Annotated in this window: 100 protein-coding genes and 1 pseudogene; 59 read left to right on the top strand and 42 right to left on the bottom strand. The window is 70.3% G+C overall.

Going from position 1 to position 114,504, the window contains the following annotated elements:
* Positions 1–80 precede the first annotated feature (80 nt).
* The 4 genes from ACZ4FV_RS11440 to ACZ4FV_RS11425 all read left to right on the top strand — a co-directional run bounded on the left by ACZ4FV_RS11440 (position 81) and on the right by ACZ4FV_RS11425 (position 4,676).
* Positions 81–323 carry a hypothetical protein gene (locus tag ACZ4FV_RS11440; RefSeq protein WP_402235394.1) on the top strand — a complete coding sequence of 81 codons (243 nt, stop codon included), beginning with the start codon at positions 81–83 and terminating at the stop codon, positions 321–323.
* Complete coding sequence (locus tag ACZ4FV_RS11435; RefSeq protein ID WP_402235397.1) at positions 320–1,015, top strand: hypothetical protein; 696 nt, start codon at positions 320–322, stop codon at positions 1,013–1,015. The genes ACZ4FV_RS11440 and ACZ4FV_RS11435 overlap by 4 nt, the downstream gene beginning before the upstream one ends.
* Before the next feature lie 455 nt (positions 1,016–1,470).
* Positions 1,471–2,394: an RNA polymerase sigma factor SigJ gene (gene sigJ / locus ACZ4FV_RS11430; RefSeq protein WP_395868789.1), complete on the top strand. Its 924-nt coding sequence runs from the start codon at positions 1,471–1,473 to the stop codon at positions 2,392–2,394.
* Between the two features lie 116 nt (positions 2,395–2,510).
* On the top strand, positions 2,511–4,676 hold the full coding sequence (locus ACZ4FV_RS11425) for an MMPL family transporter (RefSeq protein WP_402235399.1): 2,166 nt from the start codon (positions 2,511–2,513) through the stop codon (positions 4,674–4,676).
* Between the two features lie 322 nt (positions 4,677–4,998).
* Here the strand turns inward: ACZ4FV_RS11425 and ACZ4FV_RS11420 are convergent, their stop codons facing one another.
* Positions 4,999–5,802, bottom strand: coding sequence for a hypothetical protein (locus ACZ4FV_RS11420; protein ID WP_465322537.1), 804 nt, complete (start codon positions 5,800–5,802; stop codon positions 4,999–5,001).
* A 503-nt stretch (positions 5,803–6,305) separates the two neighbouring features.
* Between ACZ4FV_RS11420 and ACZ4FV_RS11415 the strand changes: the two genes are divergently transcribed.
* The 3 genes from ACZ4FV_RS11415 (at position 6,306) to ACZ4FV_RS11405 (ending at position 9,182) form a co-directional block, all read left to right on the top strand.
* A complete protein-coding gene (locus tag ACZ4FV_RS11415; RefSeq protein ID WP_465322536.1) occupies positions 6,306–6,845 on the top strand; it encodes an ArsR/SmtB family transcription factor in 540 nt (179 codons plus the stop codon).
* Complete coding sequence (locus tag ACZ4FV_RS11410) at positions 6,842–8,137, top strand: MFS transporter (RefSeq protein WP_465322535.1); 1,296 nt, start codon at positions 6,842–6,844, stop codon at positions 8,135–8,137. Before ACZ4FV_RS11415 ends, ACZ4FV_RS11410 begins: the two co-directional genes overlap by 4 nt.
* Before the next feature lie 577 nt (positions 8,138–8,714).
* On the top strand, positions 8,715–9,182 hold the full coding sequence (locus ACZ4FV_RS11405) for a VOC family protein (RefSeq protein ID WP_465322534.1): 468 nt from the start codon (positions 8,715–8,717) through the stop codon (positions 9,180–9,182).
* A 263-nt stretch (positions 9,183–9,445) separates the two neighbouring features.
* Here the strand turns inward: ACZ4FV_RS11405 and ACZ4FV_RS11400 are convergent, their stop codons facing one another.
* Entirely contained in the window at positions 9,446–9,925 is a 480-nt protein-coding gene (locus ACZ4FV_RS11400; RefSeq protein ID WP_465322554.1) for a hypothetical protein, read from the bottom strand.
* A 6-nt stretch (positions 9,926–9,931) separates the two neighbouring features.
* On the opposite strand from ACZ4FV_RS11400, the gene ACZ4FV_RS11395 reads away from it, so the two are divergent.
* Both ACZ4FV_RS11395 and ACZ4FV_RS11390 read left to right on the top strand, forming a co-directional pair.
* Positions 9,932–10,114, top strand: coding sequence for a hypothetical protein (locus tag ACZ4FV_RS11395; RefSeq protein WP_395868775.1), 183 nt, complete (start codon positions 9,932–9,934; stop codon positions 10,112–10,114).
* 573 nt (positions 10,115–10,687) lie between these two features.
* Positions 10,688–11,260, top strand: coding sequence for a dihydrofolate reductase family protein (locus tag ACZ4FV_RS11390; RefSeq protein ID WP_395868773.1), 573 nt, complete (start codon positions 10,688–10,690; stop codon positions 11,258–11,260).
* Between the two features lie 199 nt (positions 11,261–11,459).
* Here the strand turns inward: ACZ4FV_RS11390 and ACZ4FV_RS11385 are convergent, their stop codons facing one another.
* The 3 genes from ACZ4FV_RS11385 to ACZ4FV_RS11375 all read right to left on the bottom strand — a co-directional run bounded on the left by ACZ4FV_RS11385 (position 11,460) and on the right by ACZ4FV_RS11375 (position 15,634).
* Positions 11,460–12,968 carry a DUF4246 domain-containing protein gene (locus ACZ4FV_RS11385; protein ID WP_402235411.1) on the bottom strand — a complete coding sequence of 503 codons (1,509 nt, stop codon included), beginning with the start codon at positions 12,966–12,968 and terminating at the stop codon, positions 11,460–11,462.
* A 546-nt stretch (positions 12,969–13,514) separates the two neighbouring features.
* Positions 13,515–14,294: an NAD(P)-binding domain-containing protein gene (locus ACZ4FV_RS11380; protein WP_465322533.1), complete on the bottom strand. Its 780-nt coding sequence runs from the start codon at positions 14,292–14,294 to the stop codon at positions 13,515–13,517.
* Positions 14,295–14,770: 476 nt separating this feature from the next.
* Positions 14,771–15,634, bottom strand: coding sequence for an SDR family oxidoreductase (locus tag ACZ4FV_RS11375; protein ID WP_465322532.1), 864 nt, complete (start codon positions 15,632–15,634; stop codon positions 14,771–14,773).
* A gap of 292 nt (positions 15,635–15,926) precedes the next feature.
* Between ACZ4FV_RS11375 and ACZ4FV_RS11370 the strand changes: the two genes are divergently transcribed.
* On the top strand, positions 15,927–16,961 hold the full coding sequence (locus ACZ4FV_RS11370) for an AraC family transcriptional regulator (protein WP_465322531.1): 1,035 nt from the start codon (positions 15,927–15,929) through the stop codon (positions 16,959–16,961).
* A gap of 81 nt (positions 16,962–17,042) precedes the next feature.
* Positions 17,043–17,939, top strand: a complete 897-nt coding sequence (locus ACZ4FV_RS11365; RefSeq protein WP_465322530.1) for an aminoglycoside phosphotransferase family protein — start codon at positions 17,043–17,045, stop codon at positions 17,937–17,939.
* Between the two features lie 87 nt (positions 17,940–18,026).
* On the opposite strand, the gene ACZ4FV_RS11360 is transcribed toward ACZ4FV_RS11365, so the two are convergent.
* A complete protein-coding gene (locus ACZ4FV_RS11360; RefSeq protein ID WP_402235423.1) occupies positions 18,027–18,542 on the bottom strand; it encodes an MFS transporter in 516 nt (171 codons plus the stop codon).
* A 257-nt stretch (positions 18,543–18,799) separates the two neighbouring features.
* The gene (locus ACZ4FV_RS11355; protein WP_465322529.1) at positions 18,800–19,453 is read right to left on the bottom strand and encodes a TetR/AcrR family transcriptional regulator; all 654 of its coding nucleotides are present in this window, start codon (positions 19,451–19,453) and stop codon (positions 18,800–18,802) included.
* 115 nt (positions 19,454–19,568) lie between these two features.
* Here ACZ4FV_RS11355 and ACZ4FV_RS11350 point away from each other — a divergent pair, with 115 nt between their 5' ends.
* From ACZ4FV_RS11350 to ACZ4FV_RS11340, 3 genes are all read left to right on the top strand, one after another.
* The gene (locus tag ACZ4FV_RS11350) at positions 19,569–19,988 is read left to right on the top strand and encodes a Dabb family protein (protein WP_465322528.1); all 420 of its coding nucleotides are present in this window, start codon (positions 19,569–19,571) and stop codon (positions 19,986–19,988) included.
* Positions 19,989–20,410: 422 nt separating this feature from the next.
* Complete coding sequence (locus ACZ4FV_RS11345) at positions 20,411–20,974, top strand: dihydrofolate reductase family protein (protein WP_395868755.1); 564 nt, start codon at positions 20,411–20,413, stop codon at positions 20,972–20,974.
* A 328-nt stretch (positions 20,975–21,302) separates the two neighbouring features.
* Positions 21,303–22,010: a hypothetical protein gene (locus ACZ4FV_RS11340; protein WP_402235427.1), complete on the top strand. Its 708-nt coding sequence runs from the start codon at positions 21,303–21,305 to the stop codon at positions 22,008–22,010.
* 523 nt (positions 22,011–22,533) lie between these two features.
* On the opposite strand, the gene ACZ4FV_RS11335 is transcribed toward ACZ4FV_RS11340, so the two are convergent.
* From ACZ4FV_RS11335 to ACZ4FV_RS11315, 5 genes are all read right to left on the bottom strand, one after another.
* Positions 22,534–22,908 carry a hypothetical protein gene (locus ACZ4FV_RS11335; RefSeq protein ID WP_465322527.1) on the bottom strand — a complete coding sequence of 125 codons (375 nt, stop codon included), beginning with the start codon at positions 22,906–22,908 and terminating at the stop codon, positions 22,534–22,536.
* A 100-nt stretch (positions 22,909–23,008) separates the two neighbouring features.
* Positions 23,009–23,332, bottom strand: a complete 324-nt coding sequence (locus ACZ4FV_RS11330; protein ID WP_465322526.1) for a hypothetical protein — start codon at positions 23,330–23,332, stop codon at positions 23,009–23,011.
* A gap of 160 nt (positions 23,333–23,492) precedes the next feature.
* A complete protein-coding gene (locus ACZ4FV_RS11325) occupies positions 23,493–25,844 on the bottom strand; it encodes a serine/threonine-protein kinase (protein ID WP_465322525.1) in 2,352 nt (783 codons plus the stop codon).
* Between the two features lie 505 nt (positions 25,845–26,349).
* Positions 26,350–26,961, bottom strand: a complete 612-nt coding sequence (locus ACZ4FV_RS11320) for a nucleotidyltransferase domain-containing protein (RefSeq protein ID WP_402235434.1) — start codon at positions 26,959–26,961, stop codon at positions 26,350–26,352.
* Positions 26,962–27,135: 174 nt separating this feature from the next.
* Positions 27,136–27,846: an MmyB family transcriptional regulator gene (locus tag ACZ4FV_RS11315; RefSeq protein ID WP_402235437.1), complete on the bottom strand. Its 711-nt coding sequence runs from the start codon at positions 27,844–27,846 to the stop codon at positions 27,136–27,138.
* Positions 27,847–28,439: 593 nt separating this feature from the next.
* On the opposite strand from ACZ4FV_RS11315, the gene ACZ4FV_RS11310 reads away from it, so the two are divergent.
* Positions 28,440–29,504, top strand: a complete 1,065-nt coding sequence (locus ACZ4FV_RS11310; RefSeq protein ID WP_465322524.1) for a penicillin-binding transpeptidase domain-containing protein — start codon at positions 28,440–28,442, stop codon at positions 29,502–29,504.
* Here ACZ4FV_RS11310 and ACZ4FV_RS11305 read toward each other — a convergent pair.
* Together ACZ4FV_RS11305 and ACZ4FV_RS11300 are read right to left on the bottom strand one after the other, a co-directional pair.
* Entirely contained in the window at positions 29,464–29,790 is a 327-nt protein-coding gene (locus ACZ4FV_RS11305; protein WP_465322523.1) for an ATP-binding cassette domain-containing protein, read from the bottom strand. The two genes, ACZ4FV_RS11310 and ACZ4FV_RS11305, sit on opposite strands and share 41 nt — an antisense overlap.
* Positions 29,791–30,327: 537 nt before the next feature.
* Positions 30,328–31,338 carry a hydroxyacid dehydrogenase gene (locus ACZ4FV_RS11300; protein ID WP_395868736.1) on the bottom strand — a complete coding sequence of 337 codons (1,011 nt, stop codon included), beginning with the start codon at positions 31,336–31,338 and terminating at the stop codon, positions 30,328–30,330.
* Positions 31,339–31,820: 482 nt separating this feature from the next.
* Here ACZ4FV_RS11300 and ACZ4FV_RS11295 point away from each other — a divergent pair, with 482 nt between their 5' ends.
* The 8 genes from ACZ4FV_RS11295 to ACZ4FV_RS11260 all read left to right on the top strand — a co-directional run bounded on the left by ACZ4FV_RS11295 (position 31,821) and on the right by ACZ4FV_RS11260 (position 41,144).
* Positions 31,821–33,149 (top strand): sugar ABC transporter substrate-binding protein, encoded by a 1,329-nt coding sequence (locus ACZ4FV_RS11295; RefSeq protein WP_395868734.1) that lies wholly within the window; start codon positions 31,821–31,823, stop codon positions 33,147–33,149.
* On the top strand, positions 33,146–34,117 hold the full coding sequence (locus ACZ4FV_RS11290; RefSeq protein WP_395868732.1) for a carbohydrate ABC transporter permease: 972 nt from the start codon (positions 33,146–33,148) through the stop codon (positions 34,115–34,117). Before ACZ4FV_RS11295 ends, ACZ4FV_RS11290 begins: the two co-directional genes overlap by 4 nt.
* Positions 34,114–34,980, top strand: a complete 867-nt coding sequence (locus ACZ4FV_RS11285; protein WP_395868730.1) for a carbohydrate ABC transporter permease — start codon at positions 34,114–34,116, stop codon at positions 34,978–34,980. The genes ACZ4FV_RS11290 and ACZ4FV_RS11285 overlap by 4 nt, the downstream gene beginning before the upstream one ends.
* A gap of 105 nt (positions 34,981–35,085) precedes the next feature.
* Positions 35,086–36,462 carry an alpha-L-fucosidase gene (locus ACZ4FV_RS11280; protein WP_402235449.1) on the top strand — a complete coding sequence of 459 codons (1,377 nt, stop codon included), beginning with the start codon at positions 35,086–35,088 and terminating at the stop codon, positions 36,460–36,462.
* A gap of 51 nt (positions 36,463–36,513) precedes the next feature.
* Positions 36,514–37,947, top strand: a complete 1,434-nt coding sequence (locus tag ACZ4FV_RS11275) for a chondroitinase-B domain-containing protein (RefSeq protein ID WP_395868726.1) — start codon at positions 36,514–36,516, stop codon at positions 37,945–37,947.
* A 32-nt stretch (positions 37,948–37,979) separates the two neighbouring features.
* Positions 37,980–39,407, top strand: a complete 1,428-nt coding sequence (locus ACZ4FV_RS11270) for a polysaccharide lyase 6 family protein (protein WP_465322522.1) — start codon at positions 37,980–37,982, stop codon at positions 39,405–39,407.
* Between the two features lie 163 nt (positions 39,408–39,570).
* Positions 39,571–40,431, top strand: a complete 861-nt coding sequence (locus tag ACZ4FV_RS11265; RefSeq protein ID WP_395868723.1) for a sugar phosphate isomerase/epimerase family protein — start codon at positions 39,571–39,573, stop codon at positions 40,429–40,431.
* A 65-nt stretch (positions 40,432–40,496) separates the two neighbouring features.
* Positions 40,497–41,144, top strand: a complete 648-nt coding sequence (locus ACZ4FV_RS11260) for an SGNH/GDSL hydrolase family protein (RefSeq protein WP_402235458.1) — start codon at positions 40,497–40,499, stop codon at positions 41,142–41,144.
* 158 nt (positions 41,145–41,302) lie between these two features.
* Here the strand turns inward: ACZ4FV_RS11260 and ACZ4FV_RS11255 are convergent, their stop codons facing one another.
* The 3 genes from ACZ4FV_RS11255 to ACZ4FV_RS11245 all read right to left on the bottom strand — a co-directional run bounded on the left by ACZ4FV_RS11255 (position 41,303) and on the right by ACZ4FV_RS11245 (position 45,047).
* A complete protein-coding gene (locus ACZ4FV_RS11255; protein ID WP_465322521.1) occupies positions 41,303–42,352 on the bottom strand; it encodes a LacI family DNA-binding transcriptional regulator in 1,050 nt (349 codons plus the stop codon).
* Positions 42,353–42,585: 233 nt separating this feature from the next.
* Positions 42,586–43,821, bottom strand: a complete 1,236-nt coding sequence (gene larC, locus ACZ4FV_RS11250; RefSeq protein WP_402235462.1) for a nickel pincer cofactor biosynthesis protein LarC — start codon at positions 43,819–43,821, stop codon at positions 42,586–42,588.
* The gene (locus ACZ4FV_RS11245) at positions 43,818–45,047 is read right to left on the bottom strand and encodes a lactate racemase domain-containing protein (protein WP_402235465.1); all 1,230 of its coding nucleotides are present in this window, start codon (positions 45,045–45,047) and stop codon (positions 43,818–43,820) included. The genes larC and ACZ4FV_RS11245 overlap by 4 nt, the downstream gene beginning before the upstream one ends.
* A gap of 99 nt (positions 45,048–45,146) precedes the next feature.
* On the opposite strand from ACZ4FV_RS11245, the gene ACZ4FV_RS11240 reads away from it, so the two are divergent.
* The 5 genes from ACZ4FV_RS11240 to uxaC all read left to right on the top strand — a co-directional run bounded on the left by ACZ4FV_RS11240 (position 45,147) and on the right by uxaC (position 50,104).
* The gene (locus tag ACZ4FV_RS11240; RefSeq protein WP_402235468.1) at positions 45,147–45,332 is read left to right on the top strand and encodes a hypothetical protein; all 186 of its coding nucleotides are present in this window, start codon (positions 45,147–45,149) and stop codon (positions 45,330–45,332) included.
* Positions 45,329–46,702 (top strand): mannitol dehydrogenase family protein, encoded by a 1,374-nt coding sequence (locus ACZ4FV_RS11235; protein ID WP_465322520.1) that lies wholly within the window; start codon positions 45,329–45,331, stop codon positions 46,700–46,702. Before ACZ4FV_RS11240 ends, ACZ4FV_RS11235 begins: the two co-directional genes overlap by 4 nt.
* Before the next feature lie 84 nt (positions 46,703–46,786).
* On the top strand, positions 46,787–47,632 hold the full coding sequence (gene larE / locus ACZ4FV_RS11230) for an ATP-dependent sacrificial sulfur transferase LarE (RefSeq protein ID WP_395868711.1): 846 nt from the start codon (positions 46,787–46,789) through the stop codon (positions 47,630–47,632).
* Positions 47,625–48,329 (top strand): nickel pincer cofactor biosynthesis protein LarB, encoded by a 705-nt coding sequence (larB, locus tag ACZ4FV_RS11225; protein ID WP_402235475.1) that lies wholly within the window; start codon positions 47,625–47,627, stop codon positions 48,327–48,329. Before larE ends, larB begins: the two co-directional genes overlap by 8 nt.
* A gap of 371 nt (positions 48,330–48,700) precedes the next feature.
* On the top strand, positions 48,701–50,104 hold the full coding sequence (gene uxaC, locus ACZ4FV_RS11220) for a glucuronate isomerase (protein WP_402235478.1): 1,404 nt from the start codon (positions 48,701–48,703) through the stop codon (positions 50,102–50,104).
* A 109-nt stretch (positions 50,105–50,213) separates the two neighbouring features.
* On the opposite strand, the gene ACZ4FV_RS11215 is transcribed toward uxaC, so the two are convergent.
* Complete coding sequence (locus tag ACZ4FV_RS11215; protein WP_402235481.1) at positions 50,214–50,459, bottom strand: helix-turn-helix domain-containing protein; 246 nt, start codon at positions 50,457–50,459, stop codon at positions 50,214–50,216.
* A 135-nt stretch (positions 50,460–50,594) separates the two neighbouring features.
* Positions 50,595–51,158 carry a CGNR zinc finger domain-containing protein gene (locus tag ACZ4FV_RS11210; protein ID WP_465322519.1) on the bottom strand — a complete coding sequence of 188 codons (564 nt, stop codon included), beginning with the start codon at positions 51,156–51,158 and terminating at the stop codon, positions 50,595–50,597.
* A 59-nt stretch (positions 51,159–51,217) separates the two neighbouring features.
* On the opposite strand from ACZ4FV_RS11210, the gene ACZ4FV_RS11205 reads away from it, so the two are divergent.
* From ACZ4FV_RS11205 to ACZ4FV_RS11195, 3 genes are all read left to right on the top strand, one after another.
* Complete coding sequence (locus tag ACZ4FV_RS11205; protein WP_402235484.1) at positions 51,218–51,664, top strand: carboxymuconolactone decarboxylase family protein; 447 nt, start codon at positions 51,218–51,220, stop codon at positions 51,662–51,664.
* Positions 51,661–52,560 carry a phosphotriesterase family protein gene (locus tag ACZ4FV_RS11200; RefSeq protein WP_465322518.1) on the top strand — a complete coding sequence of 300 codons (900 nt, stop codon included), beginning with the start codon at positions 51,661–51,663 and terminating at the stop codon, positions 52,558–52,560. The genes ACZ4FV_RS11205 and ACZ4FV_RS11200 overlap by 4 nt, the downstream gene beginning before the upstream one ends.
* Positions 52,561–53,043: 483 nt before the next feature.
* Positions 53,044–54,483, top strand: coding sequence for a hypothetical protein (locus ACZ4FV_RS11195; protein ID WP_465322517.1), 1,440 nt, complete (start codon positions 53,044–53,046; stop codon positions 54,481–54,483).
* A 146-nt stretch (positions 54,484–54,629) separates the two neighbouring features.
* On the opposite strand, the gene ACZ4FV_RS11190 is transcribed toward ACZ4FV_RS11195, so the two are convergent.
* Entirely contained in the window at positions 54,630–55,226 is a 597-nt protein-coding gene (locus ACZ4FV_RS11190; protein ID WP_465322516.1) for a polysaccharide deacetylase family protein, read from the bottom strand.
* 1,564 nt (positions 55,227–56,790) lie between these two features.
* On the opposite strand from ACZ4FV_RS11190, the pseudogene ACZ4FV_RS11185 reads away from it, so the two are divergent.
* The 9 genes and pseudogenes from ACZ4FV_RS11185 to ACZ4FV_RS11145 form a co-directional block, all read left to right on the top strand.
* Positions 56,791–58,326, top strand: a pseudogene (locus ACZ4FV_RS11185) (M4 family metallopeptidase); the annotation flags it as partial.
* A gap of 1,066 nt (positions 58,327–59,392) precedes the next feature.
* Positions 59,393–60,379 (top strand): hypothetical protein, encoded by a 987-nt coding sequence (locus ACZ4FV_RS11180; protein ID WP_465322515.1) that lies wholly within the window; start codon positions 59,393–59,395, stop codon positions 60,377–60,379.
* Positions 60,380–60,420: 41 nt separating this feature from the next.
* Positions 60,421–61,431 carry a TauD/TfdA family dioxygenase gene (locus ACZ4FV_RS11175; protein WP_465322514.1) on the top strand — a complete coding sequence of 337 codons (1,011 nt, stop codon included), beginning with the start codon at positions 60,421–60,423 and terminating at the stop codon, positions 61,429–61,431.
* Positions 61,432–61,771: 340 nt separating this feature from the next.
* Positions 61,772–63,115, top strand: a complete 1,344-nt coding sequence (locus ACZ4FV_RS11170) for an NtaA/DmoA family FMN-dependent monooxygenase (RefSeq protein WP_465322513.1) — start codon at positions 61,772–61,774, stop codon at positions 63,113–63,115.
* Positions 63,112–64,311: an LLM class flavin-dependent oxidoreductase gene (locus ACZ4FV_RS11165; protein ID WP_465322512.1), complete on the top strand. Its 1,200-nt coding sequence runs from the start codon at positions 63,112–63,114 to the stop codon at positions 64,309–64,311. Before ACZ4FV_RS11170 ends, ACZ4FV_RS11165 begins: the two co-directional genes overlap by 4 nt.
* 205 nt (positions 64,312–64,516) lie before the next feature.
* Positions 64,517–65,134: an HD domain-containing protein gene (locus tag ACZ4FV_RS11160; protein ID WP_402235722.1), complete on the top strand. Its 618-nt coding sequence runs from the start codon at positions 64,517–64,519 to the stop codon at positions 65,132–65,134.
* Positions 65,135–65,200: 66 nt separating this feature from the next.
* On the top strand, positions 65,201–65,374 hold the full coding sequence (locus tag ACZ4FV_RS11155) for a hypothetical protein (protein ID WP_402235505.1): 174 nt from the start codon (positions 65,201–65,203) through the stop codon (positions 65,372–65,374).
* 884 nt (positions 65,375–66,258) lie between these two features.
* Positions 66,259–68,619: a sulfatase-like hydrolase/transferase gene (locus ACZ4FV_RS11150; protein ID WP_465322511.1), complete on the top strand. Its 2,361-nt coding sequence runs from the start codon at positions 66,259–66,261 to the stop codon at positions 68,617–68,619.
* 825 nt (positions 68,620–69,444) lie between these two features.
* Entirely contained in the window at positions 69,445–70,809 is a 1,365-nt protein-coding gene (locus ACZ4FV_RS11145) for a phosphotransferase (RefSeq protein ID WP_402235516.1), read from the top strand.
* Positions 70,810–71,014: 205 nt separating this feature from the next.
* Here the strand turns inward: ACZ4FV_RS11145 and ACZ4FV_RS11140 are convergent, their stop codons facing one another.
* The 6 genes from ACZ4FV_RS11140 to ACZ4FV_RS11115 form a co-directional block, all read right to left on the bottom strand.
* Positions 71,015–71,434, bottom strand: coding sequence for a DoxX family protein (locus tag ACZ4FV_RS11140; protein ID WP_402235519.1), 420 nt, complete (start codon positions 71,432–71,434; stop codon positions 71,015–71,017).
* 80 nt (positions 71,435–71,514) lie between these two features.
* Entirely contained in the window at positions 71,515–71,808 is a 294-nt protein-coding gene (locus ACZ4FV_RS11135; RefSeq protein WP_465322510.1) for a YdeI/OmpD-associated family protein, read from the bottom strand.
* Between the two features lie 58 nt (positions 71,809–71,866).
* Positions 71,867–72,280, bottom strand: coding sequence for a VOC family protein (locus ACZ4FV_RS11130; protein WP_465322509.1), 414 nt, complete (start codon positions 72,278–72,280; stop codon positions 71,867–71,869).
* A 309-nt stretch (positions 72,281–72,589) separates the two neighbouring features.
* The gene (locus ACZ4FV_RS11125) at positions 72,590–73,465 is read right to left on the bottom strand and encodes a HEAT repeat domain-containing protein (protein ID WP_402235525.1); all 876 of its coding nucleotides are present in this window, start codon (positions 73,463–73,465) and stop codon (positions 72,590–72,592) included.
* Positions 73,466–73,676: 211 nt separating this feature from the next.
* The gene (locus ACZ4FV_RS11120; protein WP_395868671.1) at positions 73,677–73,958 is read right to left on the bottom strand and encodes a hypothetical protein; all 282 of its coding nucleotides are present in this window, start codon (positions 73,956–73,958) and stop codon (positions 73,677–73,679) included.
* A 322-nt stretch (positions 73,959–74,280) separates the two neighbouring features.
* On the bottom strand, positions 74,281–74,730 hold the full coding sequence (locus tag ACZ4FV_RS11115; protein WP_395868669.1) for a winged helix-turn-helix transcriptional regulator: 450 nt from the start codon (positions 74,728–74,730) through the stop codon (positions 74,281–74,283).
* Between the two features lie 119 nt (positions 74,731–74,849).
* On the opposite strand from ACZ4FV_RS11115, the gene ACZ4FV_RS11110 reads away from it, so the two are divergent.
* Positions 74,850–75,767, top strand: coding sequence for an alcohol dehydrogenase catalytic domain-containing protein (locus ACZ4FV_RS11110; RefSeq protein ID WP_402235529.1), 918 nt, complete (start codon positions 74,850–74,852; stop codon positions 75,765–75,767).
* Between the two features lie 828 nt (positions 75,768–76,595).
* Complete coding sequence (locus tag ACZ4FV_RS11105) at positions 76,596–78,623, top strand: HelD family protein (protein WP_465322508.1); 2,028 nt, start codon at positions 76,596–76,598, stop codon at positions 78,621–78,623.
* A gap of 177 nt (positions 78,624–78,800) precedes the next feature.
* On the opposite strand, the gene ACZ4FV_RS11100 is transcribed toward ACZ4FV_RS11105, so the two are convergent.
* Entirely contained in the window at positions 78,801–80,672 is a 1,872-nt protein-coding gene (locus ACZ4FV_RS11100) for an enoyl-CoA hydratase-related protein (protein ID WP_465322507.1), read from the bottom strand.
* Positions 80,673–80,972: 300 nt separating this feature from the next.
* Between ACZ4FV_RS11100 and ACZ4FV_RS11095 the strand changes: the two genes are divergently transcribed.
* Both ACZ4FV_RS11095 and ACZ4FV_RS11090 read left to right on the top strand, forming a co-directional pair.
* Positions 80,973–81,173, top strand: a complete 201-nt coding sequence (locus tag ACZ4FV_RS11095; protein WP_395868661.1) for a hypothetical protein — start codon at positions 80,973–80,975, stop codon at positions 81,171–81,173.
* Between the two features lie 281 nt (positions 81,174–81,454).
* On the top strand, positions 81,455–82,366 hold the full coding sequence (locus ACZ4FV_RS11090; protein WP_465322506.1) for an alpha/beta hydrolase fold domain-containing protein: 912 nt from the start codon (positions 81,455–81,457) through the stop codon (positions 82,364–82,366).
* Positions 82,367–82,696: 330 nt separating this feature from the next.
* Here ACZ4FV_RS11090 and ACZ4FV_RS11085 read toward each other — a convergent pair whose 3' ends face one another.
* The 5 genes from ACZ4FV_RS11085 to ACZ4FV_RS11065 form a co-directional block, all read right to left on the bottom strand.
* Positions 82,697–84,244, bottom strand: a complete 1,548-nt coding sequence (locus ACZ4FV_RS11085) for an ABC transporter substrate-binding protein (RefSeq protein WP_395868657.1) — start codon at positions 84,242–84,244, stop codon at positions 82,697–82,699.
* Positions 84,245–84,264: 20 nt separating this feature from the next.
* The gene (locus tag ACZ4FV_RS11080) at positions 84,265–84,429 is read right to left on the bottom strand and encodes a hypothetical protein (RefSeq protein ID WP_465322505.1); all 165 of its coding nucleotides are present in this window, start codon (positions 84,427–84,429) and stop codon (positions 84,265–84,267) included.
* Between the two features lie 267 nt (positions 84,430–84,696).
* The gene (locus ACZ4FV_RS11075) at positions 84,697–85,080 is read right to left on the bottom strand and encodes a roadblock/LC7 domain-containing protein (RefSeq protein ID WP_465322504.1); all 384 of its coding nucleotides are present in this window, start codon (positions 85,078–85,080) and stop codon (positions 84,697–84,699) included.
* Positions 85,077–86,060, bottom strand: coding sequence for a hypothetical protein (locus ACZ4FV_RS11070; RefSeq protein ID WP_465322503.1), 984 nt, complete (start codon positions 86,058–86,060; stop codon positions 85,077–85,079). The genes ACZ4FV_RS11075 and ACZ4FV_RS11070 overlap by 4 nt, the downstream gene beginning before the upstream one ends.
* Entirely contained in the window at positions 86,057–86,443 is a 387-nt protein-coding gene (locus ACZ4FV_RS11065) for a hypothetical protein (RefSeq protein WP_465322502.1), read from the bottom strand. The genes ACZ4FV_RS11070 and ACZ4FV_RS11065 overlap by 4 nt, the downstream gene beginning before the upstream one ends.
* 111 nt (positions 86,444–86,554) lie before the next feature.
* Between ACZ4FV_RS11065 and ACZ4FV_RS11060 the strand changes: the two genes are divergently transcribed.
* Positions 86,555–86,920, top strand: a complete 366-nt coding sequence (locus ACZ4FV_RS11060; RefSeq protein WP_465322500.1) for a hypothetical protein — start codon at positions 86,555–86,557, stop codon at positions 86,918–86,920.
* Between the two features lie 205 nt (positions 86,921–87,125).
* Here ACZ4FV_RS11060 and ACZ4FV_RS11055 read toward each other — a convergent pair whose 3' ends face one another.
* The gene (locus tag ACZ4FV_RS11055; protein ID WP_402235539.1) at positions 87,126–87,260 is read right to left on the bottom strand and encodes a hypothetical protein; all 135 of its coding nucleotides are present in this window, start codon (positions 87,258–87,260) and stop codon (positions 87,126–87,128) included.
* A 317-nt stretch (positions 87,261–87,577) separates the two neighbouring features.
* Here ACZ4FV_RS11055 and ACZ4FV_RS11050 point away from each other — a divergent pair, with 317 nt between their 5' ends.
* From ACZ4FV_RS11050 to ACZ4FV_RS11030, 5 genes are all read left to right on the top strand, one after another.
* A complete protein-coding gene (locus tag ACZ4FV_RS11050; RefSeq protein WP_395868651.1) occupies positions 87,578–87,703 on the top strand; it encodes an ATP-binding protein in 126 nt (41 codons plus the stop codon).
* A gap of 408 nt (positions 87,704–88,111) precedes the next feature.
* Positions 88,112–89,317, top strand: coding sequence for an NAD(P)/FAD-dependent oxidoreductase (locus tag ACZ4FV_RS11045; RefSeq protein ID WP_395868649.1), 1,206 nt, complete (start codon positions 88,112–88,114; stop codon positions 89,315–89,317).
* Between the two features lie 100 nt (positions 89,318–89,417).
* Entirely contained in the window at positions 89,418–90,815 is a 1,398-nt protein-coding gene (locus ACZ4FV_RS11040; RefSeq protein WP_465322497.1) for a rhodanese-like domain-containing protein, read from the top strand.
* Between the two features lie 31 nt (positions 90,816–90,846).
* Positions 90,847–91,641: a sulfite exporter TauE/SafE family protein gene (locus ACZ4FV_RS11035; RefSeq protein ID WP_395868645.1), complete on the top strand. Its 795-nt coding sequence runs from the start codon at positions 90,847–90,849 to the stop codon at positions 91,639–91,641.
* A 167-nt stretch (positions 91,642–91,808) separates the two neighbouring features.
* Entirely contained in the window at positions 91,809–92,582 is a 774-nt protein-coding gene (locus ACZ4FV_RS11030) for a GntR family transcriptional regulator (protein WP_395868643.1), read from the top strand.
* A gap of 328 nt (positions 92,583–92,910) precedes the next feature.
* Here ACZ4FV_RS11030 and ACZ4FV_RS11025 read toward each other — a convergent pair whose 3' ends face one another.
* Together ACZ4FV_RS11025 and ACZ4FV_RS11020 are read right to left on the bottom strand one after the other, a co-directional pair.
* Entirely contained in the window at positions 92,911–93,834 is a 924-nt protein-coding gene (locus tag ACZ4FV_RS11025) for a GNAT family N-acetyltransferase (RefSeq protein ID WP_465322496.1), read from the bottom strand.
* A gap of 528 nt (positions 93,835–94,362) precedes the next feature.
* Positions 94,363–95,334 carry a helix-turn-helix domain-containing protein gene (locus ACZ4FV_RS11020; protein WP_465322495.1) on the bottom strand — a complete coding sequence of 324 codons (972 nt, stop codon included), beginning with the start codon at positions 95,332–95,334 and terminating at the stop codon, positions 94,363–94,365.
* Between the two features lie 116 nt (positions 95,335–95,450).
* Between ACZ4FV_RS11020 and ACZ4FV_RS11015 the strand changes: the two genes are divergently transcribed.
* Complete coding sequence (locus ACZ4FV_RS11015) at positions 95,451–97,475, top strand: WD40/YVTN/BNR-like repeat-containing protein (RefSeq protein ID WP_465322494.1); 2,025 nt, start codon at positions 95,451–95,453, stop codon at positions 97,473–97,475.
* 481 nt (positions 97,476–97,956) lie between these two features.
* On the opposite strand, the gene ACZ4FV_RS11010 is transcribed toward ACZ4FV_RS11015, so the two are convergent.
* Entirely contained in the window at positions 97,957–98,325 is a 369-nt protein-coding gene (locus ACZ4FV_RS11010) for a VOC family protein (RefSeq protein ID WP_465322493.1), read from the bottom strand.
* A 63-nt stretch (positions 98,326–98,388) separates the two neighbouring features.
* Between ACZ4FV_RS11010 and ACZ4FV_RS11005 the strand changes: the two genes are divergently transcribed.
* A complete protein-coding gene (locus ACZ4FV_RS11005; protein WP_465322492.1) occupies positions 98,389–98,847 on the top strand; it encodes a MarR family winged helix-turn-helix transcriptional regulator in 459 nt (152 codons plus the stop codon).
* 393 nt (positions 98,848–99,240) lie between these two features.
* Here the strand turns inward: ACZ4FV_RS11005 and ACZ4FV_RS11000 are convergent, their stop codons facing one another.
* Both ACZ4FV_RS11000 and ACZ4FV_RS10995 read right to left on the bottom strand, forming a co-directional pair.
* Positions 99,241–99,681: a hypothetical protein gene (locus ACZ4FV_RS11000; RefSeq protein WP_395868631.1), complete on the bottom strand. Its 441-nt coding sequence runs from the start codon at positions 99,679–99,681 to the stop codon at positions 99,241–99,243.
* 759 nt (positions 99,682–100,440) lie between these two features.
* Positions 100,441–100,605: a hypothetical protein gene (locus ACZ4FV_RS10995; protein ID WP_395868629.1), complete on the bottom strand. Its 165-nt coding sequence runs from the start codon at positions 100,603–100,605 to the stop codon at positions 100,441–100,443.
* Between the two features lie 70 nt (positions 100,606–100,675).
* Here ACZ4FV_RS10995 and ACZ4FV_RS10990 point away from each other — a divergent pair, with 70 nt between their 5' ends.
* The gene (locus ACZ4FV_RS10990) at positions 100,676–101,416 is read left to right on the top strand and encodes a DUF6188 family protein (RefSeq protein ID WP_465322491.1); all 741 of its coding nucleotides are present in this window, start codon (positions 100,676–100,678) and stop codon (positions 101,414–101,416) included.
* Positions 101,417–102,242: 826 nt separating this feature from the next.
* On the opposite strand, the gene soxR is transcribed toward ACZ4FV_RS10990, so the two are convergent.
* Positions 102,243–102,707 (bottom strand): redox-sensitive transcriptional activator SoxR, encoded by a 465-nt coding sequence (gene soxR / locus ACZ4FV_RS10985; protein WP_465322490.1) that lies wholly within the window; start codon positions 102,705–102,707, stop codon positions 102,243–102,245.
* Positions 102,708–102,803: 96 nt separating this feature from the next.
* On the opposite strand from soxR, the gene fdxA reads away from it, so the two are divergent.
* Positions 102,804–103,157, top strand: coding sequence for a ferredoxin (gene fdxA, locus ACZ4FV_RS10980; RefSeq protein WP_395868625.1), 354 nt, complete (start codon positions 102,804–102,806; stop codon positions 103,155–103,157).
* A 15-nt stretch (positions 103,158–103,172) separates the two neighbouring features.
* Here fdxA and ACZ4FV_RS10975 read toward each other — a convergent pair whose 3' ends face one another.
* Positions 103,173–103,538: a hypothetical protein gene (locus ACZ4FV_RS10975; protein ID WP_465322489.1), complete on the bottom strand. Its 366-nt coding sequence runs from the start codon at positions 103,536–103,538 to the stop codon at positions 103,173–103,175.
* A 349-nt stretch (positions 103,539–103,887) separates the two neighbouring features.
* Here ACZ4FV_RS10975 and ACZ4FV_RS10970 point away from each other — a divergent pair, with 349 nt between their 5' ends.
* On the top strand, positions 103,888–104,637 hold the full coding sequence (locus tag ACZ4FV_RS10970; protein WP_465322488.1) for an N-acetyltransferase: 750 nt from the start codon (positions 103,888–103,890) through the stop codon (positions 104,635–104,637).
* 502 nt (positions 104,638–105,139) lie between these two features.
* Here the strand turns inward: ACZ4FV_RS10970 and ACZ4FV_RS10965 are convergent.
* The gene (locus ACZ4FV_RS10965) at positions 105,140–106,708 is read right to left on the bottom strand and encodes an alpha/beta hydrolase (protein WP_402235557.1); all 1,569 of its coding nucleotides are present in this window, start codon (positions 106,706–106,708) and stop codon (positions 105,140–105,142) included.
* Between the two features lie 766 nt (positions 106,709–107,474).
* On the opposite strand from ACZ4FV_RS10965, the gene ACZ4FV_RS10960 reads away from it, so the two are divergent.
* Entirely contained in the window at positions 107,475–109,610 is a 2,136-nt protein-coding gene (locus tag ACZ4FV_RS10960) for a PQQ-dependent sugar dehydrogenase (protein ID WP_465322487.1), read from the top strand.
* 565 nt (positions 109,611–110,175) lie between these two features.
* Here the strand turns inward: ACZ4FV_RS10960 and ACZ4FV_RS10955 are convergent.
* The gene (locus tag ACZ4FV_RS10955) at positions 110,176–110,934 is read right to left on the bottom strand and encodes a DeoR/GlpR family DNA-binding transcription regulator (protein ID WP_465322486.1); all 759 of its coding nucleotides are present in this window, start codon (positions 110,932–110,934) and stop codon (positions 110,176–110,178) included.
* Positions 110,935–111,570: 636 nt separating this feature from the next.
* Between ACZ4FV_RS10955 and ACZ4FV_RS10950 the strand changes: the two genes are divergently transcribed.
* The 3 genes from ACZ4FV_RS10950 to ACZ4FV_RS10940 all read left to right on the top strand — a co-directional run.
* On the top strand, positions 111,571–111,885 hold the full coding sequence (locus ACZ4FV_RS10950) for a hypothetical protein (protein WP_395868617.1): 315 nt from the start codon (positions 111,571–111,573) through the stop codon (positions 111,883–111,885).
* Positions 111,886–112,388: 503 nt separating this feature from the next.
* Positions 112,389–113,348 (top strand): hypothetical protein, encoded by a 960-nt coding sequence (locus tag ACZ4FV_RS10945; RefSeq protein WP_395868615.1) that lies wholly within the window; start codon positions 112,389–112,391, stop codon positions 113,346–113,348.
* A gap of 497 nt (positions 113,349–113,845) precedes the next feature.
* Positions 113,846–114,504: histidine kinase dimerization/phosphoacceptor domain-containing protein (locus ACZ4FV_RS10940; RefSeq protein ID WP_465322485.1), on the top strand; the 659-nt coding region annotated here is incomplete at its 3' end.

Genomic DNA, 114,504 nt, shown 5'->3' with positions numbered 1-114,504 from the left:
ACCCGGGCCAACTCGACGACGTCCGCCAACGGCCACCGTCCCGATGCCCACAACCGGAAGACGAGGCTCCACGACCCGCGGTGAGGCGCGTGGAGGCGGTGGTCAACGACGTGCGGCTCGACCGGCTCGGGATTCGGCCCGAGCAGGCTCGCGGCACCGCGCTCTCGCAGCTCGCCACCGGGAATTCCCGCCGATACTCGCCCGCACCTCGGGTATCCGCACCGACGTGGCCGTTCGCCTGGCAACGTCTCTTCGCGGGTGACCGGGTCACCTACGCAGCCGAAGTCAGCCGCCGCACCTCAACGCAGGAGGACAGCAGATGACCAGCCATGGCTCCCTTGCGGGCAGCGAAGTCCCGGACCCCTTGGGGACGTTGCACCGAGCATTGTGGATCGGCGGCGGCCAATGGGCCGGAAAGTCGACAGTGGCCCGGCTCCTGGCCGTCCGGTACCGCGTCACCGTCTATCACTACGACTACCACGACGCTCGCGGTCACAACGATCGCCGGATCGCCCGTCGCCTGAGCCTCGGAGAGCCCGCCACCGAGCCCGACCCGGACAAGGTGTGGGTCCACTCCGCTCCGGAAGAGATGGCCACCGAAACCCTGGCCGGCTTCCCGTACCGGTTCGAGTGGGCCCTGGACGACCTGCGCGCACTCGTCTCGGGCCACCCGATCATCGCCGAGGGCTGGGGACTGCGTCCCGAACTCGTCGCACCCATCATCGACTCACCGCGTCGGATGGTCGTCATGGTGCCCACGCCGGAGTTCCGCCGACACCAACTCCGAGAACTTCCCCGAGCCGCCTCGCTCGGGCACCGCGTCAGCGATCCGGTCCGAGCCCAGGCCAACCGCCTCGCCCGGGATCACCTCGTTGCCAAGGACGCAGTCCACACCGCCCATCAACTCGGCATCCGCGTGATCGAAGTCGACGGTTCCCGCGATGCCGCTGCGATCGCAGAGACAGTCGCAGACCACTTCAGCCCCTACCTCCCGCGTCAACACCACGAGATTTGATCACCACTGGGATTCGGACGGTTCCAAGAGTCGTCTCCGGAGCCGATGTCACACTCCTTGGACCTGCGTCGTCTGGAGGGCATGAGAATCGCAGTTGCCAGGGGAAACGGGCGCACAGGCCGCCGCATGATCGACGAACCACGTCCGTGCGGTGGTGGGGTGCGTGCGCCCGGTCGAGGATCTTCCCAGGGTCGTCCGATCCCGGCGCGAACCGTCGCGATGCCGGAGCCGGTCGGGGCCTTCGCCGATGTCACCGACATCGCCCACACGGGCGAACCGGCCCGATGCGTGCACGGACGCGGGAGTAGCGGGCGGTGGGCGACGGCGCTGCCGGTACCGCCGACCGATGCGCTCGACCGGACCGCGCGTTCGAGACGGCCGGCCGTCGCCGAGCATGCGGACGTTGCACGCCGTGCCGGCTCGCTCGAGACGCGGTCGACGGTGGAGCCGCAGGTATGAGCGCGTGGTTCGGCGACGGACAGGGGGCGGGGCACCCGGCCGGCGAGGACACGCTCGCGCTCGAATTCGAGGCGCATCGCCCTCGGTTGCTGCGGGTGGCGTACATGACGCTCGGGTCGATGAGCGAGGCCGAGGACTGCGTCCAGGAGGCCTGGTTCCGGCTGCGCGGCATCGCGGACCCGGCGGCGATCCGCGACCTGGGCGCATGGCTGATCACCACGGTCGGCCGACTGGCCTTGGACGCGCTCGGCAGCGCTCGCGCGCGGCGGGAGCGGTACGTCGGGACGTGGCTGCCGGAACCGTTGGTCGCTCGGCCCGAGGCGCTCGATCCCGCGGACCGCGTCACCCTCGACGAGTCGGTGAGTATGGCCTTGTTGGTCGTCCTGGAGCAGCTTTCCCCCGCACAGCGCACCGCGTTCCTGCTACACGACGTCTTCGGGCTGCCCTTCGACGACATCGCGGACGTGGTCGGCCGTACCCCGGCCGCCGTACGCCAACTCGCCTCGCGCGCTCGCCGGGACGTGGCGACCGCCCGACCACGCTTTCCGCCCACCGCGGCCGAACAGCGGGAGTTGGTGGCCGCGTTCCTGGCCGCGTGCCGGGAGGGCGATCTGAAGGGGCTGGTGACGTTGCTCGACCCCGATGTGGTGTGCCGAGGCGACGGCGGCGGCGTGGTCACGGCATTGCGTCACGCCGTGCGCGGAGCCGAGAAGGTGGCCGGGCTGATGCTCGACTTCACCCGGCATCCGCTCGACGAGGTGCGGCCCACCGACGTCAACGGCTCGCCCGGCCTGCTGCTGCGCGGCATGGACGGCGTGCTCTCGGTGGCCGCCTTCACGGTGGACGCGGGACGGATCACGGCCATCGACGTGGTCCGCAACCCGCACAAACTGGCGTCCGTTCCACCTCCGCCGGACTGATCCCCGCATCGACCCCAGCACAGATCGACCCCACGGCTCGCCCGTGGGCTGCTTTCGCACGCCCGGAGAGCCGGAGAGCCGGAGAGCCGCAGAGACCGGGAGAGACCGGAGAGATCATGACCATCACCGAAGAGACAACAGAAGTAACGCCCAGAGAGGGCATATTCGCCCGAATCGCCGGCCTGGCCTTGCGTCGCAGCCGGCTCGCGCTCGTGCTGTGGCTTGCCGTGCTCATCGGAGTCTGGGGCGCCGCCTCGTTCGTGGGTGAGGACTACCGCCAGGATTTCTCCCTCTCGGGCACCGACTCGCAACGCGCGGCCGACCTGCTCGCGGCGCACGGTTCCGAGCAGGCGGGCGAGAGCGTACAGATCGTCCTGCGCGACGAGCGCGGTCTGCGGGCTCCGGCGACCGCCGAGCGGGTCCGCGGCATGTTGGCCGAGGTGGCCGAACTCCCGAATGTGGCAGCCGTATTCGGTCTCTATGACGATCCCGCGTCGATCGCCCCCGACGGCACGATCGGGTATGCGACGGTGATTCTGAGCACGCCTTCGGACCAGGTGACCAAAGCCGACGGCGAGCGCGTCGACGACGTCGCGCGGCGAGTCGCGGGGGATGGGCTCCGGGTCGAACTGGGCGGTGGTGCAGCGCGGTTGATGGGTCAGGGGCAGGGTGGTGCGGCCGAGGGAGTGGGCCTCCTGGCGGCGCTGGTGGTCCTGGTGCTGATGTTCGGGACGGTCATCGCCGCCGGACTGCCCATCGTGACCGCGCTGTTCGCGGTCGGCTCCACCCTGGGCGTGATCATCCTGGCGTCGCGGCTGTTCACGATCGCCGACTACACGCCGTACGTGATGATGCTCGTCGGGTTGGGCGTCGGGATCGACTACGCGTTGCTGATCTTCGTCCGCTACCGCGCCGAACTGGTGCGCGGCGTAGCGCCGGAGCCGGCCACCAAGACGGCGCTCGAAGCCGCGGGTCGGACCGTGTTCTTCGCCGGCTGTACGGTCATCCTCGCCCTGCTGGGGCTGGTCGCCCTGGGCCTGGGGTCGTTGCAGGGCATGGCGTTGTGTGTGGCGTTGACGGTCTTGGTGACCATGCTCGCGGCGCTCACCCTGCTGCCCGCCCTGCTCGGTGTGTTCGGGGAGCGCTTCGCGCGGCAGTTCACGGTACGGGCGGCCAAGCGCGCCGCGCGTGGCCGCAGGCCCGAAGGCGCGATGTGGCGCGCGATCGCGAACGCGGTGCAGCGACGGCCGATGGTGGCCCTGCTGGTCGGCGTGCTCGGGCTCGGCGCACTTGCCGCGCCGGCGCTGACCTTGCGACTGGGGTTCGCCGACGCGGGCAACGACGCGCCGGACACCACGAGCCGCCGCGCCTACGATCTGCTCGCGCAGGGGTTCGGTCCCGGTTTCAACGGTCCGTTGATCGTCGTGGTGGACGGCGGGAACGCCGGTGCGGAGCAGGCGGGCGCGACCGCGCGCCGGGTACTGGGCGAGACCCCGGGGGTGCGGGCCGCGGGAACGCCGATGGTCACCCGCGACGGCGCGGTCGCCACCGTGATCGTGCATCCGGTTTCGGCGCCGCAGGACGAACGGACCTCGGAGCTGGTCTCGACGCTGCGAGACGACGTGCTGCCGGGCCTGTCCACGCAGACGGGGGCGCGGTACCTGGTGGGCGGAGCCACCGCGGTGACCGAGGACTATGCCGACAAGGTGGCCCGACGGATGCCGCTGTTCGTCGCGATCGTGGTCGGCCTGTCGGTGCTGTTGCTGATGGTGGTGTTCCGTTCGGTGTTGATCCCGATCAAGGCGGCGTTGCTGAACCTGCTGAGCATCGGGGCCGCCCTGGGGGCCATCGCGTTGGTGTTCCAGCGTGGCATGTTCGGCATCGAACCCGGTCCGGTCGAGGCATACATCCCGGTGACCATCTTCGCGATCGTGTTCGGGCTGTCGATGGACTACGAGATCTTTCTGGTCTCGCGCATCCGCGAAGAGTGGACCCGGACCCGTGACAGCGCGTTCGCGGTCCGGGAGGGCCTCGCCCACACCGGCTCGGTGATCACCGCGGCCGGGGCCATCATGGTCGCCGTCTTCGGTGCCTTCATGCTCAGTCCGGAGCGGATGCTCCAGCAGATCGGGTTCGGCATGGCGGTGGCCATCTTCGTGGACGCGGTGGTCATCCGGTGCCTTGTCGTACCGGCGATGATGCAACTCCTCGGCCGCTGGGCCTGGTGGATGCCGGCGTGGCTGGATCGGCTGCTGCCTCGCGTCGAGGTGGAGCGCGGCTGACGGTCGAGGCGGTGTACCCCCGCCGGAGCCGCGTCGAGGTCGGCCAACCGGGCGTGGGCCGTCGCGGCCGACACCAAGTGCCGGGCGTCGGCGTACGCGTAGCGCGGCGCAAGCTCCGGGCCCAACGCGTCCGCGTCCCGTCCCGGGCCGGCGGGCGCCGACGCGATCGGCCGGCGACACGGCGTCCGGGGGTGGTTCGACCCTGGTCGGCGTCGCCGGCCGTCGGGGACCACCGATGGCCGGGCGCGGTGGCGATGGTGACCCGGGCGCGCCTGTCGCTGCACTCGTCCGCCACCGCCGGTACTCCGAACGAGACGACGTCTCAACCGCGCTGTGCCGCCGTGACCTTGTCGGTTTGTGCCTTGTGGACGCCCGGTGGCAGCTCCTGGTCGGCGTTTTGCGAGGCGCCCTGCACGATGACGTAACCGGCGCGGGTCGTGGTCATCCTGGCGCTGAGGCCGAAGTCGGAAGAGACCTTGAAGGCGATGCTTTCGTCACCGACGTTCGGGGTCGGCAACGGCGTTACGTGGTACGTCAGCGACGGTGTGCCGTAGCGGAAGGTGCCGCATGAGGGGAGAGCCGCCTTGGCGTCCTTCAACAGCTTCTCGGCCGCGCCCGGTTGATACGAGGCGAGGGAGAACGCGTACTGCGACTTCGCCGCGCCCGGCGGGGTCAGCTCGCCGCTGATGTGTGCGACGGAGGCATGGGTCGCGCCGCCTCCGCCCATCAGGTCCATGATGGGCTGGCAGGCAGGCTTGTCGACGGTCGACACGTCCGGCTCCTCGACCTCCGGCGTCGTAACCCGCCAGCCGGTGGACGGGAGGTCGGCGGCGACCACGAATGCCGCCCTGAGCTGCGCCGCGTTGAGCGTCTTGGCCGGTGAGCCCTTGCCATCCGACGGTCGTGACGTGCCGCTGCCGGACGGCGCGGGGGTGCCGGACCCGGACGCCTGCGGGGAACCGGGGGCACTGGTGTTGGAGGATCCGGTCGTGGCACTGGTCGTCGGCGAACCGCTCTTGCCGTCCGCGTTGTTGCCGGAGTTGCCGGAGTCGTCGGAACAGCCGACGGCGAACAGCAGCAGCGGGGCCACCGCCGCCGCGGTCAATCGTTTACGCGCGGAGGGCATGAGTTTCCGTCTTTCTGTGGGCGGTGTGCCGGGAGCAGGGTTTGTCCGACGATACGTGTGTCGCAGTGGAGAGTCGGGAGAGTTACCCTCCGACCTGCGGTGGTGCACTGAAGCGGATGTGCGGGTGCCTTTTCGATTCCGCGGGTACCGGTGTGTGCTCCGGGTGAGGAAATTGTCCTACGCGGGCACGCGCGTGGGCGCATCCTCGCGCAATCGGGACTGCAAATGCGGTGGGAAAGCCCCCGCGCGCCCGCGGCCTTCCGAGCTTCTTCCGCTCGGGCCTCCACGAACTCGTCCACGGCACCGAACACGACTGGGACTTCGCCGAGTGGGATGGCCGGGCATCGACTACCGGCAGGCGCGCAGCCGCTCGGATGGGTGGGGTCCATGACGGCGTGATCACCGAGGGCCGTTCCGTTGGGGCTCGGCGTCGGACGGGGGATTCCGAAGGACCGTACGGAATCCCCTTGCCCAATGGTCAAGAATCGTTGACCATTGGGCGCATGCCTGCCGATGATCTTCCCGAGTCGCTTCACGTCACCACCGAGGAGCAGCTGCGTGCCGTCTCCAATCTCACGCGCCGCCGGATCATGGCCGTGCTCCGCTTCGAGCCGGCGACGATCACGCAGATCGCCGCGCGGGTGGGCCTCGCGAAGGGGAGTTCCAGCTATCACGTGCGGCTGCTCGAGCGGGCCGGCCTGGTGAAGGTGGTGCGGACGCGGAAGGTGCGGGGGGTCACCGAGCGGTACTACGCGATGGCCGCGCAGGCGATCGTGCTGCCGGATCCGGGGGCGGGGCAGCCGGATGTGCTGATGCGGCATGTGGTGGCGGACCTGGAGGCGGCACCGGTGGATGCCGAGCGGCATGTACGGATGGCGCATCTGCGGCTCACCGGTGAGCAGTTCGCGGAGCTGGGGGCGCGGCTGCAGGCACTGGCGGACGAGTATCGGGAGCTGTCCGATCCGTCGCTGCCGGACGTGTCGCTCGCCTTCGCGCTGTTCCGGCCGGCGCCGCGCGAGCAAGCCGAGGGCGATGCCAAGTGACCTCGGATGTTGGGAAGTTGCCGACGGGGTTCGGACGGCTGTGGACCGCGCAGACGGTGTCCTCGCTCGGTGACGGGGTGATGCACGCCGCGCTGCCGCTGCTCGCGTTGACGTTGACGCGGGATCCGATGGCGCTCGCCGTCGTCACGGCCGCCGGGACGCTGCCGTGGCTGCTCTTCGGGGTGCTCGGCGGTGCGCTGGTGGACCGCTGGGACCGTCGGCGCACGATGTGGGTCGCGGACGCGGCGCGTGCGGTGCTGCTCGCGATACCGGTGGCGGCGGCCATGCTGGACGTGCTGAGCGTTCCGTTGCTCGCGGCCGTCGCCTTCCTGCTCGGCCTCGGCGGACTCTTCTTCGACACGGCCGCCACGGCCTACCTGCCGGATCTGCTCGGCCGCGACCCCGTACTGCTGGAGCGTGCCAACTCCCGCCTGCGCGGCGCCCAGACCGCTGCGTCCGGCTTCGCGGGGCCGCCCGCGGGCAGTGCGCTGCTCGCACTCGGGCGGGCGGTTCCGCTGGTCGCCGACGCGGTGTCGTTCGCGCTCTCCGCACTGCTCGTTCGGTCGCTGCCCGCCGTGCCGCGGCCCGTACCGCAGGCCCGCGAGTCGCTGCTTCGACAGGCGCGGGCCGGGGCCTCGTACGTCTTCCGGGACCGGTTGCTGCTCGGACTCGCGCTTCGTCCGGCGGTCGGGAACGTCGCCTTCCTCGCCGTGGAGACCGTACTCGCCCTCTTCGCGCACGAGCGTCTCGGCATCGACACGTTCGGCTACGGCCTGCTCCTGACGGCAGAGGCCACCGGCGGTCTGCTCGGTGCCGCGATCGCCTCCTTCCTCGGCCGGCGACTCGGCACCGGCACCGCGCTGACCTGCACGGCAGCGGTGGAGGGGCTTGCCATCCTGGGGCTTGCCGCCGCCCCGAATCCGTACGTGGCCGGGCTCGCACTCGCCGTCTGCGGGGCGGGCATGGGCGCCACGATGGTGCTCGGGCCGTCCCTTCGGCAGGCGATCGTCCCCGCTCACCTGATGGGCCGGGTCGCCTCCACCTCCCGCATGCTCGGCATGTGCGCGGCCCCGTTCGGCGCCTTCCTCGGCGGCTGGCTGGCCACCGCGTACGACATACGCACCCCGCTCTACGCCGCCGCCGGCCTCCTGCTCGCCATGACCGCCGTCACGGCGACCATGACCGGCAACCGCCGGGTCGAGGCGGCGCTGCGTGACGCCGCATCGGCCGGCGGTCCGGGCCACCCCGAATCCGCGGATCCCGTCCGGGAAGCTGCGCCCGAACTGTCGTGACGCATTCGCGGAAGTCGGCGTCGGCCGGATCCGAGGACGCACCCGAGTGCGACTCCGGACGGATGGGCCTCGGGGTCCGTCTGAAAGCGCCCGAAGTTCCCCGCGCGGGCGCGGGTGTGTGCGCGGCGCGTTACCGGGGCCGGACGGCGAAGACGCACATCGCGAGGCGGTGGCCTGGGTCGCGGCTCCTTGTAGCGGTTCGCGAACTTCTCGTTGACCCTGATGCCGTCCGGGCCCAGGGCGTCGGCGGGGGATTCGGCCATCAGGATGATGCCGCCCCTACTGGTCGAGTAGACCTGTGACCGGGCCATGTCCGGCCGTCGGTGGCTGGCGGGTGGCGGGTGGATGGCGTCCCTCGCCGTCGCGACTGCCGGTGGAGGGCGTGTGCGGCCACGATGGCGGCCTTCGGGGGCAATCGATGAATGAAGGTTCGGCACACGGCGTGCCTGGCCACACGTTGCCGTGCCGCATGTCAGGCTGATCCGATATGTCGGCTATACCCGGCATGACACCTTGCCCGGGTCGACTGTCGTGCCGAACTGTCGGCCATCTACCATTGATTGGATAGGCGGGAACCGTGAGCGTCAAACCTGTGCCCGAGGACTACCCGCGCGTTACGCCCTACCTCTGCGTCGACGGAGCAGCGGCCGCGATCGACTTCTACGTCTCCGTCCTCGGCGCGACCGAGCGCATGAGGATGCCCGCGCCCGGTAGCAAGATCGGCCACGCCGAACTCCAACTCGGCAACTCGATCGTCATGCTCGCGGACGAGTACCCGGACATGGGCTTCCGCAGCCCGAAGGCGGTGGGTGGCACGCCGGTGACCCTGCACGTGTACGTCGAGGACGTCGACGCGGTCTTCGCGAGTGCCCTCGCCAACGGCGCCACGGAACTCCGGGCGGTGAAGAACGAGTTCTACGGCGACCGAGCCGGCCAGTTCGAGGACCCCTTCGGCCACCGCTGGAGCGTCGCCTCGCACGTCGAGGACGTCCCCGAGGACGAAATGGCGAAACGGGCCGAGGAAGCCATGCAGAGCGGCGACTGATCCACGGCGTGCACGCGCGGTGCGAGCGCGGGCCGGTGAAGATCGCCGCACGTCACGGGGCCAGGACGTGCCCCGCCGCATCGCGGAGGCCACGGCACCACCGGCCGCGACGGCCGAGGCTGCGGCAACCGGCAGTCGCAGGGTCCATGCGCGCAGCTTCGCCGACTTGGATGCCTGAGCCAGTAGCGCGTCGCGTCCCCGTAGTACGGCCGGCCCGACGCCGGTGAGAGTCAGCGCCATACCGACGCCGAAGACCGCCACCATCAGGAGCGCGACACCGAATCGGCCGGTGAGCAGCCCGCTGACAGCACGAGGAACGCGGAGGGCGAGGGCGGCAGGCCGCCGGATGTGCCGAGCGGCACGAGGCCGCGCCTGGTGAGCAGCGACGCGGTGGAGACGACATGACTGTGCCCGTGCCCGTGCGTGTGGCCGTGGCCGTGTCCGTCCTTGTGGCTGTGGCTGTGGCCGTGCCCGTGCGTGTGATCGTGGCCGTGTCGGTGGGTGAGGGTGGACCGGTGGCGTCGGAGAAGGTTCACTCCCACGCCGACCACGACCAGCGCGGCGATCAGTTGAAGCCGGCTCGTCAGTGCGGCGACGTCCGGGGCGCTCTCGGCGGCGGCGAGCCACCACCCGACGGCGAGCGCGGCCACCGACGCGGTGTGCATGGTCGCGACGATGACGCCCAGCCACAGCGCATGTCGCGCTCGGGACCGACCGCCGAGGAGGAAACCTGCCGCAAGCATCTTCCCGTGACCCGGCGCGCAGGCATGGAAGGCGCCCACGATCGCGGCGACGAGCAGCGCCACGGGCAGCGCGGCACGGTGGTCGAGCAGCGCGGCCGGATCCGTGGTCCAGACGGTGCCACGCCCCTGCGCCTGTCCGGCGTCGACGGAGTGGTCGGCGCTCGACGGGCCGACGGCGAGCGTACGTAGTCGGTGACAGTCAGGTCGCCGGTCGAGATGGTCAGCGACGCGCCGTCGACCTCGGACATCGCCTCGACCTGGCCGGTCCACTGCGGAAGCGTCGAGGCCGCGGCCCCGGCCTTGGTGTTGCCGACCTCGGGGTCGGAGACCATAGGACGAAACCAACATCGCCTCGCAGCGAGAGTTCCCTGTTGGGACAACGAGAGTTCGCCGGCGGGTCATGTCACGACACGAGGTGATCGCCGCTATTCACGCAAGCGCCGCGCGGTCGTCACCCGGTACGGTCCCACTGGTGATAGGCCGACGTGGAGTCGGACGCACACTCGACCGATCATCCATACGCCCATCCGCTCGTCCCTCACCATCCCCGAATCGCACAGCGGCTGCCGCGTCCGGGCCGGGGTGGCGTCGAAGGCCCGTACCCCGCGCACGTCGTCCGCCGCCGGGCGCATGGAGAGATTGGGTGGGCGCCGATGAGTTTCCCCGCGGACCACAGTCCAAGATGATGACCGGTGCGCCGCGACATGAGCACGCACCGACCGAACCCGCCGAGAACCGGCACGAGACACCAAGGAACCCTCGATGCGCACTTTGATCAGCACGGCGTTCATCTCGCTCGACGGCGTCGTGGAGGCCCCGGGCGGCGAGCCCGGCTACCGCAACTCCGGATGGACCTTCAAGGACATCGAGTTCCTTCCCGAGGCGTTCGAGATCAAGGGCCGTGAGCAGCAGGAGGCCGCGGCGATGATGCTGGGCCGGGTCAGCTATCAGGCGTTCAGCGCGGTGTGGCCGGACATGGAGGACTTCGCCGACTACAAGGTGATGCCGAAGTACGTCGTCTCCACCACGCTGTCCGAGGGCGACCTGGTGTCGAACTGGGGCGAGACCACGATCCTGCGCTCCCTTGAGGACGTCGCCGCGCTCAAGGAGACCGACGGCGGACCGATCATCGTGCACGGCAGCGCCACCTTGAACCAGGCCCTGTCGGACGCGGGCCTGATCGACCGCTACCACCTGCTCGTGTTCCCGCTCCTGCTCGGCGCGGGCAAGCGCCTGTTCAGCGCCACGGACAAGGACACCCAGAAGCTGAAGCTGGTCGAGCACGAGGCGTACGCCAACGGTCTGCAGAAGAACGTCTTCGACGTCGTCCGCTGACCACGCTCCCGCGGCGTGCGACCCGGGCGCCGGGCGGGCGTTCCGGGACCGGCGTCACCGAAATGCCCGCCGACGGACCGCGGTCGGCGACGCCTCGCCGTCTGCCGGTCGTGACGTGCCGCTGCCGGTCGGCGCGAGGGTGCCGGGCCCGGACGCCTACCGGCCCTCCCCGGTGGTCACCCATTCCGGACGGAAAGGTTCAGTGCTCGCAGAGGGAGAATTGTCGTTCGTAGATCTGCTCGTTGTGTTCGTCGACGAAGAACTTGCGTTCCTGCATGAGTTGTTCGCGGTGGTTCCTGGCCTGTTCGAGCGTCATGGTCGAGGTGTCGGACCATGGTTGTTGCGGCGGCACATCGGATGTCGAGACGATCCTTTGCGACGGGTCGACCAGGAAGAACGCGAGAATTTTGCGATATCCCGGGCGGGTGGGATCCGTGAGCCGGAATGAGCCGACGCGGTGTTGCAGGATGTTGGGGAACGCCAGACAGCGGCCCGCTGGGGTCGATGCGAATCCCAGCATCTGGTTCAGTGCGTCTTCGTCCTCCAAGCCGTAGACGTCACGCACGCCGTTGTCGTCGTTCTGTTCGTAGCGCGGGTCGTCGAGAGCCGCCCGGAAGCTCAGCCTGCTTTCGGTGATGTTCTCGCTGTCCCAGTAGTAGATGGCGGTAGAGACGATCCGCTCGTTCATCATTCCCTCGACATGCCAGGAACCGCCCGGGTATTCGGGCTTGTCCGGGGTGAGATGAATGGTGGCGAGCTTGACGATGACCTGGAGACGGCGGCCGCGCAGGTCGACTCGGGCGGATTCATCGGGCAACCGGGGAGGGGTGAAGGCCGGGGCGTCCGGGACGACCGGACGGCGGTTTTCCCACCAGTCGTCCTGAGCCGCTTCCCATGCGTGAACGGCTTCGTCGTAGGCGTCCTCATCACTGTAGGAGGACTCGTCCGGAGGCTCCGGCTCCGAGTCGTACCACCCGTAGGGATCGGCCTCGATCCGCAGGGGTCGCGGATGGCGCAGATCGGTGAGTACGTTCTCCAGCAGCGGGCGCAGGCGAGCCAACAAGTCCGGTAGTACGGCGGCCAGTTCACGATGAGTGTCGGGGTGGACGTTGTTGACGTACGAACGGAAGGCGACATCGCCGTCGTCACTGACGTCGACGTCCGTGGGTAGCCACTGGAATTTCTCCGAGACCTCGTACTTCGAGTAGCGGCTCGTCGGGTTCTGCCAAGCCCGCTCGGGCGCCTCGCTCACCCCTCTCACCAGGCAGAACAGTGAGGGATGGACCAGATCCAGTACCTGGCCGTCGGATCCGGGATGCCAGTCCTGTTCTGCTTCGGGGACCTGTTCCAGAGCCCGAACCGCCTCGCGCAGCCGGGATCGGAGCTTGTCGTCGATCAGCGTGTCCGACTGCCACACCCCGTCGACGGCGGACACCTCGACGCCGGTTCGTTCGTCCCGCAACGCGGCGTAGTGCAGGAGTTCGGCAAGCACGTAACGAACCTGTGCTTCGGTGAGGCCCTGGGCGACCGCTTCCTGCGTCCACCTGGCGACGATGTCGGCATCGTTCATCTTGGCGAACCACCCCGGCTTCGCCCGGATGTGTGCGCTGCACTGCATCATCTGAAGTTCCCGCAGCGTTCGGGGTGTCGCGAACGATATGGAACGGGAAGCATGAAAGGGCAGCGGGAAAGCAGACAGGCCGGTCAATTCTCTTGATCCTCCCAGTCGGTGTGCGGTGGCGGGAAGGATACTTCAGCAGAGCGACACCGCCTGTGGCCCTGTCATCGCCTGGATCATCGGGGAGCAGTCGTGGCGCGAGCGGACCGGCCGTCTCCGACGCACGACGGGACCGGGGGCCCGCCGAGCGCCGAGTCGGCTCGGCGGGCCACCGAGGCCGTCCGGCGGATCGAGTCCGCGCGGATCGTCAGCGCGCCGGCCCGCTACATCGCCGACTTCGAACTCGCCGAGGACGTCGCACAGGAGGCGCCGGCGGAGGCGCTCGTACGGCCTGCAGGCGGCGATCGCGGCCTGTCACGCGTCCGCGTCCTCGGTGCCGGAAACCGACCGGGAACGCGTCGTACTCCTGTACGAGGCCCTCGGTCGGCCGTCCGGTTGGGGCGCTCCCGCCACCCGGGGTCCCGACCGCCTCGTCGTCGGTGGCGGAGCGGGCCGATTCTCGCGATCGACCGTTGGCGAGAGGCGTGTGGGGGAGTCGCCGCTTTCGGTCCGGACGCATGTCCCAGCCGGATGCTCTTACTTCAGATCGGCGAGGAGGTCGTCCAGGGCCTTCTCGAGGGCTGCGGCGTTGGCCGGATCGAACCAGGTGGTGCGGATGCGCTCGTTGCTCCCCTTGGGCGTCTCGTGGTCGGCGGCGAGTTGGTGCAGAGGGCGGCTCTCGTCGCCCAGGGAGCGGCCGACGTTCCGGAAGAGGCCGCGCACGTACCGGTCGGCGGCGTCGGCGGCGATGCCGTGGCCGGTGGCCCACGCGGTGAGTGTGGCGAGGTAGGCGTAGTGGGCGGTGAGCGTCCCGGTCAGTGCGGAGAAGGCGTTGAAAGCGTCCTCGTCCGCGACGGGGAGCGCTCCGCCCAGCTGGTCGAAGAGAGAGTCCACCAGCGGGTGCGAGGGGCAGGTCACGGTGACGGAGCGGCGCTCGCGCACGGCGGGCAGCGGGATGGCGCGGACGATCGGGGCGCCGGTGACGAGGGTTCGGCGCAGGTCGTCGGTGGCGACGCCGGCCATCAGGTTGACCACGGTCCTGTCGTCGTCCACCTTCAGCCCGGCGAGCGCCTCGTGGTGGTCTTGGCGGCGTACGGCGATGATCACCAGCTCGGAGCGGTCCAGCACCTCCTGGTTGTCGGCGCACACATGGACGCCTTCGAAGCGTTCGGACAGTTCGGCTGCGGTGCGGGCCCCTCGCGGAGAAAGGAAGACGTCCGGCGACGCATCGCCCCCGTCGCGCAGGCCCTCGACGATGGCCCGGCCGATCTCGCCCACTCCGATGATGCCGATGCGCTGCACTGTGTCTTCCTCCATGGTGCGCTGTGGTCGTGACCTGTGTTGGTGCGGTCTGTACGGTCGCGACGAACGCCATCGGTTCCTCGCGTGCCAAATCGAACGGAGCCGATGTCACGTCGGTCGCGGTCTTCTCCACAGCATTGTGACCGCGACGACGCCCGCCAGGCAGGCAATCATCCCGGCACAGCCCAGCTCCGACGGCAGTCCGGTCGCGCCGGAGGTGTCGGGCGGGTGCGGCGGGTCGTGGAGCGTCGCACGTCTCCGGTGGCCGCGATGGAGCCGCCGTCCGCCGTCCGCCGTTTGCCGTCCGCCGTCACCGCCGGTGCGGGCCGGCCGGGGGCGCCACATGTACACCGTCCGGGGGAGCCCGGGCAGCGTCACGGCCGCTTCCACCACGCTCCCGATCCGATCGGCCTTGCTTCCTTCGGGGCGTCGTGCCGGCCCGGTCGATCGCCGACGGTCGACGTCACCCCTCACCCGTCACCCGTCACCCGTCAGCCCTTGAGCGCGGCGCGGAGGGCTGGGGTGTGGTCGGCGGCCCAAGTGGCGAAGGTGCGGCCTGGGCGGCCGGTCAACTCTGCCAGGGTAGGCAGCACTTCCTCGGGAACCTGCACTCGCCGCGCCTGATAGTCCAGGACCTTGTCGACCACCTGTGGGGGCCGGCCCGCGGCCCGCATGCGTTCGCGTGCCGCGGCGGGGGAGAGCTCCTCCCAGGACAGCGGAAGTCCTGTTGCCTCCGCGAGGGCGGCGAGCTGTTCGGCCTGGGTGATCACCGCAGGGCCGGTCAGGACGTAGCGGCGTCCGCTGTGGTGCGGCTCGGTCAATGCCAGTGCCGCCACTGCCGCGAGGTCGGCTTCGTGGATCGGGGCCGTCGCGGCGGCGCCGTAGGCCGCCTGCACGCTTCCGCCGGCGCGCAGGTCGGCCATCCAGTGCCAGGCGTTGGCCATGAAGCCGTGCGGGCGCAGGAACGTCCAGTCCGGCACCGCTTGTTCGACGAGCTTCTCGACCGCACCATCGGGTCGCGACGGATCGTCGTCCGCAACCACGGAGGACAAGTAGGCGATGCGGCGGATCCCGGCCTCAACCAGTGCCGCCACGGCCTCCTCGGCACCGTCCGCCTTCACGAACGGCCAGACCAGAAAAACTGCTTCGCACCCACGCGCGGCTGCGGCCACCGTGGACGGATCGGTCAGGTCGGCACGGACGAGTTCCAGTCCGTCGGCGTCGGCGAACCGCGAGGTCTCCGGGTCCCGCACCAGCGCCCGTACCCGATGCCCGCCGTCCAGAAGGGCCGCAACAAGGGCTCGTCCGACCGTCCCGGTCGCTCCGGTCACCGCAATGGGCAGGTCTGTGGGCATGGCAACGCTCCTGGAGGCAAGGCCTCTCGCAGGAGGCCGGTCACGGGGTCTTCCACGACCGTAGAACGGGACGGGAAGTCACCCAATGCCTCATCGTCTTCGGAAAATACGCAGACGTATCGGGGTCGAGACCCTCGCGCCGGCATGGCCCCGCGGGATCGCCGAGGAGGCTGAGGAACCCGAGCAACCCGAGCAACCCGAGGAAGCGGACGAAGCGGACGAAGCGGAGGAAGCCTCGGAACCCGAGGTCCTTGTGCCGGCGACCGGCGAGGTGGCTACTAGCGTGTCGGGCATGGACCTGCTCGGCGACGTCGTCGCCACCATGCGCGCCGGAGTGCCGCGGTCGGCTCGCGCGCAGTGGTACGCCCCGTGGGGGCAGGAGTTCCGCCGCGGCCCCGGTGCGGGCTTCGTCGTCGTGCTGCGCGGCCCCTGCGTAGTGCTGCGGCCGGACGTCCCGCCCCTCCCACTCGGTGTCGGTGACGCCGTGTTCCTGCCGCACGGCGACGGCTACGCCCTCGCCGAACACCCGGACAGCCCCCTCGCCGCCCCGACTTGCGGCCCCGACGGCACTCCGGTCGACCCGCCGGCCCCGGCCGGCCGACCAAGCGTGCTCGAAGAACGCTTCGCCGCACCACCGGCGGGAGATCGCACCGCGCTCCCGCCGGGCGCGACTCCCACGACCGTCACGCTCTGCGGCGCGTACCACCTGGACCGCGCACACACGCACCCACTGCTCGACAGCCTTCCCCCGGTCGTGCATGTCCCCGCGCAACTCGGCGGAGCGCCGGGCGGCGGCGGCGGCGACGACGGCGCACGTGCCGGTCTGCGTTCCACCGTCGAACTGCTCGGCGCCGAACTGGGTACGGCCCGGCCGGGGACCGGCATCGTCGTCCCCGCACTGCTGGACGCGATGCTGGTCTACATCCTGCGCACCTGGTACGCCGAGGCTGCCGCAACCGCCGCCGGTACCGTCGGCCACCCGACCCGCGGCTGGGCCGCCGCGCTCGCCGACCCGGTCGTCCGCGCCGCACTGGACGCCGTCCACGACAACCCCACCGCGCCCTGGACCGTCGAATCCCTCGGTGCTCACGCCGGCCTGTCGCGCGCCGCGTTCTCGCGCCGCTTCACCGCGTTGGTGGGCCGTCCTCCGCTCGCGTACCTGACCTGGTGGCGCCTGACCAGCGCGGCCCGACTCCTCCGGCACTCCGACGCGCCGCTGGCATCCGTCGCCGACCAGGTCGGCTACGCGTCCGAATTCGCCTTCGCCAACGCCTTCAAGCGTCAGTTCGGCACCCCGCCCGGCCGCTACCGCATTCGTGAGAAGTGACGGCGCCGGTAGGCCGGTTCGGGTGAGATGTTCCGGAGGGCGAGAGTCGCTTCGGCTGCCGTCTCGGTACTGTGACTTCCCATGACCGACGGCGAGATCGAGATCACCGCAGAGCTGGTCCGCGACCTGCTGCGGGAGCAACATCCAGACCTTGCGGGGCTGGCCGTCCGCGAGGTGGCGGGCGGCTGGGGCAACCAGATGTGGCGCCTCGGGGACGATTTGGCCGTGCGCATGCAGCGCGTGGACCCCACCCCGGAGCTCCAGCTCAAGGAGCGGCGGTGGCTACCCGTACTGGCCCCGCGCCTGCCGCTCCCGGTGCCGACCCCGGTGCGGTTCGGCGAACCGTCCGAGCGCTTCCCCAAGCACTGGACCGTGATGACGTGGGTACCCGGCGAGCCGCTGGACCACGGCTCGATCAGCCGCGGCGCCCACGCGGCAGACACGCTGGCGGGCTTCCTCCGAGCGCTCCACGTGGAGGCGCCCGTCGAGGCGCCGATCGCCACGGACCGCGGTGCCCATCCCGGGAACTGCACGGACGGCTTCGATCACTTCTTCGAAGCCATCGCCCCCGAAGACATCGCCGCCGACGTCCGGGCCGTCTGGGACGACGCCGTCGCGGCCCCCGCGTGGGAGGGCCCGCCGGTGTGGGTGCACGGCGACCTCCATCCCGCGAACGTCGTCGTCTCGGACGGAACGCTCTCGGGCATCGTCGACTTCGGTGACCTGTTCGCCGGCGATCCGGCGTGGGACCTCGCCGCCGCATGGGTGCTGCTACCCGCAGGCACGGCCGCACGGTTCTTCGACACGTACGCGCATGCGGACGAGTCGGCGATCCGGCGCGCCCGCGGGCTGGCCGCCATGAAGAGCCTCTTCCTGATGCTCATGGGGCGGAACGGAGATCGAGGCCTTCCCGGCGGCAAGCCGAACTGGGGACCCGCCGGCCGCGCGGCACTTGATCGTGTTCTGAAGGGCGTTTGATGCCCGCAATCTTGTTTGGCGTTCAACGTTTCAGGCTGAACGGCGTCCAAGCGCTGGGTCGTTCCTACGAACCCGTCCAGATTCGGCTCACGGACGACTCCCGGCGATCACTGCACATGCAGCCGAGCGGATGGCTCCACCCCGACGACAATGTGCGGCGCCGGCGGTGCCGGTGTCGGCGGGTTCTTGGATGTCCTTCGCGGGCGGGCGCCGCGCGGGGAGGAGTTCGGGTCGGGCATCTTGTTCAGTCTCCTGGAGAGGGGACCGCGCGGGGCGCGGCGGGTGCGGGATGAGGCAGGCGGCCGCGCAGGCCGCCGGCGCAACCGCGCCTGCCGGGGCGAACGCCATGCGGTACCCGTCCAGGGTCGGCGCCGCCACGGCCACGCCCGCCGTGTCGGCGAACAGGCGGGTGTGCTGGGCCAGTACGGTGGCGACCACCGCGCTGGACAGGGCCTGCCCGATGGTGCGCATGAGGACGTTGAGGCCGTTCGCCGCGGCGGTCTGCTCCAGCGGCACCGCCCGCGTGATCAGCATGGGCAGGGCGGAGTAGGCGAGCGCCGTACCGACCGAGACCACGGCCGCGCCCGCGATGACCGCCCACAACTTGGCTGCCGGCGGGCAGGCCGCACTTGCGAGCGCCTGGACGGCCCGCGGGGGAGTCGACGACAGTCGGTCGGACGGCTGAACCGACCGCTCATCGACGGCCGTCCGCGATCCTCGACCGCACGAGCCGACCGTGCGTGCATCGTCCGAGGCGACCCGGCCGTCCTCGGTCGCGGTCGGTCGCTCCTCCAGTGTCAACAACGCTGGTGGGCAATACAGCCGGGCCGTCTACGTGGATTGGTTGTTTCCGGCCGACGTCATGTGGGGTCGGGTCGGTACGCCCGTAGGAACGTGTCGACTGCGGCGGCGGCGATCGCGTGGGTTTCGGCGGCCGTCACTTTGCGGCTGCCCAGGTGGGAACGCGCTTCCATGGGAGCGGTGAGAAGCGCGAGGAACTGTTCCGCTGCCTGCGCGGGTTCGCACGGGCGTAGGCGTCCCGACAAACACAGTCGGGCCAGTCTGTCGGCGAGGGACTCGGCGATCCGGATCGAGGTGCGTCGGTGGACGGCCTCGACAAGGTCGGGGAAGTGGACCACTTGTGCGTGGGTGAGGCGTCGCAGCGCGGTGGAGCGTTCGTCGCAGCAGAGCACAAGCAGTCGGTACGCGATGTCCTCCATTGCCGCCGTGAGGTCCTCGCCGGGTGCGCGCAAGTCGTCGACGACGGCGAGGCAGTCGGTCTGTACCGCGTCCGCGGCGGCCTCGACGGTCTGCCGGAACAGGTCTTCCTTGTCGGCGAAGTGGTTGTACATCGTCGGTTTGGCGACGCCGGCCTCGGCGGCGACTTCCCGTACGCCCGCCTGTTCGTAGCCGTGCCGCGCGAACACTGCGAAGGCGGCGTCGAGGATCGCTCGCCGCTTGTCGATGCGCCCGCGTGGCGCGAACCGTTCCCTTGGAGGCGCTGCTTCCGTCACGTGCGCAGCATACTGCGGGTCAACGAATCTGACCCCAACGGTTCACTTTTCTTGTCTGCGTGTGTCAGAGTACTCACCAGCCTACTTATCTGAACCAGTGGGTTCATTGAAGGGAGTGGCCGTGATAGCCAGCCTGCAGCGCTTCGCGTTCAAGGACGAGACAACCGAGGAGGAGCGAGTCGAGGTGCTCGCCGCCTTCAGGCGGACCGCGAGCGTCGAGTCGGTGGCGTTCTCGACGGTCGGCCGCGATCTGGGAGACCCCGCCGAGGGCTTCACCCACGCGTACTTCTGCGCCATCGCGGACCTGGCGGCATTGGAGCGCTACATGCACGACCCCGTGCACTTGGCGGGCGACTTCGTGATCCTTCCCCGACTGGCGCGGCTGATCGCGGTGCGCTTCTCCGACGATTCGTCACCCGATCCGGCCGACGCCATCGCGGCGATCTATCAGGCGAAGGTGCAGAAATATCCGGAATGGGAAGAGATGCTGAACGCGATTCCGGACGTGAAGGTGGCGGCGGAGTCAACGCGTTGAGATCTGCGGATTCCGTGAGTCTGCGCCGGTTGCAGATCTCGATAAGGCGGGCCCGGAGCGGTCACGGCTGCGGCGGGCGGTAACAGACGCGGATCCTGGTGTGACGAGCCGTTGATGCGCTGAGGATCACTCGGAATGTTGAGGGCGTCGGCCCCGGCCGGTTCGGGTCGGGGCCGAACCTGTTGCCATGCGGGGCGAATGGGTGGAGGAGACGGTCGGGCCGGACCGCGTCGTCTGCGCATTTCCGGGATCGTCCCTGCGGCCCCTGGCGTGATCGACCCCGATTATCGAAACCGACTCTGTGACGAGGCGACGGACCTTTCGGTGGTCGTCCGAAGGAAAGGAGGTGAGCGCACCGCTCCCGGCTCGCCTTTGTCGTTCGGCGGTCCTACTGTCGAAGGCGTTCACGAGGAGGATGTCTGATGCGCAGCGTGACCTATTCGATGAACGTTTCGCTTGACGGCTATATCGTCGGGCCGGACGGCAACTTCGACTGGACGGCGCCCGATCCGGAGGTCTTTCGCTTCTGGATCGAGGAGATTCGACAGGTTGGCGTCCACCTGTTGGGACGACGGCTGTACGAGACGATGCTGTACTGGGAGACCGCCGACCAGGATTCCTCGCTCGACGAGGCCGAGTTGGAATGGGTCGCGCTCTGGAAGCCGCTCCCGAAAGTGGTGTTCTCCACCACGCTGTCGGCGGTACAGGGCAATGCCCGCCTGGCCTCCGGCGGTCTGGCGGAGGAGATCGAGCGGTTGCGAGCCGAGCCCGGGGAGGGCGACATCGCGATCGGGGGCGCGACTCTCGCCGCCGAGGCGGCCGCGCTGGGTCTGATCGACGAGTACCAGGCCATGGTCTACCCGGTGCTGGTCGGCGGTGGCATTCCGTTCTTTCCCCACGGCGAGCGCCGGGTGGATCTCGAACTCGTCGAGACCCGCACCTTCGCCTCGAGATTCGTCTACCTCCGTCACCGCGTGGCACGTTAGCCGGTTCGTCCGCCGAGTCCGGTGAAGCCTCGGACGAGGTCGGCGGCTGCGGGAAGGTCGGGACAAGCGTCGAGGACGCGGTCGGGCCGGCGCGGTCGCCGCTGCTCAACGCTGCGGGGCGGCGGATGACCCGCGGCCGTGGCCTGGTCGACGCCACCGGGCGACCGTCGCCGCCTTGACGGCCGGGCGCCGCGCTGCGGAATCGTCACCGAACTCGAAGCCGTGATCACCGGCCCTGACCACAAGCGCAAGTAGGCAACGGACGTTCGAGGCATCGATGGGGCTCGGACGTTGCTGGGTGGCGGCGGCCGCGTGCGAGGATGCTGCTGTGCCGGATGCGATCGACGCGGTGGACTGGGGCTCCATACCGGGCCATCCCGACTGGTATGAACCCGAGCGTGCCGCCCGTGGTCTTCGTGTTCTTTCCGAGGCAACGAACCTGGTACGGGCGGCGGAGGCCGGCTCGCAGCTCGGCGGCGGTGGAATACTGCATGGCCACAGCGCCGCCGTGTTCCCCTCTGCCGTGATCGCGACCCCGCTGCTTCTGGACATCGCCCAGCGGGGTCACCCGGCGGCAAAGGCCGCTGCGTTGGGGCTGCTTGACGAGGCTTTGTCATGCACTCCGCACGCCGGGTACACGCGGGTGGTGGCTTCCGACGGCACTGCGGTTCCCATCTGCTGTGCCATCGCCCACCATCTGCGAGCTCGCGCCGATTTTCTTGTCGGGCTGGGCAGGATGGGCAAGTCGCTTCTGGCCGACGCGGCCGTGCACTGGCGCTTCGAGATCCGCGAGTGCGTCGCCGACGGCAGCGCTACGTCAGCCTTCGGCATCTTGGCCGGTTGTCTCCCCGACGGCGCGCATGCGGCGGAAATGCATCTCGCCGGTGCCGTCACCGTGCTGAACGAACTCACCCTCGAATACCCGCCCGCCGAGGGTTCTCCCGAAGCATGCCTGCGGGTGATCTCCCGGCATCCGGGCGAACTGCCGCCAGGTGCCGTGCTGTTTCCGGCGAAGTGCGGAGATCGCGTGCACTGACCGGCCTCGGGGCTGCAAGAAACCTGTCGGTACAGGGAGCGGCCGACCTCAACCGCCACACCGCGCGAACGGACCGCGTCCGCGTCCGTCCGCCGAGCGAAGGACTGACGACCGGGTGCCACGCCCGCGGATCGATCGCGGGCGGCGTCGGGCGGGGCTCGGCCGCCCGAGTTCGAGATCCGGCCGATCCTCGTCGGCGGCGGCAACGTCCGCATCAGGCGCATCCGGGCCTCGTGCACCAGCGTGCCGACACCACACCGCCCACCGCGCCGACCGGCGCAGCCACCACGCCCCACCTCGCAGATCGAGGACGTCCGCCGACCTGGGCATGCGAGCCCGCTGATGCCCGCGCCCGTCGGCAACTCGGGCGCGGGGCTTCACCCGAACCATCGGGCGCCCCGACCTGGCAGCCGGCGCCTTCCACAACGTCCGGTCAGGGAGAGATGCCACTATCTTCAGCCGAGTTGACGCCAACTTCGAAGCTCGGGGCCCGCCGTGTCCACGCTCGTTGGTGTTGCGCCTATCACCAGATCCACATCCCGCCGGTTCGGCCGCGCTCGTCGACGCCGACCAGGTGGGCTGCCTCGGGGCCCACACGTGAGGCAGGCCCCAGCGGGATGGCGAAGCGGTGTTCCCCGAAGTTCACGGCGAGGATCCGATCCGGATCCAACTCACAGCCGTCGACGGTCTTGCCGATGTAGCAGCGCAGGAGCTCCAACGACCCCCGTGCGGGAAAACGCCATTCGCGCCCTCCGTACGATCCGAAGGGGTCGCTCAGCGCCCGCAAGACCGGTCCGTCGAAGTGCAGTTCGACGTAATCACGGACGAAAGACACGGCGCTGACCACTTGGCCCATCAGCAGTCGGCAGGGGTCGTCCGGGTCGTTGACGATTTCCATCGGCCCATGCTGCCAGAGGCGTCCATCGACCTGGTCACGCGACCGCCCGTGGCTGATCGAGAGGACCACGTGATCGTCTCCGGGGTGGTGGTGATGATCGTCAGGAGGGGCCAACAGGACCAGTGGCCGCAGGAGCAGCCCAGGAGCGGAGTGGTGCCGGTGGAGGGGTCGGCGAATTCGGGGCCGGGTCGCCGAGGAAATGGCGTACGGGGTCGCCGACCTCGGAGAGGTGAAGGCCCTCGTGCTGGGCGCGCAGAAAGCGTTGTTCCTCGGCCGGGCCCTTGCCTAAGCGCTCCCGGCGCCAGAGGTCGTGGGTGGCATCGGCGGCGTACGCGCGCAGATCCGTACCGTCTATGCGGAAGCCCCACCGAAGGGCCGACGGCTGCTCGCCGATGGGGTGGTTCAGGAACTCGATACTGTGCATGGCCGTCATCCTGAGGGGCAACGACCGTTCGTGCGCTGCCTTTTATGCGCGGCTGTCCGAATGCCGGACACCGGCGGGCCGAACATCCGCCGGCCGCCGGCCGGCCGACAGCCTCGCTGACGCGGAGCGGATACCGGCGTTGACCGACTTGAGCGGTCTGTCAGAGGGCGATCGCCCGCAGTGCTCCGACGTCGTCCGAAACGTACACGACGCGGTCCTTGACGCAGATTCGCGCCGATCCTCCCCTGGCCTCCGGGACGACCCACTTCACGCGGCCGGCGGCGGCGTCCAGTGCGGTCAGGCCATTCGTCGAGGCGACGTACACGACACCGCCGTCGACCGCAGGCGTCGTGAGCGGCCCGGTCAGTTCGCGCAACCAGCGTTTTGCTCCCGACACACCGGCCAGCGCGGTGACGAAGCCGTCGGCGCTCGACGTGAACAACGTACCGTCGGCGGCCACCACGGTGCCGAGGTTGTCGAATCGCCCGGCGACCGTCGCGCTCCACTGCAAGGTGCCGGTCCGGGGGTCCGCCGCATCGATGCGACCCGCGGCGGGCATCCAGCAGACGGAGTTGCCCAGGGACGTGACAGTCCCGTGGAATGGACGGGAGGCCCCGCCGGAGCTCTGCGGTTCCGTTCGCCACATCTCCCGGTGTTTCGCCAGGTCGATGGCGATCAACCCACCGCCGTTGGTGACCAGGTACGCGACATCCCCTGACGCGGTGGGCGGGGCGGACAGTCTCGTTGCCAGTGGGAGGCCCCATTGGACCTCGCCGTTGGTCGGCTCGACGGCCCAGAAAAAGGCACCCTCCGCGGGAACGGTCATGTTCCAGGAGCACAGCAACCCCCCGTCGAAGCCGAAGCCGGGGGACTGCCTCGGGGTCGTCGCGATCTGCCAGCGGATCCGCCCCGTATCCTGTTCCACGGCGGTCCTGCGGGGGTTGGCGTCGACGACGTGCACGAGGCCGTTGGCGACGACGGGCACCATGTGGGGGACGGGGACCTCCTCCAACTTGGGATCGAAGGTGGGGACGCGCCAGAGTTCTCGTCCGGTACGGGCGTCGAGGGCGGCGAGTTCCTTCCCCGCGACACTGACGAAGACCCGACCGCCGGATACGACCGGAGTGCCGAGTGCCCGGCCGGGAGAGCCGACGTCGCGGGACCAGAGCACGGGGGGACCCGCCGGCGTGCTCGGCTTCGAGTTGTGGCGGCGTCGGAGGAACGCCGCGGTCGGGAGCCCGAGCGCCAGAGCGCCGACACCGAGGTAGAGCGACCGTCGGCGACTCGAGCCGGCAGGCCGGCCGCCCGAATCCGCAGGGGGCGAAGGGTTCGCCGCGGCCTCCGGATCCCGTGGGGGCGGGACTTCGTGCGGCTGCCGAGTCGAGGTCGGCGCCGCGGCCCCGCCGTAGTACATCCCGGGTTTCGGAGGACTGGGGATGCGCGGGTACCCGTGCGGTGTCGGCGGGGCGGAATCGGATGCGATGCCGGAAAGCGGCGCGGGCGCCGCGGATATCGGGGGGGCGCCGGGAGTAAGTGCGAGCCAGGGATTCGCGGCCCGCGCCGAATCTCCGAGGTCGGGATCTCCGCTGCCGCCCCCTGCGGCCTGCTCGGCCCAGTCCGAGCCGAGCACGTCCGTAGCCACGCGCACCACTTGGTGGAGAACGCCGGCGGGCAACCAGGCCGCCTCGCGGCTCGGATCACTGGTGTCGACCATGTTGTCCAGCTCCGCCACGAGTTCCCTCGGCAATGGCCGGTCCTGCGGGCGCTTGGTCAGACATGCCTGGACGAAGCTTCGGAACTCCAGCGGTACGCCGTCGAGATCGGGCTCATGAAGCGTGATGTTCGCAAGCAGAACCGGCAACGGTCCCTCGCCGAAAGGCAGTTTGGCAGTCGAAGCGTAGGCGAGGACGATCCCGCACGAGAACACATCGCTGGCCGGACCGACTTCGGCCGTCTCGAACTGCTCCGGCGACATGAAGGCGATGGAGCCGAGGGTTTGCGACGCGCGGGTGAGCGAGGTCGCGCCGGCCAAGTGGGCGATGCCGAAGTCGATCACCCGCGGCCCATCCGCCGTCAACAAGACGTTGGACGGTTTTACATCGCGGTGGACGAGGCCCGCGGCGTGGATGTGCTCGAGCGCAACCGCGAGCCCACGGGCCAAATGGCGCACGGTTCGCACCGGCAGCGGGCCGTGTGCGGCGACGGCGTCGGCGAGCGTGACGCCCGGCATGTAGGCGGTTGCCAGCCACGGTGTGGCCGCGTCCGGATCGGCGTCCACCAACCGCGCGGTGAAGACGCCGGTGACGGCTCGCGCGGCGGCGATCTCGCGGGTGAATCGACGGCGGAAATCGTCGCCGGCCTCCAGTAGATCGGAACGCACCGTCTTGACCGCGACTGTCCGGCCGCCGGGACCACGCCCCAGATACACCCGGCCCATGCCGCCGGCGCCCAGCCGACCAACCAGGTTGAAAGGCCCCAGCCGGCGCGGGTCGTCGTGGTGCAAGGGCTCCATGGTTCTCCTGTACCGCGCTCGATTTCCCACACCCTGCCAGTCGCTGTGATCATGGTCAAAAGGTCAGCCAAAAAGCGCGACGCGCCCGCGCATCAGGTCCTGTCGGGCAGTCGTGCCGAGATGTGATTCCGGGGGCAGGGGGCGCATCCCGGCCGTCCGCGCCACGATTGTCTTGATCCGCAAGGACGACTCGGCGGCGTCCGCGTCCTACCGGCGTGCCGCCTCGGCTTCGGCTGCCGGCGTGCCGTTGGTGCCGGGGAGGAGGGACGTCGTCACCGGGTCGAGTGCGGGTGCCCGCAGCGGAACAGCGGTTCGCGGGTGTCCAAGGGCACGCGAACCGGTGGCCTGGGTGGCGGCCATGCGCGAAGTCCTGGCCACGCCCGAGCCCCGAGGTCCGGCGGCCCGGACCGGGCGATGAGTCGCGACCCGTCGCGGTGCGGGGCTGGGGGCAGGCGGGTCCGCTTGCCGCGTTCCACCTGGCCAAGTGCCGTAGCTGCGGCCGGCGTTACCGCATCAGCCGGTCCGCCCACGGATGCGGTCCGTAAGTCCGAGTGATGGCGCGGACGAGCCAGTGCCGCTGATCGTCGGTGAGTGTGGGCAGGGCCGCGTCGAGGTCCGCTTCGTCCTTGGGTCGTGGCTCCATGGCCTTGTAGAAGAGTTGCACCTCCGGTGCGAGGTAGGGGATACCGTCGGCGGAGATCAGGCCGAGCGTGTCGATCGGTCGACGTACTCGCGGATCCCGGCGTGACACCCACTCCTGGTCATCGGCTTCGTCGAGCATGACCTGGATGCGCCAGGGTTCGCCCGGTGCCGGCTGGCACCAGATATCGTGAACGCCCTCGGGAAGAGCCTCGCCGGATGCCCACGGGCGCAGATTTCCCGGTGGATCGGCGGCCCACCACTTCCAGTCCGGTAGAGCCTGTTGCACGGCGAGTTGGTCGCGCCGCAGCAGCAGGACGTCAACGTCGCCGTGACCTCGGACGCGGTGGCCCACCGCGAGTTCGATGGCGAAGCCACCCGCCACCCACCAGGGGGTCTTCAGGTCGCGGAACCGGTCGGCGACCTCGGCAAGGGGCGCGGGATCCCACCTGTTCAAGGGGGTGTGCTCGTGGGTCATGCCGTCCATCCTGTTCCGTAGGCTGCTTCGAGGTGCCGATGGCCTGTAGGAGTCGGGTGCGCGGCGCGAGCGATACGCCGGCAGGGGCCGCCCCTCGCTGTGGGGAACTCTGCGTCCTGGCAAACGCCACGAGTGATCCGCAACCGGCAAGGCGTTCCCGGACCTACGGTGCGGTCACGTCCGTCGCGTGGGTGTCGTGCCGGTGCTGCGGGCCGAGCACGCGCAACTCGTCCAGCACCGTGGTGTTACCGGGCGGAGGAGTGAAGATCCGCAGGCGCTGGTCCGCCGCGGGTGTCGCCGGCACCTCGCAGTCCAGATCGATCCTGCCCAGGTCGGGATGCACGAGCCGGTACGGGTGCGACCTACGCACGGGACCTCGTGCCGGTCCCACAGCGCCGTGAATTCCGGGCTCGCGGCGCGGAGCCGCGTCACCAGCGAGCGGGACGCCTCGTCGTCGCCGCGACGGGTCGTCGCGGCCCGCAGGTCGGCGAGCAACTGCCGGGCCTGCTCCTCGTGTTCCTCGACCGCGAAGCGACCGCGGACGTCGGGGTCGGTGAACCAGCCCAGCACGATGTTGCGGTCCTGTTCGGCCACCGTGCACACGCACCCGAACAGCGCGAGCGCCAGGTCGTTCTGCGCCGGCAGGTCGCCCAGATCGCTCACCATCTGCACGGGCACGTCCTCCAGGCGGTCGAGGAGGTACCGCAGGCCGGGCCGCAGGTACTCCTCGGCCCGCGCGCCCTCCGGCGGGCGGTGCCCGGCGAGCAGGTACAGGTGGTCCCGCGCGTCCTCGGTCAGCCGCAGCGCGCCCGCCAGCGCGGCGAGCACCTGGACCGAGGGCTGGGGTCCGCGGCCCTGTTCGAGCCGCATGCTGTACATCGACATCGACCCGAACGACTGTGAGCCGGACGTCCCGGCACGCGCTCCGGGGCCCGACCACCTGCGGAACGCGGAGGTCCTCCTCGCGCACGACATGCCGGCCATCAGGGCGCACGTCCTCGACGTGGCCGCGCTCAAGGGCTCACCCACCCGTGTCGTGCCCGCCGCCGGTGAGAACTCGGGCCACGTCTGGCCGCACACGTGCGCCGCGATGCTCGCCGGCGAACCGGGGACACCCCTGGAGACGTTTCCCGCGGCCTCAACGGATACGTCTTTCGCCCGCGCGGAACCGCGGCACGGATCCGCGCGGTGCTCGGTTCCTGAGGCGCGACGGTCGGCGTCCACCTGCCGGGCGGCTGTACGAGACGATGCCGTACGCGACGTACCCCGCGTTTCTCGGGTCCGCGACACGGGAGGACAGTGCACCATCGGGTCCACGACCAGGGGTGATAGCCAATTCCTTATCGGTTTCAGGCCGATACTTGTCTTGGACCCGCGAGATTTTCTCCGCTGTACTGAGCGGCATGATCATCATTGACCGGCGTCGCCACGGATGGACCCACAGATTTCGCCCGAGTGGCGTGGCGGCCGTGGGTGTCGTGCTGACCACGCTGGCCACCGGTTGCGGCGTGCTGTCCGACGACAAAGCAACGGTGGCGGCCTCGCAGACCCCCGACAGGAGCGCACCGGCGGCCGTTTCCTCGGCGCCGCCTCCGACCGTGTCCTCGGCGGCGCCCACGGTGCGGCCGTCCTCGGCCCCGCCCACCTCGGGACCGGGATCGTCCACGCTCGTCCCCGCGCTCCAGGACGCCGCCGTGCGGGCTGTCGGGCAGAACTCGGCCGCTTCCCTGGTGGCGCTCGACATGCGCAATGGGGAGATCGTATCGACGGTGCATCGACAGGCGGGTATGTCGGGTGCGGTCGCTCCCGGTTCGACGTTCAAGATCGTGACGTCGTCGTTGCTGCTGAGCAAGGGGGTGGTGTCGCCGAACGCGAGTGCGCCGTGTCCGGCGAACTCCACGGTCAACGGTCAGAACTTCCACAATGTCGGCGGCATGTCCATACCGAAGGCAACGTTCCGCGAAGTCTTCTCCCGCTCGTGCAACACCGCGCTCATCGACCTGCGCGGGAGGATCGGTGACCGCGAACTCGCCGACTTCTCCACCAAGTACTTCGGGCTCAACAGCAACGCCTGGAAGGTTGCCGCCGGCCAGGGCACCGTGGACGGCGTGGTTCCCGCCGCGACCGGCGAGAACGACAAGGCCGCCCAGATGATCGGGCAGGGCGCGTTGAAGATGAACCCCCTAACCATGGCCTCCGTCGTGGCCACGGCCGTCACGGGCGAGTTCCATCAACCGATTCTCGAACGCGGCATGGATGTCCATACCGTCAAGGCCAAGCTTCCGAATGGCGTCAGCAGCTCCATCAGGACCATGATGATCGACTGCGCAACCACCGGCGCGGCCAAGGACGTCTTCCGCGGCATGTCCGGCGTCGGTGCCAAGACCGGAACCGCCGAGGTCGGTGACGCCACCAACGGCTGGATGGTCGCCTTCCGCGGCAACATCGCGGTAGCCGTCTACGTCGAGGGCGGTGCGTCGGGTTCCGGTGCCGCCGGCCCCATCATCCGCGATTTCCTGACGGCGGTGGCGCCCACGCGGTGATCGCGGGCGAAGCGCTCCGCCACCGCACACGTCCCGCGTCGAGGGTGTCCAGCCCCGCGGCGCAGTGCAACAGCGTCGACTTGCCCGATCCCGACGGTCCCATCACCGCAATCCAGGTCCCGGCCGCGAGCGAGAGATCCACTCCGTCGAGGGCTCGCACCCGTGCGGAACCTGCGCCGTACGTCTTGACCGCGGGGTCGAGCTGTACCACCACAGGGTCGGGACGCGGCCCGGCGGCGCACGCCGCCTCGGACCGCTCCGACTTCCACCGCGGATAACCGCCCATGGTCGTGACTCCCTTTCGCCGCCCCGCGGACCTCGCCGAGCGGTGGGACGAATCCACCGGCACGTCGGTCGCGGAACACGCCGGGAGGCAACCGGATGCCGGGGATGCCCAGGCATACCCGAGCCTTGCCGTACGGTTCGCGGCCGGGGTGGTGGACTCGAACCGTCCGGGGGAAACGCGGCCCGCCGTCGGTGTCGATGGGAAGACCACTTCGCGAGGGTCGCTGTTCCGCGTGCCGGCCGCGGCAGCCGGGTGTCGGCGACCCCGGCCCGCCGAGAGCCCACCGCGGCGCCCGGTCCGACGAGTCCGCAGGGCGGGTTCGGGGCCGAGAGGTGTTTGCCGCGGGCCCGACGTCTCGCAACCCTCGCCGACGTCTCACTCACGTTCGATGACGTGATGCCCGTGGCTGTGACCTGGTGGAAGCGGGTGCCGAGCAGTCTTGCCCGGACCCTGGCACGCGGTACAGCATGATCTTGCGTGACGTCGCCGATCGAGGGTTCCCGAGGAAAGGAGCCTTGTCGACAGTGCCTGGCGGTGTCAGGCGAGCGAGGCGGCGCGGGCGGGGTCGATGGCGTGCCGGAGCGGCCGGTTCTGGGTGAGGAGGCGGAGTTCGTCGAGTACGAGCTGTCCGAGGCGGTGACGTTCGGCGCCCAGGGCGCCGGCCAGGTGGGGTGTCAGGACGACGTTGGGGAGGGTGAACAGGGGCGAGTCGGGGACCGGGGGTTCGGGGTGCGTTACGTCGAGTACGGCGGTGAGGTCGGGCCTGGCGCGCAGGACCTGCGCGGCGGCGGTCTCGTCGATCAGTGCGCCCCGCGCGGTGTTGATCAGTGTCGCGCCCGGCCCCATGGAGTTCAGCAGCCGTGCCCCGATCGAGCCGCGGGTCTCGGGCAGAAGCGGTGCGTGGAGGCTGACGACGTGACAGGTGGCGAAGAGTTCCTCGGTGGAGATCAGCCGGACTCCCGCGCGCCGGGCGGTTTCCGGGGAGGCGACGGGATCCGCGGCGAGGACCTCGACGTCGAAGCGGGCGAGGTGGGCGGCGACGAGCCGGCCGATGTGCCCGAGTCCCAACAGGCCCACCCGTGACCGGTAGGCGCCCGGGACGTCGGGGTCGGTGGGGAAGCGGCGGCTCTGCGCCATCTCCCGCTCGATGCGGTGGGCCTGCTTCAGTCCGAGGAGGACATGGGCGAGGGTGAACTCCGCCACCGGAACGGCATTGGCCGCGGCGGCGGAGACGATCGGGATGTCGCGCTCCCAGAAGGCGGGTGTGGTCAGGTGCCGGACGGATCCCGCCGCGACGAGAACGGCCCGCAGGCGAGGGGCACGTGACAGGAGGGCGCCATCGAGGACGGGTGCGCCCCAGCCCGTGAGCAGAAGGTCGACGGTCCGCAGCGCATCGGGGTCCGCGTCGAGCTCGTGCCGGGTGAGGGGCGGACCCTGCCAGTGCACGAGCCGGCCGATCTCGGCCAGCACTTCGGGCGGGTAGACGTCGGCCCGGCGTTCTTCCTCCATGACCAACAGGGCTGTCGGTGCGGTGGCCGGTTCGTTCATGTCGGGGTGGTCTCCTCGGCCTGTGCGGTGGTGGACCGTCGGCCGGTCGGTCGGCGGTCCCTGCTCGGGTGTGATGGCAAGCGTCCGACCGAACGTCGCGGATCGGTGTGGCCTGTGCGTTGTCCGGCCCGTAGCTCGCAGGAACCATACATCGGATCATTGAAATGTCATCGCCGTGACCTTGGATGCCCGATCTTCTTCGTTCGGGTGGCTGTGGTGGAGAGTGGGACGCGCCCTGGGGTGAAGGGTCGTTCCCATCGATGCCCAACTTGCCCGAGTAAGAGGCTATTTATCGGTCTCGGGTCGTCGATCCCGTCCGTCGGATCACGTGGGAGAGGGGTGCGGGAGTGCGCCGGAGGAGCGCTCTCGTCGGTCGCCAAATCTTTTGTATTCATCGGACTATTGACCGTTTGAATCGGACCCGGTTACCGTCCTGGCAAGCGCTTTCCAGGCCACGTGATGCGGCTGAAACAGGAGTTGTCATGCAGAGATCGCGATGGATCGGTGCGGGGGCCCTCGCCTCGGCACTGATCCTCACCAGCTGTACATCCGGGCCTGCGGGAGTGGATGCCAAGCAGGACTCCAAGGCGCCCCTCGAGCTCTGGACCAGGACGACGCCGGGCGGACCGGGGGAGAAGGGCGCGCTGGAACTCGCCGCGGCGTTCGAGAAGGCCACGGGCTTCAAGGTCGAGGTCACGGCCATCTTCGACGACTTCGAGACCAAACTGCAGCAGCGGGCCGCCCAGAAGAAGCTTCCCGACATCGTCATGAACGACGTGACGCAGATCGGAACCATGCACAGCCAAGGTCTGCTCCGGGAGATCGACCTGGGCAAGATCAAGGACAACAAGCAGATTATCGGACAGGGACTGGAGTCCGGGAAGAGCCTGGACGGCAAGCAGTACGGACTCCCGTTTTCCGCGCAGGCGTCCGCGCTGCTGATCCGCAAGGACTGGCGCGAGAAGCTGAAGCTCGACGTCCCGCGGACCTGGGACGACTTCGCCGCGATGGCCGCCGCCTTCACCACCCAGGACCCCGACGGTGACGGCAAGAACAACACCGCCGGGCTCGCCGCTCCGCTGTCCACCAAGCGCGGCTACGCCTCCTGGTACTTCTCCAACTTCCTCTGGGCCGCAGGCGGCGACTTCATCACCGAGGCAGGCAAGGGCAAGTACAAGCCGGCGATGACCACCACTGCGTCCGTGCAGGCCATGCAGTGGTTCCGCGACCTGGGGTGCAAGGCCAAGGCCATCCAGCCCGGCGCCGTGACCATGGACACCCCGCCGACGAACGAGACGTTCGAGGCGGGCAAGGCCGGCATGTACGTCGTCGGCCCGTACCTGCTGCCCCGCTTCGACAAGTCCCTCGGCGCGGACAAGTACGAGGTCGTGCCGATGCCCAAGGGGCCGAAGGACGCCACCGTCCTCGCCGAGGGCAGCTCCATCTACCTGATGGCCGGCTCCGACAACCGGGCCGGCCAGGACGCCTTCGCCGGCTTCGCGGTTTCCGTCGAAGGCCAGAAGAAGGGGATGGAGGGCACCACCGGCTACACCGTGCAGATTCCGGTCAACACCACCGTGGACATCTCCCAGATCCGCCCCGACCCTCGCTGGAAGACCTACGCCCAGGCGTACCAGGACTCCGGGCGGTACGCGCCCGCCATCCCGAACTGGACGCCGGTGCGGCAGGTGACGGCGGACGCGGTGAACGCGCTGATGGCGGACTGCGGCCTCGACATCAACGCCAAGATGCGTGAGCTCGACAAGCAGCTCGCCGACATCCTCAAGGAGCAGGGGATCGCCGCGTCATGAGCCTCGACCAGGCGGAGCCGGCCGCCAAGTCGGCGAGCGGCTCCGCCCCGCGAGAAGCGGGCCGCCGGGTCGGCGGGGCCGCCGACCGCCGGGCGCGCGGCCGCAGAGGAGGCCGGTGGTGGACGCCCTGGCTGTTCCTCGCCCCGGCGCTGATCCTCTCCCTGTACTTCAAGTTCATCCCCATGGTCAACGCGGTGACCATGTCCTTCCAGGAGGTTCAGCCCTACCTGGGAAACCGGTGGGTCGGCACCGACAACTACAGCACGGTGTTGCAGTCCCACGGGTTCCGCGAGGCCGTCTGGCACACGATCGTCCTCGCCGTCGGCCAGACCTTCGGTGCGATGGCGCTCGGCTTCGCACTGGCCCTGCTGATGGAGGGGCAGAGCCGTCGACTGGGATTCGTGCGCTCCGCCGCGTTCCTTCCGGTGGTGGTGCCGATGGCGGTGGTCGCCGAACTGTGGCGGATCATGTACCACCCGACCGGCGACGGCATGCTCAACTCCATTCTCGCTCTGGCGGGAATGGGCCCGTCGGGGTTCATCAACGACCCCGACACCTCGATGGCCTCCATCATGGTCACCGGCATCTGGCGCGGCGCCCCCTACGACATGATGATCTTCCTCGCCGGTCTGACGAGTGTGGACCGCGGTCTGTACGAGGCGGCCAGGGTCGACGGTGCCTCCCGGTGGCAGCGGGTGCGGTACGTGACGGTGCCCGGGCTGCGTTCGGTGTTCTCGATCCTGTTCATCCTCGCCGCGATTCGCGGACTGCGCGTGTTCACCGAGGTGTTCCTGCTGACCAACGGCGGGCCCAACGGCTCCACCGAGGTCGTCATGACCCTCATCTACAAGCTCGGGCTCGAGCAGAACCGGCTCGGTGTCGGTGCGGCGGGAGCGGTCCTGCTGTTCGTCGCGACGCTGATCCTGACCGTCATCGTCCAACTGCTGCGGCGGAGGGAGAGCAAGTGAGCGAGTCGACCGAAACCGCGCTGGGCCTGACCGAGAGCCGCAGCATCGGCGGACGGATTCTGAAGGCCGTCGTCTACCTCGTGGTCCTGACCATGTTCGCGGGTCCGCTGCTGGCCCTGCTCGTCGGCGCCTTCGGCGACATCAAGGACCCGACGCAGCTGAGCATCGTGCCCTCGGGCTTCACGTTGGAGAACTTCGACATAGCCTTCGACCAAGGGGTGCTCAAGTATCTGCTGAACTCCTTCTTCGTCGTCGGCTTCGGGCTGCTGCTCCAGGTGTCCGTCTCCGTCCTGGCCGGATACGCGCTGGCCAGGAAAGTCTTCCCGGGAATGACGCTGGCGCTCGTCGCCATCCTGGCGACGCTGATGCTGCCCGAGGAGATCCTGGCCCTCCCGCTGTCCGTCATTCTTTCCGACCTGCCGGTCGTGCACTTCAACCTCATCGGCACCCTCGCCGGCATGATCGTCCCGCTCGGCGCCTGGGGATTCTCCATCCTGGTGATGACCGAGTTCATGAAGGACGTGCCGCGCGAACTCGAGGAGGCGGCGCGCATCGACGGCGCCGGGGACTTCCGGATCTTCGCCCAGATCATCCTGCCGATGTGCAAGCCCGCGCTCGGCGTCATCGGGGTCTTCGGCTTCACGATGATCTGGGACCAGTACCTGCTGCCCCTGCTCGTGGCCACCGACTCCTCCTCGTACACGCTGCCGCTGGCGCTGCGAACCCTGCGGATCGACCCGGCCGTGACCCCCGGCGTGGTGATGGCGGCCTCGCTGCTGGCGCTGCTGCCCTCGGTGATCGTCTTCCTGTTCTTCCAGCGGTCCTTCGTCAGCGGCCTGTCCTCCGGGGCACTCAAGGGCTGACCCGCACACCCGTCGGCTCCGCCCCCACCCCCTCCCGTACGACCAGCCCGACGCGCACCCAAAAGCCACCGCGCGCCGACGGCCGACGAGAAAGAGCGATTCCCCATGACCGCGAGCGCTGACACCCCGCAGGCGCGTCCGTCCGCGACCCCGGGTCCCGAGGCAGGCCCGGAGACGAACTGGTTCACCACCGCCCGGTTCGGCATGTTCGTGCACTGGGGTCTGTACTCACTCGCCGCACGGCACGAGTGGGTGAAGAACCGCGAGGAACTGACCGACGAGCAGTACCAGGTGTACTTCGACCACTTCGACCCCGACCGCTACGACCCCGCCGAGTGGGCCAGGGCGGCCAAGGCCGCGGGCATGCGGTACGTCGTGCTCACCACCAAGCACCACGACGGCTTCTGCCTGTGGGACAGCGCCCTCACCGAGTACAAGGTCACCAACACCCCGCACGGCCGTGACCTCGTGGGGCCGTTCGTCGAGGCGTGCCGCGCCGAGGGGCTCAAGGTCGGTCTCTACTACTCGCTGATCGACTGGCACCACCCGTCCTTCCCCGTGGACGGCACGCATCCACAGCGCGACGACGAGGCGTTCAAGGCCGCCAACGCCGACCGGGACATCCGCGAGTACCAGCGCTATCTGCACGGCCAGGTCCGCGAACTGCTGACCTCGTTCGGACGGATCGACTACCTGTTCTTCGACTTCTCGTATGCCGAGCGCTCGTGGTGGGGCGGCAAGGGACCCGACGACTGGGACTCCCCGCAGCTCCTGCGGACGATTCGCGAACTGCAACCGCACGTCCTCGTCAACGATCGGACCGGCCTTCCCGGGGACTTCGTCACCCCCGAGCAGTACCAGCCGTCCGGTCCCATGACCGAGAACGGGCGACCCGTGCTGTGGGAAGCCTGCCAGACGCTCAACGGCAGCTGGGGCTACGACCGGGACAACCTGGACCACAAGAGTCCGGACCTGCTGATCCGCATGCTCGTCGACGGGGTGTCCAAGGGCGGCAACCTGCTGCTCAACGTGGGGCCCGACGGTCGTGGCGCGCTCGACCCGCGCGACACCGCGATCCTCGACGAGATCGGCCGGTGGATGCACCTGCACGAGCGGTCGATTCGCGACTGCGGCCCGTCCTCGTACACCGCCCCCGCCGAATGCCGGTACACCCAACGCGGCGACCGGCTCTACGTGCACCTGTTCGCCTGGCCGATGCGTCACCTGCACCTACCGGGCCTGGCCGGCCGGGTGCGCTACGCCCAACTGCTCAACGACGCGTCCGAGATCATCCCGGTCCACATCGACCCGGACCGTCCCGCGGTCAACACCGAGATGGGCGGCCAGCCCGCCGGAACGCTGACGCTCCAGATCCCGGTCGGGCGCCCCGACACCCCCGTGCCCGTCATCGAACTGTTCCTGGACGCCCAGGCGACCCAGGACGCCGAGGACACCACCCGGGACACCCCGACCGCCGGCTGATCACTGGCCGGAACACCGTCCGTACCTCCACCACATCCTCACGGAGGCACCATGCAACGCCGCACGTTCCTGATGGGTACCGCGGCAGGGGTGGCGCTGGCCGCCGCCCCCGTCGGCGGAGCGCTGACCGCGAGCGCGAGCGCGGCCCCCAGGGCCGTCCGCACACTGGACGAGCTGCAGGCCGCGATCGACCGGGCACGACCCGGCGACCGGATCGTGGTGGCCGACGGGACCTACACCGTCCCCTCGGACCGCCCGCTCACCATTCGGAACAAGAAGGGCACCGGGCGCGCGCCCATCACGATCGCGGCCCGGACGCAGGGCGGCGTCATCCTGGAAGGCGAGCACAGCTTCGTCCTCGAAGCGTCGTGCCACATCACCCTCGGCGGCTTCTCCTTCCGGCAGCGGAACACCCTGGACATCCCCCCGGACTGCTCGCACATCAGACTCACCCGCAACGACATCCACCTGGCCGACATCGAGGGCGTGCACTGGGTGATGGTGCGCGCGGACGACAGCACGGTCGACCACAACCACTTCCACGGCAAGAGCACCCTCGGCATCTACCTCGGCATCGAGGGCGCGAACACCGAGGAAATGGCCCAGCGCGTCCACGTGTACCGCAACTACTTCTCCGACCACACCTTCACCGGCTCCAACGGCGGCGAACCGATCCGGCTGGGCGTCAGCCCTCGCGCCCTGTCCAGCGCCCACGCGATCGTCGAGTACAACCTGTTCGAGCGGGCCAACGGGGACCCCGAAGCGATCTCGGTGAAGAGTTCGGACAACACCATCCGGTACAACACCATCCGCAACAGTTTCGGCGGGATCGTACTGCGGCACGGCAACCGCAACCGGGTGGAGGCCAACCACTTCATCGACGGCACCGAAGGCGTGCGGATCTACGGCAACGACCATGTGATCGTCAACAACCACCTCTCCGGCCTGGCCGGGCGCGCCCTGGTGATCGGCAGCGGATCGGAGCGCGATCACCTGCCCGGCGAGACGCCCGAGGCGCGCCGCGGCAACGACGCCCCCGACCGCATCCTGATCGCCCACAACACCCTGGTGAACAACGGCGGCACGATCTCCGGCGAGAGCCAGCGCCCGCACGAGCCGCGCGACGTCACCGTCGCCGACAACCTGCTCGTCGCGGACACGGGCCAACTGGTCGCCATGGCCAACACCGTGCGCTTCACCTGGACGGGCAATCTCCTGTGGGGCGCCGCCGCGGACGGCAACATCCCCGCCGGCGGCGGTACCCGGGTCGACCCGAAGCTGGTGAAGGACGCGTACGGCATCGCCCGCCCGGCCGCCGGCAGCCCCGCGATCGACGCCGGCACGCCGCGCCGGCCGCGCATCACGCACGACATCGACGGACAGCCCCGCACCAGGACGCCGGACGTGGGCGCGCACGAATACTTCCGCCGGCCGCCGAGGCGCGGACCCCTGACGCCTGCCGACGTCGGTCCCCGGGCCCACTGAGCGCTCCCGCCCACTTCGATCCAGGAGGCATCATGCAACGACGCACGTTCCTCAAGAGCTCGGCCGTGGCCGCACTTGCCGCGGTACCCCTCACCACCTCGCTGTCGGGCAGCGCATCGGCGGCCGATATCCCGGTCTCCTCCCTCGCGGCGCTTCAGAGCGCGATCAACGGCGCCGCACCCGGTGACCGGATCGTCGTCGCCGACGGAACCTATACGGTCCCCTCGGGCGGCTCGATCAACATCTCCGGCAAGAACGGCACGAGCGCCGCACCCATCACCATCGTGTCGAAGACGCGCGGCGGTGTGGTGCTGCGGGGCGCACGCGGCTTCGTGCTCGGCAATTCGAGCAACATCGTCATCAGCGGCTTCGCCTTCCGGCAGAGCACCACGCTCGAGATCCCGACGACCTGCTCGGCGATCCGGCTGACTCGCAACGACTTCCAGTTCGCGGACAGCGGCGATCCGTACTGGGTCGTCGTCCGGGCGAACGACACGAAGATCGACCGGAACCATTTCCACAACAAGACCACCACGGGCATCTTCATCGTCGTCGACGGTCCCGGCAAGACCGACATGGCCCAGAACGTGCAGATCTTCCGCAACCACTTCTCCGACCACAGCTTCACCGGGGACAACGGCGGCGAGCCCATCCGCTTCGGCGTCAGCGGCCGGGCCCTGGCCGACGCCGGCGGAAAGGTGGAGTACAACCTGTTCGAGCGCTGTGACGGCGACCCCGAGGCCATCTCGGTGAAGTCCTCGGGCAACACCATCCGGTACAACACCATCCGCGACAGCCGCGGCGGCATCGTGCTGCGACACGGCAACGGTTCGACGGTGAAGGGAAACTACCTGATCGGCGGCATCGACGGGGTACGGATCTACGGCAACGACCATGTGATCGTCAACAACTACCTCAGCGGGCTGTCCGGCCGGGCCCTGGTGGTCGGCAGCGGCAGCACCCGTGACCACACCCCGAGTGAGACGGAGACCCAGCGGCGGGGCAACGACGCCTGCGACCGCGCGGTGATCGCGCACAACTCCCTGATCAACAACGCCGGCATGCTGTCGGGCGAGACGCGGGCGTTCGAACCGCAGGACGTGACCATCGCCGACAACCTGCTGGTCGGCGACTCCGGCAGCCTCGTCGCCATGGGAGCCACCTCCGGCTTCACCTGGCAGAGCAACCTGCTGTGGGGAGCGGCCGCCAACGGCAACATCCCCGCCGGAAGCTTCATCCGGGCCGACCCCCGGCTCAGTCAGGGCACGGACGGTGTTCTGCGGCTGACGGCGAGCAGCCCGGCGATCGGCGCGGCCACGCTGGGCGGCATAGTCCTGGCCGACGACATCGACGGGGACCAGCGCGGCAGCGTACGGGACATCGGTGCCGACGAGTACGCGACGACGCCCGCACTCCGGCACCCCCTCACCGCCGCGGACGTGGGCCCGAACGCCCCCTGAGCGACCACCGGTGGCGGGGCGCCGCACGCCTGACCGGTCCGTCCACCCGACTCCGCCGGTCCATCCGACCCGGTCCGCCCGACCCCCGTGCGGGCGGACCGCGTCGGACCCCCCACAGGGCGATCGCAGACCATCCGCAGGCCGACCGCAGGAAGGCAGGGCCATGACCGAGGACAGCACCCGGAGTGCGGCGGACCGCTCCCCGCTCCGCCCGCCGGCCGGGCCGACGGACACAGCGGGGGGCGGACGGACCCGTCTGGGCCTGTGCTCGGTCACCTTCCGCCGGCTGCCCGCCGCCGAGGTCGCGCGACGCGCGGCCGACGCGGGCCTGGAGGTGATCGAGTGGGGAGCGGACGTGCACGCGCCCGCGGGGGAGCCCGACACGGTCCGCGCGGTCCGTGAGGTCTCCGACCGCCACGGGCTGGTCTGTTGCTCGTACGGTTCGTACTTTCGCGCCACTCCCGCCGAGTTGGCCGCGTTCCCCGCTGTCGCCCGGGCCGCCGGTCTGCTCGGGGCACCCCGGGTACGGGTCTGGGCGGGCGGAACCGGATCGCGGTCCGCCCTGCCGGACGAGCGGCACGAAACCGTGCGCTGCCTGCGGGAGGCGGCCCGGATCGCCGCGGACCACGGCCTGGAGCTCGCGCCGGAGTTCCACGGTCGAACGCTCACCGACACCGTCGCCTCGACCGTCCGGTTGTTGGACGAGGTGGGCGCGGACAACGTCCGCACGTACTGGCAGCCGCCGCAGGACACCCCCGACGAGCAGGCGCTGGCGGGGCTCGTCGAACTCGGCGACCGGGTCACCGCCGTACATGTCTTCTCGTGGTGGCCGGGCAACAACCGGCTGCCGCTGGCGGACCGCCGGGACCTGTGGACCACGGCCCTCGACCTGTTGGCGGGCCGGGGCGTCGAGGCGCTCCTGGAGTTCGTCCCCGGTGACGACCCCGCGGTGCTGGCGCGCGAGGCCGAGACCCTGAGGCGCGCCGCGGCACAAACCTCCTCGATCCGACGCGGTCGATCGTGATCCGGCGGGTCACGAGTGAGATGTCCCGTCGCCCGCCCACCCACCAAGACGCCAGGACGGCAGGCATGCCACTCGAGAACGACGACACGCTCGTGTTCATCGGCGACTCCATCACCGACGCGGGCCGAGACCGTGCGGATCCCGCATCTCTCGGCGAGGGATACGTCCGCGAGATCGCGCGGACTCTGCGCGAGCGGGCGCACGACGGACCCGGCCCCCGCGTCGTCAACAGGGGGATCAACGGCCACCGCGTGTACGACCTGGAATCCCGCTGGAGCACCGACGTCATGGACCACCGACCCACTGTCGTCACGGTCAAGATCGGCATCAACGACACCTGGCGACGCTACGACCGCAACCTCGCCAGTCCGGTCGACGAGTTCGAGGCGTGCCTCGACCGCCTGCTCGCGGCCACCACGCGGAAGTCGTCCGCACGGCTGGTCGTCATCACCCCGTTCCTGCTTCCGGTCGGACCGGACCAGGAACGCTGGTTCGAGGACTTGTCGCCGCGTACCGACGCCGTCCTGCGGGCCGCTGCGCACAACGGAGCCCGAGTGGTTCGCGCGGACCTCGTGCTGCCCCGCGCGGCGCGGGACCGGGAGCCGGCGGAGCTGGCCCCGGACGGCGTGCACCCGAGTCCTCTGGGGCATCGGCTGATCGCCGACGCCTGGCTCGCCGAGGTCGCTCCCGCGGCCCTGGACGCACGGCGGTAGCAGCGCCGCGGGTCAGACGATCGGAGCGTCGGATGCGCGCGCGCTCGCGTTCGTGCAGACCCTGGATCCGGTGCGGTCACCGCCCGGCCGGCTCTTCTCGTCAGGGCCGGCCGCGGATGGAGCGGTGGTCGACGAAGTCCGCGATCCGGTACCGTTTTTCACGAACTCGGACGCCGGGTTCGCCGAGCCTGGGTTGTCGAGCCGCGGACGACCAGCTTTACCGGCAGGGTCATGGGCTTGCCGGTGCGCGGTGCCGGGTTGCCGCGCGAGGACAGCAGCGCGTCGACGGCAGCCCGTCCCTGGGCGCGCAGCGGGGCGGCGACGGTGGTCAGCCCGGGCCTGACGATGCGCGTCGGGAAGATGTCGTCGAAGCCGACCACGCTGACGTCCTCGGGAACTCGGACGCCGCGCGCCTGGAGAGCGAGCATGGCGCCGATCGCCAGTTGGTCGTTGTAGGCCACGACGGCGGTCGGCAGGTCCTGGGGGAGCGCGTCGGCGGCTTCGCGACCGCCTGCGACCGTCGGCGCGAACGGGCCCACGCGCTGCACCCGCATGTCCAGCCCGATCGCCGCCTCGCGCAGGCTCCGCAAGCGCATCCCGTCCGCCCAGGATGCCTCCGGACCGGCCACGTAGGTCACCGTGCGATGCCCCAACCGGGCCAGATGTTCCGCGGTCACGAACATGCCGTGCGGGTTGTCGAGGGTGATGCTGGGAACGTCGGCGACATCCCGGTTGAGGACGACCACCGGCCGCTGCTTGGCAGTCATGCGGATGGCCGAGTCCGACAGTCGGGTACCCGCCAGTACGAGTCCCTCGACTGCGGGCAACGCCCTTTCCAGACTGGCGCGTTCCACCCGATCGGACTCCTGGGCGTCGATCAGCAGGAGAACGAAGCCAGCCTCGGCGGCGGCGGACTCGGCTCCCCGGATGATCTCGGCGTAGAACGGGTTGGTCACGTCGGAAACCACCAGCGCGAGCATCGAGGTGCGGCCGGTGGGCAGTCCCGACGCCAACGGATTCACGCGGTAGCCGAGCTCCGCGGCCACCCGCCGGATGCGTTCCGCAGTCGCTGCGTTGACCCGGCCCGGCCTGGCGAACGCCCGGGACACGGTGGACGCGGCCACCCCTGCGGCCCGGGCGACGTCGTAGATCGTCGGTGCCTTGCTCCCGCCGGTCGCGGCGGTCGGCGCGTCGTCACGCTCGCTCACCCGATCTCACTTCCGTTCTCGTGGGAAAGCCGCAGGTCTGGGGCGGCGACACCCGGTATCGGACGACCCTATGGCTGCCCAAGGGATGGGTGGGAGGCAGCGCACTGTACTCCGTTCGACGCCGTCATCCCGGCGTGGCCGTCGTCGAAACGGCTACGCGGCGGGCCACCCGGCTGCCGAACAGCGGTCCCCCGCCGAGGGGCGAGACAGGTGCCCGCAGTGGTGGCGCGGAATCAGGCGGGTTCGGGGGTGAGCGTTTGCGGGGTGGGGGCGCTGGAGGTCAGGCCGGCTTGGTGGGCGGCTGTGGTGGTGGCGGCGAGGACTGCGTGGACGGGGAGGCCGAGGCGGGCGGCGAGGGCGGCGGCGGGGGCGAACTCGGGGGTTGCCTGGAGGATTCTGCCGCAATGGTGGCCCACCTTGACGGGGAGGCGGCTGCCGAGGACGTCCACGTGGGTCCAGCCTCGTTGGAGTTCGGATTTGCGGACCGGCCGTTCGCGTACGCCCAGGGTGGTGGTGAGGCGGAAGACGGCTTCACGGAGGGGTTGGGCGCCTTGCGGCGGGCACAGGACGGAGAGCGTGTGCGCGGGGCGGCCCTTCTTCATGAGGATGGGGGTCAGCCAGGCGTCCGAGGCGCCGGCCTCCATCAGGGATGCGAGGACGCTGGGCCATGCGCGCGGGTCCAGGTCGTCGATATTGGTTTCCAGGACGACGGCTTCGGCGGCGTCGAAGACGGAATCGAGGGCCGTGGCGGGGGCCGGGGTGCCGAGGAAGACGCGGGTGACGTTGGGGCGTCCGGGGGTGTCGCGGCTGCCGGCCCCGATGCCGGTTCGCTCCAGACGCAGGTGTGGTAGGGGAGCGCATTCGCGGGCCAGGGTGGTGAGCAGCGCCAGGCCGGTGGGGGTGGCGAGTTCGCCCTCGCCGCCCGCGAACACCTGCCACTCGGCGGCGAGTTCGGCCACCGCAGGGGCGGGGACGGGAAGTTCGCCGTGGGCGGTGGTGACGCGGCCGGCGCCCAACGCCACGGGACCTGCCGTCAGATCGGTGACGGCGAGGTCGTGCAGCGCGGCACAGACGCCGACGACGTCTGCGATCGAGTCCCAGGCACCCACCTCGTGGAAGTGCACCTCTTCCGTCGTGGTGCCGTGTACGTGTGCCTCGGCGACGGCGAGGCGGGCGAAGGCGGCGAGGGCCGACGCGCGGACCGGATCTGCCAGGGGCGCCCGCTCGATGAGGCGGCGTACGTCACGCCACGTTCGGTGTGCGTGGTCGTCGTCGCTCGGCGTCACCTGGATCCGCGTCGCTCGCATCCCGGCGCGGGTGACCTGTGTCTGTGCGAGGCGTACCTCGCCGGGGACCACGGCCTCCACCGCGGCACGCACGGTGCTCAACGCGGCCCCGCCGTCGACGAGGGCGGCGAGCAGCATGTCCCCGGCGATGCCGGCGGACGCATCGACCCACGCGGCCCTCATGGGCGCAACCGATGCAGGACCTCGCCGGCTTGCGGCACCACGAGTGTGTCCGGGTCGGCGTCGAACGCCGCGAAGTCCACCGCGGAGGGGTCCAGATGGCCGAGGTTCGCCCCGCGGACGACGTCTTCGGGAATGCCGGTCGCGAGGGTGACGGTCAACCGGCAGCGCTCGCCGCGCTCTTCGTCGTACGTACCCGCGCCGCGCAGGTGTGTGGAGTGCGCCAGGACGCCCCAGTGCAGGTGCTTGAAGCGCTCCCACTGCTTGGTGAAGTAGTCGCGGCAGTGGTAACCGATCTCCTCGATCTCCGGGTGCATCGCGGAGATCGTCCGCACGTGCGGCGCGTACAGGATGACCTCGCCGCCGTCCGCGACGACCGGTTCCAGCTTGTAGAAGCCTTTCGCCGCGGTCCAGATGTCCTCGTACTTCTCCGGGATCACGGACAACACACGCCGCACCGGGGCGTCGAGGTAGCGGACGTGGACCTGCGCGGACACGTCGGCCGCCGCCGACCAGGCCGCCTCCGGGGTCCCGTACGCCATCGAGTGCAGTGCCCCGGTGCCGGATTCGACCACGACGCACAGCGCGCGCCTGCGGCTCGGGATCAGCGCGGCGGCCTCGTGGATCAGCGCGCGGACCGGGGTGATGCCGCGCGTTCCGATGATCTCCGCGCTGGTGATCAGGGCCCCGAGCCAGTGCGACAGGTCGATGATGTCGGCGCCCGCGACGCCGGGGAAGAAGTACTTGTCACCGCCGGAGAAGCCGACCACTTCGTGCGGGAAGACCGGGCCGACGACCAGGGCCACGTCGTGCTCCACGACGGCCCGGTTGAGGCGTACGTCGACCTCTTGGCGCAGCAGCCCGCCGGACAACTCGGCCACGCGCTCGGCGCCGATGGTGCCGACCGAGGCGAACGTCGACGGCTTCCACCACTCGTGGTTGAGGACGGTCATGCCCGGCAGCGGCGGGACGTGGGCGGCCAATTCGGCCTCGCCCATCGGCGCGTGCGTACCCAACGCGACAAGCACCGTCAACCGGGAGACCCGGCCGTACAGCGCGTCGTGCACCGCGGCGAGCAGCAGCGGAAGCGGGCAACTGCGGGTGCCGTCGGGTACCACCAGGCATACGCTCCGGCCGTCGAGATCCTCGTCGGCCAGTTGTTCGGCGACGAAGGCTCGCACCTGGGTCTCGGGAAGGACCGCGCCCGGCCCACCGATCTGTGCTGTCATGGCGGCCAGAGGACCATGGCGTCCGGCGCGGTGCAAGTGCCCAGGGCAACACATGGCAACCGGTTGCCGCGCCGGGCCGACGGCAACGAACATGCCGTCATGCCAAGCCTTCACTCCGACCGACTACTTCCCGTCGACCCCGGTGTGCGGGCTCTCGCCCGGCGCCGCCACGAGATGGTGCGCGACCTGCCGATCCCGTCACCGCACCGGCTCTACCGGGACGAGACGTTCGAGGCGGCGGCGGAACCGGTGCGCGTCAACCCGCGAAAGGTCTTCGAACTGTGACCGCCCAACCCGCGACCCGGCCCTTGTCCCGCGCGGTCGACGGACGCCCCGCCGCGCCGGTGCGCATGCTGCACCTCGGCCTGGGCGGCTTCTTCCGGGCCCATCAGGCCTGGTACACCGAGCACGCCGGCGACGCCGACCGGTGGGGCATCGCGGCGTTCACCGGGCGCAGCACCGCGATCGCCGAGCGGCTGACCGCCCAGGACGGGCTCTACACGCTGGCCACCCGTGCTCCCGACCGCGACCGCTTCGAGGTGGTCGGTTCGCTCACCTCGGCGCACTCCGGCGGCGACCACGCCGTGTGGCTGGACTACTGGCGGCGGCCGGAACTCGCGGTGGTCACCCTGACGGTCACCGAGGCGGCGTACACACGCGCCCCCGGAGGCGGCCTGGACACCGGACGCGCCGATGTGAGTGCCGATATCGCCGCACTCCGGGTCGACCCGAACGCTCCGGTATCGACCGTCGCCGCGCGGCTGCTGGCCGGGCTGGCCGCCAGGCAGCGCGCGGGCGGCGGCCCCGTGGCTGTCGTGCCGTGCGACAACCTGCCGGGAAACGGCGAGGTCACCGCACGGGTGATCGGCGAACTGGCGGACGCGATCGGGCGCCCCGGATGGCGCGACGCGGCCGCGCACGCCTCGTACGTCGGCACCATGGTCGACCGGATCACCCCGTGGACCACCGCGGACGACGTGGCCGCCGTCCGCGACGCGACCGGGCGCCGCGACGAAGTCCCCGTCGTCACCGAGCCGTTCACCGAGTGGGTGCTGCACGGCGAATTTCCGGCCGGGCGGCCCCGCTGGGAGGACGCCGGTGCCCGCTTCGTCGCCGACGTCACGCCGTACGAGGAACGCAAACTGTCGCTGCTCAACGGCGCCCACTCGCTGTTGGCGTACGCGGCGCCGTTCCGCGGGCACGCCACCGTCGCCGAGGCCGTGGCCGATCCGGTCTGTCGGGTCTGGGTGCGCGAGTGGTGGGTCGAGGCCTCGGCCCACCTGGACTTCCCGGAAACCGCGCTGGCCGCCTACCGGGACGCGCTGACGACCCGTTTCGCGAACCCGCGCATCCGGCACACCCTCGCCAAGATCGCCGAGGACGGAGCCCAGAAGATCCCGGTGCGCGTCCTTCCCACGCTCTACGCCGAGCGCACGTCCGGGGCGATGCCGCCCGGCGCGCTCCGCGTCATCGCCGCGTGGCTGCTGCACCTGCGCGGAAGCAACGGGATCCCCGTACGAGACGGCGCAGCCCCGGTCCTCACCGGATCACCGTCCGCCGCCGCGCACGCCGTGCTGGCCTTCCTCGATCCCGCCCTCGCCCGAGACACCGAACTGGTCGAGGCGCTCACCGCCCGCGCCTGGGAACTCGCCTGACCGAAGACGTCGTCATCGGCGTGGACGTCGGAAACCTGGGACACCCCCCGGGCCGACAAGTATCAGCAGGAGGAGAAGCACGTCATGCTCCCCGGACTGTCCGACACCGACAGCGATGCCGCCGACCGCGTCGGAACACTGCTCCACACGCCCGGACGGCTCGGTGTGGCCTTCTCCGGGGGAGTGGACTCCTCCGTGCTGTTGGCCCTGGCCGTCCGAGCGCTGGGCGCCGACCGCGTGGTCGCGGTGCTCGGCGTCTCGCCCAGCCTCGCCGCGGACGAGCGCACGGCAGCCCTGCGGGTTGCCGCGAGGATCGGTGCGCGCGTGGTCGAGGTCGCCACCCATGAGGGCGACCTGCCGGCCTACCGGGCCAACGGCCCCGACCGGTGCTTCCACTGCAAGGACGAGTTGTTCGCCCGCATTTCCGCGGAGGTGGTCCGGGCGCACGGCCTGACGGCCGTCGCCTACGGGGAGAACGCCGACGACGTGGTGCGCGCGGACCGTCCCGGCGGCAGGGCCGCCGTGCGCCACCGGGTGCTGCGCCCGCTCGCCGACGCGGGCCTGGACAAGGCGGCGGTCCGCCGGATCGCCGCCGCGCTGGACCTGCCGTGCGCGGACAAACCGGCCGCGCCTTGCCTGGCCTCGCGGATCCCGCACTTCAGTGAGGTCACACCGCAAAAGCTGAGACAGGTGGAGGTGGCGGAACGGGGCCTGCGGGGGCTTGGCTTCAGCGACTGCCGGGTCCGCCACCACGGCGATGTCGCACGGATCGAGGTGCCCGTCGCCGAGATCGCGGCGCTCGCGGGCGACCTGCGCGAGGAGGCTCTGGCGGTGGTCCGTGCCGCCGGGTTCCGGATGGTCGCCGTCGATCTCGCAGGCATGCAATCGGGTGCCTTCACGCTTTCCCTGATCGGAGTCCGCCATGGCTGAATCGTTTGCACGCCTCGACCACGAACGGATCGACCGTAGGGGATATCCGGAGGCGATCTTCTGCGAGGGGAAGACCCCGGACCAGGTGGGCGCGATCGCTGCCGAGCTGCGCGAGCGCGGCCGGGCGGTGGCCCTGTTCACCCGCGCCGGTCCCGAGCACGCGCGGGCCGTCCTCGCCGAGCTGCCCGACGCCCGGCACGCGTCGGACGCCCGGCTGCTGGTGTGGCCGCCCGAACCGCCCGCTCCGGAGGGAGGTCTCGTGGTGGTGTTGGCGGCGGGTACCTCCGACCTCCCGGTGGCGCTCGAGGCCGAACTGACCGCCCGCTATCTGGGACGGCGCTGTGAGTCGGCCGTGGACGTGGGCGTCGCCGGGCTCCACCGCGTGATCGGCATGCTCGACCTGCTGCGTTCCGCCCGGGTCGTGGTGGTCGCCGCGGGTATGGACGGCGCGCTGCCCAGCGTGGTGGCGGGGCTGATCGCCGCGCCCGTCGTCGCGGTGCCGACCTCCGTCGGCTACGGAGCGGCTTTCGGCGGCCTGGCACCCCTGCTGTCGATGCTCAACGCGTGCAGCCCCGGGGTCGCGGTCGTCAACATCGACAACGGCTTCGGGGCCGGGCACCTCGCCGCGCAGATCGCGGCACCCGTCACGCCGGCGGCGGCCGGCGCTCCGTCGTGGGGGTCGGCCGGGCGGGAATGAGCCGCGCCCCGGGGCCGGCTACCCCCGGCGGTTTCGAGGGCCGGCGCCGACCCGAGGTCCAGCCTCGACCCGAGGTCCGTGATCGGAGGCGAGGTCCATGATCGGACGCGAGGTCTGTGATCGGATGTGAAACGGGTGGCAGACCGCGCAGTCGCCTGGCCATCCGCGGCGTCCTGATATGCCGTCCCATCTCGATCCGTGTCGTCGGGGATTTCTCCGTCAGGGCGGCAGGGCGCTCGCTCCCACGCATGGCCCAAGTCGTCGACGGGCCTTGCCGATCGGCGCCTGTGCCCACATCCGCACACGAGCTCTCCTGGCAACACATGACAACCGATTGCCGTGGCCTCCGGCTGCGGACAACCATGCGGAGTATGCCCTCCTCACTCCATCCCGACCGGCTCTTGCCCGTCGACGCACAAGCACGCGCCGTCGCCCGCCGTCTCTACGAAGCGGTCCGCGACCTGCCGATCCTGTCGCCGCACGGTCACGTGGACCCGCGGTTGCTGGTCGACGACAAGCCGTTCAGCGACCCGGCGAGTCTGCTGATCTCCTCCGATCACTACGTCACGCGCCTGCTGCACGCCTGCGGTGTCCCGCTGGACGAACTCGGGGTAGGGCAGGGACCACTGTCCGAACAGCAGGGCCGCCAGGCGTGGCGCAAGATGTGTGAGCACTGGACCGCCTTCCGAGGGACCCCTGTCCGCTACTGGATGGAGGCGGAACTGGTCGAGATCTTCGGCGTGACCGAGCGACCCGCCGCCGCCACGGCCGACCGGATCTACGACCGGATCGCCGCGCGGCTGGCCGATCCGGCCTTCCACCCGCGGGCGCTGTTCCGCCGCTTCGGCATCGAGGTGCTGGCCACCACCGACGATCCCGCGGACGATCTGGCCGCTCACCGGGCACTTGCCGCCGACCCCGCCTGGACGGCGCGAGTCCTGCCCACCTTCCGACCCGACCGCTACCTGGAGCCCGGTCAGGGTTGGGGAGAAGCCATGTCGCGCCTGGGCGAGGCCGCGGACATCGACACCTCGGACTACGACGGCTACATCCGGGCGTTGGAAGACCGACGACGCCACTTCATCGCGCACGGCGCCACCTCCGCCGACCACAGCCACCCGGACGTGGGCACCGAACCGCTGACCCACGGCGAGGCCGCCCGTATCTACCGGGCCGCCTTGCGGGGCACGGCGAGCGAAGCCGAGGGCGTCGCCTTCCGTCGACACATGCTGCTCGAGATGGCTCGCATGTCCTGCGACGACGGCCTGGTGATGACCCTGCACCCATCCGTGCGCCGCAACCATCACGCGCCCACCCACCACCGGTACGGCCCCGACACCGGCCACGACATCCCGCTGCGCGCCGAGTTCACCGACGCCCTGCGTCCGCTCCTGCACAGGTACGGAACCGCCGAGGGATTCCACCTGATCCTGTTCACCCTCGACGAGACCGTCTTCACCAGGGAGATCGCTCCGCTGGCCGGGTTCTACCCCTCGGTCTACGCGGGCGCCCCGTGGTGGTTCCTCGACGCCCCCGACGCCATCCGCCGGTTCCGCCGCGCGGTCACCGAGACAGCGGGATTCTCCCGGACGTCCGGCTTCGTCGACGACACCCGAGCCTTCTGCTCCATCCCCGCCCGACACGACATGTCGCGGCGGCTGGACTGTGGCTATCTCGCCGAACTGGTCGCCGAGCACCGACTCGACGAGGACGAGGCGATGGAGACGGCCGTGGATCTGGTCACGGTCAACCCGCGAAAGGCGTTCAAGCTGTGATCACCGCCTCGATACCCGCACCCTCGACGGGCATCCGGCGCCGATTCGGCTCCTCCATCCGGGACCGGGCTGGTTCTTGCGCGCACACTCGGAGTCCTGCTCGGCGGGCTCAGGGGTAGAGGTCGGCCGGGAAGGCGAACGGGACGAGTTGCGCTCGATCACGTGCGCCGACCTCCGTCATGGCCCGCACCGCATGGGTCTTCACGGTGAACGGCGATACGGACATCCGGGCCGCGATTTCGTCGTTGCCGAGGCCGCTTGCGACGAGAACGGCCACGTCGCGCTCCCTGGGCGTCAGAGCGCCGAAGCGTCGCAGCAGTTCCCGGTCGATCACCGGGGGCGGGCTGTCGGTCATGTGACCGATGAGCGCGGCCGTGGCGGTGTGCCGACAGCGCACCGCCGCCGGCACCCGGATTGGCCCCGCCGCAGGACCCGCCGTCCACTCCGAATCTCCGTGGCCCGCCGACCCCCGCATCCGATGTATTCCCGATCAGTCGGCGGTTCGCCGGCGTTCGCGAAGGGCCCGGACCCGGCCGCGGCTGGCGCAGGCCGGGGAGGGGCACCAGCGGCGGCGGCCGGTCGGATTGGCGAATACGCCACGGCAGTCGTGTTCGGGGCAGACGGACAGGGCGTGGCGGTCGGCGCCCGTGAGGTGGTCGACGGCCTGGCGTGCGATGCGGGCGAGTGCCGCGTCCATCGTGGGCGGGGGTTCGCGGGTGAGCCGATCGGTGACCACGAGCCTTACGGGATCGGTGACTTCGTCGAGGAAGCGGGTCAGCGCGGTGGCGGCCTCGGCCGGTGGTGTTGCCTGGGTAACGACCGCGAGGGCGAGAGGGCGCAGGTTCTCGCGAAGGCCCTGGGTACGGCATACGTCGACCTCGGTCAGCCTGCGGAGCGGAGTCAATTCGCTGTGTTCGACCCATTCCGCCAGCCGCTCGGGTGTGGCGATGCGTTCGACCGGGTGCGCGCTGAAGCTGCGGCCTCGGGTGGCGAGCAGGTTGAGCCAGGTCGCGCCGCAGTCGAACCGGAAGGCCAGGGCGTCTTCGTTTTGCATGGCGACAGCGTAACGCCTGAGGCGTTACGCTGATCGAGATGTAACGGCACACCCGTTACATGGACGCCGGATGGGCAGGATGGGAAATCATCATGGAGTTGCGTGAGGCGCGCTTCGACCGCGCGCAGGGCTACCGACTGTTGGACGACCTCCAGGACCGGCACACCCAGGAGGCGACGCTCCCCGGCTTGGAGCGCATCGCGCCCGGCTTCCCGGATTGGATCGTGACGTCCTTGTTCGGGGGCACATATCAACGCGAGGGTCTGGGCCTGCGGGATCGGCAATTGCTCAACCTGGCCGCGCTCACGGCGCTGGGCGGGGTCGACCCACAGCTGGAGGGCCAGGTCAGGAGCGGCCTGCGGGTCGGGCTGACCGCCGAGGAGATCATTGAGGTGTTCGTCCATCTCGCGCCGTACATCGGGGTGCCGAAGGCGCTTGCCGGGCTGCGGGTCGCCGCCGGCGCGCTCGCGGCCACCGCCGACGAGAGCGGGGGCGACGCGGGATGAGCGCGATCCGTACCGTGCTCGGCGATATTCCCGCCGCGGACATGGGTGTCACCGATGCGCACGACCACCTGTTCTTCCGCAGCCCGGTGTTGGCGGGCCAGGAACTCGACGACCGGCAGGCCGCCGCCGCCGAACTCCACGCCTTCGGTGGGCTCGGAGGACGGACCGTGGTGCAGTGGACGCCGTACGGACTCGGTCGCCGTCGTGCGGACCTGGCCGAACTCGCCCGGGAGACCGGCATCCAGGTCGTCTCGGCGACCGGACTCCACCAGGCGGTCCACTACGACCCCGAGCACCTCGCGCGGATCCGGGACCGGCTCGCGGAGCTGTTCGTCCACGACCTGACCAAGGCGCCGGTCCGGTCGGGGCTGATCAAGGTCGCCGGAGGCTTCCACGGCCTCGACACGCACGCACGACACGTGATGGCCGCCGCAGCCGAGGCACACCGGGCGACCGACGCGCCCATCGCCGTCCATCTCGAAGGCGGCACGGCCGCGACGCAGGTCATGGACCTGCTGTGCGGAGCACTGGGGGTCCGCCCCGAGGGGGTCATCCTCGGCCATCTGGGCCGCTCGCCCGACACGCGTGCTCATCTGGACGCCGCCCGCACCGGGGCGTTCCTCTCCTTCGACGGCCCCTCGCGCGCCCACCACGCCACCGACTGGCGGCTGTTCGACGAACTGGCCGCGCTCGCCGAAGCGGGCCACGGCCACCGGATCCTGCTCGGCGGCGACACCACGACAGCGACGGCGCGCGCGTCCAGCGGCGGCGGGCCCGGCATACCCTTCCTACTGCACAGCCTGCGCCCGAGGTTGGTACGCGAGTTCGGGGAACAGTTCGCCGCCGAGGTGTTCGTGGACAACCCCGCGCGGGCGTTCGCCGCCGACTGGGCGTGAGAGGACCGGTGGGTCTCGTGGTGTTGTCCGGCGGGCGTCTCATCGGGTCGTCCATGCGGTGTCCGGAGGCGCGGCCGGGATCCGCCTTTGTCCGTAGGGCAGTTGGCGTATCGTTCCGGCGGTGTGAGCGGACGACGTCCTGGGATCGTCCGGCCATGAGGGAATGGCGTCGCCGTCGAGTCGAGACCACATGGTTCGGCGGCGGCGGGCCCAGGCAGCGCAGCTCGACCGGCTCCGGGGCTTTGCCCTTCGTCCGCGCCGTCGCCGTATGGGTCGTTGCTCGAATGCGCACCGGGGTTCACCATTTCGGGGCGCTCGCCGACGCTACGCGGCCCCGCGTATGGTCGGGGCCCGGCATCGCTGCTCCGGGTCGCGTGCTGCTTCGGGGGCGGTGCTGGATAGCCTCGGCGCATACTTGATCGGATCGCCGGTCCGGGACCGGGGTGGGCTCGCCTGGCGCCGGGGTCCAAGGGGAGAACCGGCATGTCCGACACACCCGTTCCCGGCGACTCGACGCCGCCCGCAACCGGCCGCGTGGGCGGCGATCCACGGCACGACGCCGACGAACCTCGCGTCGAGCGGCGCGCCATGCTCGTGACCGTAGCTGCGTCGATCGCCGTCGCCCTGATCGTGGTCCTGCTGGTCGCCACCGGCGTGATCGGCGGCACCACGAATGCGGGCGAACGGCACCAGCGGGTCGAGGACGATCGAACGGCGGGCGCCGCGGAGGCGGCTCCGCAGCGTCCCGAGATCCGCGACGAGGAAGTGGAGGCGGTGGTCGCCGCGCGCTCGCGCGCCCTGGCGGAACACAACGTGGACGCCTTCGTCGCGCCGATCGACCCGACGGCCGGCGAGCTGATCGCGGAGCAGCGCCGCCTGTTCGCGAACCTGGCGCTGTTCCCGTTCGCGGAGGCCCGATACACGGTGTCGAACCAGCCCCCTCGGTCGGTCTCCGACTCCGGTCGCGCTGCGGTCATGGTCGTGGTCTCCTTCGTGCATCGCGTCGAAGGAGTCGACCCGGTGGCGATTGCGGAGAACTACCGATGGACCTTCGACCGTACCTCCGCCGGCGGTCCCCTGTGGATGACTGCGGTCTCCACCGCTCCCTACGGCGGGGTGATGTACCCGATGCCGTGGGATCAGACCGCCCTGGTGGTCGAAAGGCGTCCGCATGTGGTCCTCGCCGCCGCTGTCGCGAACAAGGCCGAGGCGGCGACCTGGGCCGACAAGGCGGAGGCCGCGGCCCGACGCGATCTCGACGCGTGGCGCGGCCCGCGACTGCCCGTCGATCGCTTCGTCGTCTACGTGACACCCGATCGACGTACCTTCGACGAGATCGCGTCGACCAAGGGGCGCGGCCCCGCTGCGGGCGTGTGTGTGAGCCTGGCTCCCCTCACGCTGACCGACGGCAAACAGACGCGACAAGTAGGTTGTCGCGTCGTGGTGGACGGTGCGGGCAAGGGATTCGCCACCTCCGACGACGCGATCTTCAAGCAGATCGTCGAACACGAGCTGGGTCACGCGATGGTTGCCGGATTCGCCCCCGCGTGGACCGAGCACGTGAGCTGGGTCGCGGAAGGATTCGCCGAGTCGCTGCCGTGGTCCGACCCGCGGATGGCGAACAAGTACAACCCGACCGCGCGGGCGTATGTCAACGACGGCAGATTCACCGGCAGGCTCCCCGTCGACGGCGAGATCCACAGCGCCGACCCCGCGACGACGTCGATCAACTACCACCTCTCGATGCAGGCAATCCGCTTCCTGGCCGAGGAGTTCGGCACGGACAAGGCCCACACGTTCGTCGCCGAGGTCTATCGCGACGCGAGTCGCCTCGACGCCGCGCTCACCGCAGCCACGGGTTTGGACCGAGCCGCCTTCGAACGCACATGGGCCCGGTACGTGAAGGACCACCCGGGCAGCTGACTCGACCGGCGCGAACAGCGAAGACCGATCGGGTCTTTGGGCGGCAGCCCGACCCCCGCGACGCGCGAGCATCGATTTCGTAGGCGCAAGTACGTTGCCCGTCGCGCGGCCACCGACGCGCGGGGGCGGGCCGGGGCGCGGTTGTCTCAGCCCGGGAACGCGAATCGGTAGCCCTGGTCCTTCAGCCACGGCAAAAGCCGTGCGAGCGCTTCGACGCTCTGGGTGCGGTCGCCGCCCGCGTCGTGCATGAGGATCACGCCGCCGGGGCGCAGCTCACGGCGCACGTTGTCGAGGATCGCGTCGACGCCGGGCTTCTCCCAGTCCCGGGTGTCGACCGACCAGCCGAGGGGCTTCATGCCGTACGCGGCCGACATCTGGCGCACGGTCGGCGACCACGCGCCGCCGGGCGCGCGGAACCAGTCGACGTCGTGGCCGGGGGCGGCCCGGGCGATCTCGTCGCGCGCGGAGACGATCTCGTGCTCGACTCGCGGGGTCGACCGCTTGTCGATCTGCTCGTCGTGCGTGACCGAGTGGTCGCACAGTCGATGGCCGGCGGCGACCACACGGCGCACCAGATCGGGGTGGCGAGAGGCGTTGGGGCCGACCATGCAGAAGGTGGCCTTGACGTCGTACTCGTCGAGGAGTGCGAGCACCTTCGGAGTCCACCGCGGGTCGGGGCCGTCGTCGAAGGTGAGCGCGACCGTGCGGTGACCGGGATCCGTGGTGCTCCGTACGATGCCCATGGGCACGAGCGGCGGGGGTATGTCCGCGGCCCGATTCGCCGCCGGCGCGGGTGGGTCGGCCGGTGCGGCGTGGCCGGAGCCGCGGGGCGTCGCGGCCGACGAGGGCGCGCCCGGGGTCGTCGACGCGGGACCCGTCGGCGGAGCGGAGGGGTGCGGCTTCGAGGGTGCCGACGCCGACGGCTGCGGGCCCGACGGGCCGGGGGCGGTCGTCTCGGCCGGGCCGGTGGGGGACGCGCCCCGCGCCCCGGGGCCGTCCGGTGCCGGGTTCGGGGTGGTCGTCGGGGGCGGATTCACGGGTACCGCCGCTGCCTTTGCCTTGTCGGTCCGGGCGGACCCCGCGCCGTCACCGGAGCCACACGCGGCGACGGTCACCGCGAGCACCCCGACCACCGCCAGGGCCGGGAGTCGGCGGGCGACACCCCGACCGGGGAGCGCTGGGGTCCGCACGCGACGGGCGACGGACGGCTGGGACGTCAGGACGGGCTTAGGCACACGAACTCCGGAAGGATCGGCAACGGGTCACGCGTGTAGACGCGACTTGATTCGGGCAGAATGTCGACTTTGCTCAGATTCTCCGATTTCGCGCAACGGGCGACCATGTGTCAATGCCCGTGCGACAACCCGTCACCAAGCGTCTGATCTGCGTCATCCTCAAACCGTCAACCCCACACGCACCATCAGCACCATCAGCACCGAGCACCAAACCCTGCCAAGTGACCGACGCCACCCTCCGACCCGCACCGCCCGCCGCTGCACACCCACCGCCGCCACCCCCACGACCTCGCGCAGCCCGGGGTGCCCCAGCGCGGGGCCGACAGTCGCGCCGGACCTCGCCACCCGCGCCGCCCATACACCCGCTCCCACCGCGGGACCTGCCGGAGCCACCCGCACCGGCACGCCCGTACGCCACGCCACACGGCACCGACGCCCGAACGCCACCGGCCCCACGACGACCCCACCGACACCACGGACACCACGGATACCTCAGATACCACAGACGCCGCCGACACCACCGCCACCACCGCCGCCACCGCCACCACCACCACCATCACAGCCCCTGCGCCACTCCGTCCCGGCCCGCGGGCCTCGCTCTGGCCCCAGCCCCACGCCCCCACGCCTGTCCTGGCCACCCTGTCGTCGCCGATTCGTCGGGCAAGTTCGCGGTGTCCCGTCAGCCTTGGCGCGTTCCTGCTCTCCGAACCGGTCTCGAACCGTCGTCACCGCAGCTCTTCACGCCCGGGCGTGCCACTGCACGTCCCCAACCGGGTAGCCACGCCGCCCGACGGTCCGCGTTCTTCGCCCCCACTCGCGCCAACTCGCCTTCGTGGGAGCCCGGTTGTCGGGGAGGGGAGCGGGCGGCCCGCGTGCTCGACGAGGGCGTGCGTGGGTTGTTGACAGAATGTGCCGCGCCAATCACATTCGTTGACGGTCGACTTGCGCCCGTGTGAGCGTTTCGTTCGTTCGGGCACGAACCCGGCGCGCGCGATGGTCGGTCCCGCTCACCCCGCGGACCGACGAGAGTCGGACTCGTGGTCGAGGTCTGTCCTCTATCCAAGGAGCCTCGATGAAACGCAGCACAGTGACGGTCGGGTCGGTCCTGGCCTTACTCGCCGGCCTCGTGGTCGGTACGTCCCAGTCGAACGCGGCGACCCCTCCGCCCGCGCCCGGCTTGGCAGCGGCGGTGTCCGCCGCCGACAAGGCCGCCGCGAGCGGCCAGGACGTCCTGGCCAAGGGCCCCAACGAGAGCTACGTGCGGCAGCAGGTGACCCCGTGGGTCGACGACCTGTACTCCGTGGCCTACGAGCGCACTTACCGCGGGCTGCCCGTGGTCGGCGCGAGCGCCGCGGTGCTGGCCGACGGCAACGGCAACGTCCGGGCCGCCGAGTCGGCCACCGATCTGCGGATCGACGTCCCCGTCAAGCCGACCGTCGGCAAGGGCGCGGCCGAGAACGTCTCGCGTTCGCGACTCAAGGTCGTCGACAAGGTCGAGTCGCGACGCCTGGTCGTACGAGTCCGGGAGGGTTCCGCGAACCTGGCCTGGGAGACGGTGCTGATCGGCAGCACCGAGAGCGCACCCAGCCGGCTGCACGTCTTCGTCGACGCCCGCTCGGGTCGGATGCTCGACTCCTACGACGACGTCAAGGGCGGTACCGGCACCAGCCAGTGGAACGGCCCCAACCCGCTGACGATCAACACCAGCGGCAGCGCCGGCAACTACAAGATGATCGACACCACCCGGCCCGGCCTGTCCTGCGCCGACTACAGCGGCGGCGTGTTCACCAAGGCCACCGACACCTGGGGCAACGGCAACGCCACCAGCAAGGAAACCGGCTGCGTCGACGCCCTGTGGGCCGCGCAGAAGGAATGGAACATGCTCCGCGACTGGCTCGGTCGCAACGGGCACAACGGCAACGGCGGAAGCTGGCCGGTACGTGTGGGGCTCCCTGCGATCAACGCCTACTGGACCGGTTCGCAGGTCCAGATCGGCCGCAACCAGAGCAACCAGTGGATCGCGTCCATGGACGTCGTGGGCCATGAATTCGGGCACGGCATAGACCAGTTCACTCCCGGCGGTGCCGGCGCCGAGGCCGGCCTGGGTGAAGGCACCGGTGACATCTTCGGCGCGCTCACCGAGGCGTACACCAACGAGCCCTCGCCCTACGACCGCCCGGACTACCTGGTCGGCGAGACGGTCAACCTGGTCGGCAGCGGCCCGATCCGCAACATGTACAACCCTTCGCTGGTCAACAACAACCCGAACTGCTACAGCTCTTCGATCCCCGGCACCGAGACCCACGCGGCGGCCGGGCCCCTGAACCACTGGTTCTACCTGCTCGCCGAGGGCACGAACCCCGGTGGCGGCAAGCCCTCCAGCCCGACCTGCAACAACACGCAACTCACGGGCGTCGGAATCCAGACCGCGGGCAAGATCTTCTACGGCGGCATGCTGCTCAAGACGAGCGGCATGACCTACAAGAAGTACCGCACCGCGACCCTGAAGTCCGCCAAGGCGCTCGACTCCACCTGCGGCCTGTTCAACAAGACCAAGGCGGCCTGGAACGCGGTGAGCGTCCCGGCCCAGCCCGGTGACCCGACCTGCCCGTGATACCGAACGCACCCCGATAGGCATCCGACACTCGCCCTCGGACGAGGCCGCGGCCACCCGCCGCGGCCTCGTTCGGCGCGTCGGGGGTCTGTGGATCGAACGGCTCCGTCTCACGTTCGATCCTCCATGCGGGGTGGTCGGGCGGTTCAGTGCGGTCAGCAACTTCCCTACGGTGCGCGGGTGAAGGTCGGCGAGCGGGACTACTGTTCAGCAACGGTTCCGACGCCCTGATCACACCAGCCCCACCAAGTTCATTGCACCACCAGCGTGGCGGCTTGGGCGCGAGAGCTCAGACGTACGGTAAGCAGGCCGCGTAGACGAGCAGAACCGAGCCGGTCGCGATCGACGAGATGGTGGCGTCCAGGTGCGGCCGGTTGCGCGGGCGAGGTCCGGCAGGGCGGGTCGGTGTGAACGGCGTCGGGGTGGTTTCGGGCCGAGTTCCCGATTCCCCTTGTGCCGGCGGCCCTTGGGCCGCCAACGTGTGGGGCGGTAGCAACCGCCCTCGGCGGCACGGCCGTTGTTCCGGACCCGGGCGGGTACCTGCCGTGAGCGAAGTACCTTTCCTGCGAGGGTTGTTCGTTCCGGAGGCGGAGAAAGGCGAGGGTCCCATGCCCGAGCCGCACGCCGAGTGGCTGCGCCGGAAACCGGTGACGCCGTCCGTGCGGGGTGCTCGCACCGCCACCGCTGCGCCCTGCTGCGCGGCGCCGACGATCTCCCGACCCGATCCTTGGACCGCGGTGACGTCGGGCAGGGATTCACAATCGGTCGGTCCGGTGCCGTGGATGGTGGTTGTCCGGACCTCGGACCGGAGCCCGCGGGGCATGCCGGACCCGCCGCCGCGGACCCCGCCGGCCAACTCCGGCGCACCGCACAGGAACGGTCTTGCGGATCAGGGTTTCGTGTGCGGTGTTCTTGGCGAACTTCAGCCATGGACATATCGCCGGTTGCCGATCATCCAGCAGTCGCTGTTTTCCGTGAACCCCGAGGCGGGCGGTCCGTCCCGGCGCTGGGCACGCGAGTCGGTGCCGAGGCGAGGCGCACCGCGCGTGTGCTGGCCGGGTTGGCGACTCATGCCAGACCCGTCGAACGGACCGCCGCGCTGCGGCAGGCCGCCGTGGCTGCCGGTGAGTTGGTGGCCGCGCTGTCGGCTCTGGCTCCGGCCGTGGCCGGTGAGGGACTGCCGGCGGAGTCGACCAGTCAAGCGTTCTTCCGGGTCCGTGAAGGGGAACTGTCGGATCAGCAGGCCGCCCTGCACGGTGTCCTGGTCGTCCACCGCGGTCTGGAAGACCTGTGCGAGGCTCCGTTGTCGGGTGCCGACCTGGCGCTGGAGGCGGCCGGGATGCGGCACTCGGTGCTCGACCTCACCGGCGCGGCGCCGGGCGCCGACCCCGACTCCGTACCGCCGGTGGCCGTCCCCGAGCCTGCCGCGGGGGCGTCGTTGGAGAGTGTGTGGAGTGCTCGGTGGCTCATCGGGCACCAGGTCCATGTCCTGTTCAACGTCTGCGCCGCGGTCGCCGTGGCCGACGCCACCCGCCATCTGCGGCACGGCGACGGCGATGCCGCGCTGCTGCGGCTGGCGGATGCGACGGTGTATGTACGGGGCTTTCCGGCGGCCATGACGCACGCCAGTACGGTCCCGGCCGACTACTACATGGCGGCGATACGCCACACCATGGCGCCTCCGTCGGTGGACGTCCCGCTGAGCGGGCGCCAACATCGCGGATACAAGCTGTTCCGGGCGGCGATGAAGGACCTGCTGTCCGTGGTTCCCGACCCCTACGAGCAGTTGGCGGTCCGCGCCCCGGAGTTGGCCGAGGTACGGGGCGCTCTCCTGGAAGCCGACATCGTGGACGGTGAACGGCACGTCACCCTCGCGTACTCGATGGTGCATCTGCATCGTTCCATCGCCCAGAAACCGGAAGGCCCCGACAACGCCGTCGCCGAACTACGGCACATGCGCCATCGCCGCGCGGCCCGGTACGCCTCCCTGATCCGATTCGGGGACCACTACGTCGCCGACGCCGTGGCCGGCCTGCGCCACTCGTGAGTCCGTGTGTCCGCCACCCACACCTGCGGCAGGAGACCCTGATGCCCGAGACGACGCCCGGCACCACCCGAAGCTCTGCCGTCGCCGGCGACTGGGCACTCGACCCGGCCGATGCCGACGCGTGCGAGCGGCAGGCCCGCACCCTGTGCACCGGCGTTCACGACCAAGTCGACAACCCCGAGTGGGTGGCCCGGGCCCGGGACGCCTGGGAGGACCTGCCGTTGCCGTTGCGCCGTGCGGTGCGCCGGTTTCGAAGGAACTCCGGCCCGCACGGCACCTTGGTGATCGGCGGCCTGCCCGTCGATCGGGCGGCCCTGCCCGCGACACCGTCCGTACCCGGCTCCGTCCAGCGCCGGGCCACCGTCTCGGCCGCGATGCTCACCATGGTGGCCTGCGGGCTGGGCGAGCCTCTCGCCTACCGGGCCGAGAAATCCGGTGCCCTCGTACAGGACGTCGTGCCCGTGCCCGGGCAGGAGAGCTTCCACGGCAACGCCGGATCGGTGCCGCTGTCCTTCCACACCGAGAACGGCTTCCACCCCCACCCACCCGACCATGTGATCTTCCTGTGCCTGCGCGCCGACCACGACCGGATCGCCGGCATGCGCGTCGCCGGTATCCGCCAAGCGCTGCCGCTTCTCACGTCGGCCGGCCGCCAGGCCCTGTTCGCACCGGAGTTCATCACCACACCACCACCTTCCTTCGGCTCCGACGCTGCCGTGAGCGAGCCCGACGTCAAGCCCCGAGCGGTGCTGTCGGGAGCGGTCGAGGATCCCGACATACGGATGGCCCAACTCGTCACCACCCCGCTCACCCCTCGGGCTACCGCGGCGCTGGCCGAATTCGGCCGCGCCTGCGAGGCGACCGCTCGTACCCTGCGCCTGATTCCCGGCGATCTGGTCATCATCGACAACCGCGTCACCGTCCATGGCCGCACCGCCTTCCACCCCCGCTACGACGGAGCAGACCGCTGGCTGCAACGCACCTACGTCACCACCGACCTGCGCCGCTCCCGGGACCACCGCCCCCACGACGGCCACATACTCGCCCGCTGAGCAGCGTCCAGACCCACGGGTAGGTGCTTGACGTACGCGGTGCGGGCGTGACTTCCGGCGCGTCCGCGGGTGCCGACCGGGGATGTGCTGTAGTGGGGACCTGGTGATCCTGACGGCGGGGTGTCCGAGTGGCCCCGGCTCCGACGCCGCTCTCGCTCCCGAGGCGGCACGCGAGTCGATGTGATCCACGCCATGCCGGGTCGGATTGACCTTCACATAAGTGTGAAGGTTCGACGATGCAGACCATGCGCAACCACATCACGCGACCAGGGGAGCCATCCCCGGACCACGGCCGAGCCGAGCCGGCGCGCCGCCACCGCAACAGGCGGGCGGTCGCGTCGTGCCGGTGAAGCAGATCCATCTTGCCGCGCAACTGCCCGGAATCCACAACACCACCGTGTGGTCGGACCCGCGATCCGAGAGTCAAATCGACTTCGACTCGTTCGCCCGACTGGCCCGGACCGCCGAACGTGGGAAGTTCGACTTCTTCTTCCTGGCCGAGGGGTTGCGGCTGCGGGAACACAAGGGCCGCATCCACGACCTCGATGTCGTGGGTCGGCCGGAGTCGCTCACCGTGCTCAGCGCCCTCGCGGCGATCACCACCCACCTCGGACTGGCCGCGACGGTCAACGCCACGTTCAACGAACCGTACGAGGTCGCCGGTCGGCTCGCCACGCTGGACCACCTCAGCGCGGGTCGGGCCGCCTGGAACGTGGTGACCAGCTTCGACGCGTTCACCGGCGAGAACTTCCGTCGCGGCGGATTCCTCGACGAGGCCGAACGCTACGCGCGCGCCGCCGAGTTCCTGTCGACCACACGCGAACTGTGGGACAGCCGCCGGCCGGACGACATCCCGGCCGACCCGGACGGAGCCTGCTTCATCCGGGCCGGCGCAGGGCAATTCGCGCACCGGGGAGCCCACTTCGACATCTCGGGGCGATTCGGCACACCGCGTGGACCGCAGGGTCACCCGGTGATCATCCAGGCTGGCGAATCCCCCGAAGGGCGGGAGTTCGCGGCATCCGACGCCGACGTCGTCTTCAGTAAATACAACACCCCGGAACAGGCCCGCGCCTTCTATCGGGACGTCAAGGGACGGCTCGCCCGACACGGCCGCGCGCCCGAGGACCTGAAGATCCTCCCCACCGCGACCTACGTACTGGGCGATACGACCGAGGAGGCCATCGAGCACGCGGCCGAGATCAGCAGGGCCCAGGTCGGTCCACAGACCGCGCTCACCTTCGTCGAGGCGGTCTGGGGCCGGGACCTGTCGAGGTACGACCCGGACGGCCCGCTGCCCGACATCGACCCCGCGCCCGACAGTCTCCTCCTCCAAGGGCATTCGACCTTCCGCAAGGACCGCGACGCGACTGCCCGCCGATGGCGGGAACTCGCCGACGCGCGTGGGCTGAGCATGCGCGAACTGGTCATCGAGGTCACCGGACAACAGACGTTCGTCGGCACCGCACATGAAATCGCGGAAGCCATCGACGAGTTCGTCCAAAGCGACGGCGCCGACGGCTTTGTCTTCGTCCCCCACCTCACACCCACCGGACTGGACGAGCTGGTGGACCGGGTGGTCCCACTGCTCCAGGAGAAGGGTGTCTTCCGCACGGACTACACCGGCACCACACTCCGCGACCACCTCGGCCTGAAAGCGCCACGCGCGAAGGAGACATCGTGACCCCGCTGCACCTGGCCGTCGCGCTGGACGGTGCCGGCTGGCACCCCGCGGCCTGGCGTGAGCCGGACGCCCGACCCGCCGACCTGTTCACCGCCCGCTACTGGGCCGACCTGGTCGCCGAGGCCGAACGCGGGCTGCTCGACTTCGTCACCTTCGAGGACGCGCTCGCCATGCAATCCGCCTCGTTCGAGCGGCCCGACGACCGCACCGACCAGGTCCGGGGCCGACTGGACGCGGTCCTGCTCGCGGCCACCCTCGCCCCGCTGACCTCCCACATCGGACTCGTGCCGACCACGAACGTCACCCACACCGAACCGTTCCACGTCGCGATCGGGATCGCCACGCTCGACCACGCGAGCCGCGGCCGTGCGGGCTGGCGTCCGCAAATCTCCTCGCGCGCCGCCGACGCCACCCACTTCGGCAGGCGTACGACACCCGCCCTGTCCCCGGACGACATCCGCGAGACGGAACTGATCGCCAAACGCCTGCGCGACTTGTTCGGCGAGGCCGCCGACGTGGTCGAGGTCGCCCGCCGGCTGTGGGACAGCTGGGAGGACGACGCGGAGATCCGCGACGCGGCGACCGGACGCTTCATCGACCGCGACAAACTGCACCACATCGACTTCGTCGGCGAACACTTCAGCATCCGCGGCCCCTCGATCACCCCGCGCCCGCCCCAGGGCCAACCACCGGTCACGGTCCTGGCCCATGCCTCCGTACCGTACGAACTGGCCGCGGCGGCCGCCGACGTCGTCTACCTCACCCCACGCTCCCGCGCGGACATCGCGACCATCCTCGGCAAGGTCGACAAGGCCAAAGCGAAGGCCGGCCGACCGGTCGACCAACCGCTGCGGACCTTCGCCGACCTGGTGGTCTTCCTGGACGAGGAACCCGGCGCCGCAGCCCGGCGCAAGCGCCGCCTCGACGGCCTGGACGGCGCCGCCCTGGCCTCCGACGCGCACATTTTCACCGGCACCCCGGGCGAACTGGCCGACCTGCTTCTCGACTGGCGCCCGGCCGGCCTCGACGGCTTCCGCCTACGCCCCGCGGCCCTGCCCCACGACCTGACGGCGATCACCACCGCCCTGGTCCCCGAGCTCCGGCAACGCAAGGCCTTCCGCACCGGCTACACCACGACCACCCTGCGAGCCCGTCTCGGCCTTCCGCGGGCCGTCAACCGGTACACAAGGGACTGACAAGGACTCGGTGTGCACCCTGAGTACAGGGAGTAGCCGAAGACCGCGAGGAGCATTTCGGCGGAGGCCATCTCGGTGACCTCGATCTCCACAACGGGGTAGGCGCGGTGGTCGAGTGGTCCGGCGGGGGAGACGGCCGCGTGATGTGGGTTGGTAGCGTTGGCCGTTCGGTGCCGGTCGGCGAACACGGGGGCGAGTGGTGAGCATGGTGCTCGAGCGGTTCGAGGCGAAGGCCGGTTGGCCGGTTCTCCGGGAAGGATGGGCGAGCCGCTTTTCCCCGGGGGACCTGGAACTGCTCGACACGGCGGTGGACTTCGCGGTGCGTTGGCACGCGGACCAGGTCCGGCCGGCGGGCGAGCCGTACGTCGAGCACTTGTTGGAGGTCGTGCGCGTTCTCGTGGAGGCGCTGGGCATCGTCGATGTCGACGTCCTGCGGGCGGCGGTCCTGCACGATGTGGTGGAGGACACGGCATGCTCGCCGGAGGCGGTGAGGATCGGTTTCGGCGATCGGGTCGCGGAGTTGGTCGAGTGGGTGACCAAACCGGAACCGGCCGAGGGACAGTCCCCGGCCGAGGCCCGAGAGGCCTATCTGAGCCGGTTGCAGAGCGCGCCGACGGACGCGCTCATGGTGAAACTGGCGGATCGCCTGAGCAACGTCCAGCGCCTGGATTCGCATCCCCGACCCGACAAACGGGGCTCGTACTACCGCGAGACGGCGCGGACCATCGTCCCTCTCGCCCAGGGTCACCCGTGGTTTCGCCAGTGGTACGCGAGCTGGCTCGAGACGTTCGCCCATCTGGCCGACGGCGCTCCCCACCGGTGATCCGGCTCAGGCGCTGAGGCGGCGCCGCGGGAAGGCGGGGGAGGAACCGAGGCCGTTCCGGGCCCGGTGGGAGGCGGCCACGTTCGAGGTCCTGAAGGCGTCGGCGACCAGTGGGGCACCCTCGCCCACGGGCAGGTCCGCGCGTACGCGCTGCCCGCGGTCGAGCGCGAACGCGACGACCCCCGCCGGCCGGCGTTCGCGGCCCGGCACGGCTTCGACGTCGACCGGCCGGTGCAGTGAGGTCGAGGCGCCGGCTCGGGCCGAGTTGCGGGGGCTGGTGGAAACGGCGGTGGGGCCGTACGTCGACCGCGGGGTCCTCGCCGCGACGCTCGCCGGACGCCGCGGACGCGCGCTGCCGGAGCGCCTCCCGGCGGGCGAACCCGGCCGCGGCACGACGACTGAGCCGCCGTGGACCGGGTGGCCCGAGTGCGGTTCCCGGGACGCGGTCGGTGCCGGCGTCGCGCCGGCCGGCACCGACGCGCCCGGCCACCCGGTGGCATCGGGGGAGGGACCACCGGGATGAGGTGGGCGCGGCGACGGGGGACGCCGGGCCACCACGACGGGCACAACGAGCAACCGGGCATCCAGGTGACGAGGAGACGCCCGGCGCGACCCGACCGCGTGACGCGGACCGGACACGGTGAGTCGAACGCCGCAACGCCCAGGCCCACGCCCACGCCCATGCCCGCGCGTCGACCGGCGGGTGTCCCGGCGCCCGGTTCCCGACGGCCCGTTCGGCGGGAACCGGCTCGGCCCGCCGGTACGTGCCCCGACCGGGCGGGTGGGCGAGTGCGCAGAAGGGGCGAAGGCTGTTCGACTTCGACCAGGGCGAGCAGCGCGACGGCGACGGTCGAGGCGTGGATCAGGCCCTGCCGGATCACCGGGTCGTCCTCGGTCGGGGCCTCGAATCGCCTTCTCGCCGGAGGCCCGGACGGCGCACCCCGGTCGCCGTGGTGGAGGTGGCGTCCTAGCGTGGAGGAGCCCGGGGCCCGGCCGGAGCCGGCGTCTCCTGCCCGGCTGTCGATATGGATCCCGCGTCGATGGCAGGGCTTTGTGGTCGTGGCAGGCCGCCCGGCCGCACACACATCACCGGCGCTGGTGCCGCCGGTGGGACGGAGACCGAGATGGCGCAGTCGTCGTGGAGCGAGTACCGGCCGGGGCAGCGGTTCCCGGGGGTGATCGGGCGCACGACCGACGAGTCGAGTCCGGCGTGGCCGCAGCCGGTGCGGGCGGTGGCGGGTGCGCCGAACGTGTTGTTCATCGTGTTCGACGACACGGGGTTCGGGCAACTGGGCTGCTACGGCAGTCCGATCGAGACGCCGAACCTGGACGCGCTGGCCGCGGGCGGGCTGCTGTACAACAACATGCACACCACCGCGCTGTGTTCGCCGTCGCGCTCGTGCATCATCACGGGCCGCAACCACCACGCCAACGGCATGGCGGCGATCACCGAGCTGGCCACCGGCTACCCGGGCTACGACGGGCGCATCCCGTTCGAGAACGGGTTCCTCTCCGAGATGTTGCTCCAGCACGGCTACAACACGTACATGGTCGGCAAGTGGCACCTGATGCCCTCGGAACAGGAGTCGGCGGCGGGCCCGTACGACCGGTGGCCGTTGGGGCGGGGCTTCGAGCGGTTCTACGGATTCCTGGGCGGCGACACGAGCCAGTGGCATCCGGACCTGGTGTACGACAACCACCAGGTCGAGCCGCCGGCCACGCCGGAGGAGGGCTACCACCTGACGGAGGACCTCGTCGAGCGGGCGATGTCGTTCATCGCAGACGCCAAGCAGGTCGCCCCGGACAAGCCGTTCTTCCTGAATCTGTGCACCGGCGCCACCCATGCCCCGCACCATGTGCCGGCGGAGTGGGCGGACCGTTATCGGGGACGGTTCGACGACGGCTGGGACATCTACCGCGAGCAGACCTTCGCCCGGCAGAAGGAGCTCGGTGTGGTGCCGCAGGACGCGCGGCTGTCTCCGCACGACCCGGACGTGCCCGCGTGGGAGTCGCTCACGCCGGACGCGCGGCGTCTGGCCGCGCGGATGATGGAGGTCTACGCCGGGTTCCTCGCGCACACCGACCATCACATCGGGCGGCTGCTGGACTTCCTGAAGGAGACCGGCGAGTTCGACAACACGCTGATCATGATGGTCTCCGACAACGGTGCGAGCGCCGAGGGCGGAGTGACCGGCACCACCAACGAATTGCAGTTCTTCAACAACGCGCCCGAGGCGCTGGAGGAGAGCCTGGCCCGGATCGACGAGATCGGCGCGCCGACCACGTTCAACCACTACCCGTGGGGCTGGACGTGGGCGGGCAACACCCCCTTCCGGCGGTGGAAGCGCGAGACCTACCGCGGCGGCACCAGCGACCCCTTCCTCGTCCACTGGCCCGCCGGCATCCGCGCCCGCGGCGAGATCCGCGGCCAGTTCGCGCATATCGTCGACATGGTCCCCACCGTCCTGGACGTCCTGGGGATCGAGGCGCCCGCGACCATCCGGGGCGTTACCCAGTCACCCATCCACGGCGTCAGCTTCGCCCATACCTTCGACGACGCCGACGCGGCGACCCGTCACCGCACGCAGTACTACGAGATGCTCGGGCACCGGGCGATCGACCACGACGGATGGCGGGCGGTCTGCCCCTGGCCCGGCCCCTCCTTCGCCGAGGCCGAGCGGCCCTTCGGCACCCCGATCACCGTGACGGACCTCGACGACCTCGACGCCCACCACTGGGAGCTCTACCACGTCGACGAGGACATCGCCGAGACCCGCAATCTGGCCCGGGAGCACCGCGGCAAGCTGATCGAGATGATCGCCCTGTGGTACGTGGAAGCCGGGAAGTACAACGTGATGCCGATCGACGGCAGCGCCTTCGAGCGCGTGATGACCGAGCGCCCGCAGATCACCGAGAACCGGACCGGCTACACCTTCCGCCCCGGCACCCAGGTCCTGCCCGCCGCGGTCGCCCCCCGGGTCCTGAACCGGCCGCACAGTGTCGTCGCCGACGTCGAGATCCCGCCCGGCGGCGCGGAGGGCGTCCTGCTGTGCCAGGGCGGCAACGCCGGCGGCTGGTCGCTCTACGTCAAGGACGGCCGGCTGCACTACGCCCACAACTACGTCCAGCGGGCCCTGTATCACGTGGTCTCGGGCGAGAGCGTGCCCGAAGGGCGGCACGCGTTGCGTTTCGAGTTCGAGCCCACCGGCGCCCCGGACATGGCCCACGGCAAGGGCGCGCCCGGCCGCGCCCAGCTCTACATCGACGGCCGCCTCGTCGGTGAGAGCGACATGCCGGTGACGACCCCGATCACGTTCAACCCGGGTGGCATGGCCTGTGGCGCCAACCCCGGATCGGCCGTCACCCCGGACTACCGGCCGCCGTTCCGCTTCACCGGCACCCTCCACAGCGTCACCGTCGACCTGTCCGGTGACCTGATCGTCGACGTTCCCAGCGAGATGCGCATGCACATGGCCCGCCAGTAGGCGGGCCGCCCCACGGAAAGGACCGGCCGGCGACGTCTCCCCGACGACGGCGACTCGATGACGCACGACATCGATGCCTGGTACCGGCGGATGACCCACAGTCGAGCACGCGATCGCGGCCGGGCTCGCCGCCGGTGAACCGGAGAACGTCGTCGCGCGGGAGGAGACGAACCGGCGGCGCGCGGAGTCCGCCGGCCTGTGGAAGGCGGAACGGGGCGGGAGTTGCGAGTCCGGAGCCGCGTGGGCTCGTGGCCTGAGAACCCAGGCCGGACACCTTCGAGCGCCTCGCGGTCCTGGAACCCCCGGCCAGGACCGCCGAACCGTCGCCAGGCACGGCCCGGCCGGCCGAGGACGGCAGGGCCGAAAGGATGCGCTGTTCGAGTTGGCGGACGACGCGGTGCTGCGTGCGGACGGTCCGATGAGGACGCTGGTCGGGTTGTCGCTCGCACTGGAGCACCGCAGTGGTCACGGAGTGCTCTACGACGCGGTCAATCGAGCTCTCGGATCGACACCGACCCACTGCGGGACGTGTTGGCGCGGTTGCCTCTGCCCGGGGCCGCGGACGGGCGGATCGTCCTCGCGGTCGACGCGTCGCCGTGGCTGTGGCCGGACGCACTCGGACCGCGTCACGCGCCCCGCCGACACCGCCGAGGACCTACGGCCCACAGGGCGGCCTTGACCGCCCATACTCGTGAACAGAGCCAGGCGACACCGCCGTCACCGGCCCGCCTCGCGAGAGGGTGACCCCATCGCGACCCGGAGGATCGGGGGCACGAGACCGGCAGCCGGGCCCGGATCACCCGAGAACTGCGATGGGAAACGAGCGTGAGGGAGCGTCACACCGAGCCCGTGGACGTCCATCTGATCCTGCGTCGCGACAGCGTCGACGGGACGCGGGTGCTGCTGTCGCGTCGGGCCGGGACGGTGTATGCCGCCGGCCTGTGGCATCTTCCGTCCGGCCACCTGGACGGTCCGCACGAGGACGTCGTCGGCGCCGTGATCCGCGAGGCGGAGGAGGAGACCGGCGTGGTCGTGGACCCGGCCGACGTCCGCGCCGCGGTCACGGTGCACCATCGCAGCCCCGGCGGGGGTGCCCGGGTCGGGTTCTTCTTCGAGGCGCGGCTCTGGCGCGGAACTCCGCGGGTCATGGAGCCCGCCGTGTGCGATGGGATGGCGTGGTATCGGCTCGACGCGCTGCCGACGCCGATGGTGGCCTACTGTCGGGCCGGGCTCGACGCCTATCGGGTCGGCACCCGGCTCGCCGTGCACTTCCAGCAGCCCGGCGACCCGATCGCGTACGACCCGACGGCGGATCGACTCCGTCGCGTCCCGGCCGTCGGCGACGCGGACCCGGTCCCGCCCACGGCTGTGCGAGAGTTCACCGAACGGGCGGTCGGCCGCATCGCCGAGTGGTCGGACGCATCCTGGGCCCGGGCCGACAGCCGGGTCTGGCGGGCACACGGCGCCGCGGGTGGCCTGTGGTTCGTCAAGATCCACCAGAACGAGCGTTTCCACGATCGCGAGACGAGTGCCTACCGGAGTTGGGTCCCGCGGCTGGGAGGTGCCGCGCCGCGGCTGATGGCCGCCGACGCGGATCTGCGAGCCGTTGTCGTCACCGCCGTTCCGGGCCGCTCCCTGCACGGCGCCGTCCACCCGCCCGACGTCGAGCGACGCATCTTCCGCGGCATCGGGGCACTCGCCGCCTCGATTCACCGCAGCGCGCCGGCCCGACGAGCGGACGGAGCCTGCGCCGGCCTCGAATCGTTGGAGCGACTCCTCGACGGGGTCCGCGGCCATCTCCTGCCCGGTGACGAGGACTTCGTCCGCGCCGCGGCGCGACAGGCAGCTCGGCTGCCCGGTCTCGATCTCGTCCCCGTCCACGGCGACCTGCAACCACGGAACCTGCTCTGGTCCGATGACGCCACCGTGCGTGTGATCGACTTCGAGCGCAGCGAACACGCCCCCGCCGTACGGGATTTTGTACGCCTGTCCGACGCCTGGACGGGACGCCCGGATCTGCGCGCGGCGTTCCTGACCGGGTATGGCAGGCCGCTCAGCCGGGCCGAGGAGGAACATCTGACCGCCGCGTCCGCACGCGACGCCGTCTCCGGGATCCGGTACGGCCGCGAGCACGGCGATCCGGAGCTGGTCGAGCGCGGGCGCCGCACCCTGGCCCGCCTGCGCGCCTGACCCACCGCAGCGCGGGCGAGTCGGATCGGGCGGACCGCGGGCGTCGGTCTCGAACCGAGGTAGACCCGGCTTTCGGCTGCGTCGTGGACGATCTGGACCAGGGCGAGGCGCATTCCGCCCGAGAGAGTCAGCCGGTGGTCGAAGCGCGGGCTTGCCGGTTGCCGCGCTCAGTCCGTGGTGTGCCGGTGAGGACGCGGTTGCGGGGCTACGCCGTTGTCATTGCGGGCTGTTGGCGGGCAGGGGCTCGCAGGAGGTCCCGCCAGTCGGAGGGCCAGGTGGTCAGCGCGAGCAGGCCCATGACGACCAGGTGCGCCGGCGCGGCCCAACTCTCCACCGCGGGGTCGTGGTTGACGATGTGGGTGGTGACCGCGCCGGTGAGCACGAACATCAGCGTCGTGGCACCCAGGAAGCGCGTTCGCTTGTCGGGGATCGCGAGCAGGACGGCCGCGAGGCCTTCCAGGGCGCCGACGACGAAGCGCATCCAGGAGGGGTAGCCCCAGTCGACGAACTTCGCGGAGTACGCCGAGCTGAACATCGTGTCGCCCGGCCAGTACTTGGTCACGGCGCCCAGCGCGAATTCGAGGGCGAGGAACCAGTACAGCACGGTCATCAGGCGCTTCGGCATGTGTGTTCCTTCGGTGGCGTGGGGCAGGGTCGGGTATCCGCGCGGCTCTTGTTGTGCCGGCGGAGTCTCGATGTCGGGTGTCAGCCCCGTAGGGCGGTGATGGCCTTCTCGATGCGTCGTTGGCGCGTTGCGGGCTTCTTCGCACTCTCGACGGCGCGCACGTGCTCGCGCTTGCGACTGAGTGTGAGGTTGTCGTACGCGGCGCGGGCGCGGGGGTCGTCGTCCAGGGGTCGGGCGAAGTCCGCGGGCTCGACGACGTCGCGTGGTTCGGTGTCGAGTTCGACCTCGGCCTCGACCGTGTCGCCGATCGCGACGCCGGTCGCCGGCCGGTCGCCGTGCTTCGCTCCCGTTTCGCCCACCGGGGCCGTCGCCATGCCCGGGACGGTCGCGGCACGCGCCTCGCCGTCCCGGGCGGCTGTGAACGGAGAGCGGCTACTCCGCGTAGAGCTGGTCCTTTCCCCGGGCGCTGAAACCGAGGCTCCAGATGTAGCCGTCCGGATCGGCGAAGGTACCGCCGTATCCGCCCCAGGGCAGGTCGCCGGCGGGCTTGAGGATTTTGGCGCCGGCCCTTGCGGCCTCCGCCATGATCTCGTCGATCCGCTCCCGACTGCGGACGACGTAGGTGAGTACCACCCCGCCGAAGCCGGTTCCGTCCGCGCCTGTGCCCACCTGATCCGCCAGGCCCTCGCGGCCGTAGAAGCCGACCGGCGAGGCGCCGTCCGACTCGAAGAAGACCGAGACGCCGAAGTCGTCCTTGATCTTCCAGCCGAGCCCCTCGGTATAGAACTGCTTGGCCCGGTCCATGTCCCGGACACCGAGCAGGATCGCGCTGACGTGCGCCTTCATGCCATGACTCCTTGTGCTTGAGGGGTTCCGCGTGCCGTCCGGCCGGACGGCGGCCCGGGCCCGCCGTTGCATCGGCGCGGGTTTCGCCGGTCAGTACGTATGACCGGCGCGGACATAGGAATGTGACATGGTCGAACCGGACCGGCTGAGCGCACGGTTCGCCGAGCACCAGGACCGCAGGCGGTGGCCCACCCGCGTGCTCGGCTCCCCGAGAGAGGCCGAGGACGCGACGTCTCCGATGCCGCGCGATCCCCCAAACGCGCAATGGTCGCCGCCTTCCAGCCGCCGGCCGCGCTGCGGACGGTGTCGCTAGCCGATGCGGCGTCGGGCTCGGAGGACGACGGCGACGACGGCGTCGGAGATTTCGTCGCCCACTGCCACACGGACTTCCGCGACGGTTCCGGACCGGTCGGCGCACAACCGTGTCTCGAACAGCTCGCTCTCCAATGTGACGAGAACGTCGCCGTTCACCACGGTCTGCCCGGGCGCCGGTACCTCGGTGACACGGGACGGCTGGAGGGGGGAGGACGCGGTGAACTCTTTGAGTTCCAGGTCCAGCCACACGGGTCGTGTGACCGGGCCGCCGATGCGCTCCTCGATGCGGGCGAGAGCCTGCTCGGCCATCATGGCGGTGCGGTCGTCCTCGGCGAGCCAGGCCAGCAGCGGGCCGATGGCACGCTCGTCACCCAGGTGCCCCAGCACTTCGAAGGCCGTCCAACGATCGTCCTCGTCACCCAGGCAGGCGACGATCGTGTCGGTGTGTGCGGCGGATCCGTGCTTCACCATGCCGTGGAGCGCCTGTCGGCGGGTGGAGCCCGGCGAACGCAGCCCACGCTCGAGGATCGGCAGCACGCGGGGATCGGAGAGTCCCTGGAGTGTCCACATCACGACGGGTTCGAGTGCCGGGTCGTCGGCGACCGCGTCGAACAGGGCGTCGGGAAACGCCTTCGCCAGGAGCGCCTGCAGTGTGGAGAGGCGTTCGAAGGCCTCTCTCCCCAGGGCGTCGAGGCGTTCGCGTACCTCTGCCAACGCGTCGTTCCAGGACGGTGCGGCGCGGCCGGCCCGCGTGTCCAGAAGGCGCGACAGGCTCACCGGTCCCGCGGCCACCAGGCCGTCGTAGGCCCGATCCTCACCGCACACGTATTGCACGATGAGGTGGTCGATCCCAGCGCCTTCGATGTCCATCGAGTCGTTCCTGCTCTCGTGTGCTGCTACTGCACGTGCACGGCCGGTCGGCGTGGAGGAGCCGTCGGGTTTGCCCGTCGGATGGCGGGGAGAGTCGGCGCGGTGTCGAGGGCTTGGCGGGTGGTGTGTCCGTTCCGCGCGCGGGACACCGCTCCCGCAAGGGGTTCCGGCCCTTGCGACGCCGAACAGCCCGAAGTCTTCCCGCGTGTCGTTATGTCGTGGCCTCGCGCCATGTCCGGTACTGCTCCCGAACGTACCGCAACGGCTGGTCGACATCGGCGCGGTCGTCGTGTTCGACCAGGCCTCGCGCGGCGTGCAGTGCCGACGCGAACAGCGCCGTCCCGCCCGACGTGTCGGCGAGCGCGACCCGGTCCAGGACGGCCGCCACGCGCAATAACAATTCTCGGCCGGTGGACTCGGCCAGGCCCGCCAACTCCACCGGGATCGGCGGGGCACCCTCGTACGGGTCGTCGTGCGCGATGTCGTCGGCCACCCACCCAGGGTGTCGGACGTCTGCCCGAGGTGTCCGGGGATCGGCGAATTCACCCGGTGCGAAGGCGTGTCGGCGGCGCAGCCGTGTCGGGTCGGGCGCGGACCTTGGACGCGCACGAGAGTCACGTCGGCAGATCCGAGCGTCTGCACAAAGGGCTCGCAGCCCGGCCGCCACGAGGATGTGGTGCCACACCCTCGGAATCCGCGCGTTCTGCGCGCAGTGGAACGGAGTCCGGGCACAGGGGCAGCGGGTGGGGACGGCTCGGGCACGACCGCCTACGCCGGGGGAGGCGGCGGCGCCGGGCGGACTGCCCCGACCCTAGTCAGTGTTCGGCTGCGGCGCGGTGGTGTTGCTCGCGGTTGGCGAGTACGTCGGTCATGTGTGTTTCGGCCCAGTCCTTGAGGCCGGCTATGACGCGATTCAGGGACAGACCGAGTTCGGTGAGTTCGTAGGTGACGGTGACGGGCACGGTGGGCGTGACGGTCCGGGTGACCAGGCCGTCGACTTCCAGGGAGCGCAGGGTCTGGGTGAGCATCTTCTGGCTGGCGCCCGCGAGCCGGCGGGACAGTTCGGAATAGCGCATCGTCCGGGGACCATCGCCGTGGTCGACCCCGGGGCGGTGCGGGCCGTCGCTGCCAAGGGCCGCGAGGATCAACGCGACCCATTTGTCGGAGATGCGATCGAGCAGTTGGCGGCTGGGGCAGCCCTCCATGAACGCGTTGTAGCTCGTCTTCTCCTCGGCCCGCTGCTGGGCCGCCGTCCGCGTCGACATCGATCGCTCCTTCGGTGCCCGAGGGGGCTAACGCACTTTCAAGTGCCTTCTTTTGTCACGAGGTTAACGAAACCAGCATGGAGCACGGAAACGATCACCCCACCGCGAAGGAACAAGTCATGAGTGCCGCCACTTTCCGCACCGCCGTCGTCCGCGTCCCGAACGGGCCCGACTCGATCGAGATCATCGAGGTGCCCGTCGCCGAGCCCGGCCCCGGCCGGATCCGCGTCACCATCGCCGCGGCGACGGTCAACCCCACCGACCTCGGCGTCGCGGCGGGCTTCTTCCACTCGACAGGTCTGGTCCAGCAGCCCGAACACACCGGCCTGGGCTGGGAGTTCGCCGGCACCGTGGACGCGGCCGGGCCGGGCGTCGACCTGGCCGTCGGCACCCGGGTGGCCGGCCTGGTGGTCGGCTTCGACCGCGACTACGGCACCTACGCCGAGCAGATCGTGGTCGCGGCGGCCGACGTCGCCCCCGTCCCCGACGACCTGGACCTGCCGGCCGCGGCCACGGTCCCCCTCAACGGTCTGGCCGCCGCGCAGGTCGTCGACCTGCTCGGCGACGCGCCCGCCGGGGCCGACCGGCTGCTGGTGACCGGCGCCGCGGGCGCGGTCGGCGCGAACGTCACCGTCCTCGCCCAAGAACGCGGCTGGCAGGTGACCGGGCTCGCCCGCACCGGCGACGAGGAGTTCGTCCGCGGCCTCGGTGCCGACTTCACCACGCACGCCGAGCCGGGATGGGACGCGGTCGTCGACGCCGCACAACTCAACGACCAGGCCCTCGAACTGGTCCGCGACGGCGGCGCCTACGTCGGTGTGCGGCCCGGTCTCGCACCGCCCGCCGAGCGCGGGATCGCGGTCACCACGCTGTTCACCTCGTCCGACAGCGCCCGACTCGCCGGCCTCCTCGCCCGCGCCGCCGCCGGCGAACTCCCGGCCCGTGTCCACGCCGTCGTCAACCTGGACCAGGCCGCCGACGCCCACCGGGCCACCGCCAAGGGCGGCCTGCGCGGCCGCTACATCATCCGCCCCTGACCAGCCCGGCGCCGAGCGCGCCGCCCACCGCGATCACCGGCACCCACCCGCCGGAAGCCTCGAACGCCGGGGGCCGGTCCCTGCCGCGCAACCGACCCCCGGCCCGACCCGGCCGTAGAGGATGTACAGCCCCTCGGCGACGTATGGGGTGATCCCCCACGCCGACTCGGCATGGGCGCGGTGCTCGCCCTCGGGCAGGTCCGACCGGTCGAGGGCCGGTCGAGGGCTTTGACCCATTCTGCGCTCGTCTCCTCGGTCGGGTCCCCGGACGAGGCGACCGGATGCCCCTGGCAGTGAGCTCGATGGGGCGAGGTCGCCTCACCGGCTCTTCCGTCTTTTCCCGAGTGCGGCAAAAAATCGCAGGCATCCGAGAACGGGGATCGCCCATAAGGCATACGGGCATCGAGATTGCAACCGGCAATAAACGGAACGGCGGAATGCATGATTTGCCATACGGTCGGCCGTCATGGATTCAGTCGCAGGGTCATGAGGCAGTCCTGTATGCCCTCGGTCTTGCCGATGTCGCCAAGCGCGCCACCCGGCCCGGCGGACAGCTCTAGATCATCGTCGTGTGCACCGATTCAACGCTCATTCGATACTCGGAGGAGCCGCAGCAGATCTTTATTTTCCCAGGTCAGGGCCCCATTGCCGGTCTGACTGATGCAGGGCGTGAGCGTTCGTACAGGTTGGGGCCACGGCGCCCCGAGTAAGTCAAGCCTTATTTTCGGAGAATTATGACCATATGATCTTGGCTCGAATCGAAGGAGTCCCCTGTTGTCGCAAGCGAACGACCCTGCTGTGTGTGCGGTTGCATCGGAGCGGGCTTTTGTGTCCACCTTGTACGACCTGCTCACCGAGCGGCTTTCCGAGGCGCGAGTACACCGAGCGAATGTGCTGAAAGCTCCGGCGGAAAGTGCCGATGAGGCATACGAGAGAGAGATCGCCGCCGAGCGTCTGGCCAGGGAAATCGGCCGGCTGGAGGGCGCCGAAAAGGGGCTGGTCTTCGGCCGCATCGACTGGACGGATGGCACGGCCCTGCGCATCGGGCGGATCGGCCTGCATACGGAGGACGACGAACTGCCTCTGCTCGTGGACTGGCGCGCGAACGCGGCGCGGCCCTTCTACGAGGCGACGCCGATCCACCCGATGAATCTGCGCCGCCGCCGGCACCTGCGCCTCGAGGAACGCACGGTGGTCTCGGTGAGCGACGAACTGCTCGACGGTTCCGCCCCGACCGACGAAGACGTCGTGGGTGACGGCCCGTTGGCCGAGGCCTTGTCGGCGCGGCGTACCGGCAGGATGCACGCGGCCGTCGCGACGCTGCAGGCCGAGCAGGACGAGATCGTCCGCTCCGCCCACCGCGGGGTGACAGTGGTGCAGGGCGGGCCCGGTACGGGCAAGACGGTGGTCGCCCTGCACCGGGCGGCGTATGTCCTGTACGCGTTCCCGCGCGCCGCGGAGCAAGGTGTCCTGGTGGTCGGCCCGAATGCCCGGTTCCTCGACTACATCTCCAGGGTCCTTCCCTCGCTCGGTGAGAACGACGTCGTCCTGGCGACTTGCCACGAACTGGCCGGAGTGTCCGCGGACACGGTGGACCCGTTCGATACGGCGCGTCTCAAAGGCAGTTCCGACCTCGCCGATGCTCTGGCCGGCCTGTTGCTCGTCCACCAAGCTCCCCACGGCGACTTCACCGTGCGGGTCGGACAGGAATCGGTTCACCTGTCCGGCGAGGACGTTGCCACGGCACGCGACGCCGCCGTGGCAGCCGCACCGGGGCACAACCCCGCACGCCAGGTGTTCAAAGAGCTTCTGGTCGACGCCGTCACCGACGCCATGCAACGAGACATGGGCGACCTTCTGGAGCAGATCGACGCCGATGCCGCCGCGATGACGGGCATGGACCTCGACCGGTTCACTGGTGCCGCCCAGCGCCGTGTGGAAGGTGCGGCCGACTCGGGTCCGGTCCACGAGCTGGACCTGGACGCCATCCGGGCCGATCTCCTCGACGACGCCGGCGTCGACCGAGCGGTCGAGGTGTTGTGGCCGCGGCTGGTACCCGGTGACCTCGTGAAGGCGCTCCTGACGAATGCCGATGCTCTCGCCGAGCGCCTGCCCCGATTGACCGCGGAGGAGCGGTCACTTCTGCTGCGTGGTCCGGACCACCCGTGGACCGATGCCGATGTGCCGTTGCTGGACGAGGCTGCGAGCCTGGTCGACGGCCCGCCGGAGCGGACGTACGGGTACGTCGTCGTCGACGAGGCGCAGGAGCTGACCGCCATGCAGTGGCGGATGGTCGTCCGCCGCTGCCCGGCAAGGGCGATGACTTTGGTGGGCGACTTCGCCCAGGCCGGCCCGGTCGCGACGGCACGCGACTGGAAGGAAGCACTGAGCCCGCACGTCGGACCGCGGTTCAAACTGCACAACCTGACCGTCGGCTATCGCACCACGCAGGAGATTCTGGAGAGTGTCCGAGAGTTGCTCGCGCGGATCGCTCCGGACCAGAAGCCGACACGGTCACTGCGAAGCGGTGAGAGCCCTCGCACCGTGACCACGCCTCCGGATGGGTTGGTCACCGCCGTCGCCCGGGAGCTCCGAGCCCAGAGCACCGCCTACCCGGGCGAGCTTCTGGGAGTGCTCTGCGCGGACACGAGGGTGGGCGAACTGACGGCCCAGGGTGTCGCACAACACGCACGCATCGTGCCGGCATCCGAAGCACGCGGCCTGGAATTCGACGGTGTCGTCGTCATGAACCCCGAGGAGATCATCACGGCCCGCCCCGGTGGGGAAAGGGACTTGTACGTCGCCCTGACCCGGGCCACCAAGCGCCTCTGCACCATCACCGTCCAGCCCGCCTGACGGATCAGCGCCCGCGTCGTTGCCGCGGGCACACCCGGTGCGGTACGGACACCGGCCCGCGCACGGGGCTGCACCCCGCCTCACCACTCGCGGCCGCACCCGGCATCACGCGGCCCGGTCCAGGCCGACGGCGTTCGGATCCCGGCCTCGCGATCACCGGGTCTGCGTGGTGGGGGATCAGAGCTTGAAGACGAATCGGTGGCGTTTGTGTGCGAAGCCCTGGCGGTTCGCGAACATGTCGAAGGCCATGGCCTCGAGTTCCTCGGTCTCGTACGCGGCGACCGGCTTGAAGGCGCCGTCTGCGGCAAGAGTCTTGCGTTTGCTGTCGAGGGTCTGCTCGTGTGTTGCGACTTCCGCCCGGGCCAGGTCGGCCAACCACCTGTCGAAATCGGTTTTCCTCGCGGGGCCGATGCGGTCGAGGAGGCCGATGGCGAGTGCGGTCTCGGCATCGATCGGCCTGCATTCGGTGGTGAGTCGTCGCGCCGTCGCGTCGCCGACACGCCGGGGCAGGGTGTACGTGTGAAGTTCCGAGCCGCTCAGTCCCATGGTCGCGTAGTGCGGGTTCAACACGATGCCCGGACGAGCGACGACCACGTCGGCCCCGAGAGGAAGCATCACACCGCCCGCGCCCGCGTTCGCTTCGAACGCCGCGATGAGGACCTGTTCGGTGGTGGTGAGGATGGTGCGGCAGACGGCGTTGATGGCCGTGATGTTCAGCCACGCCTCCATGGCCGGTTGATCGGCGGCCTCGATGACGTTGAGATGGATGCCGTTGGAGAAGAACTCGGGTCCGCCCCGCAGGACCAGGACCTTGGTGTCCTGGGTCGTTGCCTCGCGCAACGCCGACAGGAGTCGTCCACACTGGCGTGTGCTCATGGCGCCGTTGTAGAAGTCGAACGTGAGGTATCCGATGTCGCCCTCACGCCGGTACCGGATATCCGTGTACGGCGAGCACGTCGCTTCGGGCAGGGCCGCGATGTCCACGCCGTAGTCGCCGCGCGCCAATGTTTGTACCGCGGGAAGCTTGCAGGCACGGGCCGTCGGTTCGGTCTTGGCGCGCATGTGTCCGATCCATACGCTGGAGTCCCGGGCCGCCACGCGCACGGCTTCGTGATGCCGTGCCACGATCGTGCCCGGGAGCGCTCCGGCCACCGGGCCGTCCAAGCGCGCGTCGTACAGGTAGGCGGCCCGGGAACCGATGTTCGCGAGCACTCCCGGGAACCCGTCCGCCGCCGCGATCGATCGCACGATGTCCGGTCCCGGTGAGTCCCACCGGAACGCGCGGTCCGTTTGTGACATCGCCGGGCGCAGGCGAGCCGAAGGCACCGCCTTCGGGTACTGCTGTGCCGGCACGGGGAGGAATGCGGGATCCGCGGCTTTCTCGGCGACCTCGAGAACGCATTCGACGGCCGCATCGGCGACGGGCCAGTTGTAGACGGCCGACTTGCGTGCCGGAGGTTCACTCATCGGGAACGTGCGCGTCGCCCAGATGGGTCCCGCGTCCATTTCCTCCACGGCCGACAGGGCCGTCACGCCCCAGAGCGGCTCACCGTCGGCAATGGCCCAGTCCAACGAGGAAGGTCCGCGATCGCCGACCGGGCCCGGATGAATGACGACCGTGGGCCAGGTTTTCCAGACGGACGACGGGATGCGCGTCTTCAGGAACGGGCAGATGACGACTTCGAAATCCGCCGGGGCGACTGCCCGCAGAATATCCGACCCCTCGGCGACCACGGCGAGTCGCACCTGGTGGCCGGCCGCCCGAAGAGCCAGGTCGGCACGCTGGGTCAGGCCATTGTTGCCACTGGCAAGGAGAAGGATGCGTCGCACGGCGTTTCCGTTCCATTTGTCGGATCGTCGGATCCGAACATTCGTAGAGGCCATGCGCCTGCGATTGCGAACGTTCATCGCGAACATGTCGGTGTAATGCATCTCGCTGACGGCGACCCCCGTGAGTAGGGAGGCACCTGCTGCGATTGCCGCAGGTCCCTTCACGGTTAACGCGAACCACAGGGCCGTGGTCGCGGCCACCATGGCGATCTCGATCAAAAGGACGACGACCCCCGGGTTTTACTCGTCGGCCGGGTCGGCCGGGTCGGACACGCCGGCGCCGAGGGGCGTGGAGAGGATGCCCGGCTCATCGAGCCGCCGTCCGTTCCGACCGGACAGGTGTCGGGTCCGCCGTGGCGAGAGGGCAGGGACCCCCACCCGCACGATCGATCACGACGTGTCCGTACGGAGCCGTATGGCGTGTCGGTGCCGTGATCGGTACCCCGTCCGGCGATACTGACCGGTCCGGCACGGAGCGCGGACTCCGCAGGTCGGGTCGGTGCGGCGGACGGGGGTCGGATGAACGTCGGCGACAAGGTGAGGGCGGCCAAGGATCTCGACGGGTGGGCGCAGGCGTCCGTGCCCAAGGACTCGGTCGGGTTCGTCACCCACACCGCGTTCGGGCGCCTGGACGTGACGTTCACCGTCGCGGGCGTGTTCGGTGGCACTCGGGAGGTGCGGGTGACCGTGGACCCGGAGCAGATCGCACCGACCGTGTGACCGTCCTCCCGGGTTCGTCCCCGACGCGGTTCCGAAGAACGACGCCTCCGCCGCTCGGCCGATACTCGGCCGGGGGAGCGGCTGGGGCGCCGCATCCGGGGGCGGCGTCCGGTCGTTGACCGGATCGTGAGAGGCCCGCACACACGACCCGATGGGTATCCGACTTCCGGCGCCGTACGGCACGGGGAGTCGGTGAGTTCCGTGCCCGAAGTGGCCGCCCGTGGAGCGGGTACCGCGGGGCGATCGTCACCGTGTGATGGCCTGGCAGAAGGAACACCGCCTTGCCAGCCCGTATCCGCTGCGTAACAACGGCACCCTTGCTGCGGGAACTGATCGCCGCACCCCACCCCGACCACGCGCCGCTGCCGTCCGCGGCCTCGAAGGCGCCCGGCCGCCGCGAGATGCGCGCGGTGCCGTACGGCAAGCTCGAGGGCAGCCGTCCGCTGGAACTCGACCTGTGGCTGCCCGAGACCGACCGGTCCGAGCCGCTTCCGCTGGTGCTGTTCGTCCACGGCGGTGCCTGGCGCCGGGGGCGGCGCGACGACATGGGGTTCCGTACCCGCCGCTGGAATCCCGGGCCCTTCGCGCGCCTGGCGAAAGCGGGCTTCGCCGTCGCGTGCGCCGACTATCGGCTCAGCGGCGAGGCCACGTTTCCCGCCCCGCTCGACGACTTGGGCACCGCACTGCGCTGGCTCACCCTGCGCTCTGCGGAACTCGGCATCGACACCCGGCGGACCGTTGTATGGGGAGAGTCCGCCGGTGGCCACCTCGCCTCGCTCCTGGCCCTGACCCACACCGACCCGCGGCCCGCCGGTGCCGTGGTCTGGTACGCGCCCAGCGACCTGACCACCGCGCGGGGCCGCTTCACGCCCGAGGACGCCACCACCCCCGAGGCACTCCTGCTCGGCGCGGCTCCGGCGGCCGTCCCGGAGCGCGCCCACGCCGCCGGTCCGCTCGCGCACGTGCACCCCGGCGCGCCGCCGTTCCTCCTCGTCCACGGCGACGCGGACACCCTGGTCGCGTGCTCGCACAGCGAATCCCTGGCCTCGGCACTGGATCAGGTCGGGGCCCCCGTCGACTTGTGGACGGTGCCCGGCGCGGACCACGGCTGGCACGGACTGCCGGACGCCGCAGTGGCGGAGATCTTCGCCCGGTCCCTGGCCTTCGCGCGTCGCGTCACCACCCACTGCTAGGCCCTGTCCGGCGGATCTTGGTGGATCGGGCCGCGTCGTGAGCGCAGCGAGGAGCCCGAAGGGCGGATGCCGTGCATCGGCGTGCCGGAGAAGCAGCCGCATGGTGGTTCTCTTCGGCTGTTTCTCCGGTGCGGCGAGGCGCGGTGCCGGGCGGCGCGGACCCCCCAGGATCCGGCGGACAGGGCCTGGGTTCCGCTTCGGGCGGCCGTCATGGTCGTCGCCCGCGCCCGCGCCCGTCGGACCCTGACCCGGAACGCACCCGCACCGTCCAGCGGCTGCGGTCGACGCCGCGCGAGTACCTTCCCGCCGAATCGCGGTCCGCGCGGGCGGTCAGGCCGCGTCGGTGCGGCGCAGGGATGTGGGCAGGAAACCGCCGCCGTCGACCTCGAACGCGTAGCCCCGGGTGAAGTAGGGGACGTTGCTGTCGATGAAGGTGATCACATCGATTCGCTTCATCAACTCCTCCTCCGCCGCGGTCCATTCGGCGCAGCCCGCGGTGTCCGGCTTGGCCATCGCGAGCGCGGTCAGGCGCTCGTACTCCGGGTTCCGCACGGAACCGAAGTTGAGGCCCTCGGGCGGCTTGGTCCCGGAGTAGAACGGAAGCATCTGGTCGGGCGTGCTCAGTGACAGCGGCGCCCACGCCACGTCCCACTGGCCGGTCATCAGCGTGGACACCTTCGTTGCCGGCGTGGTCGGCTGCAGGGTCACCCTCACGCCGAACGACTTCCACTGCTTGACCGCCAGCTCGGCCGCCGCGACGACCTGGGTGCCGGACAGGCCCGGGTAGGGCACGGTGATGGACAGTTGCCGCCCGTCCTTGGTCCAGTACCCACCGGACTTCTTCCACCCGGCGGTGCTCAGCAACTCGGCGGCGCGGTCCACGTCGTGCGTCGGCAGGTTGGCGGTGACCGAGTCGGTCGGACAGGGAGGGGACATCGCGGTGCCCAGTCGGGTCGGCCGCACTCCCTTGCCGCCGGTGGCGACCGCGCCGAGTTGCCGGAGGTCGATCGCGGTGACCAGCGCCCGACGCACCTGCGGATCGGCGGTGACCCGGTTCGGGTCCTCGTTGAACAACAACTGGCCGAGCGGGTCCTGCATGGCCGTGGACTTGATCCCGGCCGCGGCCAGCCGGGATCGATCGGGGCCGACCACCGTCGTGACGTCCAACTGGCCGCCCAGGAGCAGATTGGTCCGGGTGGACTCGTTGCCGATCACCTTGAAGACCACCCGGTCCGGGGTGCGGGCGTTGTCCACGCCGTCCGGACCCCAGGTGTAGCCCTGCCGCTTGGTGAAGGTGAAGTGGTCGCCCGGTACCGCCTCGGTCAACCGGTAGGGCCCGGTGCCGTCCGAGGCGTGGTCCAGCCTGCCCTGCGCGCGCATGCCGGAGGGGCACACCAGTTGCAGCGTCGCGGCATTGCGCAGCAGGAAGGGAGTGGGCTCCGGCGTCTTGAACGTCAAGGTGCCGGCGGCGTCGTCGGCGGAGACGGTGAGACCGGTGGGCACGATCATGCCGAGCATGGGCGACGCGTTGGCCGGCTCGGCGATGTAGGCGTACTGCGCCGCGATCGCGGAGGCGGTCAACGGCGTACCGTCGTCGCATGTGACGCCGCGCTTGAGGGTGAAGCTCGCGGTGGTCGCGTCGGTCGTCCACTTCTCGGCGACACCGGAGACGATGCGCCCGTCGGGCTGGATGTTGAGCAGCCCGTCGTAGGAGAAGCGGTTCAGCATGAACGCGCTCGCGTTCAGCGCGGTGAGTGGATTCAGGCCACCGGGATCGGCGATGACCCCGACGGTCAGCGTGTCGCCGTCGCCGCCGGCGCCACCCCCACCGCTCCCACCGCATCCGGCGGCGAGCAGACCCAGGACGAGGGTCCCCACGACCCCACGCGAGACGCGTCTCATCGCGCGCCTCCCGAGAAATGCCCGGCGACCGCGAAGCACTCGGCGACCGGGGAACGCCCGGCCACGGCGTGCCCGCCGTCGCGCACCGCACCCGACTCGGCGCCCGGTGCCCATCGGCGGTCTGCGGGCGTCGTACCCGGCAATTCGGATCGTCTCGTCACGGGAAACCTCCTCGGAGCGCGGCCTGCGCCGCTGCGGACGATCACGGTAGGCAGTGGCCGGAAACCGGGGGATCGTCGCCACGCACGAAGAACGACCAGCGATCCTGTGCGAATCACCGACGCCGAGCCCGGCCGCCTCCGGGATTCTCGGATGCCACGCCACGGAGCATCTGCGGTATCGACACTTCCAGTTGGAGTCCCGTTCCACGTACGCGCCCAGGTCGTCGCCCCGTCGATGGCCGCGTCGGCGGGCGGGTGTTCGCCCGACTACGCGGCTCCGGTCAGGATCCGGTCCAGGCGGGCGATCGAGGCGGGCGACTCGCGATACAGCCCGGCGATGTCCAACCCCTCGTCGCCGACAACCGCCAGCAGCGCGTGGTTGCCGATCGCCAGGATCACCACGTGTCCGCCGTTGCAGCGGGCCACCACGTCGCGCAGGCCGCCCAGACCCGCCTCCCCCGCGGTCCGGCTGCCCAGCGCGAGCGCGGCCGCGGCGAGGGCGGCGAGCGATTCCCCGTGCACCGCGACGGTGTCGCCGGCAACGAGCAGCCCGTCGCCGGTGGAGACCACGCTCTCGGTGATACCCATGACGCGTTCGCGGAGCGTCTTGAGTTCGAGGACCACGGCGTCGTTGGGTGCCTGGTTGTTCATGGCGCGATTTCTCCTTGGTGCGGGTGGTCTCGAAGGTCGTGCTCGACGTGTGGCGGAGCGGATGGCGGGGTGTCGCCCGAGGGGTCGGCGGGACGGGGGGCGATGTCCGCCGGTGGGGTCGGGTTCCGGCTGGCGCTGCCGGGTGCCTCGGCCGGCGGGGCACCGGGCACCGAATCGGGCAGGTGCGTACCGGGGTTGCGCCGGGGCAGCGGCGCCGCCGGGGGCGGGGCGCTCGCGCCGGTCGTGAAGTCGCGCGGGGCGACGATGGGCATCGGTACGGCGTCGGTTGGCGCATCGCGGTGCACGAGTCGTCGAGCGCTCATCCGGGCGAGGTCGAGCATCACCGGATACACGCCGCGGCCGAGCGCGAACGCCAGATCGCGCGGAGCCCGGCGGCCGTTGGCGCCGAGCAGGATCTCCCGATAGCGCACCGGCAACGTGCCGACGGCCGGCTGGGCCGCGGGTTTGATCCGGGTCGCGGCGAACTCCACCAGCGGACCCCAGAGTTGCGACAACACCAGCATCCGGCGCGCGGTCTCGTCGGTGAGCCGCCGCGGCTCCACCCCGGGCTCGGCGATCAGGTCGGGTGCGCGTACGGATTCGTTCACCTGCCAACCGGCGGAGGTACCCAGGGACATCGCGAAGGCGCCATCGAAGACCGTGGCCAGACACAGCGCGCTCAGTTCCGAGGCGCGGACGAGGCCGAGCGCCACCAGTGTGTCCGCGAGCGGGCCGTCGGTGCGACTCGCCTCGCCGGCCGCGATCCAGTCCGGCTCGGCGATCCGCCGCGAGCGCAACAGCAGCACGTCCGGCGCGGGGGAGGCCGGAGTTCGGACCGCGACGACCAGTCCCTCCCGCAGGTGCAGGGTGCCGCCGGGGGTGCCCGACACCACGACCGCTCCGGTGAACCGCTCGCGGTGCAGCGTCATCAGCAGGGCCGGGACGTTGCGCGGACCGTTCGCCACGGCGGGGCTGTTCATGCCAGTACGTTCCTCGCGTGCTCGGCGGTCGCCCGAACCGCCAGGGCCAGATTGGTCTCGGCTCGATCCACCACGGTCGCCAGCAGGAAGTCGTCGCCCCGGCGCGGCAGTACCTGGGTGATCTGGTGGTATCGCCGGCTGTTCACGACCACGCTCTCCACCTCTCCGGCGGCGCCCGCCTCGGTCAACCGGTCGGTGACCAGGTTCGTCAGGTCGGCGAGTTCGGTGCCGTTGCCCAGGGCGCGACAATCACCGACCTCGGCGTAGACGAGACCGGTGACCGCGTCGATCAGGGCCGCGCCGATTACTCCGGGATAGTCGAGAACTCCGGAGAGCGATGCCTCCAGGGGGTGCGACTGTCCCCCTTCACTTTGTGACAGCATGCAGAGTACTTTATGGCAGATCTCTGCAATAGGGAACGAAGGCTGACGTTTGGTAGTCGCCTTGGTTCCGTGCGTAGGAATCTCCGAGGAAAGCCAGGAAAAGGAATCGCGATGAACATTGAGGCCGCGCTCAAGGAAGCGATGACCATCGACGGTGCCATCGGTGTCGCCCTCGTCGACTACGACAGCGGGATGACGCTCGGCACGCTGGGCGGCGACAAGGACTTCGATCTGGAGGTCGCTGCCGCCGGGAACACCGAGGTGGTCAAGGCCAAGGCGCGGACGCTGACGTCCTTGGGGCTCGACGACATGGTCGAGGACATCCTGATCACCCTCGGCACCCAATACCACCTTCTGCGCCCGCTGACCCGAGCGCACGGCTCGCTTTTCCTCTACCTCGCGCTGGTCCGTTCGCGGAGCAATCTGGCATTGGCCCGCCACACGCTCAAGCGCATCGAAGCGGTTCTGGAGGTGTAGGGTAATATCGGCCGCCGGGATCATTGCAATCGGGCCGGCACGCCGCTTTCCCGTCCCCTTTTTCCGCGCGGGAAAGGGGACGATCACCGCGCCCGAATTATTCCCGAATTCTCCCTGATGTATCCGAAATCCGGGATATGCCGACCGGCGGTGGCAATATATCGGCGACGCCGCCTCGACACGGCGCCGTTCGTCACGGTGACGATCATGTTCGCGGAAGCCCCGCGCCGGGGTCGGGGTCGCTGTCGGCGCGGATCTCGGCGGCGCCCGCGAACGCCGCCGCGCGCAGTTCCGGGGCCGGTTCGCGGGTGATGATCCCGTCGGCGAGGCAAACCCCCATCGAAGACGCGTAGTTGCGACAGCCGCCGATGACGCCCCGCGCGCGTCTCGTCCGACTCGAGGTCGGCGGGATCACCCGGGGGAGCCTTTGCGTTCCGAGCGCGTCTATGGCCCCGAGTCGTGAACGGTCGCGACCTCGGTTGGTATGCAACCACCGGGTTCTCCGCCAGGCACGAATGCGATCGTGGGCGCCAATACCGGTGCGGCGCGGGCGAGTTCGGCCGATCCAGAGGTCCGGAACCGACAACCTCGCGACATCATGAGTCTCGCGCCGTCCCCTGAGTTCGGGCCTCGGCACCAGCCTTTTCGAGTCGGTGCGTGGAGGCCGGCCGGGGATTGTTCCTGGTCGCCGAGTGCGCGGAGCGATGGGGCACGCGGGGCGTCCCCGGGGGCGAGATCGTCTGGATCGAACAGGCCCTCCCGGAGGCCGAGTTCGCGGTGTGAGCGTAAACGGGCCCAGGGCGGGCTCGGATCACGCGCGCCGGGGGCGATTGCCGGTGGCCGGCTCGCCGGACAGGTTTCGAGCACGTCGGCCGGGCCGCGGTGGCGGGCGAACTCCGACCCCAGGGTTCAGGGCGCCTTCCTCGGCCATGGCCGCGCTGCCGTCGCGCCGCGCCGCGACTCTTCGTGCGAAGCCACGCGACAGGGGACATGTCGCCGACGCCGCGGTTGCCGGGCGTCACCGGTGGCTCGGACCGGGCTGCCCTTCGCCGGCCCAAGGCCGCCGCCGCACCGTCCGGCCGACTCGGATGCCCCCGCACAAGGTGGATCCAAAATGTACGTACATTCTCTTGCGGAACCGGGAGACATGTGGCCAGATTAAATGTCTGCACATTTGATGTCCTGGAGGTCATGATGGTGTCGACGCAACGTCATCGGACAGTGATCGTCGGGGGAGGGAGCGCGGGTATCACCGTGGCGGCGCGGCTGCGCCGCTCCGGCGAGCGCGATGTCGCGATCATCGATCCGGCAACCCGGCACTACTACCAACCTCTGTGGACCCTGGTCGGCGGCGGACTGGCGGAGATCGGGGAGAGCACGCGCCCGCAGGCGTCCGTCGTGCCTCGAGGAGTGCGGTCGATCCGTCGGAGTGCGGTCCACATCGATCCCGACGTGCGGGAAGTGACCCTGGACGACGGGAGGACCATCGGCTACGAGTGCCTCGTGGTGTGTCCCGGGATCCAGCTCGACTGGTCGAGAATCCCCGGACTGGAGGCCACGCTCGGCGAGGAGGGCGTCTCCAGCAACTACCTGCCCGAAACGGCACCGGCGACATGGCGCTTCATCCGGGACACCCGATCGGGAACCGCCGTGTTCGGCATGCCGTCGGGGCCCATCAAGTGCGGTGGCGCGCCCCAGAAGATCGCCTACCTGGCCGCCGACTACTGGCGCCGCGAAGGGGTCCTGGGCAACATCGACGTGCACCTGGTGCTCCCGACATCCACCATGTTCGCGGTCCCGGAGTTCTCTCGCGTCCTGGATCGGGTTGTTCGGCGATACGGCATCACCGTGCACTTCGACAGCGAGGTGAGCGAGGTCCGTTCCGGGTCCAAGGAAGTCGTGGTCACCCACAACGGCACCCGGGTAGCCACCACGCTGCCCTACACCATGGCGCACCTGGTGCCTCCCCAGAGCGCGCCGGACTGGATCAAGAAGAGCGTCCTGGCCGATCCCGAGAGCCCCGCGGGCTACGTCCTCGTCGACCAATGGACCATGCAACACCCGCGCTACCCCGACGTCTTCGCGCTGGGCGACGTCGGCTCGTCGCCGAATTCCAAGACCGGTGCCGCGGTGCGCAAACAGGCCCCGGTCGTCGTGCGAAACCTCCTCGCGCGCATGAACGGTCTCAAGCCACCGGCCCGCTACGACGGATACGCGTCCTGCCCGCTGACCACAGCACGGGGCAAAACGCTGCTCGCGGAGTTCGACTACTCGATGAAGCCCACCCCCTCCATCCCGGTGATCGACACAACCCGGGAACGCACCGACATGTGGTACCTCAAGCGCTACGGACTGCCGTTCCTGTATTGGAACCTGATGCTTCGCGGACGCGCCTAGCCACATCGCCACCGCCGCGCGGCCGCCGCGACGAGTTGCACCCGTCCGCGCCCGCCGCATCCGGCGTAACCCACCCATCCGACCCGGCGGGAGCCTCTCCGTGGAACGCGTCGATACACTCGTTTTCAAGCAGTACTACCTGGATTGTCTCTCCCATGCCTCGTATCTCGTCGGCGACCGCAGATCCGGACGCGCGGTCGTGGTCGACCCCCAACGCGACGTGGGCGAGTACATCGCCGACGCCGCACGACTGAACCTGAACATCGAGCGGGTCATCGAAACCCACGTGCACGCCGACTTCCTGTCCGGACACCTCGAACTCGCCGCCCACACCGAGGCGCTGATCTCCTACGGCTCCGCCGCCCAAGTCGACTTCGCCGCCCATCCGCTGCCCGACGGCCGGAAACTCTCGCTCGGTGACGTCGAACTCGAGATCCTGCACACCCCCGGACACACCCCGGAGTCGATCTGCGTGGTCGTCAGAGCCCACGCGGGCGACAAGGTGCCCTTCGGCGTGCTGACCGGAGACACGTTGTTCGTGGGCGACGTGGGACGTCCCGACCTGGCCGCCTGCGCCGACTGGTCCACGGAGAAGTCGGCCCGTGCCCTGTTCCGTTCCACCCGACGCCTGCTTGCCCTCCCCGACGCCACCGGCGTCTATCCCGCCCACGGGAGCGGATCGTCCTGCGGGAAGAACCTGTCCGCCGAACACCACAGCACCATCGGCGAACAACGGCGCACGAACCACGCGCTGGCCGAGATGGCCGAGGGCGACTTCGTGGACCTGGTGTGCTCCGAACAGACCCCCGCGCCGCGCTACTTCGCCTACACGTCCGCGCGCAATCGCCAGGAGCGGCCGACACTGGACGAGAGCACCCACGTCCCCGCCCTGTCGTTCGGGGAGTTCCTGCGCGCCCGGTCGACCGGGGGAGTCGTCCTGGACACCCGAGATCCCGACGCGTTCGCCGCCGGACACCTCGCCGACTCGATCAACGTCCCCCTGTGCGGTCGATTCGCGGAACTCGCCGGCGAGGTCCTGAGCGCACACAGTCCCATCCTGCTCGTCTGCGACCCCGGCACCGAACGCGAGGCCCGCAACCGACTGGCCCGGATCGGCTTCGACCGTGTGCCGGGAGCGCTGGCCGACGGGGCACCCGGGATCGAGCCCGAATACCGTCGGACCGCCGTACGGCATCGCGTCGACGAGTTCGTCGTGCTCGACTCGGACACGCGCGTCGTGGACGTCCGCAACCCCGGCGAAGTACGCGCCGATGGCACGATCCCCGGGGCCCGACTGATCCCACTCCCCGAACTCCCCTCGCGAATAAACGAGTTGGCGCGCGGTGAGGCCGTCGCCGTGTTCTGTGCGAGCGGCCGCAGGTCCTCCATCGCCGCGTCGATCCTGCGTGCGGCGGGCTTCACGAACGTGTCCGACCTCCAGGGCGGCTTCGCCTCCTACAGCGCCGAGCACCCCATCGCACGACCGGACTCTCCGTGAGGCGCGCCGTCCCCGACGTTTCGGCCGCGAGGTGAGCGTACTGATCGTCGCGCTCGTGTCCGGTGCCGCGGTCGGGCTCGCCATCGGCGCGCTCGGCGGCGGCGGGGGCGTCCTCGCCGTACCCGCACTGGTGTACCTGCTGCACCTGGCACCGGCCGACGCGTCCACCACCAGCCTGATCGTGGTGACCGCGACCTCGGTGACGGCTGTGTTCCGTCACGCCAGAGCGGGCACCGTACGCTGGCGGGTCGGCGTGCTCTTCGCCGCGGCCGGCGTGCTCCCCGCCATCGCCGCTTCCGTCCTGGCGGGCCACATCCCCAAGGCCGCGCTCACGACGGCATTCGCCGTGGTCACGCTGCTCGCCGCCATCGCGATGCTCCGCAATGCCGGCCCGGGCGAAGGAGTGGAGAACGGCGCACCCGATCCAGGCGCGAACGAGAGGTCGATCCGTGGGGCACAGGGCATCGGCAAGGTGATGGGCGCGGGAGCGGGTCTGGGCACCGTCACGGGTCTGCTCGGCGTCGGCGGAGGATTCCTCGCCGTGCCCACCCTGGTGAGCGTCCTGTCGCTGCGCATGCGCCTGGCGGTCGGTACGAGCCTGGTCGTGATCGCCGTCAATTCCGTAGCCGCGCTCACCGCCCGGTTGGCGGTGGGGCCGACCACATTCGATCCGGCGACGCTCGGCCCCTTCGCCGGCGCGGCGATCCTGGGGGCCTGGGACGGCAAACGTCTGGCCGCCCGGCTGTCGGGGATCGCCCTTCAGCGGATGTTCGCCGCGCTTCTCGTCGCCTTGGCGGTGTTCATGCTCGTGGATGCCCTTCGTTGACCGATCGCACGGTTGCCGTGTCGCCCGGTACGCGGATCGCCCGAGCATGCACCCCGGAGGACCACGGTGGGTCCGCGCGGAGTTGCCACCGGACGGCACGCTTCCGTACCTTCGTGGCCTCACACAGGACACGAGCACGGGTCCGTCGCACGTCAGGGGAACCCTCGGTGACATCAACGCAGCCCGCGGGAGCGAATCCCGTCGATCGCGCGAGCGGAGTGCCGCTGTGGGTCCAACTGCGAGCCGACCTGCGCCGTCGCCTGGAGGCCGACCAGTTCCGCGACCACTTCCCCGGCGAGCACGCCCTCGCGGCCGACTACGGAGTCAGCCGCCACACGGTTCGCGAGGCCCTGCGCCAGTTGCGCAGCGAAGGCGTCGTCACGGCGCACCGGGGACGCGTGTCCGCACTCGCGGAGACGTCGATGGAACAGCAGGTGGGCCGACCGTACAGCCTCTTCGCCTCGGTCGAGGAGATCGGTGCGGTGCAGCGCAGTGTGGTGCGGGTGCTGGATCGGCGCGCCGACGGCGTGGTCGCGGCCCGGCTCGGCCTGGAGGAGTCGACACCGCTGGTCCACCTGGAGCGCCTTCGCCTCGCCGACGAGAGGCCGCTCGCCGTCGATCGGGTATGGCTCCCCGCCGACGTCACCGCCCCGTTGCTGGGGGTCGACTTCACGCACACGGCGCTGTACGCCGAATTGGAGCGGCATTGCGGCATCCGGATCACCGGGGGATGGGAGCGCATCCGTGCCGTGGTGCCCGATCGCGCCGAACGCACGATGCTGGAATGTCCGTCGAACACGGCCCTGTTCGCGATCGACCGCCTGGGAGTGGCCACGGTCGGCCCGGTCGAGTGGCGTCAGACGCTGGTGCGCGCGGATCGGTTCACGGTGACCGCGGCCTTTTCCGCCGAGGACGGATACCGACTGGGGATGGCCGAGTAACCGGAGGGCCGGTTGTCCCCGGCGATGCCCAAGGGTGAACACGCGGTCGCGGCGGGTTCACAACCCCAACCGTTGGGCGCGGCACACCGGATGGACCGCCGGCCGTTCGTCGGCCCCGTCGAGCGTGATCCCCAGGACACGGCGGGCCCGTTCGACCCGCCGGGTGACCGTGAAACCTGGAAAGGCGCTGTCTACGTGGCAGTTGGGCCTGTGAAACACGCCGACGGGAGGTCGGGGCGAACGTGTGCTCCTCGGCAGCCGGCGGTTCGGTGCGCGATAGCGGCCGGCGGATCCGGACGGGGACGTGCCCGTCCGGATCCCTGTCGCGTCACCCCTGTCGGTGCTCCCATCCTCGGTCGGTACGGGTCAGCTCGCGGAAGCCGGCGGCGATCAGCCGCCCGATCGCGTCCGTGTCGTCGGCCGACTCGTAGGCGAGCACGCGGTCGACCCCGGCCAGGCGGAGCCACTGGGCCGCTTGGGCCAGGAGCCAGTGCTCCAACCCGTCGACGCGGTGGTCCGGTTCGACGACGAGGTTGCCGATGTCGGCCAATCCTCCGTTGCGGGCCAGCCGCTCGGGTCGGTCGAGGGCGGTGTCCACTTCGATGAAGCCGAGGACGTGGCCGTCGAGGTGTGCCGTCAGCCGGGTTCCGCACTCGCCGAGCGTGCGCCGCACGGCCGGTTGGGGCATCGACGGATCGGCGGGCGGCGACACCAGGTCGGCGACCTCGGCGAGCAACACCACTTCGGTGTGGCCGGTGTGCCGGAAGCAGGCCCGCTCGTAGGCCGCCCGCACGTGCGGCCACACATCGGGCAGGCCGTAGACCCCGGGAGCGGGCAGGGCTCCGTCGGCGTAGCGGACCCGCACGTGCCAACGTGCCAACCGGGCCAGGCACGCGGCCATCAGCTGATCCGCCGCCGTCTCGGAGTCGGGCCGGAACGTCGCCGGCGGACGGTGGACGAACCAGGCGATCTCGCCCGCGCCACGATGATCCGGGCCGACCTCGGCGTCGTCGCGGTAGCGCAGCAGATGCGCGGCGGCGACCACGGCCCCCCGCTGCTCGGCGACCAGGGTGGCTCGCTCCGCCACCCACGGATCGGTGATGAACTCGTCGGGGCGCCGGGTGAGTTGCGCCAGAACGGTATTGACGGACACGGACGCGCCGGGCACGACGGCAGCGACATGCGCGTTGACGAGCTCGGTCAACTGGTCGCGATCGTCACGATGAAAGGGGCGCACGATGAGAGCAGGCATGGAGGACCTCCGAACGGATTCGCCACGAGGAAGGAGGCCGCCATGCGATGCGGTATGGCGCTGACAGTACCTCACGCGGCCTGCCGCCCGCCCCGCCGCGGACGCCGGCGGCGAGACTTCCGGGCGACGGCGGGCCGACTCCGTCCGCCCGGGACGTGATCGACGCGATGCGCAGGTCATATGCGGGGGCGACGAACGCCCGGGAGCCGGCCGCGTCGGCGACACGTGCGAGGCGGACCTGCCCGCCTTGGTCGACACGATCGAACCCGCCCCGACCACTGTCCGAGACCGGACTGGACGAGCAGGTCTCGGCCCAGGTCTCGGCCGGCGCGGAGGACGGAGACGGGGCACGCTGTCGAGCAGTCGGCCGCGCTGTCGGAGTCCCAGGGCAGGGTCGACGAGACGATCGCCGCGCTGTGAGCCCACGCCCGCGGTCACCGGGCACGGCCGTCCCCACCGGGATGCCGCGAAGACCGCAGCACCCACGGTGTCGCGTTGCTGCTCAGCTCCCGGCCCGTCCGACCATCCCTACACCCAGCCGCGCCGCACCGCCTGCACCCCGGCCTGGAACCGGTTCTCCGCGCCCAACTCGTCGAGGAGCACCCGCATTCGCCGCCGCAGGCTCCGGGTGCTGGTGCCCAGCTGCCGGGCGATCGTCTCGTCCTTGAGTCCGGACAGCAGCAGGTTCAGGATCCGCCGGTCCTCCGCGTCGAGCGGGTCGCACTCCTGGGGGCCGGCGGCGGTGAGTGGGACGGCTTGTGTCCAGAGCCCTTCGAACAGGGCGACCAGGGCGTCGACGAGGGTGGTGCCCCGGATGACGACGCTGCGGGTGATGGGCGAGTCGAGGTGCAGGGGCAGCAGGGCGATCCGGCGATCGGCGACGGACATCTTCAGCGGGATGCCGGCGAGGACCCGGGCCTCTTCGCCGGCCCGCGACAGGCCGCTCACGTCGTCGAGGTTGCCGGGTATCTCGAACGACTCGGGGGCGTAGATCGTGCGGTACCGGACTCCGCCGCCCAGGAGGGTGTGTTGGAGCGGGTTGCCGTGGGCGAGGACGTACGGCGGCCGGTCCAGGCTCATGATCTCCTCGGTGGCCTCCTGCTGGAGCCGGGCGAACCACCGGCCGAGTTCGTCGGCGCTGGTGAGCAATTCGACGCCCTCGCCGGGGCGGGCGGCCTCGCCGAGCGCGCGGTAGACGGCCTCGAGTTCGGCGGCCGTCTCGGTGACCCTGCCGAGGTCGGCGTGGGCGTTGCGGACCAGGGCGGCGAGGGCGGCGGTGGGGCTGACGGCCGCCCACCGGGTGGGGCGGCCCGAGAGCCGGCTGACCAGACCGTGGCCGCGCAGTCGGGCAAGGGCCGAATGCAGCCGCTCGACGCCCGAGCCGGTGCGCTCCGCCAAGTCGCGCACGGTGACCGGCGGTCCGGCCAGAACGGTGCGATAGACCCGCTCGTCGAAGGGCGCGACCCCGACGGCGCCGAACACGAGTTCGTCATCTTCCATGGCGAGCGAGCATGGCCGATTCCGGCGCCGGCCGCAATCGGACACCGGCCACACCTGGCCGACCGTCGGGAGCCGCGACTACAAAGATCACACCTCCGGCCCCCATGGGAGATGGAATGTTCAACGCACAGCATTCACGGTCGGGTTCAGCGAAGCTGTCCCGGCGCCGACTACTCCTGATCGCCGCGGTGGCCTTCGGCACCGTGTTCGGCGCGTTCGGCGCGGCGCCCGCCGAAGCGCAATCAGTGGCCCCCGACGACCCGCCGACGACCCTGGCCACCCGGGGCAACGAATGGCGGCAGGTCGGCCCGAACGGCAACGGCGGCAAACTGGCCTTCACCCCCGCCAGGCCCGAACGGGCCTACGTGCAGACCCCGATCGGCAACGTCGTCTTCCGATCCGACGACCGGGGCACCACGTGGCAGCAGAGCAACGAACTGCCCGTGAACGCCTTCGAAGCCGGCGGTGTCGCGGCCAGCCCGCTCCGACCCGACGTGGTGTTCGCCGGCGGCCGGCAGAAGGACAACTGGCACGGGTACGTGCTGCGCAGCACCGACGCCGGCAAGACGTTCACCCAAGTGCTGGACACCCCGGGCAAGGTCGGTGGCGTCGTGTTCGACCCGACCGGCGCGCGGCTGTACGCCGCTGCCTCCGACGGTGTGCACGTCACCACCGATCACGGCAACACCTGGCGACTGCTACCCGGTTCCCCCGCCGACGCCCGGAACCCGAAGTTCACCGGCGGCGACCTGTACTTCACGTCCGGCGCCGATGTCTGGGTGCTCCGCCGGGGCGCGCGGACCCCGGTGAAGCTGCCTCGCCCCGGCTCGACCGGCGCGGGTGTCGATCAGCTCACCGGCACCGGCGGCACCCTGGTCGCCAGGGGTGACCTGCAGGTCGCGCAGGTCTCCACCGACCGGGGCGCGCACTGGCGGGCGCTGCGCGGACCGTGGGGCACCGACGTGGTGGTTCTGGCCGCGATCGTGGACGGCTCGGGTCGGCTGCACATCCAGGTCAACCAATCCACCGGCGAGATGCAGCAATGGGGCAGCCGCGACAACGGCCGCACCTGGCACGCCGAGGCGGGTCTGGCCCGCATCGACCTGTACGAGGCCACCGGCACCTTCCCCGGACGGCCCGGCACGGACGTGATCTCGGCCGGCGCGGGCATCTACACCACCGACGACCACCAGAGCTTCCGCCGGATCGGGGTGCCCGGCTCCGAAGTGTTGTCGCTGACCGTCGCCCAGGGCAGGTCGGGACCGGCGATCGTCGCGGGCACCATGACCGGCAGCTACCAGTCGTCCGCGCCACTGAAGAGCCGGCTGCCGCGCGGGTACCAGGAATGGGGTTTCTCCGGCACCGCGCCGCACACCTTCGGCAACCGGATCGACGGCCTGGCCACCGATCCGTCGAACCCTTCGACGGTGTACCGGGTACGCAACACCTGCACCTCCGATCAACCCTGCTTCTACCTGGAGAAGTCGACCGATGCGGGCCTGCGGTGGACCATCGTCCAGACCGCCGTGCCGGGCAAGGCACTCGGCATCACGGTCAGCCCCGCCGATCCGAAGAGGCTGTACATCGCCACCCACTCGCCGTCTGCCGTGTACACCAGCAACGACGGCGGCGAGTCCCTCGGCCAGAACGGGCACGACGACCTGAAGGGCTTCACCAGCGTCGCCGTCGACCGGGCCAATCCCGACAGTGCCTGGCTCGGCGGCCCGGACGGGCTGTTCCGCACCACCGACGGCGGCGTCACCCTGAACAAGGTCCTCGACGGCTGGGTGAGCGCGATCGCGCTGAACCCGCGCACCCCGGGCCACGCGGTCATCGCCGCCAAGGACGCGCTCTACGTGACCACCGACGACGGCAAGCACCTGACGAAGGTGGCCGCCGACCTGAGCGGCGCCCTGAGTTCGCTGGCGTTCACCCCGGACGGCTCGACGGTGTTCGCGGGCTCGCACTACTACCTCACCCCGGCTCTCGGGGTGCTGCGCAGCACCGACGGCGGCCGGACCTGGGGCTCGATCACCAGGAACCTGCCGGAGCCGTCGGTGTCGTCGCTGACCGTGTCGGCCGACGGCCGGTGGCTGTTCGCGGGGACGACCTACGGGAGCGTGCACCGACTGGCGGTGTGACCACATACCAGGCGCGCCGCCCCTGTCCGAACACCCGGACGGGGGCGGCGTCGTGGGTGGGCGGCCGTGGCCCGGCGCGGCTGCGCGCCACCGGGCGAGCCAGGTGAGGGCGGCGGCCACCAGTGGAGGTCGCGCAGGCCCGGGAGTTCGTCGAACGGCTCCCGCAGGGCCGGGCGGCCGCGGTCACCCGGGGCGGCTCGAACCGGTCCGGTGGGCAGCGCCCGCGGTTGGCATCGCCCGGGCGCTCATCCGCCGATCTGCGATCCACCTGTTCGACGACTTGTTCTCTGTGCTGGCCGCGCCCCCGCGGTGGCGCGCGGGCGCATCGCGGGACCACCGTCGACGGCAAGGACGGTACGACCCCGCGCCGATGGTCCGAGGCATGCGAAGAGCCGATGATTGTCGCCCGGATTCTCGCGCCTCGGGCGCAACCGCGCTCTTCGGGGCGGGGACCGGTGCTCGTCCGGTGGCGTCGGGCGTGTCAGGCGCGGTCGTGGAGGGTGACCTGGTAGCCGTCGGGGTCGGCGAAGGTGAAGGTCCGACCGAAGGGGCCGTCGATCGGCGCGGAGACGATGGTGTGACCGTCGGCGACGAGAGCGTCGTGGATGGCCTGGACGTCGGTGGCGTGGAGCCAGATCGCGGCACCGATGCCGGGCTGGGCAACGGATGCGAGATCCGTGCCGGGAATGACGTCGCGGAGTGCGAACGCGATCGGCTTCGTCTCGAAGACGACGGCGTGCGGAGGTCCGGCCTGCGCGCGGACGAGGCCGAGGTACTGCTCGTAGAACGCCTGCGAAGCGTCGAGGTCGCGTGCCTGGAGCGAGATGAAGTCGGGGCCGGTGGCGGGCATGGTGCTGCTCCTTCTCTTCGTGTCAGGTTCCTGACACGCGTCAACGTATGTCAGAATCCTGACATGAGTCAAAACGGTGCCGGCGTCGACCTGGACAAATCACTGGGCTACCTGCTGAAAGAGGCTTCGAGCGCCCTGCGCGCAGCCATGGAGGAGGTGCTGCGGCCACTCGGGATGAGCGTGACGCACTACTCCTGCCTCGAGCTGCTGGCTCAACGGCCGGGCTTGTCGAACTCCGAGCTCGCGCGGGGCGCATTCGTGACACGGCAATCGATGAACGTGCTGCTCCAGGCCCTGGAACGAGACGGCTACGTGACCCGGCCCGCGGCGGCACCCGTCGGGAAGGTTCTTCCCACGCGGCTCACGCCTCGCGGCCGACGGAGCCTGGAGAAGGCGACCGTGGCGGTCCGGTCCGTCGAGGTCGCAATGCTGGCCGGCATGACCGAGACCGAACAGTCGGACGCGTTCCGGATCCTGCAGAGCATGATTCATTCCCTGCGCGAGGGCAACGACGGTGCATAGCCCGTTCCCGGACGCACGTCTTGCCGCGCCCGGGCAGGAGTGCAGCCGAGCGTGAGAACCCGTGGTGCTGGACCCTGCCGGTGATCGACGCCACCGGCGCGAACCGGGCCGACGTCGACCACGCCCGAGACCGCGACGAGGGCCCGTTCGCGGTCACCGTGTACGGCGAACGCGAGTGTGGGCCGACATCGAACACACCCACGCACGCTGGACCGCAGGGGGCCGCCCCGGACCCGAACGCTTCGGCCTGCGCGTCGAACCCGACGGCACCCAACACGTCTGGTTCGACCAGCCCTTGGGCCCCACCTGGTCCCTGGTCGGGCCGGGCCACCACGCGACGGCTTGAAGCCGCCCGGCGCCGCGCGATTCAAGGGTGGCCGGGGCGGCACACGGTCAGCGGCGGCCGGTGGCCAGGATGACGAGGAACTGACCGCCGCCCGCCTCGATGTCGGCGGTCACCGGCAGCCCCGGCACCAGTCGGGAGAACCGGTCCACCAACCAATCCGCCGCCTGCTGGGCGTCCTTCCTGGTCGGACAACGGCCCACCATCTCGCGGCCGCCCTTGCGCTCCAGCCTCCCGGCAACGGTGATCAGCGGCGCGGGTTCGACCACGTACAGGTGGTCCGGCCAGGCGATGACCACCTTGACCGCGCCCTTGCGGGTGTTGCACCCGCGGTGCGCGAGCCGCTCGGCGACCTTGGCCTTCCGGTCGGCGGTCCGGCTGTCGACACTGGGCCCCCGCGGGTCGTTCACCGACTCGTCGGGGTCGACCGGTTCGTCGCACACCCAGCACCGCCAACCGTCCCGCTCGGCTACATCGTCAAGGAGAGTCACCCGAGCAAACTAGCCTGCCCGGCCGCCATCCCGGTGCACCAGGCCCAGTGCCGGGACATCCGACGACTCACGTGCGAACTCGGCCGGCGGCTGCCCGGGCGGGCCTTCCCGGGCAACCGGACCTCTGCGGGCGAGCCACATTCCCGTTGCCGGCTTGCTCACGAGAACCCGCGAACCTCCGCTGAACGTGGGACCTGCCGGCCGAGCCCCAAGCCGCGGGCACGGCCCGCCACCGTGTACGGAACCAGCTGTGCGCCTGGGCCTGTGGCCGGGGGCCCGGAGGAACTGTCCCCGACATCGGACTCCTGGTCAGCGAACTCGTCGGCAACGTCGTACGGCACGCCAAGGGGCCTGAATCGCTGGGCCGGGCGGCGGGACGACCGCCGTGCAGGTCCACACCACCGATGGGGATCTCAAACCCTTGGCTCGAGAGTCTCAGCCAGAAAAGCTTTCCGGGGAGCGTGCCGCTTCCGGGTGCGCGTAGTAGCCGGCGACGGTGCAGTGCAAAAGGGCCCCACACGCCGGGCTTGCCGAGTTCGCGGAATTCGATGTCGACGTCGGCGACGGGTCGACCGCCCGGAACGCGGGCGGGCCGGGTCAGCGGCCTGTCCGGCGCCGCCGCCGAGGGGTGTTCCTGACGACCGGCTTACATACCGGCCACATCGGGCTGGACGTGTCCGTGGCGTTCGATGTATCGCCTGGCGACAGACGGCGGGTGCCGGCGACCACACGGTCTCCGGCGGGCGTCGTCGCTCGACCTCACCGTGCGGGGAGCGCGATCGCCGCGACCTTGTCGACCTGCGCCTTCATGACCGCCTTGGGTATCGCCACCGCCGGTGGGCCGAACATGCCCACGGACATGCCTCTGACCAGTACCGGCCCTACCCGGACGACGGTGACGACGAACGAGTACGGCCCGTCCACGCCGAATTCCAGGGACAGACTGTCGTCACCGATGTCGTAGCCGGCACCGCCGGTCAGCGCGTATTCGACGGTGGAACTCTCCTCGGGGGCGGGGTTGTCGGTCGTCTCCGCGAAGTCGCCGCACGACGGCAGGGCCTTCCTCGCCGCCTCCAGGACCCTGGCCGCTTCGGTGAACTCCCGCGAGCTTGCGCCTTGGGCCGGGTGGCGAGGAGCGCCTCGACGACGTGGACATCGACGAGAGCCCAGTTGCGTCTGCCGCGCTCGGCCTGGGCACGGGCGAGGTTTCGGACGGGCCGGGGCTGCCTCAAGGCAATCGAGCGGGATATCGAAGTGGCTTGACGGCCATGGCAATTCCCTGGACCGCTGTGATGGAGTAGGTCAGGGTGCAGGGGTGAGTACCGATACGAATCCGGTCGAATACCCTGACCGGTGGATCCTGAACCTCCGGGGCCGGCGCGTTGCCAAGGTCGCCCTCGAGCCCCATCCGGCGGTGTCCCTCGACTCGGAATGGGAGGTCGTCCTGAAATGCCCCGCTCTCCTGTCGCACGGGTCGGCCCTGACGAATCCGGGTCTTCCCCTGACTCCGACCTCGCGGAGCATAGCCTCCCAACTGCTTGCGACATCGGTCCTGTCCGCGGTCGCATTCAAGTCCGGCGCGCTGAGGATGGTGTTCGACGCCGGTCTGCACCTGAAGTGCCCAGCCGGCTCGGCGGAGGCGGCGTGGGAGATCACCGGACCACAGGGCTGGTGCTTCACATCAATGCCCGGCGGCGGTCTCACAGTCTCGCCCGGCAGAGCAGAAGCGCGGTGAGAGCCCGCCGGGTCTGACAACAATCGTGCTCACGCCCAAGGTCCGAGAGACGGAAGTGGCCTGGCAACTGGAGACGTTCACAGGTACGCGGATGGGGAGTCAAGGGGTAACGCCGCCACCTGCCGGTCTGTCGGGGTCGGGTCGGGCGTGCCCGTTCGAGGGGCTGTGGCGATTCCGAACTGGTTGACCGCGGACGTGTCCAACGCGCGCTCGACGCCCTGCTGCCCGCGGGCCGGCCGAGGCGGCACGCCGTTCTGGCCGGACCGGGACGCCCAGCCCCCGACGCTGGAGTCGACATCCTCCTCGGGCCGTTCCATTCGCAGACCGGTCGGACATAGACCACCACCGACCGGGCCGCGTCGGCGTACCTGCTGCCGCTGTCGCTGGGGGTGTGGCTGTGGCCAGCCCGTCCCCGGCCGCGCCTGCCGGTTACCGCGTTGGGCGTCCTGCCCCCGGGATGTCCTCCGTGACGACCCGCCCCCACTACTCCCCAATGGCCCCCTTTCGAACCGAGCGCGAAACGTTCGAGCACACCCTGGTCCGGCTGCCGGCCGTTCGCAGCCCGTGGTTGCGCGAATTCCTCGCGAACCTCACGCACCACACATTCGTCGGCGTCTTCCAGCGTCGACAGGACCGACTCTCGGGGGGCGCACTCGCAGTGCGAACGTGGCCCGGCCGGCCCCATGCGCTCCGTTCGACGAACGCGAGGACCCCGGGGTCGCGGACGACTCGGCGAATCGGGTCGCCGCCTACGTCCGAGATACGGGGCCCTCCATCGGGGACCGGGGGCAATCGCGCCGAACCCTTTGTTGCGACAGTCCGTTTCTCACAGTCGTCGGGGCCCGACACCATCCCCGGAGAGCGCGTCGCCGGGGTTCCGCAGAGCGCATGCCTTCATCGAGAGGCATCCGCAGCCGATGCACCCGGTGAGTTCGGCCTCGAGGCGCTCGATGGTCTGCCGACGCTCCTCCAGCCGACGCCTCCAGCCACGCGAGGCGCGCTGCCACTCCCGGTGACTGGGCGGACGGTCGAGCGGCACATCGGCGAACGCCTCTCGGAGGTCGAGCAACGGGATGCCGATGCGTTTCGCCACCGAGATCAATGCGACTCGACGAAGCATGTGCCGCGGATAACGGCGTTGGTTGCGATCGTCACGTTCGGACGCGATCAGGCCGAACTCCTCGTAGAACCGCAGAGCGGAGACGGCCGCCCCGGTCCGGGCGCTCACCTCGCCGATGCTCAGCCAGTCGTCCGGGCCTGCTCGAACCTCACCGGAACGGTAACTCGTCATGCAAAGCCTCCTCTTGACCTCAACATTACTTGAGGCCATACGGTCGGCCGGGTCGGAACGGCGAACAGGAACGACCCCGGAGAGGACGGCAGTTCGATGACGTTTGTGATTGCTTCGCCCTGTGTGGACGTCAAGGACAAGGCATGCGTCGAGGCGTGCCCCGTCGACTGCATCTACGAGGGAGAGCGCATGCTCTACATCCACCCGGACGAGTGCATCGACTGCGGCGCCTGCGAGCCGGTGTGCCCCGTCGAAGCGATCTTCTTCGAAGACGACACCCCACAGGAATGGCACCACTTCAACGCCATGAACGCCGAGTTCTTCTCCGACCTCGGCGCCCCCGGCGGCAGCGCGAAGCTCGGTCCGATCGGACGAGACCATCCGATCGTGGCGCAACTGCCGTCCCAGGGTGCCGCCGTCTCATCCTTTGCGATCCCGCCCAAGTCCTGACGACCCGAAAGCCGTTCACACCGTCCCGAAGACGGGCGGCTGGCGCGTACCCCGACCCCCGGCGAAAGGAGCGACCGACCTGGCCTCCGTCGGGTCGGAGGAGGTGCGGCAACTCCGCAAAGACGAGGCCGAGTTGACGCGGGCGGCCAACGAAATCCTGAAAGCCGCCTCGCTGTCTTTTGCCCAGGAGATCGACCGTCCCCGGACGAGGCCGAGCAGCGGATCGACCACCTGAGTGACAAAGGTCTCGGGGTCGATCCCGTATGCCGGGTGCCGGGTGCCGGGTGCCGGGTTGTCGCCGTCGCCGTACCTCGCGCGCAGGATCGCGACAGCCGGTACACCATCTGTCACGACACATACCCGGGCGGTGGATCCGGTCATGGCACCCCGGTCGGAAGCCGCCACCGCACACCGTCCAACCACCGCCGACAACGTGCATGGCCGTCATCGTGAGGGGGCGACGACCGCCCGCTTGGGACGAGAGGACCCGAACCACCGGCACGTCGGCGGCGGCCTACTTCACTTGAAGCGTCGGGGACTGGAAACAGAGCATCGACGAAGGCGACGAAGGCGAAAAGGTCGTCGCGGAGTTGAATTCGTCCGGCAGCTGATGCGGGATCAGGCGACCTGTGCCGCCGTACGGCAGGTGGCCGGCGGCGTTCGGGCGGGCCGGGGCGTCGTGGCTACCGCAGTGTTCCACGCTCGTCCGGATTCTTCTAGGGTGCCGACCATGGATCGGATCACCATCACCACCCTCGCCGAACGACCTGCGCTGTCCGACGTCCTGTGGGACATGCCGGACGGCTGGCCCGAGTTCATGCACCACGACCTGGTGGCCAACGCCTACACCGGGTCGATCGCCGAGGAGTTCCCGGAATACGTGCTGGTGGCCACCGACGCCGACGGCGCGCTCGCCGCGCGTGGGCTCTGCGTCCCGTTCCGGATGGACCACCCCAAGCGCGGCGCACTGCCCGATCGGGGCTGGGACGAGGTCATGGTGTGGGCGTTCGCCGACCGCCGACACGGTGCCGTGCCCGACCTGGTCAGCGCGATCGAGATCGCGGTACGGCCCGATCTGGGCGGGCTCGGGCTCTCCGGGCGAATGCTCGGCGCCATGCGGGCCAACGCCCGCGCACACGGGTTCGCGGAGGTGGTGGCCCCCGTGCGGCCGAGCGCCAAACACCACGAACCGCACGCGTCGATGCCGGAGTACGCCTTCCGGATCCGCGAGGAGGACGGGCTGCCCCACGACCCCTGGCTGCGGGTACACGTCCGCGCCGGCGCCGTGATCGAGAAGGTGGCCTCGGCGTCGACGACCATCTCCGCGACACCGGCGCAGTGGCGTGAGTGGACCGGGCTCCCGTTCGACAAGGCCGGGGACGTGGTGGTACCCGGCGCACTCGCTGCCGTGCGCTGCGACCCGGAGCGCGACAACGCGGTCTACGTCGAACCGAACGTCTGGGTGCGACACCGGCTTTGACCGGATCAGCGGAACGCCGGACCTGCGGTCGGCGGGGGCCGACGCCGACCGAGGACCGCTGTGCCGGCACGTGAAGTCCGCTCGGTCCGGTCGACGGCCGGAGAGGGAGGCGCGGTTGGTGGCAACTGCCGCCGGAGTTCCGGCCGTTCAGCCCAGGTTCACCGCCGGCCATCGCGACCACGTTGCCCGGCGGCGGCACGGAGCGGGTTCTCGAAGCGGACGACGAGCCGACGTGCCGCAGTCCTGGCCGAGTTCGAACCGTCGGTGCGAACGGCGTTGGCGGCGGACCGCCGCGCCCGGTGACCGGAGCGGGGCCGGGATTCGCCAGGGTCCGCACACCCGTGGATGTGTCGTCTGGGCGCTGCGTCGAACCGGTGATGCGGGGTGTCGAGCGACCGGGCGCGGGCGGCAGGGCGGGCCGGCACCGGTCGACGACGGGGCGCCCTCGATCGGCTTCGGGGCCGGTCGAGGGCGCGTGTCGGGCGGGCTCGGGGAGTTGGGGTCAGGAGGGGCTGATCGGTGGGCGACGCGCGTGGAGGGTTGCGCCGGGAAGCCGGCTTCCGTCCTGTGTGGTCGACGGGTCGTGGAAGCAGAAGAGGTCACGCCGGGGCAGTGTTCCGGTGCTCAGGAAGCTGTGTGCTCGGGTGAGCGCGCAGGACGGCGCCTCGGGGTCGTAGGCGCCGTGGTTTCCTCCGTCCACGGTGATCATGCGTGCCCGCTTGCCCAGGGCGGTGCGCATGCCCAGTGCACCCGAATAGGGCGTGGCCGGGTCCCGGGTGGTCTGGAGCAGGAGGATGTTGGTCGCTCCGCGGTCGGTGATCCGTACCGCCGGCTCGACCGGGTCGGGCCAGAACGCGCACGGCCAGATGTTGGTGCCCATGCCGCCCAGGATCGGGAACAGGGCCCGGTTGCGTGTGACTTCGCGCTGGTAGTGGGCGATGTCGCGCGGGGCGCGGCTGTCTCCGCAGGTCACCGCGAGCAGTACGGCTGTGTCGTTGTCCCGTGGGATGCCGGGCGTGGTCGGCCACTCTCCCCACAGGGGAGGCGGCCCGGTCCCGGCGAGGAATCGCCACCACGCGGCGACTTCCGGGAACTGGAGGGTGTGGTACGAGTACGCGTGATAGAGGGCTCGGAACAGGTTGCCGGTGACGGGACCCGCTCCGGGGTGTTGCACCGGGGAGCGATCGAGGCGCTCGACCATGTCGAGGTAGCCCCGGCGTACGGCGGCGGGGGTGGTGCCGAGGCCGAGGGTGTCGTGCCGTTCGGCCGCCCAGGCGGCGAAGTCCCCGAACCGGGTGTCGAACCCGCGGTCCCAGGACGCCCACCGATCGTGCCACGTGACGTTGGGGTCGACGTTGGCGTCGAGGACGATCCGGTCGGTGCGGTCGGGGAAGAGTTCGGCGTACACCGCTCCCAGATAGCTGCCGTAGGAGGCGCTGAGGTAGGAGAGTTTGCGTTCGCCGAGGGCGATTCGGATCCGGTCCATGTCTCGCGCGGTGTTGGCCGTGGTCACGTGCGGCATCAGGGCGCCGCCGTTGGCGAGGCAGTCGCGCGCCAGAGTACGGGCGAAGTCCACGTTGTCCGCGATCGATCCGTCCGGGGCCGGAAACGGGAAGAGACGCTCGTTGGTGATTTGGGTGGTGCGTCCACACGTGATCGGCGTGCTGTAGCCGAGACCGCGCGGATCGAAGCCGATCAGGTCGAAGCGGTCCAGGACCTCCTGCGGATAGAGGTTGACGAACGTGCTCGGCCGGTTCAGGCTCGCCGCGCCGGGCCCGCCCGCGTTGTGCAGCAGGATGCCGCGGCGCAGCCCCGGTTTGGCCGTGGCCAGCCGGGACACCGCGATCTCGATGGTCCGGCCGGCCGGGGCGCGGTAGTCCATCGGTACGCGCAGCGTCGTGCACCGTAGTCGCGGGTCGACGGGGACGCCGGCGGGGTCGGGTGGACAGGTCGTCCAGGTGAGCGTCGGTGGTCGTGAAGGCGTGGCCTCGGCCGGGATCGCGGCGGTCAGCGTGGCCGTGAGCGCGATCACCACCGCTCCGCGGACGGCATTGCCTAATCGTCTCGTCATAGGTCTAGACCATAGGGAAGGGGCGGGTGCCGCGTCACCCCCCGAACCGATGTTGATAGGAGGGCACTTGGCCCACCGGCGGGAACCGCGGATCCGACAACACAGCCAGACACAGCTTGTTCTCCGCCACCCACCCGGCCGCCAACGCGCTGGGTGCGAGGTCGATCGGGAGACTTTGTGCCGGCGAACAGGTTGGTGCCGACCGCCCGTTGGCCGGGTTGTGTCGTCGGGTTGCCGGTGGCTTGGGGCGCGATGCCCAACTCGTGCGTCCGGGAGATCGGCGGATGTGGCCACGCACGACCATCGACGATTTTGCGGTCCCGCGTATCGGACCCGCATGGGCAACCGTTGCTTTCCGCCCGCTGACACCTGAGCTTCGTCGTCGATGCAGCTTCACCCACCGGCGCCCGGCGAAGTATTCGGTTGTCTGAACGCCCGTCACGAACGAGGCCGGGCGAGCGCAGAGTGGCTCGGTGCTCGCTTCGATGCCTCATGCGGCGATTGGCGGCATGATCGAGGCGCGGTCGGGAGTGGGCCCGCACATCGAGTGGCGCGAGACCCGTTGACAGGTACACAACCGGGGCCTAGCGTGCTCCATCACCAGTTAGGAAAGTTTCCTAACTATCGAGGTTCGGCGCCAACTTCCCCCCGGGTGACCGCCCGTTGCCGGAAGTCGCTTGCCGCGAGACCTTCGCAGCGGACCGCCCGGGCGGCACCACGAGCTGCTGAGCCGCCCTGCGCTCAGCCCTCTTCGCTGGAGGACACCGTGAGATGCATCAAATCCCGGCCGTCCAGGGCGTTCGGCGCCCTGGTAGCCGTGGCCACCACCGCCGCGCTCTGCGTGGCCCTGCCCGCTGCCCACTCCGCTTCCCTCCCTCGCGCCGCCACGTACGAGGCCGAGGCCGCCCATGTCGTCAAGGGCAAGGTGGAGTCCAACCACGCCGGCCACACCGGCACCGGCTTCGTGAACTTCGACGTGGTGTCCGACGCGTACGTCGAGTTCACCGTCGAGGCGGAACAGCCGGGAGCCACGAAGCTCGACTTCCGCTACGCCAACGGCACCTCCGCCGACCGGCCGTTGGACATCACGGTCAACGGCACCCAGGCGGCCGGCGACCTCTCCTTCCCCGGCACCGGTGCCTGGACGACCTGGAAGGCGGTCTCCGTCACGACGGCACTGGCGGCGGGGACCAACAAGATCCGCGCCACCACCTCGGGTGTGGACGGCCCCAACCTCGACAGCCTGACCGTCACCCCACAGGGCCCGGCCGACACCGAGAAGCCGACGGCTCCGAGGAACCTGCGCAAGGACCGGGAGCCGACCGCCACCTCCGTGTCCCTCACCTGGGACGCGGCCAGTGACAACGTGAAGGTCACCGGCTACGACGTCTACCAGCACGGCCAGCTCATGAAGCAGGTCGACGGCTCCACGTCGGCCACCACGGTGACCGGCCTGACACCCGAGACCAGCTACGACTGGACCGTCTTCGCGCGCGACGCCGCCCCGAACGTCTCCGACGCCAGCAACGTGGTCACCATCGCCACGCTGCCCGCGCCGCCCGACACCGAGGCGCCGAGTGCCCCGCAGGGGCTTCGCGCCACCGGCAAGACCGCGACGAGCGTCGACCTGGCGTGGACGCCGTCCACCGACAACGTGAAGGTCACGGGGTATGAGATCCACCGCGACGGCGTCGCCGCGGGTACCTCGGAAACCGCGACCACGACCGTCGCGGGCCTGAGGGCCGACACGACGTACAGGTTCAAGGTGCGGGCCTTCGACGCCAAGGGCAACCGGTCGGCGTTCGGCCCGGAGATCAGCGTCACCACCGCCGGTTCCCAGCCTGGCGGCACCCCCGATCCGGGCACCGTGAAGACCCTGGCCGGCGGTGTGGATGTCGCCTGGGGCGTGGCGTTCCTGCCGGACGGCTCCGGGATCTACACCGAGCGGAACACCTTCAACGTCTACCGGTTGACCAAGTCCGGCCAGAAGACACAGCTCGGCAAGGTGCCCAACTCCCAGACCACCGGCGGCGAGGGCGGCCTCATGGGCGTGGAGGTTTCCCCGAACTTCGCCACCGACCACTACGTGTACTTCCTGCACACCTCGTCCGACGGCAACCGCATCGCCCGGATGAAGTTGGAGAACAACGCGCTCAGCGGCTACCAGGTGCTGCTCGACGGCATGGCCAAGAGCCGCTACCACAACGGCGGGCGGCTTCGCTTCGGGCCTGACGGCAAGCTGTACGCGGGCATGGGCGATGCCCAGAACGACTCCCGGGCGCAGGACAAGAACTCCCTCAACGGCAAGATCCTGCGCATCAATCCGGACGGCTCGATCCCTTCTGACAACCCGTTCGGCAATGCCGTCTGGTCCATCGGGCACCGCAACCCGCAGGGCCTGGACTTCGACTCCAAGGGACGCCTCTGGCAGGCGGAGTTCGGCGACAACATCATGGACGAGGTCAACCTGATCCAGAAGGGCGGCAACTACGGTTGGCCCAACTGTCAGGGCACCGAAGGTAGTTGCTCCGGATACATCGCGCCGAAGAAGACCTGGCCGGTGGCGTCCGCCTCGCCGAGCGGCCTGACCGTCATCAATGACCACGTGTTCGTGGCCACGACTCGGGGTCAGCGGGTCTACCGGCTGCGCATCGACTCCAACTCCAACCTGGTCGAGCAGAAGTCGTTCTTCGAGGGGACGTACGACCGGCTGCGCACCGTGGAGGTCGACCCCGACGGGGACATCTGGCTCACCACGTCCACGGACAAGGACGGCACGGCGGGCAACGACCGGATCCTGCTGATCGACGTCGTCTACTCGGGCCGATTCGGTCCAGGGCCCGGCGAGTTCAAGCCGACCGGCACCGCCTTCGCCGACAACGCCGCCATCCCCGACGAATAGACCTGTGCCGGGGACGGTTCGGCGGGCCGGGACACTTCACCATCACCGGCGTGGGGCGCGGGCGACACCGGCGCCAAGAGCCAACGGTTCGCTCTTTCCGGTCCGCGCCGGGTACGCCCGCAGTCGACCGGACTGGCCCGTCCGGCGAGTTGCGTCTCGCGGGTCGGCGGTTTCGGCGCCGGTGGTGGTGCGGGGGTTGAGGCGGCGGGTCTCGTCGATGAGGACCAGGCGACACCGGCCCGCCCGGTTGTGGGCATGGCGGACCGCCGGTGATGTGGGCCTGCGTCATGCGGGCGGGTGCCGACGGGGATGCCGAGGCAGCGGGCGCACTCGGAGGCCGATGCCTTCCCCGTTGCGCCGGGTGGCATGCGGACGCATGCGACGGTCCGACCGCCGGCTCGGTCAAGTAGGTCGGGCGGACACCGGTCGGCCCCGGCCGACTCCGGATCTTCGCGAGGGTATCGTCCGCGGTCGAGTTCGGGGCCAACGAGCCGCGGGCACGTGCGGTCGGGCTCGATCCGCGCAAATGCCGTGGCGGTAGCCGGGGTTGACGGGGTCGGTCGGGTCAGGCGACGGTTACCAGGACACCGGCGTCGGTGATCCTCGCCAGTTCGTCCTTGGGGGCGTCGTGGTCGGTAACGAGGTGGGCGATCGCCGACAGTGGGCAGATCCTCGCCAGCGTCACCTTTCCGATCTTCGAGTTGTCCGCCACCACGACGGTGCGGCTGCTGCGGTCGGTGAAGGCCCGGTCGGTGACGGCTTCGACTTGGTCGTGGGTGGTGCAGCCGTGAGTGGCGCTGATGCCGTCCACGCCCAGGAAGGTCACGTCGGTGTAGTACTCCGCGAGGGGCTTCTCGGCGATGGAGCGTACGAGTTCGTAGCTTTCGTTGCGTGCGGTGCCGCCGATGACGACGAGCGTGACGTCCTGGTGCGGGAGCAGCTCCGCGGCGATGTTGACCGCGTTGGTGACGATGGTGACGGGTCCGCGGTCGGCGAGGAGGCGGGCGATCTCGGTGGTGGTGGAGCCGCCGTTCAGGCCGACCACGGCCTTCGCCGGCACCAGCGCGGCGGCGGCCTGGGCGATCGCCAGTTTCTCCGGTCGGCGGCGCTCGCTGCGGTACCGCATCGGTGTCTCGAGGCCGATGTTGCCCAGGGACGCCCCGCCGTGGGTGCGGCGCAGCAGCTTCGACGCGTCCAGGTGCCGGAGGTCGCGCCGCACCGTGGCTGCCGAGACCGCCAGGATTCCGGCCAACTCCTCGACGCTCACGCTCCCGTGCGCGGAAACGTGTTCAAAGATGCGCGCGTGACGCTCGTTTCTCAGCATGTACGCAGCATATCCGTGCGCATTCGCGCAATCACCCGCATCCGGAATCGTGGCGGGAACGGTGCCCGCAATGCTGTAGGAGGCCGGATCCGGAAGAGTGAACGGCGCGCGTCGCGCGCCATCCGCCCGCCGTCGGCAACGGCAACTCCCGTAAGTACCACGGGCGGAGTTCAAGGCCGAGATCGTCGAACTGCGGCCGAGGGCGGGGCGTCCGGGGGTCCCGAACGGGACGTCGGAGAGGCTGTGCATGAGCCGGTACAGGTGCGGGTTGCGGGAGGCGAACTCCCAGTAGGCGGCGGCGATCGGACCCAGTGCGCTCTGGTGCCGTCTGGAAGTTCGGGGCTTTGGGCTCGGCCCCGGGTGCGCGTGGCGCCTGCCTTCACGCGACTTCCCGCTGTACCGGACGGTTTACCACTACTGGCGCCTTTGGTCGCCGGAGCTGCCGGTCGGGCCCGGCCGCCCGCTCGGCTCGAAGAACCGGCGGCCTGCCACCCGCCGCGACGCCGGACGCGATCTCGCCGCCGGCGAGGCATACGCCCGCCCGGCACCGCCACGGGAGGGGAATCGAACCGCGGTGCGGTGGTCGGCTTTCGTCCCGAACTCGTCGTCGTGGGCACGGCGATGTTGGATGGCGGCATGGTGAAACGCGAGAAGGCGAAGAAGTGGACCGTCCCGGGCGTTCCGAAGGCGATCGTCCTGTTGGCGACGCCGGACGGTTGGCGCACCAGTGTCCTCACCCGGGAAGGCGGAATGATCTGCGGACGCCTGGACATGCCTCGCGACACCGACCCCCAGGACGCGCGGGCCGCGGCAGCGGTGAGGGTGGTGGAACTCGCCCGCGACTTCCACGGCGTCGACGTCGAGGTGACCTGGGATCCGCCCAAGGAGCCCGATTCATGGACTGCCCAGATCACACTGGCCACGGGCAACGAAACTCGGGCATCGGGTTGAAGCAAGAGCCGGAGCGTGACGGGACCGCGAGGTGGACGATGCCGGCGTTTCGACCGCCCGGGCGGTGACGGCCTGCAGTTGGCCGAGTTGGCGACCGGACACGGCATGGCCCGCCGCCTCCGGCGGGGGCGCCTTGCTCCACCTTCCGTCGGCGGGCCGTGACCGGTTCGGCGGCCGGAAGTGGAGCCCGTGGCCGAGTCGTTGGTCTCCACCATCTCGTGCCCTCACTGCCGCCCACAGGCGGGCACGTGGCCGAACGGGCCGACAGCAAGCCGCTTCCCACCCCTTGCCCGGTTCCAGCCGTGCGTCGTACACAGCCCACCCCACGCGCGGCGCCGGGCCGGAAAGCGTGCGCCCGAGGTGCGGCGCCCCGGCGGCGTCACGTCGCCTCGCCGTCGGGCGGTTGTCTCGCGCGTGGGACGATCACTGACGTTTGCGAGTCACACGGGGGGTTCGAAGTGAGTACGAGTCGCGCGAATGAGGGCGGCACGGGCACCGGTTGCGTGCTGTTCGTCGCGTGGCCGCTGATGGCGGCCCGGTGGTTGTTCAGTCCACGCACCGAGCCCGACCGGGAGATAGCCGCCCTTCAGTATGTCCGCGCGATGATCGGGCTGCTCGTGTCGCTGACGGTCTGGTTCCGTGAGGGGCGTTTCGAGCCCGACCTGGACGCCGCCCTGTTGAAGGTCGCGAACGGCCTGTTGTTCGCGGTTCCCATCTGGGTGGTCGTGACGGTGTTTCTCGTTGCCGCGTCGTCGGGCGACCGCATGGGGACCTGTAAACGCCTGGCCGCCGGCTCGGGCCTGCCGCTCGCGGTACTCGGCGTGATCGTCTGGTACTTCCTGTACGCCGGCGACACGATCGGTGGGCTCGGCGGTGGCGGGGGCACTTCGTGGTTCGTCGCCATCCCGCTCTTCGTCGGTGGGCTGCTTCTCCCACTCTGGGGCGTCCTGTTCGCCCTGGGGGCCGCGTTCTTCGCGTACAAGAACATGTTCAACGCCAATGACGGGCATCCGCTGCTGCCCGCCCTGCTCGCGCCGGGGTTCGCGATCGCCTCGACCGGATACGAATTGTCTGCTCCGACCGGCGGCGACCACAGCCCGTTGTCGATCGGCTTGTCCGTGACGGGGTGTCTGGCCGTCATCGGCTGCTCGATCTTCGAATACCGCTTCGTCGCCCGCACACATCGGGTCAACCTCAAGAGCGGTCCGCCCCCGCGTCAACCAGCCTCCGAGCCTGGTCGATTCACGTGGGGCGCCCACCCGGACGATGTTTCACCATGGACTCAGGCGCCGCCTCCGTCCTACCCGCTGCCGCATCCGGTCGACCCGGGGCCCTGGACGCAGGCGCCACCGCCGCCTCCGTTCTATCCGCTGTCTCGTCCAGTCGACCCAGGGCCCTGGACGCAGGCGCCACCGCCTCCGTCGTTTCCACCGCCCCGCCCTCCCCATCAGGAGAGGACCTGACACTTCGTCGGCCTTTTGCGGCCGATGACCCGGGCGCCGTCCCGGCGCCGTCCCGGCGATGTTCGGCTTCGGCGGTGACGGCGGAACCGGAAACCTCCGTGCGGCTTGTCGAGGTGCGGCTGTTGAATGCGGTATGGGCAACGCGTTGTGGAATCGGCTTTCGCGGGAAGTGCAGACCGAAGTGGATCGTCTGATCGCCTCGGGGCGCAGGATCCAGGCGGTTATGTTGATGCGCGAGAGTGCCGGCTCCCCGACGCCGGGTCTCCACGCGTGCGTCGACCTGCAGCAGTGGCGGTTCGAGAAGTTGTAACGGCCGCCGGTCCGAGTCGGATTCCGGCGCCGACCCAGGCCTGAAGGACCGCGACCCGGCCGACCGGCACGTGACCGTCGATCCGGGACGCGGCAACGGAGCGCATCGCCCGCCACCCGCCGGGCCCGCCGGCCGAATCCCCCTCGCGACTGAGGCGAAGCCTGATGCGCAGGCCAATACTGAGTGGATGTCAGATTCGTTCCGCGGCGTTGCCGCACGCCTGCGCACCGGCCGTGGCGACGGCCGTCTTGTGGACGGGCTGGTCGCGGCGGCGGTGGCCGTCCCGGTGTTCGTTCCGTTCGCGACCGCGCCCGACGTGTCGCCGCTCGGCTTCGTGGTCAATCTCGGTACTGTCGTGCCGTTGCTCTGGCGCCGCCGTGCGCCGTTCGCGGTGGTGCTGGTCGTGGCGTTCTTCGCGACGGCCGTCTCGCTGCACGACCGACCCGGGCAGACGTTGCAATACGGCGCGCTGGTGGCCATCTACACCCTGGCCGACCGCGGGGAGCACCCCTGGCAGCGCTGGGGGTTCATCGGCACACTCACCGCCACCACCCCGTTCGGAGCGCTGCTGGTCAAGGACAACGACGCGGGCCAGTTCATGTTCACACTGCTCCTGCCCGTCACGGCGTTCCTCATGGGCATGCTCGCCCGCGCCGCCCGGGAGAGGTCGGACGCGCTGATGGAACGTTCCGTCCAGCTGGAACGCGAACGCGAGGCCGAGGCGGCGCGGGCGGCCGCCGAGGAACGCGCAAGCATCGCCCGCGACATGCACGACATACTCGCGCACGCGGTCAGCATCATGGTCGTCCAGGCGGAGGCCGGTCCCGTGGTGGTCCGCACGGACCC

This window comes from Embleya sp. NPDC025285 (genome assembly GCF_055558835.1).
Note: the sequence above shows the minus strand (reverse complement) of the source record. Positions and strands in the feature narration are given on the sequence as shown.

Excerpts from the sequence above, each read along its gene's own strand:
- ACZ4FV_RS11130 (WP_465322509.1), bottom strand. The coding sequence starts at position 72,280 with ATGAAGGCGCACGTCAGCGCGATCCTGCTCGGTGTCCGGGACATGGAC.
- ACZ4FV_RS11125 (WP_402235525.1), bottom strand. The coding sequence starts at position 73,465 with ATGGACATCGAAGGCGCTGGGATCGACCACCTCATCGTGCAATACGTG.
- ACZ4FV_RS11205 (WP_402235484.1), top strand. The coding sequence starts at position 51,218 with ATGGACGCCGGATGGGCAGGATGGGAAATCATCATGGAGTTGCGTGAG.
- ACZ4FV_RS11195 (WP_465322517.1), top strand. The coding sequence starts at position 53,044 with ATGTCCGACACACCCGTTCCCGGCGACTCGACGCCGCCCGCAACCGGC.
- ACZ4FV_RS11390 (WP_395868773.1), top strand. The coding sequence starts at position 10,688 with ATGCGCACTTTGATCAGCACGGCGTTCATCTCGCTCGACGGCGTCGTG.
- ACZ4FV_RS11020 (WP_465322495.1), bottom strand. The coding sequence starts at position 95,334 with ATGGAAGATGACGAACTCGTGTTCGGCGCCGTCGGGGTCGCGCCCTTC.
- ACZ4FV_RS11290 (WP_395868732.1), top strand. The coding sequence starts at position 33,146 with ATGAGCCTCGACCAGGCGGAGCCGGCCGCCAAGTCGGCGAGCGGCTCC.
- fdxA (WP_395868625.1), top strand. The coding sequence starts at position 102,804 with ATGACGTTTGTGATTGCTTCGCCCTGTGTGGACGTCAAGGACAAGGCA.
- ACZ4FV_RS11425 (WP_402235399.1), top strand. The coding sequence starts at position 2,511 with ATGACCATCACCGAAGAGACAACAGAAGTAACGCCCAGAGAGGGCATA.
- ACZ4FV_RS11300 (WP_395868736.1), bottom strand. The coding sequence starts at position 31,338 with ATGAACGAACCGGCCACCGCACCGACAGCCCTGTTGGTCATGGAGGAA.
- ACZ4FV_RS11015 (WP_465322494.1), top strand. The coding sequence starts at position 95,451 with ATGTTCAACGCACAGCATTCACGGTCGGGTTCAGCGAAGCTGTCCCGG.
- ACZ4FV_RS11335 (WP_465322527.1), bottom strand. The coding sequence starts at position 22,908 with ATGGAAATCGTCAACGACCCGGACGACCCCTGCCGACTGCTGATGGGC.
- ACZ4FV_RS11215 (WP_402235481.1), bottom strand. The coding sequence starts at position 50,459 with ATGACCGACAGCCCGCCCCCGGTGATCGACCGGGAACTGCTGCGACGC.
- ACZ4FV_RS11110 (WP_402235529.1), top strand. The coding sequence starts at position 74,850 with ATGAGTGCCGCCACTTTCCGCACCGCCGTCGTCCGCGTCCCGAACGGG.
- ACZ4FV_RS11135 (WP_465322510.1), bottom strand. The coding sequence starts at position 71,808 with ATGGCGACGGCCCCGGTGGGCGAAACGGGAGCGAAGCACGGCGACCGG.
- ACZ4FV_RS11240 (WP_402235468.1), top strand. The coding sequence starts at position 45,147 with ATGCCAAGCCTTCACTCCGACCGACTACTTCCCGTCGACCCCGGTGTG.
- ACZ4FV_RS11070 (WP_465322503.1), bottom strand. The coding sequence starts at position 86,060 with ATGAACAGCCCCGCCGTGGCGAACGGTCCGCGCAACGTCCCGGCCCTG.
- ACZ4FV_RS11025 (WP_465322496.1), bottom strand. The coding sequence starts at position 93,834 with ATGCCTGCTCTCATCGTGCGCCCCTTTCATCGTGACGATCGCGACCAG.
- ACZ4FV_RS11005 (WP_465322492.1), top strand. The coding sequence starts at position 98,389 with ATGAGTCAAAACGGTGCCGGCGTCGACCTGGACAAATCACTGGGCTAC.
- ACZ4FV_RS11060 (WP_465322500.1), top strand. The coding sequence starts at position 86,555 with ATGAACATTGAGGCCGCGCTCAAGGAAGCGATGACCATCGACGGTGCC.
- ACZ4FV_RS11265 (WP_395868723.1), top strand. The coding sequence starts at position 39,571 with ATGACCGAGGACAGCACCCGGAGTGCGGCGGACCGCTCCCCGCTCCGC.
- ACZ4FV_RS11200 (WP_465322518.1), top strand. The coding sequence starts at position 51,661 with ATGAGCGCGATCCGTACCGTGCTCGGCGATATTCCCGCCGCGGACATG.
- ACZ4FV_RS11365 (WP_465322530.1), top strand. The coding sequence starts at position 17,043 with ATGACCGACGGCGAGATCGAGATCACCGCAGAGCTGGTCCGCGACCTG.
- ACZ4FV_RS11400 (WP_465322554.1), bottom strand. The coding sequence starts at position 9,925 with ATGCTTGCGGCAGGTTTCCTCCTCGGCGGTCGGTCCCGAGCGCGACAT.
- ACZ4FV_RS11305 (WP_465322523.1), bottom strand. The coding sequence starts at position 29,790 with ATGGGCGGTTATCCGCGGTGGAAGTCGGAGCGGTCCGAGGCGGCGTGC.
- ACZ4FV_RS10955 (WP_465322486.1), bottom strand. The coding sequence starts at position 110,934 with ATGCTGAGAAACGAGCGTCACGCGCGCATCTTTGAACACGTTTCCGCG.
- ACZ4FV_RS11065 (WP_465322502.1), bottom strand. The coding sequence starts at position 86,443 with ATGCTGTCACAAAGTGAAGGGGGACAGTCGCACCCCCTGGAGGCATCG.
- ACZ4FV_RS11150 (WP_465322511.1), top strand. The coding sequence starts at position 66,259 with ATGGCGCAGTCGTCGTGGAGCGAGTACCGGCCGGGGCAGCGGTTCCCG.
- ACZ4FV_RS11045 (WP_395868649.1), top strand. The coding sequence starts at position 88,112 with ATGATGGTGTCGACGCAACGTCATCGGACAGTGATCGTCGGGGGAGGG.
- ACZ4FV_RS11270 (WP_465322522.1), top strand. The coding sequence starts at position 37,980 with ATGCAACGACGCACGTTCCTCAAGAGCTCGGCCGTGGCCGCACTTGCC.
- ACZ4FV_RS11260 (WP_402235458.1), top strand. The coding sequence starts at position 40,497 with ATGCCACTCGAGAACGACGACACGCTCGTGTTCATCGGCGACTCCATC.
- ACZ4FV_RS10950 (WP_395868617.1), top strand. The coding sequence starts at position 111,571 with ATGGTGAAACGCGAGAAGGCGAAGAAGTGGACCGTCCCGGGCGTTCCG.
- ACZ4FV_RS11415 (WP_465322536.1), top strand. The coding sequence starts at position 6,306 with ATGCCTGCCGATGATCTTCCCGAGTCGCTTCACGTCACCACCGAGGAG.
- ACZ4FV_RS11315 (WP_402235437.1), bottom strand. The coding sequence starts at position 27,846 with ATGTCGATGTACAGCATGCGGCTCGAACAGGGCCGCGGACCCCAGCCC.
- ACZ4FV_RS11190 (WP_465322516.1), bottom strand. The coding sequence starts at position 55,226 with ATGGGCATCGTACGGAGCACCACGGATCCCGGTCACCGCACGGTCGCG.
- ACZ4FV_RS11275 (WP_395868726.1), top strand. The coding sequence starts at position 36,514 with ATGCAACGCCGCACGTTCCTGATGGGTACCGCGGCAGGGGTGGCGCTG.
- ACZ4FV_RS11280 (WP_402235449.1), top strand. The coding sequence starts at position 35,086 with ATGACCGCGAGCGCTGACACCCCGCAGGCGCGTCCGTCCGCGACCCCG.
- ACZ4FV_RS11075 (WP_465322504.1), bottom strand. The coding sequence starts at position 85,080 with ATGAACAACCAGGCACCCAACGACGCCGTGGTCCTCGAACTCAAGACG.
- uxaC (WP_402235478.1), top strand. The coding sequence starts at position 48,701 with ATGCCCTCCTCACTCCATCCCGACCGGCTCTTGCCCGTCGACGCACAA.
- soxR (WP_465322490.1), bottom strand. The coding sequence starts at position 102,707 with ATGACGAGTTACCGTTCCGGTGAGGTTCGAGCAGGCCCGGACGACTGG.
- ACZ4FV_RS11370 (WP_465322531.1), top strand. The coding sequence starts at position 15,927 with ATGGACCTGCTCGGCGACGTCGTCGCCACCATGCGCGCCGGAGTGCCG.
- ACZ4FV_RS11175 (WP_465322514.1), top strand. The coding sequence starts at position 60,421 with ATGCCCGAGACGACGCCCGGCACCACCCGAAGCTCTGCCGTCGCCGGC.
- ACZ4FV_RS11245 (WP_402235465.1), bottom strand. The coding sequence starts at position 45,047 with ATGACAGCACAGATCGGTGGGCCGGGCGCGGTCCTTCCCGAGACCCAG.
- ACZ4FV_RS11095 (WP_395868661.1), top strand. The coding sequence starts at position 80,973 with ATGAACGTCGGCGACAAGGTGAGGGCGGCCAAGGATCTCGACGGGTGG.
- ACZ4FV_RS10975 (WP_465322489.1), bottom strand. The coding sequence starts at position 103,538 with ATGACCGGATCCACCGCCCGGGTATGTGTCGTGACAGATGGTGTACCG.
- ACZ4FV_RS10970 (WP_465322488.1), top strand. The coding sequence starts at position 103,888 with ATGGATCGGATCACCATCACCACCCTCGCCGAACGACCTGCGCTGTCC.
- ACZ4FV_RS11140 (WP_402235519.1), bottom strand. The coding sequence starts at position 71,434 with ATGCCGAAGCGCCTGATGACCGTGCTGTACTGGTTCCTCGCCCTCGAA.
- ACZ4FV_RS11055 (WP_402235539.1), bottom strand. The coding sequence starts at position 87,260 with ATGGGGGTTTGCCTCGCCGACGGGATCATCACCCGCGAACCGGCCCCG.
- larB (WP_402235475.1), top strand. The coding sequence starts at position 47,625 with ATGGCTGAATCGTTTGCACGCCTCGACCACGAACGGATCGACCGTAGG.
- larC (WP_402235462.1), bottom strand. The coding sequence starts at position 43,821 with ATGAGGGCCGCGTGGGTCGATGCGTCCGCCGGCATCGCCGGGGACATG.
- ACZ4FV_RS11210 (WP_465322519.1), bottom strand. The coding sequence starts at position 51,158 with ATGCAAAACGAAGACGCCCTGGCCTTCCGGTTCGACTGCGGCGCGACC.
- ACZ4FV_RS11325 (WP_465322525.1), bottom strand. The coding sequence starts at position 25,844 with ATGGAGCCCTTGCACCACGACGACCCGCGCCGGCTGGGGCCTTTCAAC.
- larE (WP_395868711.1), top strand. The coding sequence starts at position 46,787 with ATGCTCCCCGGACTGTCCGACACCGACAGCGATGCCGCCGACCGCGTC.
- ACZ4FV_RS11345 (WP_395868755.1), top strand. The coding sequence starts at position 20,411 with ATGCGCAGCGTGACCTATTCGATGAACGTTTCGCTTGACGGCTATATC.
- ACZ4FV_RS11435 (WP_402235397.1), top strand. The coding sequence starts at position 320 with ATGACCAGCCATGGCTCCCTTGCGGGCAGCGAAGTCCCGGACCCCTTG.
- ACZ4FV_RS11420 (WP_465322537.1), bottom strand. The coding sequence starts at position 5,802 with ATGCCCTCCGCGCGTAAACGATTGACCGCGGCGGCGGTGGCCCCGCTG.
- ACZ4FV_RS11380 (WP_465322533.1), bottom strand. The coding sequence starts at position 14,294 with ATGGAGGAAGACACAGTGCAGCGCATCGGCATCATCGGAGTGGGCGAG.
- ACZ4FV_RS11115 (WP_395868669.1), bottom strand. The coding sequence starts at position 74,730 with ATGTCGACGCGGACGGCGGCCCAGCAGCGGGCCGAGGAGAAGACGAGC.
- ACZ4FV_RS11375 (WP_465322532.1), bottom strand. The coding sequence starts at position 15,634 with ATGCCCACAGACCTGCCCATTGCGGTGACCGGAGCGACCGGGACGGTC.
- ACZ4FV_RS11320 (WP_402235434.1), bottom strand. The coding sequence starts at position 26,961 with ATGACCCACGAGCACACCCCCTTGAACAGGTGGGATCCCGCGCCCCTT.
- ACZ4FV_RS11010 (WP_465322493.1), bottom strand. The coding sequence starts at position 98,325 with ATGCCCGCCACCGGCCCCGACTTCATCTCGCTCCAGGCACGCGACCTC.
- ACZ4FV_RS11160 (WP_402235722.1), top strand. The coding sequence starts at position 64,517 with ATGGTGCTCGAGCGGTTCGAGGCGAAGGCCGGTTGGCCGGTTCTCCGG.
- ACZ4FV_RS10965 (WP_402235557.1), bottom strand. The coding sequence starts at position 106,708 with ATGACGAGACGATTAGGCAATGCCGTCCGCGGAGCGGTGGTGATCGCG.
- ACZ4FV_RS11295 (WP_395868734.1), top strand. The coding sequence starts at position 31,821 with ATGCAGAGATCGCGATGGATCGGTGCGGGGGCCCTCGCCTCGGCACTG.
- ACZ4FV_RS11330 (WP_465322526.1), bottom strand. The coding sequence starts at position 23,332 with ATGCACAGTATCGAGTTCCTGAACCACCCCATCGGCGAGCAGCCGTCG.
- sigJ (WP_395868789.1), top strand. The coding sequence starts at position 1,471 with ATGAGCGCGTGGTTCGGCGACGGACAGGGGGCGGGGCACCCGGCCGGC.